Raw genomic sequence first — 115,343 nt, 5'->3', positions numbered from 1 at the left:
AGCCCCACTCGTCGGCGCAACGGGCCATGCGGGTCTGATCGGCACCGGTCACGGATGCTTCCCAGGGCTGGGTCATTGCCTTGAGCCGCAACATGTGCGGCAGGCTGAAGGCGAGTTTCACGCGGTGCCGGCCCTCGTCACTTCAGCATGCTGCCGGCGTCGACCGTGACCGGCAGGCCGGTGATGTAGCGGGCCTCGTCGGAGGCCAGGAACAGCACCGCGTTGCTGATGTCGACGGGTTCGACCCACCCGACCGGCAGCACGTGCATGAACTGGGCGGCCACCTTGAGGTCCTCGGGGCCCGGGTTCTCCAGGTCGGGGCGGAACAGCTTCATGGTGCCCTCGTTCATGAACAGCGGGGTGTTCACGTTGGTGGGGCACACGGCGTTGACTCGGATGGAGTGCTGGCCGAGTTCGACGGCGAAGGTGCGCATCAGGCCGATGACGCCGTGCTTGGCGGCGATGTAGTGGCCGGTGTGCGGGTACGGCTTGAGGCCGCCGACCGAGCTGGTGAGGATGATCGAACCGCCGTTGCCACCCGAGAGCAGGTGCGGCACTGCGGCTTTGACGGACTTCCAGACGCCGGACAGGTTGACGTCGATCATGTCGTCCCAGTCTTCTTGCTTGGTCTTGTCCAGGGTGTCGCCACCGTTGCCGATGCCGGCGTTGGCGACGACGATGTCGAGCCGGCCCAGCTGTTCGACGCCGCTGTCGACGGTGTCCTTCACCGCGTCGTAGTCACGCACATCGACCTCGGCGGTGACGATGCGGCGGCCGAGATCCTTGACCAGATCGGCGGTTTCGGCGAGATCGTCGGGCGTGGCCGCGGGAATCTGGCTCTCGCTGCTGATCTGTCGACACACATCGATCGCGATGATGTCGGCGCCTTCCTCGGCCAGGCGCACCGCGTGACTACGCCCCTGCCCACGCGCCGCACCGGTGATGAATGCAACCTTGCCTTCTACCCGTCCGCCCATGACTCACCTCAATTCTCTGCGACGCCTGCAAGCAATCGCCCGACCGGCGTGTGAATGTCCGACCCATTTTGGTCGATCGATCAGGAGCGTGGCACTGATCGACCGACCTGTCAACCAGTTGCCCGCGAATGCCGGCGACAGCCCTGGTGGTTCAGGGGCTGGGGGACGGGCCGGCGAACAGGTCGAGCTGGCGCTTCATGAACGCGCGCAGTTCCTCGTGGCCCAAGGTGACCCCGACGGCGCTCTCGTTGCAGAGGCTGCGGGCGATCTGGGCGATGATCATCGACACCGCCGCCGGCGGGTATTCCTCGAGGTCCATACCCGCGGCACGCAGGGCGACGGTGACGGCGGCGGTCTCGATATCGCGCACCCGTTCCGCGTAGGACTTGAGCTCGGCGCGAATGGCCTTGCGGTGGTTGGCGAGCGCCATGAACTCGGTGTTCAACCCGGTCATCCGGAGATCGCTGTTGATCAGCCACAGGGTGCGCAGCGGATCGTTGTCGGTCAGTGTCGCGCGCATGTTGGCCAGGGACACCTCGGCCCCGGCGCGCAGGACCTCGACGTACAGGTCGTCCATGGTGGGGAAGTAGTAATAGACCAGCGCCTGCTTGACGCCGGCCTCGGTGGCCACCCGCCGCGAGGTGGCGGCGGCGTAGCCCTCCTCGCGCATCACCTTGGCGGTGGCCTCGATGAGCCGTTGCCGCGCACCGTTGTCCGCGGATTTGGTCTTGCGGGGTGCCGGCATTCAGCGGGCTTCCGTCGCGAGCATGCTTGACCGTCCGTCCGACGCCGTGATAGGCATGGCGCATTCTAACAGTTTGATCGATCGATCAGTGTTGAGCCGTGGAGGAGACATGACCGTGGGCGCTTGCACACTGCGAGTGTGGGTCGATCCGCAGCTGTGTGAAGGTCACGCACTGTGCATCGAGACCGCACCCGAGATCTTCGACCTCACCGACGACGACGTCGCCACCTGCGTCGAACGGCCGCCGGGACAGTACTGGGACCAGGTCCGCGCCGCCGTCGACGCCTGTCCGCGCGGGGCGATCACGATCACCGAAGAGCAGTGAACCGCCCCCTCGTCAGCCCCCGCACCCTCGCCGAAAGGACGGCCCACCCATGACCGACCTCGCCTCCGTCGACTATTTCTCCGATCCCGAGATCAGTCAGGACCCCTACGCCTACTGGGACTACCTGCGCGAACAGGGACCGGTATTCCGCGAGCCGCACTACGGCGTCGTCGCCGTCACCGGGTACCAGGAGGTGATGGCCGCCTTCAAGGACCACGATTCGTTCTCCGCGGTCAACGCCATCGGCGGCCCGTTCCCCCCGCTGCCGTTCGAACCCGAGGGCGACGACATCAGCGAACAGATCGAGGCGCACCGCCATCTGTTCCCCATCCACGAGCACATGGTGGTCATGGATCCGCCGGCCCACGAGCGGGCGCGGTCGTTGCTCAACAAGCTGCTGACGCCGCGGCGGCTCAAGGAGAACGAGGAGTACATGTGGCAGCTGGTGGACAGCCAGCTCGACCACATCATGGATCCCTCCGGCGCAGATGGTAAGTGCGAGTTCCTATCCGAGTACGCCAAGCCGTTCGCGACCTCGGCGATCATCGACCTGCTCGGGGTGCCCGACGAGGACCGTCCGGAGTTCCTCGCCGCGTTGGGTGCCGAGCAGCCCGGCGGCACCCGGGTGGGCGCCCTCGACGGCGAGCCGGTGGGGCTGGACCCGCTGCAGTACCTGGACGACAAGTTCGCCGGATACCTGGCCGAGCGCCGCCGCGAACCCCGCGAGGACGTGCTGTCCGGGATGGCCACCGCGGTGTATCCCGACGGTTCGACCCCGGAATTGCTGGAGGTCGTCAAGCCCGCGACGTTCCTGTTCGCCGCCGGGCAGGAGACCGTCACGAAGCTGCTCAGCGCCGCGGTCCAGGGCCTGGGCGATCGACCGGACTACCAGCAGCTGCTGCGCGAAAACCCGGACCGGATACCAACATTCATCGAAGAGTCGCTCCGGATGCACTCCCCGACGAAGATCGATTTCCGGTTGGTCCGCAAGAGCACCACGCTCGGCGGGGTACACCTCAAGGCCGGCACCATCGTGATGCTGTGCTTGGGGGCGGCCAACCGGGACCCGCGCAAGTTCGAGGATCCCCACGAGTTCCGGCCGGACCGCAAGAACGTGCGCGAACACATCGCGTTCGGCCGCGGCATCCACACCTGCGCCGGCGCGCCGTTGGCGCGGGTGGAGGGGCAGATCACCGTGCGTCGTATGTTGGAGCGCATGAGCGACATTCGGATCGACGAGGAGTTCCACGGCCCGGCTGGCGACCGTCGCTACGCCTACGACCCGACCTTCCTGCTGCGCGGTTTGACCGAACTGCACATCGAGTTCACGCCGGCGGCGACGCGGTGAGTGCCGGTCCGCGGTTGGACGGGCGCCGCGTCCTGGTGACCGGCGCCGGGCAGGGCATCGGCCGAGGTATCGCCCTGGCCTGCGCGCAGGCGGGAGCCGAGGTATTGGTCAATGATCTGCGTGCCGAACGCTGTGAGGAGGTGGCCGGCGAAATCCGCAGTGCCGGTGGCACTGCCGCGTCCGCGCCCTTCGACGTCACCGACTACGACGCGGTGACGGCGGCGCTGGCCGCGCACGCGCCGCCCGATGTCCTGGTCAACAACGCCGGCAACGCCGGGGCCGAGGGCTTCGCCACCCGGGCCCGCTTCGCCGAGACCGAACCCGCCGACTGGGAAGCCTTCCTGCGGGTCAACCTGTACGGGGTGCTGCACTGCACCCGCGCGGTCCTGCCGGCGATGGTGTCCAACAAGTGGGGGCGGGTACTCACGGTCGTCTCCGATGCCGGGCGCGCCGGGGATCCGGGTGGTGCGGTGTACGGCGCGGCCAAGGCCGGCGCCGCCGGTCTGACGCGCAGCCTCGCGCTGGAGAACGGCCGCTATAACATCACCGCCAACAACATCTCGCTGGGCACCATGCGGACCCCGTTGACCGAACCGCTGTGGGCCGAGCAAGCCGATTCGCCTCAGGCCAAGGCAATTCTGCAGAACTACGCCATCCGTCGCCCCGGGGTGCCGGACGACGTCACCAACCTCGTCCTGCTGCTCGCCAGCGATCAGGGCTCGTGGATCACCGGCCAGACCATCTGTGTCAACGGCGGATTCTCCTTCGCGCTCTGAACTGTCAGCGCAGGATCAGCCGAACTCCAGCAGCGTGTAGGTGCCGCGATACTGCTTGGTGGGCTTCCATTGCCAGAACGCCGGGAACAGTTTCTCGAACGCCCACCCGCGCCCGCGCGGCATCGGCAGGTCGTGGACCGCGCGGATGCCCGGCACGGTGTTGGCCAGATCCGCCAACTCGGCGGGTTTGAGGCTGAACGGCATCGGCGGGACGCGGTAGCGCCGGGAGGACCGGACGCCCTTCGGTGCGAACTTCTTCACCAGCACCGGGGGGAGGTCGAAGATCATCTGGCCGCCGGGGAAGCGGCGCGCGCATTCCCTGATCAATCCCATCGACTCCTCGGGTTGCAGGTACATCAGCAGGCCCTCGGCGGTGATGAAGACCCCGTTGCCGGTGTCCACCTGATCCATCCACGAGTAGTCCAGTGCTGACTGTGCGAGCGTCCCGATTCGCGGGGACGACGGCAGCAACCGTTCCCGAAGATCGATGATTGGCTGGAAATCGACGGTCAGCCAAGAGAACTGAAGGTCGGGCCGGGCTTCGGTCAGGCGCCAGTAACTGGTTTGGAGTCCCTCAGCAAGCGCCACAACCGTAGCTGTCGGATGCTGCGACAGATAACTGAGCGCGGCGCGGTCGAAGGCCAGCGAGCGCAGCGCCATCTCCTGACCCTTACGGCCGAACTTCTCGAAATCGAAGTCGATGGCCTCCACCAGTCGGATGGCCATCGGGTCCTCGATGATCGCGTCCCGGTGTCCGGCCTGATGGGCCCGCCCGTACAGCGTCAGCAGCGCGGTCTCCGAGACCCCCGTCAGGGTGTTCGCGTCGGCCTTGTCGCCGTCTGAACGGTTCACCACACCGAACTTACCGGCCGGCGACGGGAGGGCAGGCCGCACTCTCAGAAGCGGGACGCCCGTGCCGACCGTGAGTTGCACGGTCGTGCCAGAGATTGTCGGTACCAAGTCTAAGAGACGGTCTATCGGGCATTCGCCAGGAAATCGTTGCGGTGCAGTTTCCCGCAGGCCCACAGGCAAATTCACAGGTGCCTCTATTTGCCGGTTCTAAAGGCGCCCAGAACCGCCTTATACGCTGGCCATGGGCATGGTTTACTCTTCCAGAACTGAGTTGCGGCCTCGGGGGGCCACGTGTTTGCGAGTGCGGCGCACCATCGCGCCGGGTGTGGCAAGTTAACGGAGGAGAACTACCATTTTGCGGCTTCTGAAGCGGTTGTGGATACCGCTGCTGGCGCTCGTGGTGTTCAGCGCTGGTGGTTTCGCCGTGTCGAGGCTGCATGGGATTTTCGGCTCGGAACAACGCCCGACGTACGGGACTTCGGAACAGGCCCAGACGGAAGCGTTCAACCCGAAGAGATTGACCTATGAGGTGTTCGGGTCGCCGGGTTCGGTAGCCAATATCAGCTATTTCGATGCCGACACCGATCCGCAATTCGTGGAGGATGTCAGCCTGCCCTGGACCTTGGAATTTGAGGTCAACCAGACGACCACCATCGGCAGCATCATGGCGCAGGGGGATGGCAGCACCATCGGCTGTCGGATCATCGTCGACGATGAGGTCCAGGAGGAGAAAGTCGCCAATCAGGTAAACGCCTTCACCTCTTGCCTCGTGCAGGCCGCATGACCACCGAAACCACGGAGACGCAGCGGTCGTCGCGCCCGCGGATTGCGTCCTTCATCCGCACCTTCTCGCCGCTGATCATTCTGGGGTGGCTGGCGCTCGCCGTGCTTGCGACGGTGGCGGTCCCGCCGCTGGAGGTGGTGGAACGCGAGCATGCGGTCTCGCTGACACCCACGGAAGCCCCGGCCATCCAGGCAGCGGTGCGCATGGGCGAGGTCTTCCAGGAGCCGAGCTCGGAGAGCGTCGCGGTCATCATCCTCGAGGGCCAGGAGCCGCTTGGCGCCAACGCCCATGAGTATTACGACGAGATCATTCGTCAGCTCGAGGAAAAACCCGAACATGTGCAGTTCGTCCGGGACTTCTGGGGCGACCCGCTCACGGCCGGAGCCGCCCAAAGTGCCGATGGGAAGGCCGTTTTCGTCCAGATCAACCTGGTCGGCCGCTTCGGGCAGGCCGAGTCGAACGAGGCCGTCAGGGTTGTTCAGGAGATCATCGAGAACACGCCCTCGCCACCGGGCGTCGAGACCTACCTGACCGGACCGGCGGCCATCGCCGCGGACGCGGGCGAGAGTGGGGCCGCGACGGTCCTGCTGTTCACCCTGGTCACCATCGCGGTGATCTTCTTGATGCTGTTGTTCTTCTACCGGTCCTTCATCCTCGTCATAGTCCTACTGTTCGCGGTCCTCGTCGAATTGCAAGTGGCCCGTGGTCTCGTCGCCTATCTCGGAATGCACGGGGTCGTCGGACTGACGACGTTCGTGGTCAACCTGTTGGTCTCGGTGGGCATCGCGGCCGGAACCGACTACGGGATCTTTTTCTTCGGCAGGTATCAAGAGGCGCGACAACAGGGCGAAACCCGGGAACAGGCCTATTACACCGCCTTCAGCTCGGTCGCGAAGGTGGTCCTGGCCTCCGGCGTGACGATCGCCGGAGCCATTGCCTGCCTGAGCTTCACCCGGCTGCCCCATTTCCAGCCGTTGGGTATCCCGGGCGCGCTGGGCATCTTGGTGGCGGTCGCGGTGGCACTGACCCTGGTGCCGGCCACCATTGCGCTCGGCAGTCGCTTCGGCCAGTTCGATCCCAAGCGAAATGTCATGACCCGGCGTTGGCGGCGTATCGGCACCGCCATCGTCCGATGGCCGGGTCCGATTCTGGTGGCGACGATGGCGCTGGCGATGATCGGTCTGCTCACCCTGCCGGGCTACAACCCCAGCTACAGCGACCAGGAATTCATCCCGGAGAACATTTCCGCCAATCAGGGCTACAAGGCTGCGGCGCGCCATTTCCCCGCAGCGGTCATGGCGACGCCCGAACTGCTCATGATCGAGTCCGATCACGACATGCGGAACCCGACGGACCTGCTGGTCCTGAACAAGCTCGCCAAGGCGATCTTCGAGGTGCCGGGCATCGCCAACGTGCAGTCGGTGACGCGACCTGAGGGTACGCAGCTCGAGGACACCACCATTCCGTACATGATCAGCATGTCCAATGCCAGTCAGCGCCTTGCGCTTCCGTTCCAGCAGGCGCGCATGCAAGACATGCGCAAGCAGGCCGACGAGATGGCCGAAACCATCGCCTTGATGAAGCGGATGTACGCGCTGATGCAGGAGATGGTCAGCACGACGCAACGGATGGTCGAGACCACCCACGAACTGCAGGACACCACCACCGAATTGCGCGACCACATCGCGAACTTCGACGACTTCTTCAGGCCGATTCGAAACTATTTCTACTGGGAACCGCACTGTTACAACATTCCCATTTGCTGGTCGTTGCGAGGCATTTTCGAGGCGCTCGACGGTGTCGATCAGGTCAGCGGCACCATGGCGGAAATGGTCAAGGATCTCGATAAATTGGCGCTGCTGATGCCGCAGATGCTGCTGCAGTTTCCGACGATGATCTCGACCATGGAGTCCAGCCGCACCATGATGCTGACGATGTTCAGCACCATGTCCGGAATTCTGGGACAGATGGACGATTCCGCAGATACCGCCACCGCGATGGCCAAGGCATTCAACTCGTCGAACAACGACGATTCCTTCTATTTGTCGCCGGAAATCATCGAGTCCCCGCAATTCAAGCGCGTCACCGACATCTTCCTGTCGCCGGACGGCAAGGCCGCGCGCATGCTGATCACCCAACGCGGGGATCCTGCGACCACGGAGGGCATGGCGCTGGTCGAACCGGTCCGGATCGCGGCCGAGGAGGCGCTCAAGGGGACCCCGCTGGAGAGTTCGGAGGTCTACTTGTCCGGCACCGCGGCCGGGGTCAAGGACCTGGTCGAGGGCTCCATCTACGACCTGCTGATCGCCCTGATCTCGGCGATCTGCCTGATCTTCATGATCATGGTGCTGATGACCCGCAGCGTCATCGCCGCGCTGGTCATCGTCGGGACGGTGGTGCTCTCGCTCGGCGCGTCATTCGGCCTCTCGGTCTTGGTGTGGCAGCACATCTTCGGCATCCAATTGCACTGGGTGGTGTTGGCCATGTCGGTGATCGTCTTGTTGGCGGTCGGTTCCGACTACAACTTGATGCTGGTCTCCCGCATGAAGGAAGAGGTCGGCGCCGGTTTGAAGACCGGGTTGATCCGGGCGATGGGCGGCACCGGTCGGGTGGTCACCATGGCCGGGTTGGTCTTCGCGGCCACCATGGCCTCGCTGATCGTCAGTGATCTGCTGATGCTCGGTCAGGTGGGCACGACGATCGGCCTGGGCCTGTTGTTCGACGCGATGGTGGTGCGCGCGTTCATGACCCCGTCGATCGCCGCGCTGCTGGGCCGTTGGTTCTGGTGGCCCCAGCGGGTGCGTCCGCGGCCGGCCAGTTCGATGCTCCGGTCGACAGGCCCCCGCCCGCTCGTGCGGTCATTGCTCATGAGGGATTAGCGGAATCCGTATGGACACTGAGGATTCCCGGCGGCCCTTCATAGCCCGGACCATACGACGGTTCGCACCGCTGATCATCGTGGGATGGTTGGCGCTCATCTTGGCGCTGACGTTCTCGGCGCCGATGTTGGAGACCGTCGGCGAGGAGCACGCCGTCGCGCTGATGCCCTCGGACGCCCCGTCGGCGCAGGCGATGAAGCGCATGGTCGAAACCTTCGACAACTCCGATTCCGACAATTTCGCGATGATCGTGCTGGAGGGCCAGGAACCCCTCGGCGAAGACGCACGCGAGTACTACACGAACCTGGTCGACCAATTACACGGCGCCCCAGAGTATGTGACAAATGTGCAGGACCTCTGGGGCGACCGGCTGACCGCGTCGAGCGTGCAGAGCCCGGACGGCCGGGCCACCTACGTCCAGCTGAACCTGGTCGGGGATCAGGGCACCGCCCAGGGCGACAAGTCGGTCGCCGGCGTGCGGGACATCGTCGACGGGCTACCGCCCCCGGCCGGTGTGGATGTCTACGTCACCGGTGCGGGCCCGTTGGTCACCGACATGCACCAGGGCGGAAATGATTCCATTCTGAAGATCACCATCGTCAGCGTCGCGGTGATCTTCGCGCTGTTGCTCATGGTCTACCGGTCGCTGGTCACCGTGATCCTGCTGCTGCTGATGGTGGGCTTCGAGCTGGGCGCGGCGCGCGGTGTCGTGGCCGTGCTCGGCCACTACGAGATCCTCGGACTGTCCACCTTCGCCGTCAACATGCTGGTGTTCCTCTGTATCGCGGCGGGCACCGACTACGGCATTTTCTTCTTCGGCCGGTATCTGGAGTCGCGGCAGGCCGGTCAGGATCGCGAAACGTCTTACTACAGCATGTATCACGGTGTCGCCCCGGTGGTCCTGGCCTCGGGTATGACGATCGCCGGGGCGATGCTGTGCCTGAGCTTCACCCGGCTCCCGTACTTCCAGACCATGGGCGTTCCGGCCGCCATCGGCCTGGCCGCCGCGGTGGCGGTCGCCGTGACTCTGGTGCCGGCCGGTGTCGCGGTGGCCAGCCGATTCGGCATGTTGGAACCCAAGCGCAAGATCGCCGCGCGTCGCTGGCGCGGAATCGGGACGGCGATCGTCCGCTGGCCGGCGCCCATCGCGGTCTCCGCGCTGGCGCTGGCGCTCGTCGGCCTGCTGGCGCTACCGGGCTACAAGACGAGCTACAACGACCGCAACTACATTCTCGGAGACATCCCGGCCAATCAGGGATTCCAGGCCGCCGAGCGGCATTTCTCCCAGTCGCGGATGACCCCCGAAGTTCTGATGGTCGAAACGGATCGCGATCTGCGCAACCCGGACGACTTCTTGGTGTTGAACAAGGTCGCCAAAGCCATCTTCCAGGTGCGCGGAGTGTCGCGGGTGCAGGCGGTCACGCGACCGGAGGGCACCCCGATGGAGCGCACCTCCATCCCGTTCCTGCTCAGCCTGCAAAGCGCCACCCAGACCCAGTCGAATCATTTCCAGAACGAACGCACCGACGACATGTTGAAGCAGGCCGACGACATGGCGAAGATGATCGCGGTCCAGAAGCGCATGTTGGGCGTCATGACAGAGATGGTCGCCACCACGAAAAGCATGTTCGGGCATACGACGGAGATGCAGGAGATCCTCGAGGAGTTGCGCGGCAGCATCTCGCTGTTCGACGACTTCTTCCGGCCGATCCGCAACTACTTCTACTGGGAACCGCACTGCTACAACATCCCGGTCTGTTGGGCGCTGCGATCCATCTTTGACACCATCGACAAAGTCGACCGGTTGAACGACGACTTCGCGGTCCTGGTCGACGATATGGCGATCATGAACGAGTTGATGCCGGAGATGCTGGTCATCATGCCGAAAATGATCGCGGTAATGGAGCGGATGCGGGAGATGACGCTCACCATGCACAGCACCATGTCGGGGCTGAACTCCGGCATGGAGGAGTCCTCCAAGGATGTCAGCGTCATGGGGCGGGCATTCGACGCGGCCCAGATCGAGGACTCGTTCTTCCTGCCTCCGGAGGTGTTCGAGAATCCGGAGTTCCAACGCGCCATGGAATTCTTCCTGTCGCCGGACGGGAAATCCGTGCGCTACATCATTTCTCATAGCGGTGACCCCGCCTCCATCGAGGGCATCCAACGCATCGACCAGATCAGGACCGCGGCCGAGGAGGCGCTCAAGGGCACACCGCTGGCCGGCGGCAAGATCTATATCGCCGGCGCCGCGGCCACCGCCAAGGACTGGCATGACGGATCGACCTGGGACGTCTGGCTCGCCGGTATCGCCGCGGTGTGCCTGGTCTTCCTGATCATGCTCATCATCACGCGCAGCCCGATCGCGGCCCTGGTGATCGTCGGTACCGTCGTGCTGTCGCTCGGCGCCTCGTTCGGCATCTCAGTGCTCATCTGGCAGTACATCTTTGGCATCTATCTGCACTGGATGGTGCTGGCGATGTCCGTGATCATCCTGCTGGCAGTCGGTTCGGACTACAACCTGATGCTGGTCTCCCGCATGAAGGAAGAGATGGGCGCGGGGTTGAACACCGGCCTGATCCGGGCGATGGGTGGCACCGGCAAGGTCGTGACGACGGCGGGTCTGGTGTTCGCGCTCACGATGGCCGCAATGGTGGTCAGCGACCTGCGGATCATCGGGCAGGTGGGCACCACCATCTGCTTCGGTTTGCTGTTCGACGCGTTGATTGTGCGCGCCTTCCTGACCCCGTCGATCGCCGCTTTGCTGGGCCGGTGGTTCTGGTGGCCGCAGCGGGTGCGCCCCCGACCCGCCAGTGCCATGCTTCGCCCCTACGGGACCCGTCCCGCGGTGCGTGCATTGCTAGGGGACGACTGACGATACAAATCGTCCCCAGCGGTGAGGCCCTCTCCGCTGGGGACGATCTGGGGTGAATGAGCTCAGTACTTGGAGCAGCTGGTCAACATCTGCTGGAACACCGGCAGGGCCTGGTCGATGCCCGGGTTGCCGCTGATCTGGTTGAGCAGGTTGATCCGCTCGTCGCGGGACGAGCCGAGGTACACCTGCAAGAACTGCACGTTGGGCGGCGACTGGTCGAGGTACTGCGCGGCGGTCGGGTTCTCCGTGCGCACCGCCGTCATCGCCTGATCGAAGCTGCAGGTGGTGTCGACCATCGGCCCATAGTCGGGGGCTGCGGACGCGATACCCGCGCCGGCCGACAAGGACAGGGCCAGTCCGCACGCGGCGGCAGCTACTTTGGTCAACGGTGGTCGGATCATGTGTCGCTCCTTCGAATATTGACGAGATGTCGTCCAGCGGGGTCGACCCGGGACAGTCTCGACATCGGTTGAGCTACCCACCGATGCCTCGGTCTCAAACCTGGTGCGAGACCTACTTTCCTATCTGATGCGAAGGCTCGAACGTTACAGCGCGGAGGCTACTTCCGGTCCAACAGGTGTAGGAGGTACTGCCCGTAGCCGGATTTGAGCAGTTCGTTGGCGCGCGCAGCAAGCTGATCATCGTTGATAAAGCCTGCACGCCAGGCAATTTCCTCGGGCGCGCTGACTTTCAATCCTTGGCGTCGTTCGATGGTGCGAACGAAATCGCTGGCATCGAGCAGGGAATCGAAGGTTCCGGTGTCCAGCCACGCGGTCCCGCGGGCCAGCACTTCGACGGAGAGTCGGCCCTGTTCCAGATACGTCCGGTTGACGTCGGTGATCTCGTACTCGCCGCGCGCTGACTTCTGCAGCGAGCGTGCGATTTCGATGACGTCGTTGTCGTAGAAGTACAGCCCGGGCACCGCATAGTGCGACTTCGGGTGCTGCGGCTTCTCTTCCAGTGACAGCGCCGTGCCGTCAGCACCGAACTCCACGACGCCGTAGGCCGCCGGATTCGCTACCCAATACGCGAAAATCGCGCCGCCGCTCACATTCTGAAACCGACTCAGGCTGGTGCCCAGTCCCGGACCATAGAAAATGTTGTCGCCCAGAGCAAGTGCCACGGTGTCGCCACCGATGTGGTCCGCACCGATCACGAAGGCCTGGGCCAGGCCCTCGGGGTCCTCCTGAACCGCATAGCGCAAGTCCACGCCAAACGCCGATCCGTCGCCCAGAAGCCGCTGAAATGCGGAGGCGTCACTGGGCGTCGTGATCACCAGGATGTCTCGGATACCCGCCATGATCAGTGTCGACAGCGGGTAATAGACCAGCGGCTTGTCGTAGACGGGCAGCAGCTGCTTGCTCACGCCCATCGTGATCGGATGCAGCCGGGTGCCCGAGCCACCCGCCAGAATGATGCCGCGCATGCCTTCTACCCGGCGGCGAACTCGGTAGTGGCGTGGCGGCGGCCGTCCCTGTAGCAACGCTCGTTGTCGCGGAACACGCATGCCACCTTAACGTGTGTGATCCAGAATGCCGACTGAATGGTCTTGACGGCGGGCCCGATGCGGGGCTGATATTGCGCACAAGAATGCGGCCGCACTGTGCGGCCGCAGGTGAGTGGTCAGCCAAAACAACAGGGAAACAAGGGCTCTGCGCTTCATCAGTCTGGATTGCCGGGGCTGTCGACGGGCGCATCGGCCCCGGTAGGGCAAATTTCGCCGGCGACAGCGAATTTGCTGGACCTCGCTCGAGGTCGCCTGCCGGCCTGCCGAGAGCTCGGATTGCGGGAGTCCCGACGGCTCAAACGCGACTGATGCCAGTGAGCACGGTGGAGGCACCGGCCACGGTGAAAATGGCCACCAGGATCTGTCGTCGATGAGTGATGGTCCAGCTGCGTAGTCGCTGCAGGACCGCCTCGGTTCTTGCGGGCATCAGCAGGCTGCCCACGAGCACCGTTTCGACCAGGGCGAGTAACACCAGAGCGTACGCGATGACGGCGCTGACCTGCGCACCTACGGTGGCTCCGGAAGTCACGATGATCGCCAGTACGAGGAGGATCATCTCGGGCGCCGGCCCCATTACGAGCCCGATCACGCAGGCGATCCAAAGTGCGCCGTTGTTCCACCCGTTGCGGGCGGGGGCGAGCACCCGCTGCAGCACCGATCGGACCGTCGTGGTGGCAGGCCCGGCGTCGGCCGAATGGTGGTCGGTCACGCGCGTGCTGTTCGGATCGAGGAAAGAAAGTTCACCGCGCGCAGTTTGCGGACCCGATTTCCGCCGGCTCCGAAGGCGTGCGGTCAAAAATGCGCCGACCAACAGTAGCAACACACCCAGCCCAATTTGCACCTTACCCACGGTGGACCCCATCGCCGAGTCCGCCAGATCACGCATCACGGGTTCGAACATCGGCGTGAGGTTCAACACCAATAGTGGGATAGTCAGGGATAACGAAGTCGCGGTCAAGCACCCGATCCAGAAGGCGATCAGGTTCTGTGTCGGGCGTGGCCGAGTCACAAGTAACAAGACCACCCCCAAGCGCACCGGGTTGAGGTTCCCCAGAACCGCCACAGCCAGCACCGAACCCAACACCGCCGCCACGCTACCCCGTTGACGTTGCCTACAAGCCCCTTTGGGGTCCCATCGGGGGTGCTCGAACGGCCTGCGCCGCACGAGAACTTTTGAGAGGCAGAGCCGCGGGTAATCGGCTCAAACTTACCGTCGCAGGTGCGGACGACCTCGGAGCCTGTGCGTGGCAGCATAATTGACGATACGCCGCCGGGCTATCGGACTATCGTGGATGACACTTGACCTACAGTGGCGCTATCGCCACGATTGGTTTGGGACGCCACGATTTTGGGGGTTACATGTTCGACGCCGGTTATCAGTGCAGGTACGCCTCGGTGCAATACTGCGTCCTCGCGGCGGGTGCCGCCCATAACGATGAGTGGAGTTCATGACGGTGCCGGACGGACAGAACGGCACTTCGCCGCGCCCCGTCATCGTCTTTGTCCTGGGGGTGGCCCGTTCCGGTACCTCGGCTCTCACGAGGGTCCTGTCGCTGAGTGGCGCTGCGCTTCCCGACGGGATGCTGGGAGCCGGCAAACACAATCGACGCGGCTACTGGGAGCCCCGTGCATCGATCATCCTCAACAGCGCGTTCCTGGCCAGGCAGGGCAGTTCCTGGTGGGATCCGTCGCTGCGGTTGTTGGAGGAGGGTGAGATCGAGCCGCGCGACAAGTCGGCCTACATTGCCGAGATTGTCGCGTATCTCCAGCGATTGCCAGTCGCGCCGCACACCGTGATCAAAGAGCTCCGCATCACCGCGCTGTCCGAGATGTGGTTCGAAGCAACGCGTTTAGCTGGATACGAGCCTGCGGCGGTGATTTCGGTGCGGCACCCGCAGGAGGTCATCGCGTCATTGGGTGCCGCCGGCCGCGCATCGCCGGAACTCGCGAGCGCCCTGTGGGTGAAGTACAACTTGCTTGCTGAGCGACAGTCGCGTGGCATGCCGCGCGTCTTCGTCGAGTACGAGAAGCTGCTCGACGATTGGCGTCGTGAAGTCAAGCGGATCTCGACAACGCTGGCGATGGACCTCGACAGCCCGGATGAACGCGCGATCGAAGAGTTCCTGACACCCGATCTTCGACACGAACGACACCACGGAGCCGTCACCGACCCGTTCGGCTCCGATTGGATATCCGAGATCTACGAGGTCACGCGGGCGGCCGCAGGGGACCAGCTTCCGGATACGTCGGCGCTGGATCGGGTGTACGGGGCATACCAGGCGAATGAGCACGCCTTCCGAAACGCGTTCGAGGGCTCCCGCCGCTACACCGACAGTCTGTTGAACAAGATTTCGCGGCCATCGATCATGAAGCCGGTGTTCGAGATCCAGGCGATGGCGCGGCGGCGCAAGGGGACCTGGGCGTAAGCGGCCCAGGTCGGCATCGGTTGCCAAAAATACTGCCCTCGTTGCATTCTGCTCGATCCCGACCGTGGACAGGGCGACTTGACATTAGCTGACACAGATACGGTGGTTGGACTGGGCGGGACCCGGCGTCGTCAATGGGGCGGTGACGGCGCCGATCTCTTGCGAGAGATCACCGCGGCGAACAATCGCAGGTAGCCCGGTCCGGTCAGCCGTACGAGGAGGTCGAGCGCTTTGGCGTCTCGGCCAACCAGTATTCGCGCTTTGTTCTTACGGACCCCGGTCAGGATTCTCTGTGCCGCTGTCTCCGCAGATGTGATCGCCGCTTTGTCAAATACCCTGATACTCAGGGCCTTGTCGAAACCAGGCACTCCGTCGGCATGATGGGCGAGTCCGGTTTTTATGCCGCCTGGGTGAACAGCCGTGACGTTCACCCGATGTCCGCTGAGGATCATCTCGAGACGTAGGGCCTCGGTGAACCCGCGGACCGCAAACTTCGAGGCGACGTAGGCGGCCTGGCCGGGCGCCGCGCACAACCCGAACAAGCTCGAGATGTTCACAACGTGGCCATCACCCGAGGTGATCAGGTGGGGTAGGAACGCCTTTGTCCCATTGACGACACCCCAGAAGTTGACGTGTAGCACCCGCTCGATATCGGTGAGCTGTGAGGATGCGACGTCGCCGGCAAATGCGATGCCAGCATTGTTGTAGACTTGGTTAACCGTACCGAAGTGGTCGTGCACCGCATCGGCGTAGGCATGCAGGGACTCTCGCTCGGTGACGTCCAGGCGGTCAGATTTGACTGGCGCACCAAGGTGTTTGAGCATCGCTTCGGTGCTAGCCAGGCCGACACTGTCGATGTCGCTGATCGCCAGTCTCGCGCCAGAACGGGCCAGTTCGACGGCTATCGCCTGCCCGATTCCGGAGGCGGCTCCGGTTACGACGGCCACCTTCCCGGCGAACCCCTCCATGACGGCCCCCTTGCCTGGACGTGAATCAGCGCCTCAGTTCCTTACATTCGGTCGGCCGTCACTCTACGCACGCTCCTACCGCCTCGAGAGTCAAAGTGGGAATGCCGGCGGCGGGACGCAGACACCCGCCAGCGGACTTCCGGCACCTCAGTATTCCCGCCTAACGTACCGCCGTTACCATGACCTGGACTGCACCCCTGGGCGCGTGCGGTTGCTGTCTGACTCTGCAGTCGCACGGGAGGTGTCACCGACAAATGGCTAGGTCCGTACTGATCACCGGCGGAGCAGGGTTCATCGGTTCTGCGCTTTCGTCTCTTCTTGTGGCATCCGGCTACGACGTTGCCGTGATGGATGTCTTGCATCCACAGGTGCACTCCGGGAGCGGGGACATCAGCCTGCCGCAGTCGGTGCGACTGTTCACCGGTGATGTCACTCATGCCCCGGACTGGGACGCCGTGCTTCGCCTGTTCAAGCCCTCTCAAATCGTCCATCTGGCAGCTGAAACCGGTACAGCGCAATCTCTTTCCGAGGCAACGCGCCACGGCTCGGTCAACGTGGTGGGAACCACTCAGCTACTGGACGCGCTGAGTCGCTCCGGCATGGTCCCCGAGCAGCTGGTATTGGCGTCATCAAGGGCCGTATATGGTGAAGGATCCTGGCGGGTCGGAGCGCAAACCTTCTATCCGCTGCCGCGTAGTCATGCCCAGCTTGTGGCCGGCAGTTGGGACCCGCAGGGGCCCGAAGGCGGCCCCGCGATACCAATTCCCAGCCGTGCCAGCCTCACTGAGCCGCGACCTACCAATATCTACGCCGCGACGAAGCTTGCACAGGAGCACCTACTTGCCGCCTGGGCCGCGGCGCATGACACCAACCTCAGTGTGTTGCGACTGCAGAACGTGTACGGACCCGGGCAGTCACTTACCAATTCGTATACCGGGATCGTGGCGCTCTTCGCGCGATTGGCGCGGGCCGGTGAGACGTTGGAGGTCTACGAGGACGGCCGGATCGTGCGCGACTTCGTCTTCATCGATGACGTCGTCGAGGCTCTGTTCAGCGCAGTCCGTTCACCCGCGCGCGGACAGCGCTGCCTGGACATCGGTTCCGGAAACGCAACCACCATCCACGAGTTGGCCCGCGAAGTTGCCCGCATCTGTTCGGCCCCGGAGCCCGTGGTGGTCCCGAAGTTTCGTGACGGTGACGTACGCGCAGCGAGTTGCGAACTCGAGCCCGCAATCAGCGCCCTCGATTGGCGGCCGAAGTGGTCGCTCGCCGATGGTCTGCCGGCGCTTCTGGAATGGATCGAGAACTCCTAGCAACCGGAATGGCCTGCTTGATCGAGCGCTGACCTCGGTCACTGACGCACATCAACATCAATGGCGAATGGATCTCCCCGCAGTCAATCGATCAAGTCCGTGAAACCTGCACGGCCCGAATTGGTCTGGCGATACTATGACCCGGCGATATCGGAAGCTTAGGGAGGCGGATGAAGCTCGGGATTGCATTCGATCCGCGAAATAATGCGCTCAATGCGCTTCGACTCGTGTTGGCGACCGAAGTGATCCTCTTCCACTCGTTCCCGGTGACCGGCCATGTCGTGTACTCCCCGGCGGTTCTGCAACTGCTCTTCTCGGTGGGAGTCGACGGGTTCTTCGCACTATCCGGATTCCTCATCACTGCGAGTTGGCTACGCGATCCCCACGTGCGCGACTATGTCCTCGCTCGTGCGCTGCGGATCCTCCCTGGCTTCTACGTCTGCCTGTTGCTGACGGCGTTCGTCATCGCTCCGCTCAGCGTAGCCATCCAGGGCGGATCACCGATGAAGCTGCTGCTGTCCAGTGCGCCGGTCGATTACGTCTTGAAGAACCTCGGAGTGATCCACCTCCAATTCGATGTGGCCGGAACGCCAGCCGATATCCCCTTCGCGGGCATCTGGAATGCCTCGTTGTGGTCCCTCATCTGGGAGCTGATGTGCTATCTCGCGGTGGCTGGGTTGGGCATTGTCGGACTCGCCAAGTTCCGATGGGTGTCTCCGGTGATCCTGGTGCTGGCGACAGCCGGGGCGGCAATGCTGCCGCCGCTGACATTCCCCGGTGAGTGGACGATTCCGCAGCTGGCCATGCGCACCGCCATCATGTTCTCGGCGGGCGCTGCCCTCTACCAATGGCGCGATGTCATCCCAGCGCGGTGGTCACTGGTCGCGGTATGTGCCGCCATCGTCGCGGTGGCCGGCACCATGCCCGACTATCGCCTGATCGGTGGGCTGCCCTTGGCGTATGCCGTCGTCGTCTCTGGCATCCTCGTGAAGAGCAACCGCATGAACGTGCGTACCGACATCTCTTACGGAATGTACATTTACGCGTTCCCCATCCAGCAGTTGCTGGCGGTCGCGGGCCTGTCCAATCTGAATCCGTTCGTGTTCTTCGTCGTCTCCACGGCCGCGACGTTGCCGATGGCCGCGGCGAGCTGGTTCCTGGTCGAGAAGCGCGCACTGGATCTGAAGAACCGGATGAAGCGCAAACGTCTCCTGTCGTCGACGGACCCTCTGGGGGTGAGTCCGCGCGCCGCCACCGAGCCCGGGCTCTGATTCGGACCGCGGATGCCGACTGGATCGGGACGCGGCCACCCAGCCGTAGGCCCAGAACAGCATCTGGCAGGGTTGCCGGATATCGCGGGTAGTCTTCACCCCAAGGCATTGACCGGATATCGATGTGATCTGACTTCTATTCATCAACAGGGGATTTCGTGACTATGGCTCTCTTCCGCCTGGCATTGCAACCGAAGGCGCCGTTCATCACCCGTCGCTATCCCTTCCGGGGTCGGCGGCGGATGCTCGAGGTATTGGGCCCGGATTTGGCGCGCCCGGTAGGCATGCGCGCCGAGGATGGTCCTCCTGAAGACTCCGCGATCGGACGGATCTTCGAGACCACCGGCGACATCCATAAGCTCCGGCACTATCTACCCATCTACGAGCAGGCGTTGGGCCATACAGAACGGATGCTCGAGATCGGTGTGGACCGGGGCGGTTCGCTGCAGATGTGGCGGCAGTACCTGCCTGACGCCACCATCGTGGGCCTCGACATCAACCCGAAGGTCACCCAGTACGACGACGCCGCACGGGACATCCATGTGCGGGTGGGGGACCAGACCGACACCGCCTTCCTGAGCAGCGTCCTCGAGGAGTTCGGTACCTTCGACACGGTGCTCGACGACGGTGGCCATACGCCCCACCAGATGATCACGTCGTTCCAGTACCTCTTCCCCCGGCTCAAGCCCGGCGGCGTCTACATCGTCGAGGATGTCTGTGCCAACTACTGGACGCCCTACCGGGATCAACCCGAATCGTTCATCGACTTCACCAAGTGGCTGATGGATGCGATGCACGCCCACTACATGCAGATGAAGTCGGTCTTCCATCTGATGGAAGGGCATCCTAAGCGGGTCAGGGAAATGCAGGTGCCGCTCGCGGCGACGATCATCGATCGGATCGAGGTGTTCGATTCCGTGGTGGTGGTGCATCGAGCAAAAGATTCGAAGCCACTACCCAGGGCCTCCTTCAGCTAGCGTCTTGGCTGTCGGGCCGAGTGGGATTATTTGCCAGCAAGCGCGTAAATGCGCATTTCACCTAATCGTGCAGGAGTTGGTGGAATCCGAAACGTTCGCCCAAAATGCATTCTGCCGCACGGAACTCATATGAGCACCCAAAACCGCGCCGCGACAACGGATGCGGGCAATTTCAGAAAGCCCGCTAACGTGAGGTTGCGGGGTTAGGGTTGGCAGTGGGTCGCAGGTATCGAGATAGGGAACAGTTTTGACCGTAACTGAGCGTGATAGCCGATCCGCCTATTTGGACCTGCTCCGGCAGGATCTGACCAGGTATGGAAGCGATGAATTGGTGCCGGTGGGATGGAGCAAGCTCCATCGCCCGATCTTCAAGGTCGGCAACATCATGTTGGCGCGTAAGCGTCCGTTTGATCGACGTAAGCGCGATCTGGGGTTGGATTGGCCTGCCGACGCTCTGACGATGATCGGCATGAAGCGGCTCACCAGTCTTCAACAGTGCGTCGAGACAGTCTTGGCCGAGGACGTACCGGGTGACTTGGTCGAGTGCGGCGTCTGGCGTGGCGGGGCATCCATCCTGATGCGGGCGGTATTGGCGGCGTACGGCGATCAGACTCGATGCGTCTGGTTGGCAGACTCGTTTGCCGGTGTGCCGCCGCCGGATACGGCGAAGTACAAGGCCGACAAGGGTGACCGACTGTATCTCGCGGCGCCGATTCTGGCGGTCGCGGAGAAGGACGTCAGGGCGAATTTCGAGCGGTACGGGTTGCTGGACGGCCAGGTGCGTTTTCTGCCCGGTTGGTTCAAAGACACGCTGGGCGACGCCCCGATTGACCGGATCGCGGTGTTGCGGCTCGATGGCGACCTCTACGAATCCACGATTCAGGCGCTCGACGGTCTCTACTCGCGGTTGTCACCCGGCGGATTCTGCATCGTCGACGACTACCACGCCATCGACGGATGTCGACAAGCCGTCACGGATTACCGTGCCAAGCACGGCATCTCGGCCGAGATTATCGAGATCGACGGCACCGGGGTGTTCTGGCGCAAGGATTGATGGCCATGCCGATGCTGAGGATGGTGCGGTCGTCGAGGCCACGGGCGAGAGGGGTGGGTACGCGATGAAGTTCGTCCTGGCCAGCTACGGCACCCGTGGCGATATCGAGCCTTCGATCTTCGTGGGTCGCGAGTTACAACGCCGGGGGCACACCGTGCTGATGGCAGTGCCCCCGGATCTGATGGGGTTCACCGAGTCAGCCGGGCTGGAAACGGTGGCATACGGGCTGGACACGAAGACGTGGCTCGACGTCTACCGCAACTTCTGGAAGTTCGCGCTGCACAAGTTTTGGCGGGTGGGCGATATCCGGCGGTTGTGGCGTGAGATGTGGGAGCTCAGCGACACGGCGTGGGCCCAGATGGCGGCGACGTTGAAGACCGCGGCCGACGGTGCAGATGTGATATTGGCGGGGCAGAGTTACCAGGAGCCCGCGGCCAACGTCGCGGAGTACCACGATATTCCGTTGGCCACCCTGCATCACGTCCCGATGCGGCCCAATGGTCAGCTCGTCACCTTCTTGCCGGCCAAGCTCGGCCGATGGTCGATGAAAGCGTTTGATTGGGTGGGTTGGCGACTGAACAAGAAGGTCGAGGACGCACAGCGGCGAGACCTCCGTCTGCCCAGGGCAACGGGACCGACCTCACGGCGGATCACCGCGCGGAATTCTCTGGAGATCCAGGCCTACGATGCGGCTGCTTTCCCGGGCTTGGCGGTCGAATGGGCCGAATGTCGCGACCAGCGACCCTTCGTCGGTGCGTTGACGATGACCATGTCGACCGAGGCCGACGATGAGGTGGCAGCATGGATCGCGACCGGTACGCCGCCGATCTGCTTCGGGTTCGGCAGTATGCCCGTCGAGTCACCCGAGGACACTGTGGAGATGATCTCCTCGGCGTGCGCGGAGTTGGGTGAGCGCGCGCTGGTGTGTGCCGGATGGAGCGACTTCAGCGAAGTGTCGCACGCTGAACATGTGAAGGTGGTTGGCGCCGTGAACTACGCGGCGATCTTCCCGCTGTGCCGGGCAGTGGTCCATCACGGCGGATCCGGCACGACGGCCGCGAGCATGCGGGCGGGAGTACCCACCCTGGTCCTGTCGATGGACGCCAATCAGGCGCTCTGGGGAGGACAGATCAAGAAGATGAAAATCGGTACCACGCGCCGCTTCTCGAAAAGCAACCGTGCAACGATGACACAGGACTTGCACCGCATCCTCGATCCGGGATACGCCACCAGAGCCCGCGACCTTGCGGACCGCATGACCTCACCTGCCGAAAGCGTGGTCCACGCGGCCGACGTGGTGGAAGAGTTCGCCGGTTCGAGGCGTCTCGCGTGAGACCCGTCGGCGCCCGGCATAGCCGTTCCCGCGCAATCAGCACACTGGGCTGCGGGCCCAGCGCAACACAACTTCACCGGGAGAACAAATGAGCGAAGTATCGGAGGAATGCAGGGCATGTGGTGCGGCGGGGCCGCACCAGGTCATCACCGTCCGCGAGATGTACTACGGCACCCGGGAATTGTTCGAGTACTTCGTCTGCTCCGAATGCGACACATTGCAGATACTGAACGTGCTCGACGGGGAGGAACTAGCTCGCCACTACCCCCGCAAGTACTACTCTTACGATTCTCCAGCAGAAGCCGGTTTGCTGCCCTGGTTGACCAAACAGCAGGATCGGTTCGCACTACGCAGGGGCAGTCGCCTGGTCGGTGGCATGATCGCGGCGCTGCCGCCAGGGATTCGATCATTGATCGGTTCACGGGATGCGAGCGGCGACGTCGTCCGAATGCTTGGTCGTCTGGAGATTCCGCTCGACGCCAGAATCTTGGACGTTGGGTGCGGTAACGGAACGCTGCTCGAGCGTTTGGCCAAGGTCGGCTTCACCAATCTTGCCGGAGCCGACCCGTTCATCGAGACCGACGTCGCCACGTCCTCGGGCGTACCCATTGCGAAGCAGTTCATGAACGAAGTGACCGGCGAGTTCGACCTCATCATGTTCAACCATTCGTTGGAGCACGTACCTGACCCGGTGGCGACTCTCAGGGCAGCATGTGTACGGCTGGTCCCCGGCGGAATCTGCTTGGTGCGCCTGCCGACGACATCATCGGAAGCGTGGAAGGTCTACGGGAGACACTGGTGCCTGATCGACGCTCCTCGGCACACCCTGGTGCCCTCCAGGCGGGGGATGGAGTTGGCGGCCGGTGCAGTGGGCATGCGCGTGCAAGAGGTGTGGGACGACTCGAACTCGTCACAGTTCTTTGGCAGCGAGGCATACCGGCGCGACATCGCGCTGCCTGAGATCGCGAATTTCCGGGAGCTAATCCGCCTTTTCGGCATGAAGCAAATGTGGCGCTGGGAACGGCAATCTGATCGCCTCAACCGCGAAGGTCGAGGCGATCAGACGGCTTTTGTGTTAAGGGCGCAATGACCGTCAGAGTGTAGTTGAGCCTCTGTCGGAAGACTCGGAAGGACCTGTGGCAAACACACTTTCAGTTGGTGCACGGTTGGCGTCGAAGGTGGTACGCAGTCAGTACTGGCTGGCGCGAAAAGTCCTACCGAACGTTTACGCAAGCGACGGCTTGATCTGTTTCAACAGCCACGCATTTCTGGAAGATCCGGCCTTCCAACGCGCATACCAGCGTGGTGCAAAGGCAGTAGGTGGCCCCGATTGGTACCAGTGGCATTGGCGGGTGCACGTGGGTTTGTGGGCCGCGCAGAACGCGAGTCGGCTGGAGGGCGACTTCGTCGAGTGCGGAGTGAACTTCGGATTCCTGAGTAGCGCGGTGATGGAGCATCTCGATTGGGATCAGCTCGGCAAGACGTTCTACCTGCTGGACACTTTTGCGGGTATCGATCCGCGGTTCATCACCGACGGAGAGCGCGTCGGCGGGGCCATGAAGAAGAGCGAGCGGAGTCTGCACCATGGCACCTACGTCAGCGGGGTGGACAGCGTTCGGGCCAATTTCGCGCAATGGCGTAACCAGCGCATCATTGTTGGCGCGGTACCGGAGACCCTTGACCAGGTCGATGCCGACACCGTGGCTTTCCTGCACATCGACATGAACTGTGCGCCACCGGAAGTTGCTGCACTACGGTACTTTTGGCCGCGTTTGACGCCGGGCGCTGTCGTTCTGCTCGACGACTATTCGTATCGGGGGTTCGATGAACAGCGGCGGGCCATGGACGAACTGACCGCTGAACTCGGCGTGCCGATCTGTGCGTTACCCACCGGCCAAGGACTGATAATCAAGACGGAGTAAAACGCCAGCCGCTGACCGATTCTGCTGTCCATGAACTCGCTTTCTGAAAGAGAGGCCTGTATATGGCGTTTCGACCAGAGCAGCCCTGCTGGGCGCACCAAACGCTTACGTCTGCGCTGCCACTGCTCGCCACGCTTGCGGTCGCGGAGGGGGCGTCGTGGTAAACAAACTGTCGCTGCGCACTCGTCTGTGGCTGCGGGCAGTGCGGGCCGAATACTGGCTCGCGCGGACTCTGCTCCCCAACGTGTACTCGAATGATGCGCTGATCTGCTTCAACAACCATGCTTTCGTGGATGATCCTGATTTTCAGCGGGCCTATCAGCGCGGTGCGCGCGCGCTTGGTGATGAAGATTGGTATCAATGGCAATGGCGCGTGCACGTCGGACTGTGGGCGGCCTCGAGCGCAAGCCATCTTGACGGTGATTTTGTCGAATGCGGTGTCAGTTATGGCTTCTTGAGCAGCGCCATCATGGAACATCTCGACTGGGATCGGCTGAACAAAACATTCTACCTGCTCGACACGTTCGCGGGTCTTGATCCGCGCTTTGTTTCGGCGGCCGAACGCGAGTCGGGTGCACTCGCCAAAAGCGAGGAGCATCTACGCAGGGGTATGTACGCTGACGGAGCAGATAGTGTGCGGGCCAACTTCGCGGAATGGAAGAACCAGCGCATCATCGTCGGTGCGGTGCCGGAGACGTTGGCCGAGGTCGACGCAAACTCCATCGCCTACCTGCATATCGACATGAACTGTGCGCCGCCCGAAGTGGCTGCATTGCGGTACTTTTGGCCTTGTCTCACCCCCGGGGCCTTCGTGCTCTTGGACGACTACGCCAATCGCGGCCGAGACGAACAGCGCGTTGCCATGGATGAGGTGGCGGACGAATTGGGCGTTTCAATATGCATGTTGCCCACTGGTCAAGGTTTGCTGATCAAGCCGGCAGGCTGACCGACGCCAGGGCCATTCGTCGGGGTTCGTGAAAGACATTGCACTTCACACCAACTGGTGTCGGGACTGCGAAGACGGGTCGGAAGTCGTCCGATGCGATGCCGCATCCGCGGGTATAGTCGCCGGCATGAGCCTGGTGGAGTCCATCGAACGCGGCCTGGATTGGCTGGCTGAGCCCAAGCGTCTGCCGGGTCGTCTGGAGATGGAGACGCAGCGGGGTCGGCGCCTCGAACTCGAGGTCGTGTCCTTCACCGTTCGGGCACCTGTCGGCGGAGTCACCTTGAAGATCCCGGTGTTCATGATGGTGCTGCCGCGTGGTTCGTCGCCGGGTGCGCCGCCGAAGAGCCACCCAGAACCACAATCCGACTGAGGAATTCGTCCGCGCTGCCCTCGGCAGGGCGTCAGGATTTCGGTGCTCAGCCGGTGTTTGCTTGGTCTGCGGCACGTCGACGAAGGTGGCCCAAAAGGGACCGGCTGGAGCGGGTGTAGCGTCCGCGCGCCGGCTGCGCTGCGCGGAGCCCCGGTGCGTCGGAGGCCTCGGGACTGCCTGGCGGCCCGGCGGAGGTGGGTGCGGGGAGCTCGCCCGTGCGGGTCAAGGCTGAGGATGCGGCCACATAGCCCTCATAGGGACGAAGATTTCGCAAGGGTCGTGGGGCAGCGCGACGCGGCAACGACCTCACAAAAGCGAGTGCGAAAGTGATTTCAGCAAATTGCTGTTCGGGACTAACTATAATTTGAAAAAGGCTGCGGCCCCGCAGAATTGGCGGATACATCGGGCGTTATCCTGGGTCCTCCCGTATGTTGGGGTAGGTCGCGTGTTCCCGGGCAGTTTGGAGAAAAGTTGAGCATTAATCCGTTCGACGACGACAACGGCAGCTTCTTCGTGTTGGTGAATGACGAAGAGCAGCACAGCCTATGGCCGAGTTTTGCCGACGTTCCGGCAGGCTGGACGGTGGTCCATGGGGAGGCGCCGCGTGCGGAGTGTCTGGAATACATCGAAAAGAATTGGACTGATATTCGACCGAAGAGCCTGCGTGATCGTTTGGCGCAGGGTGGGGCTCTTTAACAAGCGGTCGATTTCTTTTCCTAGTCAACTCATGGTGTGGGGAATTACATAATGGAACCTGACCCCAGGGCACTTCCGCTGTCGCGAGGACAGCTGGACATCTGGCTTTCGCAGGAAAGCGGCTTGGCCGGTACGGAATGGCAGCTGGGCCTCCTGGGCAGGATCGACGGTGCCGTCGACCACGGCCTGCTCCAAGAAGCGGTACGCCAAGCCCTGCAGGAAGCCGAACCGGCGCGGGCGACCTTCTTCGAGGTCGACGGTCAGGTGTTCCAGAGGTCGCTCGATTACTCGGATATCGAACTCCCCCTCTACGACGTCAGCGATGCCGAGGATCCGGTACAGGCCGTCCTCGAACAGGCGTCGGCAATTCAACACACGCCCTTGCCGCTGACCGGGCGGCTGGTGAAGTTCGCGCTGTTCCGCACCCGCCCCGACGAGTTCTATCTGTTCGGACTCGGCCACCACATCTCCGTCGACGGGTTGGGAATGGCTCTGGTGAGCCGGCGGATCGCGTCCATCTACACGGCGTTGGCCACGGGCGAGGCCGGCGCGCCGGCCTACTTCGGCTCGCTGCAGGATTTCGTTGCGTGTGAGGCGGATTACGAAGCCTCCGCCGACTATCAGGACGACCTTGCCTACTGGGTGGGCAATCCTGCTCCGGAGGCCGGCCTAGATCAGCCGCCCTCACCACCGGTCGCCGGTCGCAACGCCTACGCGCCGTCGGCGTCGGTCCCCATCGATCCGGCGGCGGTCCGCCACATCAAGGAACTGTCCAAGACCCTGCGCATCCGGCGCTACACGGTCACCACCGCCGCGGTCGCGTTGATGACCCGGGCCTGGTCGGGCTACGGCTCTGAAGTGGCGTTGGACTTCCCGGTCAGCCGGCGGGTGAGCTCGGAGTCGAAATCCCTGCCGGCGATGCTGGCCGGCGTGGTGCCGTTGGTGCTGCAGTCCCCGCCGGACATGACGGTCGGCGAGTTCTGCCGCCACGTCGACACCCGCATCCGTGAATTGCTGCAACATCAGCGCTTTCCGGTCCACGCACTGGGCCCCGACGGGACCGTCGGCGGCCCGCGGCAACCCTCGCGGCGGATCGCGGTCAACTTCATCCCCTCCCGACTCACGGCTGACCTCGCGGGCGCGCAGGTGTCGGTGTCGTACACCAACCACGGCCCGACGGGCAGCTTCGGGCTCTTCTTCATCGGCGCCGGCGACGAGCTGTTCCTCAGCACCGCGGGCGCCGGTCAGCCGTTCGCGAGCTTCGAAGTCGCCGAGTTGGCCGACCACATCCAAAGTCTCGTCACCGCGATGGCCGCAGATCCCGACCTTCCGCTGTCGTCGTTGGATCTGCTCGCCGGCGATGAGCGCACCGAACTCGCGACCATCGGCAACCAGGACACGTTGACCGGTGCTGCGGACCCGATCTCGATCACCGAGCTGTTCGGTCGGCAGGTGGCCGCCGCTCCGGACGCGGCAGCGCTGACTTTCGAGGGCAACTCCCTGACCTACCGCGAGTTGGATGCGGACGCCAACCGGCTGGCGCACCTGTTGGCCGCCGCCGGCGTCGGCCCGGGTGAGCGCGTCGCGCTGGTGAGTGAACGAACCGACCGCGCCGTGGTGGCGATCCTTGCGGTGCTCAAGACGGGTGCGGCCTATGTGCCGATCGATCCGTCGGTGCCGGATTCGCGGTTGGAGTTCGTGCTCGCCGATGCGGCGCCGGCGGTCGTGCTCACCACCGCCGAACTCCGCGCCCGGTTCGAGGGCCACGACATCCGGGTCATCGACGTCGACGACCCGGCGGTGGCGGAGCAGGCCGACGACCCCCTACCCGCGCCCCGCGCCGATGATCTGGCGTACGTGATCTACACGTCGGGGACCACGGGCGCACCCAAGGGTGTAGCGATCACCCACCACAACGTCACCCAGTTGATGACGACGTTGGACGCGGGCTTGCCCTACCCCGGCATCTGGCCGCTGTGTCACTCGTTGGCGTTCGACGTCTCGGTGTGGGAGATATGGGGTGCGCTGCTGCGCGGCGGCCGGCTGGTGGTGGTATCGGAGACGGTGGCGGGTTCGCCGCAGGACTTCCACGAACTGTTGGTCGCCGAGCAGGTCACCATGCTGACCCAGACTCCGTCAGCGGTGGCCATGCTGCCGTCGGAGGGATTGGAGTCGACGGCGCTGGCAGTGGTCGGCGAGGCGTGTCCGGCCACCGTCGTCGACCGCTGGGCGCCCGGGCGCACGATGATCAATGCCTACGGACCGACCGAGACCACGATGTGTGTGGCGATCAGTGCGCCGTTGCGGGCGGGGGATTCGGTGGTCCCGATCGGCGCTCCGGTGCCGGGGGCGGCGTTGTTCGTCCTGGACACCTGGATGCAGCCGGTACCGGCAGGGGTTGTCGGTGAGCTCTATGTGGCCGGTGACGGTGTGGCACCGGGCTACATCGGGCGCTCGGACCTGACGGCGTCACGGTTTGTGGCCTGCCCGTTCGGTGAGCCGGGAGCCCGCATGTACCGCACCGGCGACCTCGTCCGGTGGGGCGAGGACGGTCAGCTGCAATACCTCGGCCGCGCCGACGAACAAGTCAAGATCCGCGGTTACCGCATCGAACTCGGCGAGATCCACGCGGTGCTGGCGGCACTCGACGGAGTGGAGGCGACGGCCGTCATCGCCCGCGAGGACCGCCCGGGCGACAAGCGGCTGGTCGCCTACATCACCGGCAGTGCCGATCCGGCCGGGGCCCGGGCCCAGTTGGCAGATCAGCTGCCGCCGTACATGGTGCCTGCGGCTGTGGTCGTGTTGGATTCGTTGCCGCTGACACCGAACAACAAGTTGGACGTCCGTGCGCTGCCCGCACCCGAATACGCCGGCGGCGAGCGCGATTACCGCGCACCGGAAACCGCGGTCGAGGAGGTGCTGGCCGGGATCTTCGCCCAAGTCCTCGGGGTGGAGCGGGTCGGGATCGATGACTCCTTCTTCGACCTCGGCGGCGACAGTATCCTGTCGATGCAGGTGGTCGCGCGGGCCCGCGCCGCCGGTGTGTTGTGCCGCCCCCGCGACATCTTCGTCGAACAGTCCGTGGCCCGGCTCGCCTCGGTGGTCGAGGTGGTTTCCGGAGAGGCCGCCGTCGTCGACGAAGGCACCGGACCGGTGTCGCCGACACCGATCATGCACTGGTGGCGCGGAAACGCCGGCGCGATCGACGAGTTCAACCAGACGCTGGTGATCCAGGCCCCGCGCGGGGTACACCGCGACGACGTCGAGATCGTGTTGCAGGCCGTGCTGGATCGGCATGCCACACTGCGGCTACACGCCGAGACGGACAAGGCCGACGGGGACTGGTCACTGCTGATCCCCGAAGTCGGTGCGGTGCGGGCCGCCGACTGCCTGACGACGGTCGATGCGTTGTCGGAGGACGCCGTGGTGGCGGCGCGGTCGCGGCTGGACCCCGGCGCCGGGCGGATGCTCAGCGCACTGTGGGTGCCCGCGTCGGCGCAACTGGCCCTGATCATCCACCACCTCGCGGTCGACGGGGTCTCCTGGCGAATCCTGTTGGAAGACCTCAACATCGCCTGGGCTCAGCACCACAGCGGTCAGACGCCGAACCTCCCGATCACCGGGACGTCGTTCGCGTCGTGGTCCTCGCTGCTGACCAAGTACGCCAAGACCGCGGAAGTCGTCGACCACGCCGATGCGTGGCGACGCGTGTTGTCCACGGCCCCGGCCTTGCCGGCCGTCGACCCCGACGAAGACACCTACGCCAAGGCCGGACGGCTCTCGGTGTCGTTGGACGCCGAGGCGACGCGGCACCTGCTCGGCGCGGTGCCGGCGGCCTTCCACGCCGGCGTGCAGGACATCCTGCTGATCGCGTTCGGTCTGGCGTGGCGGGAATTCCTCGGCACCCGGGCGGCCATCGGCATCGACGTCGAGGGCCACGGCCGAGTCGAGGAAGTGGGCAACAGCATCGATCTGTCCCGCACCGTGGGGTGGTTCACCACCAAGTATCCGGTGGCGCTGAGCGTCGGCGAACTCACCTGGGATCAGGTGCGCGGCGGGGACACCGCGCTGGGTGCGGTGATCAAGGCCGCCAAGGAACAGCTTCGCGGGTTGCCGGACGGGCTGACCTACGGATTGCTCCGCTACCTCAACGCCGACGTCGCACTGACCGGTGCCGAGCCCACCATCGGGTTCAACTACCTCGGTCGCCTGGGCGCCGGTGCCGGAGACCTTTCCGAGGACCTGTGGCGCATCAGCGACGACAGCCTGTCGACAACGGACGTGGCCGGCGCGGTGGGAATGCCGTTGGCGCACACCGTGGAACTCAACGCCGGCACCATGGACAGCGACGGCGGGCCGCGCCTGCAGGCCGCGTGGACGTGGGCCCCGTCGGCGCTCACCCGCGACCAGGCGACGCGGCTGAGTCAACTCTGGTTCGACGCCTTGGGCGGTATCTGCGCGCACGTCGCGGCCGGTGGCGGCGGGCTGACCCCGTCGGACCTGGCGCCCGTGCAACTGACCCAGCCGGAGATCGACACGCTCGCCCAGCGCTACCGCATTGCCGACGTGCTGCCGCTGACCCCGCTGCAGCGCGGGTTGCTGTTCCAGGCCAGCTTCGCCGAAGGCGCCGCGGAGTCCGGTGCCGCGGGCAACGACGACGTCTACGCCGTGCAACTGGGCATCACCCTGACCGGTCAGCTGGAACCGCAGCGGATGCGCCGCGCCGTGCAGTCGGTGGTCGCTCGCCATCCCAACCTGGCCGCCCGATTCTGCGAGGACTTCGGCGAACCGGTGCAGATCATCCCCGCGGATCCCGAAATGGCCTGGCAAGAAGTCGATCTGACGGACGGCACCGACACGCCCGAGCAGCGACTGGAGAAGTTGGGCGCCGCCGAACGCGCCGCGGTGTGCAAGCTCGGCGACCAACCACTGTTCCGCGCCGCGCTGATCCGCAGCGGCGCGAACCAGCACCGCCTGCTGGTGACCGTCCATCACATCGTGATCGACGGCTGGTCGCTGCCGGTGCTGCTGCAGGACATCTTCGCGGCCTACTACGGGCAGCGGCTCCCGGCCGCCGTGCCGTACCGCAACTTCGTCAGCTGGCTGGACCGCCAGGATCACGAGGCCGCCCGCGCGGCCTGGGGTGCGGTGTTCGACGGCTTCGAGAACCCCACTCTGGTGGCGCCGCCGGCACAATCCGGGCAGCGCGGCGTCGAGTCCTATCAGGTGCCCGAGGGCATCACCCACTCGTTGGGGGAACTCGCCCGCGCGCAGCGCACCACCGTCAACACGGTGCTGCAGGCGGCCTGGGCGCAGCTGCTGACCTGGCTCACCGGCCAGCACGACGTGGCGTTCGGTACCGCGGTATCCGGCCGTCCGGCGGAGCTGGCGGGCGCGGAGACCATGGTGGGTCTGCTGATCAACACCGTGCCGGTCCGGGCTCGCATCTCCGCGACCACCACCGTCGCGGAACTACTCGATCAGTTGCAGGGCGCGCACAACGACACCGTCGAACATGACCACCTGGCGCTCAACGAGATTCACCGCATCACCGGCCAGGAGCGGTTGTTCGACACGCTGTTCGTCTACGAGAACTACCCGATCGACGCCGAGGCGATGCTGGGGGCGCGGGAGCTGGGGATCACCGACTTCACCAGTCGGGAGTACAACCACTACCCGCTCTCGGTGGTGGCGATGCCCGGCACCCAGCTGGGCCTGCGGGTGGAGTTCGACACCGAGGTGTTCGACTCGGCCGCCGTCGACGCGCTGGTGAACCGCCTGCAGCAGGTGCTGGCGGCCATGGTCGTCGATCCCGCACAGCGGATGTCGGCGATCGACCTGCTCGACGACACCGAGCACGCCCGCCTCGACGAGTGGGGCAACCGGGCGGTACTGACCGAACCCGCACCCGTGCTGCAGTCCATCCCGGCCATGTTCGCCGAACAGGTGACCCGCAACCCCGAAGCGCCGGCGCTGACCTACGAAGGCACCTCACTGAGCTACGGGGATCTCGAGGCGTCCGCGAATCGTCTGGCGAACCTGCTGTCCGGCAAGGGGATCGGCGCGGGTGACCGGGTGGCTTTGCTGCTGCCCCGCACCGCGGACGCGATCGTCGCGATCCTGGCCGTGGTCAAGACCGGCGCCGCCTATCTGCCCATCGACCCGGCTCACCCCGACACCCGCGTCGAGTTCATGCTGGGCGACGCCACCCCGAAGGCGGCGATCACCACCGCTGAGATGCGGCCGCGACTGCTGACCGCGGAACTGCCCGAGATGGTGGTCGTCGAACTCGGCGACCCGAGCATCGACGCCCAGCCCGACACCGCCCTGCCGATGCCGGCGGCCGATGACATCGCGTACATCATCTACACCTCCGGAACCACCGGCACACCCAAGGGCGTCGCGGTCACCCACCGCAACGTCACCCAGTTGCTGGCCGCACTCGAATCCGATCTGTCCGCGGAACTGGTGTGGACACAGTGCCATTCACTGGCCTTCGACTACTCGGTCTGGGAGATCTGGGGCCCGCTGCTGTACGGCGGTCGGCTGCTGGTGGTGCCCGACTCCGTCGTGCGCTCCCCGGAGGACCTCCATGCGCTGCTGGTCACCGAGGAAGCCGGCATGCTCAGCCAAACCCCCTCGGCGTTCTACGCGTTGCAGACCGCCGATGCCCTGCAGCCCGAGCTGGGGCAACAGTTGAAGCTGCAGACCGTGGTCTTCGGCGGTGAAGCCCTTGAACCGCAGCGCCTTTCCCAGTGGATGCAGGCCCACCCGGAGCGGCCGCGCATGGTCAACATGTACGGCATCACCGAGACGACGGTGCACGCGTCCTACCGCGAGATCGGCAACGAGGACGTCGACAGCAATGTCAGCCCCATCGGCGTGCCGCTGAACCACCTGGCGTTCTTCGTCCTGGACGGCTGGCTGCGGCAGGTCCCGGTCGGTGTGGTCGGCGAACTGTATGTGGCCGGCGCCGGTCTGGCGAGCGGGTACCTGGGCCGGTCCGATCTGACGTCCACCCGGTTCGTGGCATGTCCGTACGGTGGCCCCGGCGCCCGGATGTATCGGACCGGCGACCTGGTCCAGTGGGGCCCCGACGGGCAGCTGCGGTACGTGGGCCGCGCCGACAAGCAGGTCAAGATCCGCGGCTACCGCATCGAACTCGGTGAGGTCCACGCCGCGCTGGCGGCGCTCGACGGTGTCGAGCAGGCCGCGGTGATCGCCCGCGAGGACCGGCCCGGCGAGAAGCGGTTGGTCGGTTATGTCACCGGCAGTGCCGACCCGGTGAAGGTGCGCGCGGCCCTGACCGAGCGGCTGCCCGCCTACATGGTTCCCGCCGCGGTGGTGGCCATGGACGCGCTGCCCCTGACGGTCAACGGCAAGCTCGACACCCGCGCGTTGCCGGCGCCCGAGTACCAGGACGTCGACCAGTACCGGCCACCGGCCGACGCGGTCGAGGAACTGCTGGCGGGCATCTACGCCCAGGTCCTCGGCGTGGAACGCGTCGGCGTGGACGACTCGTTCTTCGACCTCGGCGGCGACAGCATCTCCTCGATGCAGGTCGTGGCGCGAGCCCGGGCGGCCGGCCTGGTCTGCCGCCCGCGCGACATCTTCGTGGAGCGGACCGTCTCTCGCCTGGCGCAGGTGGTTTCGTTCACCGACGGCGCGGATGCCGTCGTGGACGAAGGCACCGGCCCGGTGGTCGCGACCCCGATCATGCGGTGGCTGCACAGCCTCGACGGCCCGGTCGATCAGTTCAACCAGACGGTCGTGCTCCAGGCCCCCGAGGGCGTCGGCGAGGACGACGTCCTGGTGGTCCTGCAGGCCGTGCTCGATCGCCACCCCCTGCTGCGCCTGCGGGTCGACGACGCCGACGGCCAGTGGGTACTCACGGCGCCCGAGGCAGGGGCGGTGTCGGCGCGCGACTGCGTGCAGTCGGTCCAGGAGCTGACGGTGGACACGCTCGCGGTCGCGCGGGAACGCCTTGATCCGTCGACCGGTGCCATGCTCAGCGCGCTGTGGGTGCCGCAGACGCGCCAGCTGGCGATGTTGGTGCACCACCTGGCCGTCGACGCGGTGTCGTGGCGCATCCTGCTGGAAGACCTGAACATCGCGTGGGCCCAGCACCACAGCGGACAAACGGTGGAGTTGCCTTCGGGCGGAACCTCGTTCGCCCGGTGGTCGTCGCTGCTCGCCGAGCACGCCAACAGCGCCCCGGTCCTCGCATCGGGCGATGCCTGGCGTGAGGTGGTGGCGGTGCCGCCCGCGCTGCCCGCCCCGCAACCGGCCACCGACACCTATGCCGGCGCCGGGCAGCTGTCGCTGTCGCTGGACACCGGGACCACCGCGCAACTCCTGTCCGAGGTGCCCGCGGCGTTCCACGCCGGGGTCCAGGACATCCTGCTGCTCGCCTTCGGCCTGGCCTGGACCGAATACCTGGGCACCGCGGGCACGCCGATCGGCATCGACGTCGAGGGCCACGGCCGCCAGGAGGAACTGGCCGATGTCGACCTGTCCCGCACCGTCGGCTGGTTCACCACCAAATACCCGGTGGCGCTCTCGCTCGGCGAATTGGGCTGGGCGGACATCACTTCCGGTGAGCCCGCCTTGGGAGATGTGCTCAAGGCCGGCAAGGAGCAGCTGCGCGCCCTGCCCGACGGCATGACGTACGGACTGCTGCGCTACCTGAGCGCCGACGTGGACCTCGGCGGGGCCGAGCCGACCATCGGCTTCAACTATCTGGGCCGACTGGGGGCCGGTGCCGCCGACCTGTCCGAGGATCTGTGGCGCATCGATCAGGACGCGGTGGCGATCTCCGCGGCCGGATCGGCCGTGCCCACTCCGTTGGGGCACACCGTGGAACTCAACGCGGGAACCATGGACACCGACGACGGCCCGCAGCTTCATGCGACCTGGACGTGGGCGCCCTCGGCGCTGAACGACGAACAGGTGAGCCGGATCGCCACCTTGTGGTTCGAGGCCCTGGCCGGCATCGTCGCGCACGTCCGGGCCGGCGGCGGCGGGCTGACCCCGTCCGACGTCGCACCGGCGAAGCTCCGCCAGCACGAGATCGACGAGTTGACCCGGCACGAACGCGTTGCCGACGTGCTGCCGCTGACCCCCCTGCAGCAGGGCCTGCTCTTCCACACCGTCGACGCCGAGGGCGGCGAGGATCTGTACGCGGTCCAACTCGACGTCAGCGTGACGGGGCCGTTGGAGGCCGACCGCCTGCGCGACGCGGTCCAAGCCGTACTGCGGCGTCGCCCGAATGTGGCCGCCCGCTTCCACGGGCTCTTCGACGAACCGGTGCAGATCCTGCCGGCCGAGCCCGCCCTGCCGTGGCAGTACCTGGACCTGACCGCGGAGTCCGAGGGTGCCCGGGCGGCGCGCATCGAGCAGGTCTCCGCGGCCGAGCGGGCCGCGGTCGGTGACCTGGCCGGCCAGCCGCCGTTCCGCGCCGCGCTGATCCGCACCGCCCCCGACGAGCACCGGTTCGTGCTCACCAACCACCACATCGTCCTCGACGGTTGGTCGAAGCCGATCCTGCTGCAGGAGATCTTCGCCGGCTACTTCGGGGAACGGCTGCCGGCCCCGACGCCGTACCGCCGCTTCGTGACCTGGCTCGCCGAGCAGGACAACGACGCCGCACGTGCGGCATGGGGCGGGGTGTTCGACGGATTCGAGACGCCCACCCTGGTCGGCCCGCCCGGTCTGGCGCTCGGCCGGCGCGGGGTGGAGTCCTTCCAGGTCTCCGCCGAAACCACCCGGAAGCTCGGTGAATTGGCCCGATCCTGTGACACCACGGTGAGCACGGTGCTGCAGGGCGCGTGGGCGCAGCTGCTGATGTGGCTGACCGGCCAACCCGACGTGGCCTTCGGCACCGCGGTGTCGGGGCGGCCCGTGGATCTGACGGGCGCCGAATCGATGGTGGGTCTGCTGATCAACACGGTGCCGGTGCGCGCGACCATCACCCCGGAGACCACGATCGCCAGCCTGTTGAACCAACTGCAGAACGGTTACACCGAGACGCTGGAGCACCAGCATCTGGCGCTGCACGAGATCCACCGCGTCGCGGGCCACGACCAGTTGTTCGACACGATGTTCGTCTACGAGAACTACCCGATCGACGCGGCCGCGTTGATGGGTGTCCGCGAACTGACCATCACCGATTTCACCAACCGCGAGTTCAACCACTACCCGCTGTCGGTGCAGGCCGTGCCCGGTCACGAGTTGGGCCTGCGGGTCGAATACGACACCAGCGTGTTGAACTCGGCGCGCATCCAGAAACTGGTCAAGCGCTTCCGCCGGGTACTGGAGAACATGACGGCGGCCACGGGGGATCAGTGATGAGCAGGGGAGTCACAAGGGGGTAGCCATGGGCGTTGACACCACTCGGAAGTTGTTGTCGTTCTCCACGATCGACGACGATGAGCATGACCTGATCGATGAGTGGGGTAACCGGGCGGTTCTGACCGAGCCGGGACCGACGCCGAAGTCGATACCCGAACTGTTCGGCTCGCACGTGAACCGCGCACCGGAAACCGTGGCGCTGGTGTGGGGCGACCGGTCGTGGACGTATCGGGAGCTGGACGAGTCGGCCAATCGTCTGGCGCACCTGCTGGTGGACCACGGTGCCCGCGCGGGTGCGACGGTGGCCATGTTGATTCCGCGATCGGCGGAGGCCATCCTGTCGATCCTGGCGGTGCTCAAGACCGGGGCGGCCTACCTGCCGATCGACCCCGCCCATCCGGATTCCCGGATCGAGTTCATGTTGCGCGACGCCGAAGCGACGGCGATCTTGACGACGACGGACCTACGTGCCCGCCTGGACGGGACCGACGTGCCCGTGGTCGAGGTCGATGAGTCCGTCGCGCAGGACCGGCCCCGCAGTTCCTTGCCGCTGCCGCGGCCCGATGACCTGGCGTATCTGACGTACACCTCGGGGACCACCGGCGTGCCCAAAGCCGTTGCGGTGACCCATCACAACGTGATCCAGCTGGTGGAGGGCTTCCACGCGGACCTGCCGGAGGGACCCGGGCAGGTGTGGTCGCAGTGGCATTCGTTGGTGTTCGACGTGTCGGTGTGGGAGATCTGGGGTGCGCTGCTGCACGGCGGGCGGCTGGTGGTGGTGCCGGAGACGGTGGCCGGTTCGCCGGAGGAGCTGCGTAATCTGCTGATCACCGAGAAGGTCAGCGTGTTGTGTCTGACGCCGTCGGCGGCGGGCATGTTGTCGCCGGAGGGTTTGGAGTCGGCGACGTTGGTGGTGGCCGGGGAGGCCTGCCCGACGGAGTTGGTGGACCGGTGGGCCACCGGTGGCCGGGTGATGATCAACGCCTACGGCCCCACCGAGACGGCGATCTACGCCGCCATGAGCGAACCCCTCACCGCCGGTGAGAATGTCGCCCCCATCGGCGGCCCCGTGCCGGGTGCGGCGGCGTTCGTCCTCGATCAGTGGTTGCGCCCGGCCCCCGAGGGCGTGGTCGGTGAACTCTATGTGGCCGGCCACGGCGTCGCGCTCGGTTACGCGCGCCGGTCCGGCCTGACCGCGTCGCGGTTTCTGGCGTGCCCGTTCGGGGGGCCGGGGGCGCGCATGTATCGCACCGGTGACCTGGTGCGCTGGGGCGACGACGGTCAGCTCGAGTACCTGGGCCGCGCCGATGAGCAGGTCAAGATCCGTGGTTACCGCATCGAGTTGGGTGAGGTACAAACCGCGTTGGCCCGCCTCGATGGGGTCGATCAGGCGGTGGTGATCGCCCGCGAGGACCGCCCGGGCGACAAACGACTGGTCGGCTACGTCACCGGCACCGCGGATCCGGCCGCGGCCCGCACCGCACTGGCCGAACGCCTTCCGGCCTACATGGTGCCCGCCGCGGTGGTGGCCCTGGATACGTTCCCGCTGACGGTCAACGGCAAGCTGGATCGGCGCGCCCTGCCAAAGCCGGAATATCGCAAGCAATCTGGGGACTACCGGGCGCCGACTACGCCCATCGAGGAGCTGTTGGCCGGGATCTACGCCCAGGTGCTCGGTGTCGAGCGGGTTGGGATCGACGATTCGTTCTTCGATCTTGGTGGCGACAGTATCTTGTCGATGCAGGTGGTGGCGCGGGCCCGGGCCGCCGGTGTGCAATGCCGGCCGCGGGATCTGTTCGTCGAGCAGACCGTGGCCCGGCTGGCCCAGGTGGCGGTTGTGGCCGACGGCGCCGACGGTGAGGTCGATGAGGGGACCGGTCCGGTGGTGGCCACTCCGATCATCAAGTGGTTGAACAGTGTTGACGGACCGGTCGACCAGTTCAACCAGACCCTGGTGCTGCAGGCGCCCGAGGGGGTCACCGAGACCGATGTGCATGTCGTGGTGCAGGCGCTGCTGGATCGCCACGCCACCCTCCGGTTGCATGTCGACGACTCCGCCGGCGACTGGGAGTTGTCGATCCCTGAGCCGGGCACGGTGTCCGCCCCGGATTGTGTGGTCACCGTGGCGGCGCTGTCGGATGAGGCGGTGGCCGCGGCGCGGTCGCGGCTGGATCCGGCGGCCGGTGCGATGGTCAGCGCGCTGTGGGTGCCCGAGACCCGTCAGCTGGCGCTGATGATCCACCACCTGGCCGTCGACGGGGTGTCGTGGCGGATCCTGTTGGAAGACGTGAACATCGCCTGGGCCCAGCATCGGGGCGGGCAACCAGTGGCGTTGCCGGACGGGGGTACCTCGTTCGCGCGGTGGAGCGCATTGCTGGCCGACTACGCCACCGATCCCGCCGTCGTGGCGAGCGCCGATACCTGGCGTGAGGTGACGGCCGCACCGGCGGCGTTGCCGTCCCCGGAGCCGGGGGTGGACACTTACGCCACGGCGGGGCAGTTGACCGTCGCGCTGGACGCCGCGACCACCCGCCAGTTGCTGGGTCCGGTCCCGACGGCGTTCCACGCCGGCGTCCAGGACATCCTGCTCATCGCCTTCGGCCTGGCCTGGTCCGAATTGCTGGGCACCGCAACACCTGTCGGTATCGACGTCGAGGGTCATGGCCGTTCCGAGGATCTGCTCGGCGGCAACATCGATCTGTCGCGCACCGTGGGCTGGTTCACCAGCAAGTATCCGGTCGCGTTGACGACGGGCAGGCTCGGCTGGGATCAGATCCGCTCGGGAGACGCCACCCTGGGCCGCGCGATCAAGGAAGTCAAGGAGCAGCTTCGTGCGCTGCCCGACGGCCTGACCTACGGACTGCTGCGCTATCTGAACCCGGATGTCGAACTGGGCGAGTCGAATCCGGACATCGGTTTCAACTATCTCGGCCGTCTGGGCGCCGGGGCCACCGACCTGGCCGAGGAGCTGTGGCGCCTCGATCAGGACGCGTTGGCCAAGACCGGTGCGGCTTCGGCGGTGCCCATGCCGCTGATGCACACCGTGGACCTCAACGCCGGGACCCTCGACACCGACGACGGACCGGTACTGCAGGCGGCCTGGACCTGGGCGCAGTCCGCGGTCGAAGAAGAGCAGATCGTCACACTGAGCCGGCTGTGGTTCGAGGCGCTGGCCGGCATCTGCGCCCACGTGCGCAACGGCGGCGGCGGATTCACGCCCTCCGATCTGGCACCGACTCGACTGACCCAGGACCAGATCGAGGTCCTCCAGGAGCAGTACGTGCTCGCCGACGTTCTGCCGTTGACGCCGCTGCAGCACGGATTGCTCTTCCACTCGACCCTGCCGCAAGCCACCGGACTGGACCTGTACGTGGTGCAGCCCGACATCACCATCACCGGCATCGTCGATCAGCACCGGCTTCGGGACGCCCTGCACGCCGTCGTCAACCGGCACCCGAACCTGGCGGCGCGATTCTGCGTGCAGTTCGGCGAACCCGTCCAGGTGATCCCGGCCGAGCCGATGATGGCGTGGCGCTACCTCGATCTTCGGGGCGACGACCGCAATCCCGACGACGAGGTGCAGCAGTTGTGCGCCGCCGAACGCGCCGCGGTCTGCGACCTCGGCGAGCGCCCCACCTTCCGCGCCGCGTTGATCCGGACCGCGGGCAATCAGCACCGCTTCGTGCTGACCTTCCATCACATCGTGATCGACGGATGGTCGCTGCCGATCCTGCTGCAGGAGATCTTCGCCGGCTACTTCGGGCAACGGCTGCCCCCGGTGACGCCGTACCGCAACTTCGTGTCCTGGCTGGCCGAGCAGGATCAAGACGCCGCCAGGCACGCGTGGCAGGCGGTACTGCAGGGCTTCGACACCCCAACGCTGGTGGCGCCGGCGGCCCAGGCGGGATCACGCGGAGTCGAGTCCTACCGGATGTCCGCCGAGATCACCCGCGCCATCGGGGAACTGGCCCGCTCACAGCGCACCACTGCGAACACCGTGCTGCAGGCCGCGTGGGCGCAGCTGCTGATGAGCATGACCGGCCAGCGCGACGTCGCCTTCGGTGCCGCGGTGTCCGGGCGGCCCGCGGAACTCGCCGGGGCCGATTCGATCGTCGGACTACTGATCAACACCGTGCCCGTGCGGGCGCATGCCAACCCGGACACCACGGTGGCCGACCTGCTCAGCCAGCTGCAACTCGCGCACAACGACACCCTCGAACACGAACACCTGGCCCTGACCGAAATACATCGGATCACCGGGCAGGAGCGCCTGTTCGACACGGTCTTCGCCTACGACAGCTACCCGGTGGATGCCAGCGCGTTCACCGGGGTCCGAGAACTGGCGATCACCGACTTCACCAACCGCGAGTACAACCACTACCCGCTGTCGGTGATGGCCCTGCCCGGCCACGAACTGGGCCTGCGCGTCGAGTTCGACACCGAGGCCTTCGACACCGCCACCATCGATGTCCTCTTCGAGCGGTTCCAGCGCGTGCTCACCGCGATGACCGAGGATCCCGCCCGCCGGCTGTCGTCGTTGGCCGTGCTCGATGACGCGGAAAGCACCCGACTTCGCCAGTGGAGTAATCGCGAGGTCTTGAGTGCGCCTGGGGCCGCGTCGGTGTCGATCCCGGAAGTCTTTGCGGCGCAGGTGGAGCGCGACCCCGCCGGGGTGGCACTGGCTTTCGAGGACAGCGAACTGACCTACGGGGAACTCGAGGACGCCGCCACCGAGTTGGCCAACCTGCTGGCCGTGTACGGCGCGGGGCCCGGACAGTCGGTGGCGCTGCTGATGCCGCGCTCCGCCGAGGCCATCGTCGCGATCCTCGCGGTGCTCAAGACCGGTGCGGCCTATCTGCCCATCGATCCGGCCGTACCGGCCGCCCGGCTGGAGTTCATGCTCGCCGACGCCGCCCCGATCGCTGCCCTCACCACGACCGAACTTCGGGCGCGCCTCGAGGATTCGGATGTCGCGATCATCGAGATCGACGATCCACCACCGGCGGAGATGTATCCGCACACCGCGTTGGTGCTGCCGGCGCCCGACGACATCGCCTACCTCATCTACACCTCGGGCAGCACCGGCGCGCCTAAGGGTGTGGCGGTGACGCATCGGAATGTGACGCAGTTGATGGTGTCGTTGGATGCGGGGTTGCCGTATCCGGGGGTGTGGCCGCTGTGTCATTCGCTGGCGTTCGACGTGTCGGTGTGGGAGATCTGGGGTGCGCTGCTGCGCGGCGGGCGTGTGGTGGTGGTGCCCGAGGAGGTGGCGGGTTCGCCGCAGGACTTCCACGACGTGTTGGTTTCTCAGAAGGTCAGTGTGTTGACGCAAACGCCGTCGGCGGTGGCGATGTTGCCGTCCGACGGTCTGGAGTCGGTGGCGTTGGCGGTGGTGGGGGAGGCGTGTCCGTCGTCGGTCGTGGATCGGTGGGCGCCCGGGCGGTTGATGATCAACGCCTATGGCCCGACCGAGACGACGATGTGCGTGGCGATCAGCGCGCCGTTGTCGGCGGGCGATTCGGAGGTGCCGATCGGTGCTCCGGTGCCCGGCGCGGCGTTGTTCGTGTTGGATTCGTGGATGACGCCGGTGCCCGCCGGTGTGGTGGGCGAGTTGTATGTCGCCGGTGAGGGTGTGGCGGTCGGGTATGTGGGTCGTTCGGACCTGACGGCGTCGCGGTTCGTGGCGTGCCCGTTCGGGACGCCGGGAACACGCATGTATCGGACGGGCGATCTGGTCCGGTGGGGCGAGGACGGGCAGCTGCAGTACCTCGGGCGCGCCGACGAACAGGTCAAGATCCGCGGCTACCGCATCGAACTCGGCGAGATCCACGCGGCGTTGGCCGCGGTCGACGGTGTTGACGCGGCGGCGGTGATCGCGCGGGAGGACCGTCCCGGGGATAAGCGTCTGGTGGCTTATATCACTGGTGAGGCGGACCCGGTGGCGGTCCGGTCGGTGTTGGCGGATCGGTTGCCGCCGTACATGGTTCCGGCGGCGGTGGTGGTGCTCGCGTCGTTGCCGCTGACGGCGAACAACAAGCTGGACGTGCGGGCGTTGCCGGCACCGGAATATGCCGGCAGTGATCGGGAGTACCGGGCTCCGCAGAGCGCGACCGAGGAGGTCCTGGCCGGCATCTACGCCCAGGTCCTGGGCATCGAACGCGTCGGGATCGACGACTCCTTCTTCGACCTCGGCGGCGACTCCGTGTCCGCCATGCGGGTGATCGCCGCCATCAACTCCGGCCTCGATGTGAACCTCGGCGTGCATGCCCTGTTCGAGGCGCCGACGGTCAGTGGATTGAGCCGGCAACTCGACCGCATCGAAGATGCCGCGCTCGCCGGATCGGAGACCCAGGGGCCCAGCTTCGCGGGCGTCCACGGCGTCGGCGCCACCGAGGTCCGGGCCAGCGATCTCAAACTCGACAAATTCATCGACGACACCACGTTGTGGACCGCGCCGACCCTGCCGGCACCGACCGGCCATGTCCAGACGGTGTTGCTCACCGGGGCAACGGGATTCCTGGGCCGCTACCTGCTCCTGGAGTGGCTGCGGAAGCTGCGCCGCTCCGACGACAAGGTCATCTGCCTGGTGCGGGGCACGTCCGATGAGGACGCGCGCCGACGACTCGAGGCGAAGTTCGACACAGACCCGTTGCTGCGCCGCCATTTCCGGGAATTGGCGGCCGAACGCTTGCAGGTCATCGCGGGCGACAAGGGCCGGCCTGACCTCGGGTTGGACCAACAGACCTGGCGTCAGCTGGCCGAGAACGTCGATCTGATCGTCGATTCAGCAGCCACCGTCAACGGTGTGCTGCCGTACAGCGAGTTGTTCGGTCCCAACGTCGTCGGCACCGCCGAACTGATCCGACTGGCCCTGACCGCCAAGCTCAAGGCCTACTCCTACGTGTCGACCGCCGACGTCAGCCAGCAGATCGAGCCGGCGCTGTTCACCGAGGACGCCGATATCCGGAGCATCAGCCCGGTGCGCGCCGTGAACACCGGCTACGCCAACGGTTACGGCAACAGCAAATGGGCCGCCGAGGTCTTGCTCCGCGAGGCCCACGATCTGTGCGGGCTGCCGGTACGGGTGTTCCGCTCCGGAATGATCATGGTCGACTCGACCTACGCGGGACAGCTCAACGTCGCCGACAACGTCACCCGGATGGTGCTCAGCATCGTCGCCACCGGTGTCGCGCCGGAGTCCTTCTTCCAGTTCGACGAGGACGGCAAGCGGCGACGATCTCACTTCGACGGGCTTCCGGTCGGATTCGTGGCGGAGGCCATCGCCACCCTGGGCGGCTGGGTGCGTGACGGCTACGAGACCTACCACGTGATGAACTCCCACGACGACGGTATCGGCATCGATGAGTACGTCGATTGGCTGATCGACGCCGGATACCCCATCGAGCGGATTCGGGACTTCGGAGAGTGGTTGCGGCAGTTCGAGATCCGGCTGCAGGCCTTACCCGAACGGCAACGCCAGAATTCGGTGTTGCAGCTGCTGCTCCTTGTGTTGTCGCGTAACGCAGGTAACCTGCAGGCACCGGAGCCGACAAGCGGGTCTTACGGGCCCACCGACCGGTTCCGGGCGGCTGTCCAGGCCGCGAGAATAGGCCTGGACAACGATATTCCACACATCTCCTCGCAGACCATCGTCCAGTACGCCACCGACCTCGAACTGCTCGGCCTGCTCGGAGGCGAGGAGGCTCGAGTCGATTCACCTTGAGTTGACTCACGACGATGGAGCCGATGTTTGGAGTCGGCTCCCGAAGGGAAGGACCACCAGATGATTAACAGGCCATTGACCAAACTGGCAATCGCGGGCAGCGCTGTGGCGTTGTCCTTGACCGCTGGAGCGGGGGTTGCTGCCGCCGACCCGGACTTCGGACCGATGATCAACACCACGTGCACCTACGATCAGGCCCTGACCGCGCTGCGGACGGAGAACCCGGTCGCGGCCGAGTACTTGGAACAATCCCCACCGAACATGCAGTTCCTCCGCACGTTCACGGGGTCCTCGCCGGCGGAGCGGGAACGGCTGATCCAACAGGTGAAGGGCAACCCCGGAGCGGATCAGGCTTTCCCGGTGATCCAGCAGATGTTCGCCAGCTGCAACAAGTACTGAGTTCAGTTGGCCGCACGCTGCGCGACGGCCGCGGATTCGAAGAGGTCCGCGGCTTGCGCGACGGCGTCGGCCGATCGGGTGACCCGGGTGGCGAATTCCCGCGCCCGAACGGCATATTCGGGCGTGCGGATTCGACGTAGGTCGGTCACCAGCGTTTTCGCGGTGGTGGCCGAGAAACGGCGAGCTGTGCCCACCTCGAGTCGTTTGACCTGATTGCCCCAATAGGGCTGATCGGCGGTACTCCAGAGCACCAACGTCGGCACTCCCGCGCGGAGACTCGCGGCGGTGGTACCCGAACCGCCATGGTGGACGACGGCTCGGCAGGCCGGGAACACCTCGGCGTAGTTGGCGGTCCCGACCACCTTGACGTGGTCGTATTCGGGAACTTCCGAGAAGTCGGTCCCGCCGAAGCACACCAGCGCCCGTTCGCCCAGCTGCGCGCAGGCGGTGGCGATCATCGCGACGGTATCCGCCGGGGATTCGACGGGAATGCTACCTGTCGCAAAGCAAATCGGCGGTTCACCCGCGGCCAGCCACGACGCAACGGCCGCGTCGGTTCTGGTCCCCAACTCCATCGTCAGCGCGCCGACGAACGGACGGCGCCGGCCCAGGTCGGCCCATTCGTCGGCCAGCCCAGGCACGCAGGACTCGTCATAGGCCTGCACCTCCAGCCAGCCGTGCTCGGCGATTCGTCGAGAGGAACGCCGGGTGGCCCTCGGCAGCTCCAACAGGCGACGCTGCGCGTCCTCCACGTTGCGCGTGGAGCGCCAGAACAGCCACTCCGAAATCACCCCGGCCGTGCGGACCAACGCCGGCGGCAGAGCGGGCACCAGCCTGCCGTTGGGGCGCATCGGGAAGTGATGCAGCGCGATCAGGGGGATGTTGTAGTACTCGGCAACGTTGGCCGCAGCTTGTTCGAAGTTCAGACCGGTGGACAACAGGTCGGCCTCGACGGCGAGTTCGGTCAGGGTGGCGCTCGCATCCTGCCAGTGTTCGGCGATCGGCGCCCACATGTCCCGCAGTGATCCGAGCGGGTTACGAAGGAAGCCCGCCCAGAAGTTCTTGGCGAAGTCCTCGTTCAACATGACCTCGACGGGCGGGCCGTACGGCACCGTCGGGAGCCCGGTCGTCCGGGCGAATCCAATGAGGTCGGGCGGCAGCGCGATTCGCACGTCGTGCCCCCTCCGCGCCAATTCGGAGCCCACAGCCAGGGAGGGTTCGACGTCGCCGCGACTCCCGTAACATGCCATCGCAAACTTCACTGAGCCCGACTACCTTTCACTCTCTACGTCCGCGTCCGTGTCCTGTGGCGCCAGTGGGGCGCAGTCCGCCCGTGGTGTTTAACCGGACTGTAGTGCGCGGCTCGCGACGTTGGCCCGTTTACCCACTCCTGCGGTGGATCTCGCGGATTTGGCGATGATCGACCGATTTTGTTTGATCGTTGCTGTAACTGCACTTACGAGATTGTTATAAGAACCCGCCACTTCCGGCCCGCCAGCAATCTCCGAGATGAGCTGGATAAACTGCGGCAGGGCTCACGCAATGGTTAATTAGAAAGCCACACAAGGTTTATTAGCCACATTTGCCCGTTTGCGGAAGTTCGCAAGAATGGCAAGCAGCAACGTTCTACCTCCAGTATGTTTGGCATGGGCCGGGGATGTCCGGTGACATCTTGGAGGGGCGTGAACACCAACTGGTTAGACCACGAGAGTGGCAGCGTAAGCGGACTGTTCGACCATCGGAAGGGCTACGTCCCCGGGTCGGACGCCGCGCACGATGCCGTCGCCGGGTCTGCTCCCGACAGTCGGCCCGGCTCGCGGTTTGCTGCACTCCTCGGAGTCCGATGTCACCGGGGCCGCACCGCAGACGGCCGCAGGGTTGGCTCCCGCGGCAGCGTCCTGAGCTGGCAAACCCGCCCGCCGATCCGCGCCCCAGCCGATCGGCCACCCGCATGCGCCGGAAGCGGCGGATGACCCGGGGCTCGCCAAACCACTGACGACACCGACGTCGTACGGCCACGCGCCGCGGCGTTGCGGTGCGCGCTGCTCGACGTTGTGCAGCGTCTCAGCGGTGTAGGTGCGGCGGCCGATCCTGCAATGCCACAACGGTGTGGCTCTCGTCCATTGGGCGACAACCGATTCCGGCCGGCGATGTAACCCAGATCCTGGTCCGGCCGATGTTGATCACGTTGCGTTGGGTACTCGAAGAGATGACGACAGACACAAGGGAGCAATCATGAGTGTGGATTCCACCCGGACGTTGTTGTCGTTCGATGCGCTCGACGATGATGAACACGACCTGCTCGATGAGTGGGGTAACCGGGCGGTTCTGACCGAACCGATGTCGGATGCCGCTTCTATCACCGAACTGTTCGACGCACAGGTGGAGCGGGCGCCCGAAGCGGTGGCGCTGGTGTGTGGGGACCGCCAGTGGACGTATCGGGAGCTGGACGAGTCCGCCAACCGGTTGGCGCATCTGCTGGCGGACCGTGGTGCGCGCGCGGGTGCGACCGTGGCCATGTTGATTCCGCGTTCGGCGGAAGCCATCCTGTCGATTCTGGCGGTGCTCAAGACGGGCGCGGCCTACCTCCCGATCGATCCGGCCCATCCGGACTCCCGGATCGAGTTCATGCTGGGTGACGCGACGCCGGTGGCGGCGCTGACCACCGCGGACCTGGCTCCCCGGCTGGCGGCGGCCGACATCGCGGTCATCGACATCGAGGACCCGGAGGTGCAGCGGCAACCGACTGCGGCGTTGCCCCTGCCGAGGCCCGATGATCTGGCGTACCTGACATATACGTCGGGGACGACGGGCGTGCCCAAAGCCGTTGTGGTGACGCATCACAACGTGACCCAGTTGGTGGAGGGTTTCCACGCGGATCTGCCTGCCGCCCCGGGGCAGGTGTGGTCGCAGTGGCATTCGTTGGTGTTCGACGTGTCGGTGTGGGAGATCTGGGGTGCGCTGCTGCATGGCGGGCGGCTGGTGGTGGTCCCCGAGACGGTGGCCGGTTCGCCGGATGACCTGCGGAATCTGCTGATCACCGAGAAGGTCAGCGTGCTGTGTTTGACGCCGTCGGCGGCGGGCATGTTGTCGCCGGAGGGGTTGGAGTCGGCGACGTTGGTGGTGGCCGGGGAGGCCTGCCCGACGGAGTTGGTGGACCGGTGGGCCACCGGTGGCCGGGTGATGATCAACGCCTACGGCCCCACCGAGGGGACGATCTACGCGGCGATGAGTGCGCCGTTGGAATCGGGCAGCCCGGTGGCTCCGATCGGTGGCCCGGTGCCCGGTGCGGCACTGTTCGTGCTCGACAAGTGGCTGCGGCCCGCCCCCGAAGGGGTGGTCGGTGAGTTGTACATCGCCGGCGGCGGTGTGGCCTCGGGGTACGCGCGGCGGTCCGGTCTGACGGCCTCGCGCTTCGTGGCGTGCCCGTTCGGTGGGCCGGGGGCGCGCATGTATCGGACCGGTGATCTGGTGCGGTGGGGCGACGACGGCCAGTTGGAGTACCTGGGTCGCGCCGATGAGCAGGTCAAGATCCGTGGTTACCGCATCGAGTTGGGTGAGGTGCAAACGGCGTTGGCCCGCCTGGACGGGGTTGATCAGGCGGTGGTGATCGCCCGCGAGGACCGCCCGGGTGACAAACGGCTGGTCGGCTACATCACCGGCACCGCGGATCCGGCCGCGGCCCGCACCGCGCTGGCCGAACGTCTCCCGGCCTACATGGTTCCCGCCGCCGTCGTGGTGCTGGGCGCCATACCTTTGACGGTCAACGGCAAACTCGACCGGCGCGCGCTTCCCGCGCCTGAATACCACGCCGGCGCAGGCGAATACCGCGCCCCCACCAATGCGGTCGAAGAGATCCTGGCCAGCATCTACGCCCAGGTGCTGGGCGTGGAGCGGGTCGGGGTGGACGATTCGTTCTTCGATCTCGGTGGCGACAGCATCCTGTCGATGCAGGTGGTCGCGCGGGCGCGGGCCGCCGGTGTGCAGTGCCGGCCGCGGGATCTGTTCGTCGAGCAGACCGTGGCCAGGCTGGCCCAGGTCGCGGTGTTCTGCGACGGAACCGGAGCCGAGGCCGACGACGGCACCGGACCGGTGGTGGCCACCCCGATCATCCAGTGGCTGAGCGGTGTTGACGGTCCGGTTGATCAGTTCAACCAGACGCTGGTGCTGCAGGCACCCGAGGGTGTCACCGAGGCCGATGTGCACGTCGTGGTGCAGGCGCTGTTGGATCGGCACGCCACATTGCGGCTCCGGGTCGAGGAGAGCACCGACGGTGAATGGTCCCTGCAGGTGCCCGAGGTGGGCGCGGTGCAGTCCCCGAACTGTGTGGTGACCGTGGAGGCGCTCTCGGACGAGGCGGTCGCGGCTGCGCGGTCGCGACTCGATCCGGCGGCCGGTGCGATGGTCAGTGCCCTGTGGGTGCCGCAGACCCGTCAGTTGGCGCTGATGATCCATCACCTCGCCGTCGACGGGGTGTCGTGGCGGATCCTGTTGGAAGACTTGAATATTGCCTGGGCCCAGCATCACGGCGGGCAGCCCGTATCGCTGCCGGCCGGGGGCACGTCGTTCGCGCGCTGGAGCGCGCTGCTCGCGGACTACGCCACCGATCCCGCCGTCGTGGCGACCGCCGACGCCTGGCGCGAGGTCGCGGCCGCGCCGGCGGTGCTGCCGTCGCCGGAGCCGGGAGTGGACACCTACGCCACCGCCGGACAGTTGACCGTCGCGCTGGACGCCGCGACCACCCGCCAGCTGCTGGGTCCGGTCCCGACGGCGTTCCACGCCGGCGTCCAGGACATCCTGCTCATCGCGTTCGGCCTGGCCTGGACCGAATTCCTCGGCACCACCGGACCGATCGGCGTCGACGTCGAGGGCCACGGCCGCGCCGAGGACCTGGTCGGCAGCAACATCGATCTGTCCCGGACCGTCGGCTGGTTCACCACCAAGTACCCGGTCGCCCTGGCGACCGGACGGCTGAGCTGGGACCAGGTGGCCAGCGGCGCCACCTCGTTGGGGACGACGATCAAGGAGGCCAAGGAGCAACTGCGCGCGCTGCCCGACGGCCTGACCTACGGACTGCTGCGCTACCTGAATCCGGATGTCAACCTGGCCGGCACCGACCCGAGCGTCGGCTTCAACTACCTCGGCCGTCTGGGCGCCGGGGCCACCGACCTCTCCGAGGAACTCTGGCGCCTCGACCAGGACGCATTGACGGAAACCGGCGCGGCCTCGGCGGTGCCCATGCCGCTGATGCACACCGTGGACCTCAACGCCGGCACCCTCGACACCGACAGCGGCCCGGTCCTGCAGGCCGGCTGGACGTACGCCCGATCGGTGTTGGACGAGGACCAGGTCGCCACGCTGAGCCGGCTCTGGTTCGAGGCGCTGACCGGCATCTGCGCCCACGTGCGCAGCGGCGGCGGCGGATTCACGCCCTCCGACCTGCTGCCGGCCCGGGTGACGCAGGCTCAGATCGACGAGTTGGCCGAGCAATTCCGGGTCGCCGACATCCTGCCCCTGACGCCGGTCCAGCAGGGCCTGCTGTTCCATTCGACGTTCGCACGCGGCACCGAGAACGACGTGTACGCCGTGCAATTGGACATCACGGTGACGGGCGTGCTGGACCAGCATCGGTTGCGCGACGCGCTGCGCACCGTCGTCAACCGGCACCCGAACCTCGCGGCCCGCTTCAGCGACCAGTTCGGCGAACCCGTCCAGATCATCCCGGCCGAACCGATGATGGCCTGGCGCTACCTGGATCTGCGCGGCGACGACCTGACCCCCGACGACGAGGTGCAGCAGCTGTGCGCTGCCGAACGGGCGGCGGTGTGCGACCTCGCCGAACGGCCGACCTTCCGGGCGGCGCTGATCCGGACCGCGGGCAACCAGTACCGGTTCGTCCTGACCTTCCACCACATCGTCATCGACGGATGGTCGCTGCCGATCCTGCTGCAGGAGATCTTCGCCAGCTACTTCGGACAGCGGCTGCCGGCACCGACTCCGTATCGGAACTTCGTCACGTGGCATGCGGCGCAGGATCGCGCCGCCGCGCAGGAGGCCTGGCGCGCGGCGCTCGAGGGCTTCGAGACGCCGACGCTGGTGGCGGCACCGGGTGCCGCCGGACCGCGGGGCGTCGAGTCCTACCGGATGTCCGCCGAAACCACCCGCGCCCTCGGCGAACTCGCCCGTTCGCAGCGCACCACCGTCAACACCGTGCTGCAGGCCGCGTGGGCGCAGCTGCTGATGACCATGACCGGCCGGCGCGACGTCGCCTTCGGCACCGCGGTGTCCGGCCGACCGGCGGAGATGGTCGGCGCGGATTCGATCGTCGGACTGCTGATCAACACCGTGCCCGTACGGGCCCGTACCACTGCCCACACCACCGTGGCGGATCTGCTCGGTCAGCTGCAGCTGGGCCACAACGACACCCTCGAGCACGAACACCTGGCGCTCAACAACATTCACCACGTCTCCGGGCATGACCAACTGTTCGACACGTTGTTCCTCTACGAGAGCTACCCGATTGATACCAGTGCGTTCACGGGTGTGCAGGAACTGGCGGTCACCGACTTCACCAACCGCGAGTACAACCACTACCCGCTGTCGGTGATGGCCCTGCCGGGACACGAACTGGGCCTGCGCGTCGAATTCGACACCGGCGCCTTCGACACCGCCACCATCGAAACGCTCATCGAGCGGTTCCAGCGCGTGCTGGCCGCCATGGTCGAGGACCCTGCCCGCCGTCTCTCGACGCTGGACCTGCTCGACGACGGCGAGCGCGGCCGGCTCGATGCCTGGGCCAACCGCGCGGTATTGACCGAGCCCGTGACCGCACCGATATCGATCCCGGAGGCCTTCGCCCGACAGGTGGAGCGTGACCCCTCCGCGGTGGCACTGGCTTTCGAGGACAGCGAACTGAGCTACGGCGAACTCGATGAGGCCGCCACCGAGTTGGCCAACCTGCTGACGGTGTACGGCGCCGGGCCCGGCGAGTCGGTGGCGCTGCTGATGCCACGCTCCGCCGATGCCATCGTCGCGATCCTCGCGGTGCTCAAGACCGGTGCGGCATATCTGCCCATCGATCCGGCCGTCCCGCCGGCGCGGCTGGAGTTCATGTTGGCCGACGCCGCCCCGATCGCGGCGCTCACCACCACGGAACTTCGCTCCCTGCTGGACGGTTCGGATGTCGCGGTCGTCGAAATCGATGACCTGCCGCCGGCCGCGATGTATCCGCACACCGCGCTGGTGCTGCCGGCGCCCGACGATATCGCCTACACGATCTACACCTCCGGCACCACCGGCATGCCGAAGGGCGTCGCCGTCACCCACGGCAACGTGACCCAGGTCCTCACCTCGCTGCACGCCGACCTGCCCGCAGGTCCGGGTCAGGTGTGGTCCCAATGGCATTCGCTGGTCTTCGACGTGTCGGTGTGGGAGATCTGGGGTGCGCTGCTGCACGGCGCGCGCCTGGTCGTGGTGCCGGAATCGGTGGCCGGATCACCGACCGATCTGCACGATCTGCTGGTCGCCGAGAACGTCAGCGTGCTGTACCAAACCCCGTCCGCGGTAGGGATGTTGTCGCCGGAGGGCCTGGACGACACCACCTTGGTGGTGGCCGGGGAAGCCTGCCCCACCGAGGTGGCGGATCGCTGGACTCCGGGTCGGGTGATGATCAATGCCTACGGGCCGACCGAGGCCACGATCTACGCCGCGATGAGCGCGCCGCTGACAGCCGGCGCGGACGTCGTCCCCATCGGCGCACCGGTGCCCGGCGGTGCGACCTTCGTCCTGGACGAGTGGTTGCGGCCCGTTCCGGCCGGCGTCGTCGGGGAGTTGTACCTCGCCGGCCGCGGGATCGCCGTGGGCTATACGCACCGATCCGGCCTGACCGCGTCGCGGTTCCTGCCCTGCCCGTTCGGGGCGCCGGGAACACGTATGTATCGCACCGGCGACCTGGTCCGCTGGGGCGAGGACGGGCAACTGCAGTACCTCGGTCGCGCCGACGAACAGGTCAAGATCCGCGGCTACCGCATCGAACTCGGCGAGATCCAGGCCGCCCTGGCCCAGGTGGACGGCGTCGAACAGGCGGTGGTCCTCGCCCGTGAGGATCGCCCCGGCGACAAGCGGCTGGTCGGATACATCACCGGCACAGCCGATCCCGCCCACGCCCGCTCCGTCCTGGCCGATCGGCTGCCGGCCTACATGGTCCCGGTGGCGATCGTGGCGCTCGACAGCGTGCCGCTGACGGTCAACGGCAAGCTCGACCGCCGGGCCCTGCCGGCGCCCGAGTACCAGAGTGCGGTGCAATACCGTGCCCCAGAAACCGCCGCCGAGAAGACGATTGCCAAGATCTTCGCCGAGGTACTCGGAATCGAACGGGTGGGCGTCGACGACTCCTTCTTCGACCTCGGCGGCGACTCGATCTCCGCCATGCGGGTGATCGCCGCCGTCAACTCCGCCCTCGACGCGCACCTGGCGGTGCGGATGCTGTTCGAGGCGCCGACGGTGCACGGATTGACCCGGTATCTCGAGCGCGGGGTGAGCTCGGGCTCCGCGGACGGACCCGGCGGGGTGAGTTTCGCCTCGGTGCACGGCGAGGGCGTCGACGAGGTCCGGGCCGGCGACCTGAAGCTGGACAAGTTCATCGACGCCGCCACCCTGCGCACGGCGACGACGCTGCCCCGCCCGACCGGGCACGTCCAGACGGTGTTGCTCACCGGCGCCACCGGATTCCTCGGCCGCTACCTGCTCTTGGAGTGGCTCGGCAAGCTGCGCCGCTCCGATGACAGGGTCATCTGCCTGGTGCGCGGCAAGTCCGATGAGGACGCGCGCCGGCGGCTGGAGGCGACCTTCGACACCGATCCGACCCTGCGTCGGCACTTCGACGAACTGGCGGCCGGCCGCTTGCAGGTCATCGCCGGGGACAAGGGCGAGCCCAATCTCGGGTTGGACGAACAGACCTGGCAGGAGCTCACCGAAAGGGTCGATCTGATCGTCGATTCCGCGGCGTTCGTCAACAGTGTCCTGCCGTACAGCGAGTTGTTCGGCCCCAACGTCGTCGGCACCGCCGAGCTCATCCGGTTCGCGCTGACCACCAAGCTCAAGCCCTACAACTTCGTCTCGACATCGGACGTCGGGCGGCAGGTCGAACCGTCGAGGTTCATCGAGGACGCCGACATCCGCCTGATCAGTTCCACTCGCACGGTGGAGGCCAGCTACGCCAACGGTTACGGAAACAGCAAATGGGCCGGTGAGGTCCTGCTGCGCGAGGCCTACGACCACTGCAAGCTGCCGGTGGCCGTGTTCCGCTCCGGAATGATCATGGTCGACTCGATCTACCCGGGGCAGGTGAACGTCGCCGACACTGTCTCGCGCATGGTGCTCAGCATCGTCGCCACCGGTGTCGCGCCGGAGTCCTTCTACCAACTCGGTGACGACGGCGCGCGTCAACGCGCTCACTTCGACGGACTACCAGTCGATTTCGTCGCTCAGTCGATCACCGCGCTGGGCTGGCGGGTGGCCCGGTCGGCGGCCGGCGGGGGTTCGCCGGAGTTCGAGACGTACCACGTCATGAACCCGCACGACGACGGTATCGGCATCGACACCTACATCGACTGGCTCGTCGAGGCCGGTTACCCCATCGAACGGATCCCGGACTTCGGCGAGTGGTTGCGGCGCTTCGAGGCCGGCCTGCGCGGATTGCCGGAGAACCAACGGCAGAACTCGGTGCTGCAGATGTTGACGATGCTCCAGCAGCAGGCCGGCGAGCTGCAGGCGCCGGAACCGACGCGCGGTTCGTACGCCCCCGCGGTGCGCTTCCGCGCCGCGGTGCAGGAGGCGAAAGTCGGCGCCGATAACGACATTCCCCACATCGGACCGAAGAACATCGTGAAATATGTAACGGACCTACAGCATCTCGGGTTGCTGCCGGGGGCGGTGGAGACCAGTGGAACAAGTGAGCGCACGTAATAGGTAACGGAACGCTAATGATCGAAGGGGGTGACGGCCTTGTGGGCTGATGTTCTGGGTCTGGCGTTTCTGGTGGCACTCAACCCGTTACTGCTTGCCCTGATCTTGGTGATCTTGACCCGTCCACGGCCGGTGGCGAATCTGTTCGGCTACTGGGTGGGATGTCTACTGGTCAACGTGCCGCTGTGGGTGGGGGCCTTGCTGGCGCTGCACCTGGTCCCTTCGTTCGAATCCTTCGCGCTGGCACTGGCGGCCCCGGACCCGAATTCGGGCATCCAGCCCATGAAACTCGGCATGGGCGTCTTCGCTCTGGTGATCGCCGCGGTGATGGTCGCGCGTCGACGAGTGCAGCAACGGGAAAAGGAACCGGCGTTGGTCGGGGCTACCGGTACCGGCTCCACGCCCGGCCCGGGAGCGGATGCGTCGGCCGAGAGCGCACCTGCGCCCGGCCGCGGTGTCAAGGCAACGATCGCCAGGGCGATAGCGGCGATCCAGCGCCTGCTGACCCGCGCCCAGGAGGCCTGGGATGGCGGCGCGGTATGGGTGTCCGTGCTGTTCGGGCTCGGCTACATCGCACCGCTCTCGCTCGTCCTGGTGGTCAACACCATGATCGTGGGCTCCGGCGCGGCCATCGGCACGCAGATCCTCGCTGTGCTGGCCTTCGTTGTCGTGATGCTCGGAGTGCTCGAATTCGTGCTGTGCAGTTCCTTGCTGGCGCCCAACAAGACCCAGGCGGTACTGCAGCCCGTGCACACCTGGGCCGAGGCGCACCGCACCCACATCCTGGTGACCTTGTTCGTGGTGGTCGGGATCTGGCAGCTGGTCACGGGCGCCGGACTGCTCTGAGCCGCGGGACAGATCGTCCCCTCGCTCAGGTGCAGTAGCCGTTGAGACAGTTGTGGCGAGCGGGCAGGACGCCCTGCTCGATGGCCTCCACGCACCAGCCACAGAGCGGTTGTCCCGATTCTTCGCACGCACACGCCATGATTGCCCTAGCTCTCTAGATCAACATCCAACTTGCTTCTCCCTGCAGAGTATTCGCTTCTTTGCGCGCGGGTGTCGAACGCGGCGCTCGCCGAATCGGACCTGTGTGCGCACTCATTTCGCTACCCCATGCGCTTGCAACTGAAGTCGTCCGTCGCGGCGGTGCCCATTCGGTTGGCCGGTACCTGCGGAGCGGCCGTCCATGCGAGAAGCCAGCCGTAACAGGTTGTTTCAGCACAATCGAGCTTGTTTGCCAAGTATGCCGACCGGTGTTGCGCTCAGGTCGCGAACGGTGAACAGCCGCGACAGCCCCACGGTGAAACCACGCATCCGGCCCCGGCGCGGCCGCTAGTTGCGCAGCGATGGATCACGCATCGAACGGGGGTAGCAGTGGCACGCAATCTGTTGAACGTCGAGAAGCTCGAGCGAAACGCACCGGACCTGCGTCGTAAATTCCAGACAGCGGAACCATTTTCGCACCTGGTGGTCTTCACCGGTTTGATGGCCGTCAGCCGCAACATCAGCATCCTCGCGCACATCGTGAACCCGAACCTCGGCATTCCCGCAGTCAAGGCGTACTTCGCCTATCTGCGGAAGACCAGGCGTGAGCGTGCCCAACCGCCGGGCGACGGCGACGCCTGCCGAGTGCCACCCTTCCCCATTGGTCCCGACCGGCACCAGCGCAATATGTTGCACGATAGCTGGCAATGTGCCGGTCGAATTTGTCCGCACTCACGAAAACTGGCAACTGTACGAATTGTTGCAGAGGGGCCAATTCGTGGGATTCCTCGGGGTAGCGGCCCGGTTATTCGCGCGCTGACAAATTGCAGGGCGGTGTTCAGCTACCAATTGGGGTCGGCGGTGACGGGATCTCGCGTCCGTCGAGTTCGACGTGGAGGCGCCGGCGCTATTGCAGTCAGTACTGCCAATCTGTTTGTCGAAGAACGAATCTGGGCACATGTAGAACCGTCGGGTACTTCGCTTCGAAACAGAGTTCGGCGGGCGTGCCGCCAATAAGTCCGTTAATGTTTCGCGGCAAGAGTCAGCGCGCCGAACGGAGGTGTAGCTATGTCAGATGTCCGGTTGGTTATCGATGAACTCGGGCGGAATGCATTCAAGATGCGCCGTCAATTCCCTGCATTCCGCAGAGCATGTGTGCTGGAACGGCAGTTGCTGGGGCGTTCTTATTCGCGGTCAGACGTTGTGGGATCTGAGGTGCCGTGACGAGCACTGCACACTCGCCGCTCGACACCGCGGAACCACCTGATGCTGCCGAAGCGGTTCCGGAGTGGACGTGGCTTCAGAAACTGGGTTTCCGACTGCTCTTCACCATCGGTGGTGGGATGGTGGTCGTCACCGGTGGTGTGACGCTGCTGGTCACGGTATCCGCGAGTGTGGTGCACGCAGGTGTCGGCCAGTACCCATTGGAACCGGCGATCTGGCTGCTGGCGCAGATCGGCAGCTATGTGGCTCTGGGTCGCGGCGTCGAGATCACCAAGTCCGCCGGCTCGGACATGTTGTGGACATGGTGCTTCTGCCTCGGTTGGATAGTGGTGGCGCTACTGATCACTGCCGTGTGGACTTTCCTGGACCGGCGGCGTCCCAATTACCGGAGTCTGGCCGCGTCGCTTCTGGTCTTCGCACGCTTCGGATTGGCGTTGGTGCTGATCTACTACGGCGCGGGCAAGGTGGTCCCCATTCAGATGGGGTACATGGCGCTGCCGCATCAGCAGCTGCAGTTGGTGGGCGATACCAGCCTGTTCGCCACCTTGTGGGGCTTCGTCGCTGCCTCCGAGCCCTACTCGGTTGCTATCGGGCTGGTCGAGTTCATGTCGGGAGTATTGCTGCTGTGGAACAGAACTTGGCTGCTCGGGGCGGTCTGCGCGGTGATATCCACGGTGCAGGTGTTCCTACTGAATATGACCTTCGACGTACCGGTCAAGCTGGTGTCCGCCCAGTTGTTCTTGATGGCAGTCGCCATCACGGCGCCGTACTGGTCGAACCTTGCGCGCGTGGTGTTCAATCGCGGTGGGACCCGCCCGGTGGAGCTGTGGACGCCGCTCGGGGCCGACAGGCGTTGGCTACGGCGGACCGGAGTGGTTGCCAAGTCCGGCGTCCCGGCCATGATGTTGGCGATCACTGCACCGTTTGGTGTCATGGCGTACATCGCCTACCACACGCCCAGTTCGACTCTCGATGGAGTCTGGCGCGCAACGTCATTCACCGTCGATGGCCGCGAATCAACGCTGAACCAGACGAGTCCGTCGCCGTGGACCAACGTGGCGATCACCGACCGCAGTTCGGTGCCCGGCTTCACCCACGTCAAGTTCGTCAGCCAGGAGCCGTCGGGTTACACCACCAAATGGCACCTCGAGGTCGACGGTGATCGGCTGGAACTGCGTGAACTCCAGTCGGATTCGCCCCCGAACGTCCTGCGGGTGACCCAGCCCGACAACGACCGATTGGTGCTGACGGGGAAACTGGACGGCAGGCAGATCGAAGGCACCTTCGAGCGCCGGTTCATGGAGCGCACCAACTCGAAGTTCCGGCTCATCAGCCCGCCGATACCGCTGGAATCGGTGGGGTAGCGGAATGCATTACCGTAAGCGCCATGAATCGAGTCTCGGTGATCACGGGCGGCGCGGGCGGCATGGGTGTGGCCACGGCGAGGATCCTCGGTCGCGACCACGCCCTGGTGCTCTGCGATGTCCGCCAGGACCGGCTCGACGCGGCGGTGACCACGTTGAAAGACCTCGGCATCGCCCCGACGGCCCTGAACTGCGATGTCACCGATCGGCAGGCCGTCGACCGCGTCTTCGAGACCGCCGCCGGCCTCGGGGCCCTCGCGTCGGTGGTGCACACCGCGGGGGTCAGTCCCAGCATGGGCACCGCGGATTACGTGATGCGCACCAATGCGCTGGGCACCGTCAACGTCAACGAGGCGTTCTTCGCGGCGGCGGCCGAGGGCGCGGCGATTGTCAACGTGGCGTCGATGGCCTCCCACCTGCTGCCCGAGGAAATGGTCCCCACCGACAAGTTCCCGGCCGCGCTGGACGATCAGGCCGGCTTCATGTCCGACATGCTCGCGGCCTGCGGCGTGGTCCCGGAGGAATTGCAGCCCGGCATCGCCTACGCGGTGAGCAAGACGTTCGTCCGGTGGTACTCCAGCGCCCAGGCCGAGCGGTTCAACGGGCGCGGACTGCGCATCGTGTCGGTGTCCCCGGGGTCGGTCGATACCGAGATGGGCCGACTCGAGGAGCAGGCCGGCGCCGGCGCCATGGTGACCGACGCCGCGGTCCCGCGCTGGGGCAAGGCCGAGGAGATGGCCGAACTGTTCGCGTTCTGCGTCGGCGACAAGGCCGGATACCTCACCGGGACCGATATCCTCAACGACGGCGGCGTCGTCGCCTCGATGCGGGAACGAGCCCGGGTGGCCGCCGCCAACGGTTGAGCGCAATCGGGCCATACTCATAGGCGTTCCCACCGCCGACCGAGAGGACCATGGCATGACTGAGCCGGTCATGGTCCGGATCCTCGGCGTCGGGATGGGCCCGCAGCATGTCACCCCCGAGGTGGCCGCGGCGCTACGCGGCGTCGACTACGTCCTGGCCGCCGACAAGGGCGGCGACGGGGATGACGACGGCCTGCTGCGGTTGCGGCGCGAGATCCTCGCCGCGCATCCCGGCCCCGACGGCCCGGTCGAGATCATCACGGTGCCTGATCCGCCGCGCAACCGCGAAACCGGACTGACCGCAACGGGATACGAAGGTGCCGTCGCCGACTGGCATCAGGCCCGCGCGCAACGCTACGCGCAGGTGCTGCGCGAGCGCGGCGGCACCGCCGCGTTCCTGGTCTGGGGCGACCCGTCGCTGTACGACTCGACGATCCGGGTCATGGAACGGGTCCGGGACCTCGGGGTGGCGCTGGACTTCGAGGTGCTGCCCGGGATCAGTGCCCCACAACTGCTCGCCGCCCGACACCGCATCGTGCTGCACGAGGTGGGGCGTCCGGTGCACATCACCACCGGACGTCGGCTGCAGGAGGCCGTCGCGGCCGGGCTGGACAACATCGTCGCGATGCTCAATCCGCCGCCGGAGCGACTCGACCTGACCGGGCTCGACGACTGGACGCTGTGGTGGGGCGCCAACCTCGGGGCCGCCGGCGAGCGGCTGGTCGCCGGGCGCCTGGGCGAGGTGCGTGACGCCGTCGTCCAGGCCCGCGCGGCAGCCAAGGCCGAGGCCGGCTGGGTGATGGACCTCTTCCTGGTGCGGAAGAACTGATGGCGGGGCTCCTGGTCGCGGGCACCACCAGCGACGCCGGAAAGACGGTGGTGACCACCGGCCTGTGCCGGGCGTTGGTGCGTCGCGGCCTGAAGGTGGCGCCGTACAAGGCGCAAAACATGTCCAACAATTCGATGGTCTGCGTCGGTGCCGACGGACAGGGCGCCGAGATCGGCCGGGCCCAGTGGGTCCAGGCCCGCGCGGCGCGCGCCGCGCCCGAAGCGGCGATGAACCCGGTGCTGCTCAAGCCCGGCAGCGATCGACGCAGCCACGTCGTGCTGATGGGGCAGCCCTGGGGCGCGGTGTCCTCGGCGGACTGGATGGACGGGCGGCGCGCGCTGGCCGACGCGGCGCACGCGGCCTTCGACGATCTGGCGGCGCGCTTCGACGTGGTGGTCGCCGAGGGTGCCGGCAGCCCCACCGAGATCAACCTGCGCGCAGGAGATTACGTCAACATGGGCCTGGCCCGGCACGCCGATCTGGCGACCGTGGTGGTGGGCGACATCGACCGCGGCGGGGTGTTCGCGGCGTTCCTGGGCACCGTCGCGTTGCTGTCGGCCGAGGACCAGGCGCTGGTGGCGGGCTACATCGTCAACAAGTTCCGGGGCGATCCGGCGCTGCTGGCGCCGGGGTTGCGCGACCTCGAGCGCCTCACCGGCCGCCGCGTCTACGGCACGCTGCCGTGGCGCCCGGATGTCTGGCTGGATTCCGAGGACGCGCTGGACCTGCAGTCGCGCCGGTCGGCCGACACCGGCGCGCGCCGGGTGGCGGTCGTGCGGTTGCCGCGGATCAGCAACTTCACCGACCTCGACGCGCTGGGCCTGGAACCGGGTCTGGACGTGGTGTTCGCCGCGGACCCGCGTGCCCTCGACGACGCCGACCTGGTGGTGCTGCCCGGCACCCGCGCGACCCTCGCCGACCTGGCCTGGCTGCGTTCCCGGGGCCTGGACCGCGCGGTGACCGCGCACGCCGCGGCCGGTAAACCCCTGCTGGGCATCTGCGGCGGATTCCAGATGCTGGGCACGGTGATTCGCGACCCGGCGGGAGTCGAGGGCGCCGCCGCCGAGGTGCCAGGGCTGGGGCTGCTCGACGTCGAGACGACCTTCGGGGCCGCGAAAGTCCTTCGGCTGCCGCGGGATACCGAGTTCGGGGTGCCGGCGGCCGGCTACGAGATCCACCACGGCCGCATCGACCGCGGCGCCACCGCGGAGCCGTTCCTCGGCGGCGCGCGCTCGGGCAACGTGTTCGGCACCATGTGGCACGGCTCGCTCGAGGGTGACGAGCTGCGCGCGGCGTTCCTGCGGGAGACCCTCGGACTGGCGCCGTCGGGGGTCAGCTTCCCGGCCGCCCGTGAGCGCCGCCTGGACCTGCTGGGCGATCTCGTCGAAGCCCACCTCGACGTGGATGCGCTGCTGGAACTGATCACCGGCGGCGTCGGTGCGCTGCCGTTCCTGCCGCCGGGAGCGCCGTGATGTCGCCGCGAGTCCTGCTGCTCGGCGGCACCTCGGAGGCCCGCGCGTTGGCGGCGCGGCTGGTTGCCGCCGACGTCGAGGTCACCAGCTCGCTGGCCGGGCGGGTCGCCGACCCCAAGATGCCCGCCGGCCCCGTGCGGGTCGGCGGCTTCGGCGGGATCGACGGTCTGCGCGCCGCGCTGGCCGACTACGACGTGGTCATCGACGCCACCCATCCGTTCGCCGTCACCATGTCGGCCCACGCCGTCGCCGCGTGCACCACGGGGCCGGTGCGCCGGCCGCTGTTGCGCCTGCAGCGGCCCGGGTGGGCCGAGCGGGCGCGGCCGTCGTGGCATTGGGTGGACACCCACGATCAGGCCGCCGCCGAGGCGGCCCGGCTGGGGGAGCGACCGTTCCTCACGATCGGCCGCCAGCAACTGGCCCGGTTCGTGCCGGCGCTGCGCGACAAGGCCGTGTTGTCGCGCGTCGTGGATCAACCGGACTTCGACCTGCCGCCGCGCTGGCGGCTGCTGCGCAGTCGCGGCCCGTACGACCTGACCGGCGAACTGGCGCTGCTGCGCGAACACCGCGCCGATGTCCTGGTCACCAAGGACTCCGGCGGCGAATACACCTGGCCCAAGATGCTGGCCGCCGACCAGTTGGACGTGCCCGTGGTGATCGTCGCCCGCCCCCGCGTCCCCGGTGACGTCCCCGTGGTCTCCGACGTCGAGGTGGCGCTGGCCTGGCTGGAGGAGCAGCGCCGCCTACGATGACCGGGTGCGAATCCTGGTCACCGGCGGCGTGCGTTCGGGGAAGTCGAGGCATGCCGAGGGACTGCTGGGCGAGGACGCCGACGTCACCTATGTGGCGCCGGGTCGGCGGGCCGACGGCAGCGACCCGGACTGGGATGCGCGCGTTGCGCTGCACCGGTCGCGGCGTCCCGCGGGCTGGTCGACGGTCGAGACCGGCGCCGTCGAGGAGGCGCTGCGCGGTGCCCGCGGTCCGGTACTTGTCGACTGCCTGGGCACCTGGCTGACCGCGATCCTCGACGAGGGGGGCCTGTGGGAGGCCGCCACTGCGGAGATCGAGGCCGTCGTCGCGGTGCGCCTCGAGGCGCTGTGCGCGGCGCTGGTCGAGGCGCCGCGGGTGGTCCTGGTGACCAACGAGGTGGGCTTCGGCGTGGTGCCAGAGCACCGCTCCGGCAGGCTGTTTCGCGATCTGCTCGGCACGGTGAACCAGCGGGTGGCCGCGGTCTGCGACGAGGTGCATTTGGTGGTGGCGGGGCGCGTTCTCAAGCTTTGAGGCCTGAGTTATGGGGCCTGTCTGCTCGGCCCCTCGAGCGGAACGCGTCATCAGGTGCTGACAGGCTTCCACAGGCAGGGCCGGAACTTTCCTGGATTCTGTGGATAACCGTCATTGAACGTTGACGCGGTGCAATCGAAGGTCGCCGTGGATGCGCCGCGCCGGCACCGGGGGCCGCGCGGGGACGCTGCGCGCCAGCCGTGACGCGCCCTACCACTCGATGCCGCGCTGCCCCTTCTGGCCGGCGTCCATCGGATGCTTGATCTTCTGCATCTCGGTGACCAGATCGGCGATCTCGATGAGTTTCGGGTCGGCGCGGCGGCCGGTGATCACCACATGCTGATGGCCCGGCCGCTGCGCCAGGGTCTGCACCACGTCGTCGATGTCGATCCAGCCCCAATTGATCGGGTAGGTGAACTCGTCGAGGATGTAGAGCCCGTGGGCCTCCTCGGCCAGTCGGCGCTTGATCTCGGCCCAGCCCTCGGCGGCATCGGCGGCGTGATCGGCCTCCGAGCCCGCCTTGCGGCTCCACGACCAGCCCGAGCCCATCTTGTGCCATTCGACCGGGCCGCCCTCGCCGGTCTCGGCGTGCAGCGCACCGAGGCGTTCCAGGACGGTCTGCTCGCCGATGCGCCACTTCGCGGACTTCACGAACTGGAACACCCCGATGCGAAAGCCCTGGTTCCAGCCGCGCAGCGCCAGCCCGAAGGCCGCGGTCGACTTCCCCTTGCCGTCGCCGGTGTGCACCATCAGCAGCGGCCGGTTGCGGCGCTGCCGGGTGGTGAGGCTGTCGTCGGGAACCACCGACGGCTGTCCCTGTGGCACGCGGTCACGCTAGCATCGCCGCCGTGGCGGTCGACGATCTGCATCTCACCGTGATCGGCATCGGGGCGGACGGCTGGGCGGGCCTCTCGGAAACCTCCCGCGCCACAATCCATGCCGCCGAGGTGGTGCTGGGCGCCCCGCGGCACCTCGACCTGCTGCCCGCGATCGACGGGCAACGCCGCGCGCCGTGGCCGTCGCCGCTGCGGGCCGCGTTGCTCGCCTTCGTCGAGTCGCACGGCGCAGCCCGGATGGTCGCGCTGGCCTCGGGGGACCCGATGGTCAGCGGGGTGGGCACGACGCTGGTCACGATGCTGGGCGCCGATCGGGTGACGGTGCTGCCGCACGTGTCGTCGGTGGCGCTGGCCCGTGCCCGGCTCGGCTGGTCCGCGGAACAGACCGCCGTGGTGAGCGTCGTCGGGCGCGACCCGCACGCCGTTCTGCGGGAGCTGGCCCCGGGCCGACGGGTGCTGGTGCTGTCCTCCGACGAGAACACCCCCGCTCAGCTGGCCGGGCTCCTGGTCGCGCGCGGCTACGGATCCAGCCGGCTGGTGGTCCTGGGCGACCTGGGCGGCAGCGCCGAAACCGTGCGGGCGACCACGGCCGCCGAGTTGGACGGGCCCGCGCCCCGGCTCAACATCGTCGCCGTCGAGCTGGCCGGACCCGTCGAGACCGGTTGGGCGCCCGGGCTTCCCGACGAGATGTTCGAACACGACGGGCAGCTGACCAAACGCGATCTGCGGGCCGCGGCCCTGGCCCGGCTGCTGCCCATCCCCGGCCAGCTGCTCTGGGACGTCGGGGCCGGCGCCGGTTCGGTGGGCATCGAATGGATGCGGGCCCACCCGAGTTGTCGGACGGTGGCCGTGGAGGCCGACGCGACCCGCGCCGAAAGGATCGGTCGCAACGCCCGCGCGCTGGGCGTACCGGCCCTGCAGGTCCTGCACGGCCGGGCGCCGGAGGCCCTGACCGAACTCCCCACGCCGGACGCGGTTTTCGTCGGCGGCGGCGCCACCCGCGACGGAGTGCTCCAGGCCTGCCTCGACGCGCTGGCCCCGGCCGGACGGCTGGTGGTGCACGGCGTGACCGTCGAGACCGAGGCGCTGCTCGGGCGGTGCTACGCCGAGCACGGCGGGGAACTGACCCGCATCCACGTCGAGCGCGCGGCGGCGGTGGGATCCTTCACCGGCTGGACGCCGGCGCGCGCGGTCACCCAGTGGGCCTACACCAAGCCCTCTTGCGTCAAACCCGCAGCGCCGTAACGCTCCCCGTGAACCACCGACTCGAGTGGGCTGCGGTCCCGCCAGCCGTAGCGTTCCAGGTCGGGCACCTCGGGCCGCTCGGCGATGTGACCCACGCACAGCCAGGCCACCGGGCGAACCCGCTCCGGGAAGCCGACCAGCTCGCGCAGGAACTCCTCGCGGTAGAACGAAACCCAGCCCACCCCAAGGCCTTCGGCCGTCGCGGCCAGCCACAGGTTCTGGATCGCGCAGATCACCGAGTACAGCCCGGCGTCGTCGATGGCGTGCCGGCCCAGGATCTGCGGGCCGCCGCGGGTCGGGTCGTAGCCCACGACAACGCCCAGCCCCGACTCGCAGATCCCCTCGATCTTGATCCGCGCGAACGTCTCGGCGCGTTCGCCGGTCAGGCCGGCCGCGAAGACCTCGCGCTCCCCGGCCACGTGATCACGGAACTCGGCCAGCGTCTGCGGGGACCGCACCAGCACGAAGTCCCAGGGCTGGGACATCCCCACCGACGGCGCCGCGTGCGCGGCGGCCAGCACCCGCTGGAGCAGCTCGGGAGCGATTGGGGCGCCGGTGAATTCGCGGCGGGTATCGCGGCGTCGGTGAATGATGTCGTAGAGGTTCATCACGGCTCGCTATCGGTTCGGCGGGTGCGGTCCCGGGCGGGGTCGTACAGGAAGCTCTCCCCGGCGCGCGGATCGGCGCGCGGTGCCAGGGCGTCGCCGACGAGGATCACCGCCGCCTGCCGCAGTCCGGCGGCCTCGACGCGCTCGGCGATGTCGGCGACGGTGCCGCGCAGGACGAGTTCCTCGGGCTGGGAGGCGCGATACACGACCACGACCGGGCAGTCCGGGCCGTACGACGGTGCGAGTTCGTCCATCAGCGCCCGGGTGCGGGTGATGGCCAGGTGCAGCACCAGCGTCGCCCGGGTGGCGGCGAACGCGGCCAGCGACTCCGAGGCGGGCATCGCCGTGGAGCGCTGCTGGGTCCGGGTCAGCACCACCGACTGGGCGACCAGTGGCACGGTGAGTTCGTGGCCCACCCGGGCGGCCGCCGCGGCATACGCCGGCACCCCCGGCGTCAGCGCCCACGGCACCCCGGCCGCGTCCAGCCGACGGGTCTGCTCGAACACCGCGCTGTAGATCGTCGGGTCGCCGGAGACCAGGCGCACGACGCGGCGTCCGGCGCGCGCGGCCGTGACGATCCGCGCCACGATGACGTCGAGGTCCAGATCCTGGGTGTCGACGAGTTCGGCTGCCGGCGAGCAGTTCTCGAGCACTCCCGGGTCGAGGTAGGTGCCTGGGTAGAGGACCACGTCGGCCGCGGCCAGCAGCCGGGCCGCCCGCAGCGTGAGCAGATCGGCGGCACCGGGGCCGGCGCCGACGAACTGGACCTCGGTCGCCGGTGCGGTGTCGGTCATGGGTGGCGTCCTCCGATCTGCACGGTCGCCCTACGGTAGGGCAGACCCGCGCCGCGGCGGCCTCAGGCCTCGCCGGGGACGGCGGGCGTCTTCGTCGGATAGGGCACGAAACGCCCGCGGGAGGCGTCGACCAGCAGCGGCCGGCCCACCCGCGGCGACGACCGCTGCGGGCACCGCAGCCGGTCACACGTGCGGCAACCCGGCCCGATCGGCGTGACCTCGGGATTGGTCAGGTCCAACCCCCGGCTGTACACCAGCCGGCTGGCCTGGCGCAGTTCGCAGCCCAGCCCGACGACGAAGGTCTTGGCCACCGTGCCGTGCCCGCCGAGGCGACGGATCACCGTGCGCGCCACCCACAGATAGCGCTGCCCGTCGGGCATCTCGGCCACCTGGACATCGACCTTCCCCGGCGTCGCGAACGCGTCGTAGACGTTCCACAACGGGCAGGTCCCGCCGGTGTGGGAGAAATGAAAGCTGGTGGCGGACTGGCGTTTCGAGACGTTGCCCGCCTTGTCGACCCGCACGAAGATGAACGGCACGCCGCGCATGCCGGTGCGCTGCAGCGTGCTCAGTCGGTGGGCGATGGTCTCGTAGCCGACGTCGAACTGCTCGGCGAGCACCTCGACGTCGTACCGGCTCTGTTCGGCGGCGGTGTAGAACGCGGTGTAGGGCAGGATCAAGGCGCTGGCGAAGTGGTGCGCCAGCCCGAGGCGGGCCAGCTCACGGGTGGTGTCATCCGGCCAGACCTCGGCGTCGAGCACGCTGTCGATGCTGTCGGAGGCCTCCAGCAGGGCGATGAGCGTCGCCATCCGGAACGCCTGTTGGCCGGCGTGCAGGTCGGCGGCCAGGGTCAGCAGCCCCTTGTCGGCGTCGAAGTTGTACATCTCGCTGTCGCCCTGGCGCGCCGCGGTGACGACGCGGATGTCGTGCCGGGTCTCGAGGTGGTCCCGCAGCCGTCCCCGGGTGTCCCGGCCGCCGTCGTCGGCGAGCCGGCCGGCGAGTTTCTCGGCCTGCCGGTCGAGCACGTCGATGTAGTTCTGGTGCCGATAGAAGAAGTCCCGGACGTGGTCGTGGGGCATCAGGGCGGGGGCCTCGGTGCGGCTGTCGGTCAGCGCCTCCAGGTGCACCATCGCATCGCGATAGCGCCGGTAGAGCGCGATCACGGCGTCGGTGACCTCCGGCATCGAGGTCGCCAGCTGGCGCAGGTCCGCGGCGGCCAGCGGGATGCCGGGCGCGGCCTCCGGCAGTGCCTCGCGCAGTTCGGCCAGCTGGCGCGCGGTGTCGCGGGTGCTGAAGAACGACGGGTCGATGCCGAAGACCTCGGACAGCCGCACCAGCACCGTCACGGTCAACGGCCGGGTGTCGTGTTCGATCTGGTTCAGGTAGCTCGGCGAGATGGTCAGGATCCGGGCCAGTTCCACCTGGGTCAGGCCGCGCTCCTCCCGGAGCCTGCGCAGCCGGACCCCGGCGAACATCTTGTCCACTCGTCCAGAGTAGTACGGATGCGAGGGGGCAAATTTGCAAAATTCACAGGTAGGTTTACCCGGTCGCGTGGCGTTTGAGTTCCCGACGCGCCAGCACCATGCGGTGCACCTCCTCGGGACCGTCGGCGAACCGCATCCCGCGCGCGGTCGTGAACAGCGCCGCGAGCGGATAGTCGTCGGTGAGGCCGCCGGCCCCGTGCAGCTGGATGGCGTCGTCGATGACGTCCTGTGCCATCCGGGGTGCGGCGATCTTGATGGCCGAGATCTCGGTGGCCGCGCCCTTGGCGCCGACGGTGTCGATCAGCCAGGCGGTGCGCAGGACCAGCGTGCGGACCAGGTCGATGTTGACCCGGGCGTTGGCGATGACCCGCTGCACGTCGGCGTTCTGCGACAGCGGCGCGCCGAACGCGACCCGGGAGACCGCGCGCTGACACATCAGGTCCAGCGCGCGCTCGGCCATGCCGACCAGGCGCATGCAGTGGTGGATGCGGCCCGGGCCCAGCCGCGCCTGCCCGAGCGCGAAGCCCTTGCCGCGCTCGCCGAGCAGCGCCTCCGGTCCCACCTCGACGTCGTCGAAGACGACCTCGCCGTGACCGCCGTGCACCCGGTCGAAGATCCCGAACGACGGCAGGCCGCGCAGGATCTTGATGCCCGGGGTGTCGCTGGGCACCAGCACGACGCTGTGCCGCGAGTGCCGGTCGGCGTCCGGGTCGCTCAGGCCGAGCACCACGAGCAGCTTGCAGTCGCTGCTGAGGACGCCGGTGCTCCACCACTTGCGGCCGTTGAGCCGGTAGCCGGTCGGGGTGGCTTCGATGCGCAGCGTGACGTTGGACGCGTCCGACGACGCGACGTCGGGTTCGGTCATGCAGTACGCGGAGCGGATGTCGCCGGCCAGCAGCGGGTCCAGCCAGCGGGTCTTCTGCTCGGGCGTGGCGAACATGCTCAGCAGTTCCATGTTCCCGGTGTCCGGGGCGGCGCAGTTGAGGGCCTCCGGCGCGATGTTCGGGCTGCGCCCGGTGATCTCGGCCAGCGGCGCGTACTGCACGTTGGACAGCCCCGCGCCCAGCGGGGAGTGCGGCAGGAACAGGTTCCACAGGCCGCGGCGGCGGGCCTCGCGCTTGAGGTCGGCCATCACCGCGGGCCGCTCCCAACCCTCACCCGCCTCGGCCTCGGCGAACGCCGCCTCGGCCGGGTAGACGTGGGTGTCCATGAAGTCGAGCAGGTCCGCGCGCAGTTCTTCGGTGCGGCTGTCCAACGAGAAATCCATGACCTGCTCCTAGCTGTCGTCGTCGAGAATTTCCAGGCCGCGCGCCACCAGCGGCGGGACCAGTTGCCCGATCCGTTCGAATCCGGGGCCCACGGTGGCGCCCTGCGAGAAGCGGTAGTGGATGCCCTCGCAGATCACCGTGAACTTGAAGATGGCGAACGCCCGGTACCACGAAAAATGTTGCAGCCGTGTGCCGGTGCGCTCCGAGTACCGCTCCACCAGCGTCTCCCAGGACGGGTAGCCGCTGATGTCGGCGGGGGTGCCGGCGATCGGGTTGTCCAGCCCGCTCCAACCCTGCCAGTACAGGTAGAACAGGCCCAGATCGGTGAGCGGATCACCGAGGGTGGACAGCTCCCAGTCCAGGATGGCGCGCACCGTGCCCGGCCGGGCCTCGTCGATGATCGCGTTGTCGAGCCGGAAGTCACCGTGCACGATGGTCGAGCGCGCGGTGCTCGGAACGCGCGCGGACAACCGGGCCCCGAGCTCCTCGAAGCCCTCGACCTCGCGCGACTTCGAGGCCGCCAATTGTTTTGTCCACCGATTCATCTGGCGTTCCAGATAGTTGGCCGGACGGCCGTAGGTCGACAACCCGACCGCGTCGTAGTCGATCAGGTGCAGGTCGGCCAGCGCGTCGATGAACCCGAACGACAGCGCCTCGGCATCGGCGGGATTCAACCGCGCCAGGTCGTCATCGTCGCGGAACACCGTGCCCTCGACGAGGTGCATCACGTAGAACGGCGCCCCGAGCAGGTCGCTGTCCTCGATGTGGCACACCGTCTTCGGCACCGGATATCCGGTCGGGTGCAGCGCGGACATCACCCGGTACTCGCGGCCCATGTCGTGCGCGGTCTCGAGGACATGCCCCAGCGGCGGCCGCCGCAGGATCAGCGGCGCGGCGCCGGTGTCGAGCCGGAAGGTCAGATTCGACCGGCCACCCGAGAGCAGCGAAGCGCTGAGCTTGTCGGGCACCAGGTCAGGGTCGATGCCGCGCAGCAGCGCCTCGACGCCGGCCAGCTGCTGATCGGTCAGCGCATCGGTGGCGCTCACTTGGTCGGTCACGGCGCGCTACCCGCCGACCCGGTCAGGTCGATGATCGCCTTGCCGCGGATCTCGTGGGCGTCGAGCTTCTGCAGCGCCAGCGGCAGATCACCGAAGGAGAACCGGTGCCCGATCTGCGGATTGACGCTGCCCTCGGCGTACATCCGGTGCAGGCTTTCGGCACCCCAGGACAGCAGCCCGGGATCCTTCTCCAGGGTCGCACCCCAGGCCACGCCGACGGCCGAAACATTGCGCAGCAGCAGACGATTGGTGCGCAGCGTCGCGATGTCCCCGGCGGCGAAGCCCACCACCAGGATCCGGCCCTCCCAGGCCAGGGCGCGGATGCCCTCGTTGAACAGCCAGTCGCCGAGCGGGTCGAGGATGACGTCGACCCCGTTGCCGTCGGTGAGGTCGTTGATCTGTTGGGCGTAGCCCTCGTCGAGCAGGATGACGTCGTCGGCGCCGGCCTGTTCGGCGACGGGGATGTCGGCCTCGCTCGCCACGCCGGCGATGACCCGGGCCCGCAGGCCCTTGGCGACCTGGACCGCGGCGGTGCCGATGCCGCCGGCCGCGCCCAACACCAGCACCGATTCGCCGGGGGCCACCTGACCGCGGCGGGCCAGCGCGTAGTGCACCGTGTGGTGGTTCACCACCAATCCGGCCGCGGTGTCGAAGCCCATCGCGTCGGGGATCGCCACCAGATGATTCAGCGGGATCCCGACGTACTCGGCGTAGGCGCCCTGCCAGATGAACGCCATGACCCGGTCACCGGGGCTCCAACCGGAACCCTCGGGCGCCCATTCCACGACGCCGGCCACCTCGCAGCCCGGGGTGTACGGGGGTTCCGGCTTGACCTGGTACTGCCCCTTGGTGGCCAGCAGGTCCGGGAAGTTGACCCCGATCGCCATGACCCGCACCACCGCGACGTCGTCGGTGCGTTCGGGTTCGGGCACATCGTCGAGCACCAAGGACTGTGGTCCGTCGTAGGAGTGGATCCGGAAAGCCTTCATCACGCGTCACCCGCTTCATATGTCATCGGTGCAGTCATCCTTGGTCGCTGAGCCGGATCAGGATGTCGGCGACGCAGGCGGGCTTGTCGCCGCCCTCGATCTCCATCGTCACCTGCAGGAAGGCCTGCACCCCGCCGGCCACCCGTTCGGCCTTGGTCAGTTTCAGATGCCCGCGCAGCCGGGACCCCGACGGCACGGCCGCGGGAAAGCGAACCTTGTTGGCGCCGTAGTTGATCGACGCCTTGGCCCCCTCGACCACGAACAGGTCGTTGAGCACGGGCGCGATCAGCGACATGGTCAGGTACCCGTGGGCGATGGTGCTGCCGAACGGACCGGCCGCCGCGCGCTCGGTGTCCACGTGGATCCACTGCGGGTCCTCGGTGACGTCGGCGAAGGCGTCGATGCGTTTCTGGTCGATGGTCATCCACCGGCCGGTGCCGAGGTCCAGATCGGTCTGCTCGACCAGGGAATCGAAGGTCAGGGCACTCACATCGAGAACCCGCCGTCGACCGGGAGAACCACCCCGGTGATGTAGCCGGCCTCTTCGGAGGCCAAAAAGCCCACGGCGGGGCACATCTCGCTGGGCTGGGCGAAGCGGCCCAGCGGGATGCTGGCCGCCAACTCGGCCTTCTTGTCCGCCGGGATGGAGGCCACCATGCGGGTCTCGGCGTTCGGGGAGATCGCGTTGACGGTGACGCCGAAGCGGGCGAGTTCCTTGGCGACGGTCTTGGTGAAGCCGATGATCCCGGCCTTGGCCGCGCCGTAGTTGGACTGACCGGTGTTGCCGCGCAACCCGGTGTAGGAGGTCACGTTGATGATCCGGCCGAAGGAGCGCTCTCGGAAGTGCGGGACGCATTCGCGGGTGAAGCGGAAAGCGCCGCCCGCGTGGACATTTAGGACCTCTTCCCAGTCCTCGTCGCTGATCTTCCACACGACCTTGTCGCGCAGCACACCCGCGTTGTTGACCACGATGTCGACCCGGCCGGTCTCCTCGACCACGCGGTCCACGGCGGCCTTCACGTCGGCGGATTTGCCCACGTCGGCCACCACGGCCGTGCCGCCGGCCTGCTTGGCGGCGATCTCGAGTTCGTCACCGTCGACGTCCACCATGTAGGTGCGCGCGCCGGCGTCGGCGAAGAACGTGCCCAGTTCCAGCCCGATGCCGCGCGCGGCGCCGGTGATGATGACCGATTTCTCGGAGAAGTCGTAGCTCAGATTGCCCATCGTTATCCCTTTCGTGAGAACTGCAGAGTGTGTGCGCGGTCAGGCCGAGGGCCGGCGCAGGATCATCGACGCGTTCTGACCGCCGAAACCGAACGCGTTGATCTGGATGTGCTCGGCCGCAACCTCGGCCGGTTGGTGGGTGATGACCCGGAAGTCGACCTCGGGGTCGACGGTGTCGGTGCCCGCGGCGTTGGGCAGCAGGCCGCTCTCGAACGTCTCGAGGGCGGCGATGATGCTCATGGCGCCTGAGGCCGCGCCGGTGTGCCCGGTGTGGCCCTTGATGCCCGTCACCGGCAGATCCCGACCGCCGTGCACGGCGTTGATGGCACGGATCTCGGCCTCGTCGCCCTTCGGTGTGCCGGTGGCGTGGGCGTACAGCGCGCCGATGTCGGTCGGTTCGATGCCGGCGTTGGCCAGCGCCTTGCGCATGACCTTGGCCTCCCACTTGCCGCTGGGGTCGGGGGCCGACGGGTGCGGCCCGTCGGCCAGGGCGGCGTAGCCGACGATCTCGGCGAGGATCCGGGCGCCGCGGGCGCGGGCGTGCTCCTCGCTCTCGATGACGAACATGGCGCTGCCGTCGCCGATCACGATGCCGGTGCGATCCTTGTCGAACGGGGTCAGCGTGCGCTTGGGGTCCTTACTGCCCGACAGCATCCCGTAGCGGGCCTGGCCGATGAAGTACGCCGGCGCGAAGTCGCCCTGGCCGCGCGACACCGCTTCGGAGCCGCCGGTCAGCACCACGTCGGCCTCGCCGAGCCGGATCAACCGGGTGGCGTTGCCGATCGCGTCGATCGAGGATGCGCACGCGGTCGCGACCGTGAGCAGCGGACCGTGCAGCGAATACCGCATGGCCAGCTGCGATCCCGCCATGTTGGTCAGGATGCGCAGCATCATCTTGCGGCTGATGCCCTGCGCGCCGTGCTGCTCGTAGTCGCGCTGCGCCTCGCTGAGCGAACGCGTGCCGCCCATGCTGGTGCCGACGACGACACCGGTGCGGTCCTCGTCGAATTCCTCGATCCCGGAGTCGATCCGGGCCTGCTCGCCGGCCGCCAGCGCGAACTGCGCGAAGATGTCGGTGCCGTCGATGACCTTTTCGTTGATCCACGGCGTGGGATCGAAGTCGTGGACGGCGCCGAACCATGCCGGCTCGGGTTCGTTGGGCCACTGGATGGGGCGGATGCCCGTGGAGTTGTTGCGCAGCCCGTCGAGGTATTCCTTGACCGAGTTGCCCAGCGAAGACACGATGCCCCGCCCGGTGATGACGACTTTCTGCATGTCAGTTTCCTTTTCTGAGAACGGTTTCGCTCGTGCTCCGCTCGAGTCCGCGTTGCACGGCCGAGATGAGGTAGGGACGCAGATCCGGGGGCGCCACGATGTGGTCGATGGAGCCGACCTGCAGCGCGCGTTCGACGGTGTGGATGTCGTCGAACTCGCGGGCCACGATCGCCTGGATCTCGGTGGTGACCTGTGCGGTCAGCTGGTGCAGCCGGTGCTGGAGCATGGGCTGTTCGTCGGCGCTCTCGGCGGCGATCTGCCGTTCGAGTTCGACGACCTCGGGATGGCGGCGCACTCGTTCGCGGACCTCGCGGGTGAACACCACCGCCGCGGCCGGGGCGCCGCCGATGACCGATGCCCGCGAACCCGTGACCGCCGAGACCTCCATGTTGGCGTTCAGCGACTTCGAGAACACCACGTAGGCGCCGCCGTGGTAGCGCGAGATCACGCTGAACACGATGGGGCCGCGGAAGTTCACGATGGCGCGGCCGATCTCGGCGCCGTACTCGAGCTGCAGCTTGGCCATGGACTCCGGTGAGCCGTCGAAACCGGACAGGTTCGCCAGGATCACCAGCGGCCGCTTGCCGCTGGCGCCGTTGATGACCCGGGCCAGCTTCTTCGACGACTGCGGGAACAAGGTGCCCGAGGTCCAGGTGTCGGGGCCGTCTGCGGGACGGGGCAGCGGCCGGCGCAGGTTGCGGGACTCGATCCCGATCAGCGAGACCGCGAACCCGCCCAGGCGGGTGTCCCAGGCCACGACGTTCTGGGCGTCCTCCCAGCCCGGCCAGCGTTCCAGCACCGGGGCGTCCTGATCCATCACCGCCGACATCACCGAACGAATGTCGAACGGCCGCTTGCGGTCCGGGTTGTGCTGCGCGGAGAAGATCTCGCCGACGCAGGCGAAGGAGGTGCCGCCGGCCTCGTTGCGGTGCGGGAACCCGCTGATGTCCCGGTCGGCGGGATCGGCGGTGTCGAACCGCGCCCCCTTGGACTGCGAGGACTCGTAGTGGGCGAACAACAACGCGCACCCGGACTCGACGTCGGCCACCCAGAACTGCGCCTGCCCGTTGGGACCGGCGATCCGGGCGTATCCGCCGATGCCCGCATTGTCCTCGGCCGCAACGCCGCCGGAGAACTCCAGCGCCTGCTTGCCGGTGAGCACCATGGCGCTGTTGCCCACCATGATCAGCACGCCGGAGGTGTGCATCAGCATGGTCGACTCGGCGTCGAAGTAGGACTGGGCACCGACGTTCACGCCGACGACCATCACGTTGATCTCGCCGCCGCCCTGGGTGAACTCGATGATCCGGCGCAGGACCGCCGCGGTCCAGTCCAGGTTCTCGGTGCCGCTGTCCATCGCGATGCGGGCACCCGAGGACACCGCGTACCACTCCACCGGCACACCGAGTTCGGTCGCCAGATCCAGCGCCGCGACAATGCGACGGCACTCGGGTTCGGCCAGCGATCCCAGGTCGCGGCTGGGGTCGTTGAGGATGAGCACCCGGCGGAACGTGGCGCCGGAGGCGGCGTGACTGTCGATCACACCGGTGACGACGCGCGCGGTGTTGTTGCCGCGGGGGCGGTCCACCACCTCGAATTGCTCACCGACGAAGTCGTATTCGGTGAACTCGCCGGTGGGCAGTTCGGTGTGGGTGGCGCCGGTGCCGACCAGCAACTCGACGATCTCGTACGGGTACACCAGGCCGCGGCGCTGCATGGCGACCACCCGGCGGCGGTACTCCGACATCGGCCGCAGCGGGGTCGGGGACGGCTTGGTCCGGCCGACCATGACGCCCACGGTGGGCGGGGTGGTGACGTGGATGACCTCGTCGACCAGATCGCCGGAGCCGGCGTCGCCGACCCGCACCCGGCCGATGACCTTCTCCAGGCCCAGCCCGCGGGTCAGCGGCAGCAGGTCCACGATCAGCGACTGCAACTGCGCGTCGGTCAGCGTCCAGCGCGGTTCGACGTAGAAGATGATGCGGTTGCTCAGCGAGACCGACGGATCCGGCAGCAGCGCGCGGGCCCGCCGAATCGCGATCGCCGCCTGGGCAAGCTGATTGGTGACATGGGCGTCGCCGTCGAGATCGAAGACCTCCAGCACCGCCAGCAGCCGCTCGTCCTGGGGATTCTCCTTGGCGACGGCCTTGATCAGGTGGATGCCGTCGGGGGCGTCCACCGCGCTGATGTCGAACTGGTTGAACCGCCACAGTTCGACGCGGTCGGCGGTGGCCGGATGGATACCCGCGGTCCCGTCGACCCGGGTGAACCGGCTGTCGGCCCCGGCGAACACGCAGTGCCGGCGCGACCCGCGCTCGTCGTCGCGGCTGCCCTGCCACCACGTGACGACCACGTTGACCTCGGGGCACCCCGGCGGCAACGCGGGCAACGCGGCCTCGACGGCGGCGGCCACGTCTGTTCGAGTTTCGTTGTCGCGCAGGATGATTTCGATCTCCAGCGCCTCGGTGTGCCCGGCGGTGAGGTACTCGGCGGCACCGGCCACGAGATCGGCCAGCCGCGCGGACGGGCCGGCGAAGGCCAGCATCTCCATGCGCCCGATCCCGTCGCGGCGCCCGGTCCGGACCCCGACGATGGGCTCGGGCGTGGTCAGAACCTCGAAGTCGTCGAGGGTGCGGTGCCGGTGGGTCCGTCGGACCAGCGCCCGCAGCGCGACCGCGGCCCGGGCCGGATCGGCGGTCTGCGCGGCGAGGTAGTGATCGATGGGCTCGGGCAGGCGACGCAGCCCGGCGAACGCGGCCTCCCGCGCGCCGGCCCCCGCGTCGGCGAGCAGCCCCTCGGCGACCTTCTCGTCGGCGGCGCGCAGCGCCTCGATGGCGGGCGCCTCCACCAGACGGTGGCGCACCGCGCGGGCGAGGTCGGTCACCGTCGGATAGGCGGCCTCCGAGGCGTCGATCAGCCGGTCGAGCACGTCGACCAGCTCGGCCGAGCGGTTCGGGTCGTGATCGTCGGACTCCAGCCAGGTCTCCAGCACCCCGGCGCTCATCCGGGCGATCCGGCCGAGCCGGGACTCGGCGCGCCAGATGTTGAACAGCGCATCGGTGAGTTCGGTGCTCTGACTGATCTCGGTGACGTCGTAGTGCGCGAGCATCTGCCGCAACCGCGCGACGAAGTCCGCGGGCGCGACCTCGGTGATCCGGTCGGGGGCGCGCAGCGCCACCAGCAGCAGATCGGTGCGCATCGGGCGGCGCCCGGCCCCGTTGTCGAGTTCGGGGTCGCCGGCGAACAGCGCCATGCGGTCGGCGACGATGCCGAGGACGTGCAGTCCGGCGGTGAAGGACAGCTCGCCGACGCGGGTCAGCGCGTCGCCGACCGCGCTGCCGGACAGGTCCTGACCCAGCACCAGCCGGGTCAGCACGTCGCGGTCCTCGTCGTGCTGGTTGAGCTGGGCGGGGTTATGGGCCAGGGCGGCGAACGACATCTGGGTGGTGTCGGCGGGGCCCTCGTCGTCGACGGCCTCGATCCGGATGATCGGATCGCCCGCGCCGACCAGAGTGCCCGCGCCGGCGACGATTTCGCTGACCCGGCCGCCGAACGGCGCCATCAGCGGGGACTCCATCTTCATGGCCTCGGTGATCAGCAGCACGTCGCCGGGATTGACCTCGTCGCCCACCTCGACGGCGACCTTGGCGATCACGCACTGCGATTCGGCGCGGATCAACCCGCCGTGCCCGCGGACGATGCGGTACACGCTGTGGTCGAGTTCGACGGTGATCAGCGGCCCGCTGGGCACCACGACCAGCGACAGCTCCCGGCCGGCCACGCTGATGCGGCGCTCGAACTGGCCGAGTTCCTCGACCCGGGCGGCGATGCGCAGCCCGTCGATCTCGACGTCGAAGTTGTTGGGGCTGCGCTGCTGAACGCGGAACGACCGGCGTTCGCCCTCGTACTCGAGGTCGATGGCGGCGGTCTCGTCGCTCAACGGGTGCAGCCGGCCGTGCACGGCGCTGCCGGCGAACTGGTCCAGCGCGTCGGCGTGGTCGGTGCGGTAGGCCTCGACCGCGGCGCACACCATGGCCAGCGGGGCGTCGGGGGAGTCCAGCAGGATCCCCTCGTCCAGCGCGCGGTCCAGCCACGTGGTGTCGACATTGCCCTGCTGGATCTCGGGGTTGTCGAGCAGCGCCATCAGGAAGCGCCGGTTGGTGGTGCCGCCTTCGATGACGGCCTGCGAGCGGCCGAGCGCGCGGCGCAGCCGGGCCAGCGCCTCGGGCCGGTCGCGGCCCCACGCGATGACCTTGGCGATCATCGAGTCGAATTCGGAGGCGATGGTGTCGCCCTCGGCCACCCCGGCGTCGGTGCGGATCCAGGGGCCCTGCGGGACCCGCAGTTCGACGACGCGGCCGGGGGCGGGGGTGAAGCCGCGCTTGGGATCCTCGGCGTTGAGCCGGACCTCGATCGCGTGCCCGCGCACCTCGGGGGAGTCCGGCGCCAGCTGTGCGCCCTGGGCGATGTCGAGTTGCAGCTTGACCAGGTCGACGCCGGTGACCGCCTCGGTGACGGTGTGCTCGACCTGCAGCCGGGTGTTGACCTCGAGGAAGTAGAAACTGCCGGTGCTCGGCTGGAACAGGAACTCCACGGTGCCGACGTTGGTGTAGTCGACGGCCTGGCACATGCGGCGGGCGGCCTCGCGGATCGCTTGTTGCAGGGCGTCGTCGATGTCGACCGGCGCCGATTCCTCGAGGACCTTCTGCCGGCGGCGCTGCACGCTGCAGTCGCGCAGGCCGAGGGTCCACACGTTCCCGGAATTGTCGGCGGCCACCTGGACCTCGAGGTGCCGGCCGCCGGTGATCTGCGCCTCGACGAACAGCGTCGCGTCGCCGAAGGCCGAATCTGCTTCGGCGCGAGCGCTCTTGAACGCGGCGGGCAGCTCGATCTCGTTGCGGACCAGCCGGATGCCGCGGCCGCCGCCGCCGGCGGCCGCCTTGAGCACCACCGGGAACCCGATGCGCTTGGCGTGCTCGACGGCCTCCTCGACGGTGTCCACCGGCCCGCCGCTCCACGGGACCACCGGTACGTCAACGGATTCGGCGATCCGCTTGGCCGCGATCTTGTCCCCGAGCATGTCCATCGAGGCCGCGGTGGGGCCGATGAACTGCACGCCGAGCCGGTCGCACATCCGCACGAAGTCGGGGTTCTCGGCGACGAAACCCCAACCGGGCCAGACGGCGTCGGCGCCGCTGAGCACCAGCGCGGATTCGACGATGCCGGTGTCGAGGTAGGTGTGCCGACGCGCACCGGTCTCCGGATCGGTGACCATGGTGGGGCCCAGGTTGATCGCGTGGTCGGCGGCCCGGACGAACCAGGACGCGGCGTCGGCCTCGGTGTAGAGCGCCACGGTCTCGAGCGGTGTGCCGCGCTCGATGCCGTACTCGCGGGCGGCATTCAGGAACCGCATGGCCGACTCACCGCGGTTGACGATCGCGACGCGATTCAGCGAAGCACTGGGTTCTCCGGTCATGCTTCGAGGCTCCCAATACCCGCCCTGACCGGCAAGGGAGTAACTCGGCGAAGTATTGACAGCGTTGAACGTGTGAATTGCAAATTCTGTGAATTTTCTCGTTCGCGGCCGGTGCAAACGACAGCACCGGCAGAGGATTTCCCATCCCCTGCCGGTGCTGTGAAGGCGGTGTCGGTTACCGATGGCCGGCCTTCTCGGTGACCTTGCTGTTGAGGTCCTTGTCGTTGAGGTCGTTGTCCTTGGTCTCCGGCAGCGCCAGCACGCACAGCAGGCTGATCGCCGAGATCGCGGAGAGCAACACCCCGACCCAGATGCTGCCGTGGTTGGCGATGATGCTCGCCGCGATCAGCGGTGGGATGGCGCCGCCGAAGATGCCGCCGAGGTTGTAGCTCAGGCCCGCACCGGTGTAGCGGAATCGGGACTCGAACATCTCCGGCAGCAGCGCGCCGGCCGGGCCGTTGGCCACGCCGTAGACCGACAGGGTGACGACCACCGCGATCAGGAAGGCGATCGGAGATCCGGTGTCCACCAAGGGATAGAGGATCAACGACCACACCACGGTGCCCGCGTAGGCCGCGGCGATGACCTTCTTGCGGCCCACCCGGTCGGAGTATATGGCCGCGGCGGCGGTGACGAAGCCGAGCACCACCGCGGCGATCATGCCGCAGCCCAGGATCATGGTCCGGCTGTAGCCGAGCGTCGTGCTGCCGTAGCTCGTCATGAACGCCGACCCGGTGTAGAACATCGTGAACACCGTCGACATGGCCAGGCCCGCGATCAGGATCTGGCGCCACTGGCTGCGGATGGCCGCGGCGAACGGCAGTTTCTCGCGTGCGCTGGTCGTGCTGCGGGTGCGCTGATGCTCCTTGAACACCGGAGTTTCCTGCACCGACAACCGAATCCAGAGTCCGACGATCACCAGCAGCAGCGAGGCGATGAACGGGAAGCGCCAGCCGTAGTTGATGAACGTGTCGCTGGTGTCGCCGACGGTGAGCGACACGACGAAGAAGGTGCCGCTGGCGAGGAAGAACGCGCACGCCGGCCCCAACTGCGGGTACACCGCCATGCGGCCGCGTTGTTGGGGTGGGGCATATTCGGCCGTCAACAGGGTTGCGCCGGCCCATTCACCGCCCAACGCCAAGCCCTGCAGGAAGCGCATCGCCACGAGCAATACCGGGCCCCAGAATCCGATGCCGTTCTCGAAGAGGCCGAAGGCGCCCGAATCGTAGCCGGGCAGGAAGCCGATGAACACCGTCGACAGCCCCATGATCAGCAGCGTCCACACCAAGGTGCGCTTGCGGCCGATGATGTCGCCGAAGTGGCCGAACAGGATCGATCCGACCGGGCGGGCGAAGAAGGCCACGCCGAACGTCGCGAACGACGCCAGGGTGCCCATCGCCGGGCTCACGTCGGGGAAGAACACCGTCGGGAACACCAGCGCGGCGGCCGTGCCGTAGACGAAGAAGTCGTAGTACTCGATGGTGGTTCCGAGCAGGCTGGCGGCGCCGACCTTGCGAAGGGAACTGCCACCGGACTGCGCATCGGTGCCGCGGGGCGGTACGCCGGGTTCGTGGCCGGCCGAGGGTAGATCGATGGTGCTCACGTGATGTCAGCGCTCCTAATGGCCCGAGGGTCGATTCCTGAGCGGCTTCGCGCTCGTTGACTGAGGGGTGTCATATCCAGGCGCCTGGATCCAGGATTTACAAAGACTATGCCCGCGCGGGTGTGACGTCAATAACAAAAGGAGATTCAAAGTGACGGTTGGCACGTTCGATATTTGCGACAGCAATCACCGTGCGGAGCAGTTGACACCTGTTGTCCGAGGGCATCCGGGTGGCTCTGGGGCGGGCCAGGTTCGGCCGGTGTTTGCTCACGAGCAGCCGTCCCGAGAGCCAAAAATGCCCCCATCCGGACATCGGATGGGGGCACCTTCGGGGACTGTGTGGCTACTTCTGTTCGAGCGGAACCAGGTGGTCGACGCCGCGTTTCACGGTCCATCCGGCCTGCTCGCGGTCCCACTCCGCGGGGGTGGTGTCCATGGCGCGCAACTCGCGCTTGAGCACCTTGCCCGTGGAGGTCTTGGGGAAGTCGTCGAGGACCTCGAGGTAGCGCGGCACCGCGAAGTAGGGCAACCGCTTCACGCAGTGCGAGAGCACGGCGACCAGGTCGGGCGCCTTGGCGTCGTCGGCCAGGACCAGGAACGCCTTGATGTCGTCCTCGCCCTCGCGGGCGGGCTTGCCGATGACGGCGCAGTCCTCGACCTCGGGCAGTTCGGTGAGCGCGACCTCGATGTCGTAGGCGGTGACGTTCTCGCCCTTGCGCCGGATGCGGTCGTTGAGGCGGTCCATGAAGTAGTAGTAGCCGTCGGAATCCCGTCGGCCGGCATCGCCGGTGTGGAACCACAGGTTGCGCCAGGCCTCCACGGTGCGGTCCGGCATGGCGTGGTAGCCAAGGAACGTCGTGAACGGGACCTTGGGGCGGACGACGATCTCGCCGGTCTCGCCGTCGGGCAGCGGCTCGTCGGTCTCGGGGTCGACGATCGCGACCTCGAACCACTTGTCGAGGGCCTTGCCGCAGCTGCCCGGACGCAGCGGTTCGTCCATCGGGCGGTAGAGCGGCAGGCAGATCTCGGTCATCCCGTAGGCCTCCACACACGTGGTGTTGAACCGGGTCTCGAACTCCTCGGCGATCACGGCCGGGATCGGGATGGTGATCATGCGCCGCACGCCGTGGTCGGTGTCGTGCGGACCGGCGGGGCGGTTGAAGACGTACTGTGCCATGACCCCGAGCAGGCTGGTGACCGTGGCGCCGCACGCGCGCAGATCGTCGAGCCAGCCGCTGGCGCTGAACGCGTCGGCGAGCACCACGGTGGCCCCGGTCATCAGGCACGGCAGCACCTGCATGAACTGGGCGTTGGCGTGGAACATCGGCAGGCAGATGTAGTAGACGTCGTCCTCGACGATGCGCAACTGCTCGACCAGGTGCCCGGCGAAGGTGTACATGTGCCCGTGCGGGACCACCACGCCCTTGGCCGGACCCGTGGTGCCCGAGGTGTAGATGATGGCGGCGGGATCGCGGTGGGACACCGCCACGGGCTGCGCGCCGTTGGGCGAGCGGTCCAGATCTTCGAGGGCGACCACGATGTCCTTGGGGCGCGCGTCGCTGGCCCCGCGGATGACGACCGCGGTGAGGGTCTCGAGTTCGTCGGCGACCTCGTCGAGCACGCCCGCATAGTTCGCGTCGATGATGGCCACCCGGGCGCCCGAGTTGTTGGCGGCGTGCACCAGGCTCGGGCCGCGGTTGGCGGTGTTCACCGGGACCTCAACGGCGCCAATGAGATTGATCGCGAACCAGCAGGCGATCATGTCGATCGAGTTGTCCATCAGCAGCAGGACCCGGTCGCCCTTGGTGACGCCCAGCCCGGTCAGGCCCGCGGCCCGGCGCTCGGTGAGGTCCAGCATCTCGGCATAGGTCAGCCCGTCCCCGGAGACGGTGCGCACGCAGGGCTTGTCGGGTTGCGCCGCGGCCGCCTCGCGCAGGACCGCCGGCAGGGTCCACAGTTCCCGTTCTCTGCCAGTGAAGGGGTCCAGCACGGGCTGAGTTTCTGTCTTCACGTTCACGCTCATAAGTCCTTCCGCGGCGGTCAGGGCGCCCATGTGGCTTGTGCGTCTACTCCGACCAATATGTGACGAATGCTACTATGGACTCTGGATCCAGGATTTGCAATACGCCGAGCAGATCCGCCGACTACCCCCAGATTGGTGCCCCTCATGAGCGAAACGACCGTCGCCCAACTCATCGCGCAACGACTGAAGGCGCAGGGTGTGCGCCGGATCTTCGGCCTCTGCGGTGGCCACATCCAGCCGCTGTGGGACGCCGTGTCACGCGAGGGCATCGAGGTCGTCGACGTGCGCCACGAGGCCGCGGCCGTCTACATGGCCCACGCCACCGCCGAACTGTCCGGCGAGCTGAGCGTCGCCATGGTGACCGCCGGGCCGGGCCTGACCAACGCCGTCACCGCCATCTCCAACGCCTACGTGTCGCGCAGCCCCGTGCTGGTCATCTCGGGCCGGCCGCCGCGCCCGCAGACCGGGATGGGCGCCATGCAGGACATCGACCAGGCCGGCATCGTCGAACCCATCTGCCGCCTCGTCGAACAGGTCTCCGAGCGCCACCACGTGATTGGCCGCCTCGACAAGACCATCGCCGCCGCGCTGGGGGCGGCCAACGGCGCCACCGGCCCCGCCTACATCGACTTCCCCACCGAACTGCTCGACGAGATCGTCCACGACGCCGACATCCCGGCGCTGGCCATGGAACCCCGCACGGCCCAGACCGTCGCCGCCGATCCCGTCGCCCTGGCCCGGGCCGCGGACGCGATCCGGGCCGCGTCGCGCATCGTCGTCATCGGCGGGCGCTCGGTGCGGTCCGCGGGGCCCGAGGTGCACAAGTTCCTCGACACCGCGCAGGCGCTGTACCTCGATTCCGGGGAGAGCCGCGGCGTCGTCCGCGACGATTCGCCCGCCTTCGTGCCCGCGGTGCGCGGCCGCGCGATGAGCGAGGCCGACCTGGTGATCACGCTGGGCCGGCGGCTGGACTTCCAGCTGGGCTACGGCTCCCCGGCGGTGTTCTCCCCGGACGCGCGGTTCCTGCGCATCGGCACCTGCTTCGAAGAACTCGGCGAGAACCGCCGCGGCGACGTCGAGGTGTTCGGCAGCACCGGTTCGGTGCTGGCCGCGCTGACCGAAGCCGGTGCGACGCCGGCCGCCCCGGACACCGCCTGGCTGCAGGACATGCGCGACTCGAACGCGAAGCGGACCGCGAAGCTGGCCGAGAAGCTCGCCGACCCCAACCCGGATTCGACCGGGCGGATGTCCCCGAACTTCGTCGTCGGCGCCGTCAACAACCTGCTCACCGAGCAGTCCGTGGCCATCGCCGACGGCGGCGACATCCTGTCCTTCGCGCGGGTGGGCCTCAAGCCGGTGGACTACCTGGACTGCGGTGCGCTCGGCTGCCTCGGCGTCGGCGTCCCCTTCGCCACCGCGGCCGCGCTGCTACGCCCCGAGGAGCCCGTCGTCGCGGTCATCGGCGACGGCAGCTTCGGCTTCACCGCCGTGGAGGTGGACACCGCCGTCCGGCACGGCGCCAAGGCGGTGTTCGTCGTCGTCAACAACGAGGCGTGGAACATCGAACGCCACGATCAGGTCGAGCGCTTCGACAACAACCTGGTCGGCGTGGACCTGCCGGGCTGCCGCTACGACCTGCTGGCCCAGGGCCTCGGCGCGCACGGCGAGCGGGTGGAGAACGCCGAGGACCTCGCCGACGCGCTCAAGCGCGCGCTGGACAACGCGCCGGCCGTGGTCGACGTCGTCGTCTCCCGGGAGGCCAAGTCCGCCGACTTCCTCGGCGGCCTGGCCGCGGTGCCGCCGCGGCAAGCGGTCGGCCCGTGGAACGCCGCGGAACTCGAGCGTTACGGCCAGTCGTGAGGCGGTAGGGCCATAATGGCTCGTGGATCCACCATGCAGATCACTGTGACAGCCCCGAGGAGTGCGTCGTGAGCATTGATTCGCCCATCGAGACGAGTCCGGCCGAACGTCAGGACTCCAGCTTCTCGGCGCTGAGCGCGCTGCCGCCCCGGGACTCCAACGCCCTGGTCACCTCGGTTCGGGACCGGCTGCGGATGGCCATCGTGCTCGAGGAGATCCCCGCCGGCGTCCGCCTGAACCAGGTCCGGGTCGCCGAGCAGCTCGGGGTCAGCCGGATGCCGGTGCGCGCCGCGTCGGCCGATCTGGTGGTCGAGGGCCTGCTGGAACCGCTGCCCACCGGCGGGGTCGCGGTGCGCTCGCTGTCCCGGCGCGATGTCGAGGAGGCGTCGAAGGTGCGTGAGGCCCTCGAGGCCCAGGCCGCCCGCGAGGTCGCGCTGGCCCGACCCGAGGAGGGACTCAAGGCGATCTTCGCCGTGCTCGACCGGCACGAGGCCCTCGGCGGCGTCAACGACACCCGGCTGCTGCTCGAACTGGACCGGTCCTTCCACTGGGCCGTGCTCGACGCGACCGACAATCCGTACTTCCGGCGGGCCATGGTCCCGATGTGGTCGGTGGTCGAACGTTCGATGGTCGGCGTGCTGCGCAAGGTACCCGACATGTTCGACCTGGCCTGGAAGCAGCACCGGGAGATCGCCGAGGCGCTGGCGGCCGGGGATGCCGACCTGGCCGAGCAGCGCGCCCGCGACCACATCCGCTACGCGGCACCCAAGCTGGCCAAGGCGATCGAGGACAACGAGTAGGTTCACCGCGTCGTAGCTGAGCGCTGCACCGGGTCGAAATTGCGGCCAGGGTTGCTCCTACTTCGGGAGCACCGCCCTGGACGCAATCTCGGCGGGGCGGATATCCGCTTTTTGCAAGGGATTTCGAAGCGGCGACGCTCGACGGGACGCCACGGTGTTTCTGGGCTAGCTTCGAGCCATGGGTATCCCGACGTATGAGCTGAACAATGGTGTGCACATTCCGGTCCTGGGTTTCGGTGTGTACCAGGCGACACCGGAGCAGACGGTGTCCGCGGTCGGGGCCGCCCTGGAGATCGGCTACCGCCACGTCGACACCGCCGCCGCCTACGGCAACGAGCGGGAGGTCGGGCAGGCGATCGCGGCCGCCGAGGTCGACCGCGACGACATCTTCATCGAAACCAAGGTCTGGATCAGCGATTACGGCTACGACGCGACGTTGCACGCCTACGACAAGGCGGCCGGCAAGCTCGGCGTCGACCAGATCGACCTGCTGATCCTGCATCACCCGATGCCGGGCGAGTTCGAGCTGACCATCGCCGCCTACCGCGCGTTGGAGAAGCTCCACGCCGACGGCAAGGTCCGCGCCATCGGCGTCTCCAACTTCGGCCCCGCACACCTGGACCGGCTGCTGGCCGAGACCGAGGTGGTGCCCGCGGTGAACCAGATCGAGCTGCACCCGTACTTCCGGCAGTCGGACAGCGTGGCCCGCGCCGACGAACTCGGCATCCTCACTCAGGCGTGGTCACCGCTGGGCGGGATCACCACCTACTTCGAGGGATCGCACACCTCCCCGCTGCAGGACCCCGCGGTGCGGGCCATCGCCGACGCGCACACCAAGACGCCGGCGCAGGTACTGCTGCGCTGGCATCTGCAGCAGGGCAGGCAGGTGTTCCCGAAGTCGGTGACGCCGGCCCGGATCGCGGAGAACTTCGACGTGTTCGACTTCGAGCTCACCGTTGCTGAGCTGGCCGCGATCGACGCGCTGGACACCGGCGTGCGCGGCGGGCCGGAGGCCGAGGTGTTCGCGCGGGAGAACTTCGACTTCGAGATCCCGGAGGCCTGAGTTCTTTCCAGCTGTACGGCTCTACGGCGTCGAAACTGCATCCTGGGTCGTTCGCGCAGCGTCTCAACAGCCGTGAACGCAATTTCGGCCTCGTAGCCGCGCAGATTTCGAAAACTTAGCCCTGGTGGGTGATCTGGATGAGATTGCCGCACGTGTCGTCGAACACGGCCGTGGTCACCGGCCCCATATCGGCGGGTTCCTGGGTGAAGCGCACGCCCAGCCCACGCAGTCGTTCGAACTCGGCCCGCACGTCATCGACCGCGAACGACGTGAACGGGATGCCGTCGGCGACCAACGCGGCCTTGAACGGCTTCACCGCCGGGTGGCCGTCCGGTTCGAGGACGAGTTCGGTGCCGTCGGGATTCTCCGGCGACACCACCGTGATCCAGCGGGGGCCGCCCATCGGAATGTCGTGCTTGGGTTCGAAGCCGAGCTTCTCGGTGTAGAACCGGAGCGCCTTGTCTTGGTCGTCAACGAGGATGCTCGTCAGGTTGATTCGCATGGTTGTTCCTCCCGCCGGAATTCTTGAGCCACCGCGCGACGATTGGTTCGAGCGGCGCCGTATTGAGGTGGTGAAACTTGTACCGACCATCGCGCCTGGTCTCGACGAGTCCGGCATTCTCGAGGACGTCGAGGTGTTGCGAAATCGCCTGGCGTGACGAGTTCAGCCCGTGTTTGGTGGTCAGGCGCGCACAGATCTCGAAGAGCGTCTGCCCGTTGCGGTCGGTCAGTTCGTCGAGGATCGCGCGGCGCGTGGGATCGGCCAAGGCCTTGAAGACATCACCCACGTGTTCCACGTTAGGCAAGTGGCTGCTTGCCTGTCAACGCTTGGGGGGGTGACGATGCCGCTTTACCGCGTCGAAATTGCTTCCACGGTTGTTCCCGCAGCGTCGGCACAGCCGTGGAAGCAACCTCGGGCGGACTGCTAGCCGCGCAGCGATGCGGATCCTACGAGCGGCGTAGGCGACGCGCAGTGCGCTGGGGTTCGCCGGTCCCGACGGCCTTGTCGCCCGTCCTTGCGGCGAGCCAGCCTTCGTAGTCCCAGCCTTTCGACTGTTCGCGCGAGCGGGCGAGCGCCGCCGTGCGCCGAAACCGCTCGACGTAGTCGCGGATCGCGAGGTTCACGGCCTCGTCCTTGGTGCGCACGCCTGCGATCCGCATGACTGCGGCCAGCGCCTCGTCGTCGAGGTCGATTCGTGTCACCGACATAGGACCTCCGTAGTGACGATGTATGTGCCCAACATACGTCGTCCACATCAGGAGGTCGGTCGAGCCCGGCGCGACGACGTCCGTGGCACGGGATCACCACCTACTTCGAGCGATCGCACAGAGTGAGCCGTTGCACCGCGTCGAAACTGCAGCCATGGTTGTTCCCGCAGCGTCGGCACAGCCGTGGACGCAATCTCGGGCGGACTTCTTTCGGGCGGACTGCTACCCGAGCACGGCTTCGACGGCGTCCGTGGCCACCACCGCCCCGCCCGCATCATCGATCTCGCGGCGCATCCACGCCAGCCGGTCGCGGATCCCGGGGTCAGCGGCCACCCCGTCGACGGCCTCCCACAGGCCCGCTGCCGAGATCCGCGCCGGGTCCAGCTGCCGGCCGAGTCCGAGTTCGACGAGCCGGTCGGCGTTCGCGCGCTGCTCGGCCATCTGCGGTACGGCGACCATCGGCACCTCGTGGGCCAGCCCCTCGAGCGCGCCGCCCATCCCGGCGTGGGTGAGGAACACCCGCGCGTGCCGCAGGATCGCGAGCTGCGGAACCTGTTCGTGCACTTCCACATTCGGTGGCAAGGGGCCGAGCGCGCCCGGGTCGACGGCATCGCCGATCGCCAGCACCACGTGCCACGGGCGGCCGGCCGCGGACCCGACGATCATCCGGAAGAAGTCGGGGCGATCGTTGTAGCCCGTACCGAGGGAGACCAGTAGCACCGGGTGTGGGCCGGGCGGCTCCCAGTCGCCCTGGAACCGCCGGTCGGTCAGCACCGGACCGACGAACCGGTAGCCGTCGGTGAACGTGTCACCCGCCGGCTGGAAGGCGCGCGGCACGGTGACGATGCGATCGGCGGCGGTGTCGCCCCGGAAGAAGCCGCCGACATCGCGGATGCCTTCCCGGCGCAGCATCCGGGCCAGCCGCAGCACCACCAGGAGCAGTCGCGGGCTCAGCGGGTTCAGCTTCGCGTAGCCGCGCATGTTCCAGTGCTGGTTGTTGACGAAGTTCGGCCAGGTCTCCACCGCCGGAACGCCCCAGCGGTGGGCCAGGATTCGGCCCCACCAGGCCAGCGGACCGTCGTGCACCACCAGGTCCGGGGCGGGCAGACCACCCAGCGCCGCCACCATGGCCTTGGTCTCGTCGAGCAGCAGCGACATCGCGCGCACCAGTTCGGCGCCGTGCATCTGCGGCACGTCGCGGGGCAGGGACTCCCAGGTGGAGACCACCGGCACGAAGGCGGCGCCGGTCTCGACGATGCGCGACTCGAATCGGCGGGTCGCGGCGTAGGACACCCGATGCCCGCGGCGGACCAGTTCGGCGGCCAACCCCAGCGTCGGATTCACATGCCCGGCTCCGAGCGGCGCGAAGAAGGTGATGTTCGCCGGTGTCACGACCCGCCCGCCGCGCCCACGTCGATGACCCGCAGCACCGCCGCGCCCTCCTCGTCGGAGGCCGCCAGGTCCACCTCGACGTCAAAGCCCCAGTCGTGGTCGCCCGCCGGGTCGTCCAGGATCTGCCGCACCCGCCAGGCCTCGGGCCGGCGGTCGAAGATCAGCAGCGCGGGACCCCGGGCGTCGGCGCCGGTGCGCACCTCGTCGTGCTCGGTGAAGTAGTCGTCGCCCGCGTCGGCCCATCGGTCGGCCGTCCACCCCGAGCCCGAGTCGAGGTCGCCGAGTTCGTCCCAGCGCTCGCGGGCGAACAGCTCGACCCGGCGGAACAGCGCGTTGCGCACCATCGCGGTGAAAGCCCGCTCGTTGCCGGTCAGCGGCCGCGGGCGGGCCGGAACCGCGACCGGCACATCGTGCGGCTGATCCGGACTGGTCAACTGTTCCCACTCGTCGAGCAGACTCGAATCCACCTGGCGCACAAGCTCACCGAGCCACTCGACGATGTCGGTGAGCTCCTCGGTCCGCGCCGCGGCCGGCACGCCGGAGCGCAGCGCCTTGAACGCATCGGAGAGGTAGCGCAGCACCGCGCCCTCGGAGCGGGTCAGGCCGTAGACGCTGACGTACTCCCGGAACGTGAAGGCCCGCTCCCACATCTCCCGGACGACGGCCTTGGGCGACAGCCGCCCGTCGGCGGCCCACGGGTTGCTCTGCAGATACAGCTCGTAGGTGTGCTGCAGCAACTCGTCCAGCGGCTTGGGGTAGGTGACGTCGTCGAGTAGTTCGATGCGCTCGTCGTACTCGATGCCGTCGGCCTTCATCTGCGCGACGGCCTCGCCGCGGGCCTTGTTCAGCTGCGCGGACAGGATCTGCCGCGGATCCTCCAGCGTGGCCTCGATCACCGAAACCACATCCAGCGCATAGGTTTCCGACTCAGGGTCGAGCACGTCGACGGCGGCCAGGGCGAAGGTGGACAGCGGCTGGTTCAGGGCGAAGTCGGCGGGCAGGTCGACCGTCAGCCGATACCGGCGCCCATCGGCGTCCGGCTCGTCGAGTCGCTCCATCACCCCGGCCTGCAGCAGCGAGCGGGCGATCCCGACGGCCTCCCGGATGAGTTGCAACTGACGTTTGCGGGGTTCGTGGTTGTCGGTGAGCAGGCGGCGCATCGCGATGAACGGATCGCCGGGGCGGTCGACGACGTCGAGGATCATCGCCGTCGACACCCGCATGTTGCTGGTCAACGGCTCCGGCGCGGCATCGATGAGCCGCGTCATGGTCGACTCGCTCCACGGCACCATGCCCTCGGGAACCTTGCGGCGCACCAGTTTTCGACGCTTCTTCGGATCGTCGGCGACCTTGGCGAACTGCTTGAGGTTCTCCACCTCGTGGTCGGGGGCCTGCACGACGACGGTGCCGGCGGTGTCGTAGCCGGCGCGCCCGGCCCGCCCGGCGATCTGGTGGAACTCCCGCGCGCTGAGCAGCCGGGTCCGGGTGCCGTCGTACTTCGACAACGCGGAGAACACCACGGTCCGGATCGGCACGTTGATGCCGACGCCCAGGGTGTCGGTGCCGCAGATGACCTTGAGCAGGCCGGCCTGCGCCAACTGTTCGACCAGCCGCCGATACTTGGGCAGCATGCCGGCGTGGTGCACCCCGATGCCGTGCCGGACCAGCCGCGACAGCGTGCTGCCGAACGACGTCGAGAAGCGGAAGGCGCCGATCAGCTCGGCGATGGCCTTCTTCTCGTCCTTGGTGCTGACGTTCACGCTCATCAGCGCCTGCGCGCGTTCCAGCGCCGAGGCCTGGGTGAAGTGCACGACGTAGACCGGGGCCTGCTTGGTCTCCAGCAGATCGCCGATGGTCTCGTGCATGGGCGTGGTCGCATAGCTGTAGAACAACGGCACCGGCCGTTGCGCGCCGGCGACCAGGGCCGTCGGCCGCCCGGTCCGGCGGGTGAGGTCCTTGCGCAGGAACGTCACGTCGCCCAACGTCGCCGACATCAGCAGGAACTGCGCCCGCGGCAGTTCCAGCAGCGGCACCTGCCAGGCCCAGCCGCGGTCCGGATCGCCGTAGAAGTGGAACTCGTCCATCACCACCAGGCCGATGTCGGCGTCAGCGCCCTCGCGCAGCGCGATATTGGCCAGCACCTCGGCGGTGCACGTGATGATCGGGGCGTCGGAGTTCACCGCGGCGTCGCCGGTGAGCATGCCGACGTTGGCCGCGCCGAACACCTCGCACAGCGCGAAGAACTTCTCGCTGACCAGGGCCTTGATGGGCGCGGTGTAGTAGCTGCGGCGCTCGGTGGCCAGCGCGGCGTACAGCGCGCCGGTGGCCACCAGCGACTTGCCGGATCCGGTCGGGGTCGCCAGCACCACGTTCGACCCGCTGACCAGCTCGATCAGCGCCTCCTCCTGCGCCGGGTACAGGGTGGTCCCGCTGGCCTCGGCCCACGCGGCGAACGCGGTGAACAACTCGTCGGGATCGGCGCCCTGGGCGCGCAGGGCCGACAGGTCGGTGGGGTCGTCGAGGAGTGGGACGGCAGCGGGCGGGGTCATCTTGGTGACCAGCCTGCCTGATCCGGCTTCGGTCAGGGCAGGACGGTCCGCATCAGCATCACGTTGTAGGCCGACCACAGCGAGAGGTTGTAGTACAGCTCCTTGCCCGTCGACCAGGGATGCAGGTACGGCGCGTAGATGCCGCCCGGGATCTCCGCCGAGGACGCCAACCGTTGTTCGGGGCTCCACGGCCCCTGCGGCGCGGGGGCCGTCCGCATCACGACGTCGTTGCTGGCCCCGTTGCAGTACAGCACCAGGTACTGCCCGAGATGGGTGTTGTACTGCGCCGACATCTCACCCACCGGGCCCGGGATCACCGGGGTGGCGGCGGCCGGATTGTTCGGGACCCAGGAGTTGCTGCCGGCGTTCCAGTACTCGTACTTGGTGAGGTCCGGGACCAGGTTGGGCGCCACCCGCGCGATGTACGCCGCGCCGGCGCGGCCGTTCGGCGTGCCGAAGGAGTACAGATAGGGGTCGCCGGGCCCGGGTTTGAGGAAGGCGCCCATCTGGAAGTTCTCGTGGCCACCCGAGGGCGGCCGGATGGTGCCCGGGTACACGCCCCAGTTCTCGCCGTTGTCCTGCGACACCGCGATCGCCGAGTAGTTGGTGGACCACGAGCCGGGGTTGTCCCAGCTGCGGATGGACATGAAGTTGAGGAATTGCTTTCCGCCGACGGCGATCCCGGCCGTGGGGATCACCCCGGTCTCGTCCTTGGTCCGGCCGATGGTGTTGATGATCTGCTTGGAGATGCCGGGCCGCCACACCGGCGAGCCCGAGTACCGGTTGCCGACGACACCGTTGGGCACCGCGACCGTGTTGGCCAGCGACCCGTCCTGGCTGCGGAACAACACGTTGTAGCGCCACTGCTTGCCCGGGATGTTGCAGTAGCCGTTGGTGTCGCCGAACGCCATCAGCACCTGGCGATTGGCGGGATCGCCGTTGTCCCACATGATCCCGAGATCGGTGCCGGTGACGGCGAACCGCTTGATGGTCTCGTTGGGGCTGTCCGGGCCGGTGACCCAGCCGACGATCGAGGTGCCCGGCGGGGCCGACGGGACGGGCTGGGCCGCCGGTGCCGGCTGCGGCGCGGGTTGCGGTGCGACGGGCTGGACCGGTTGGGCGCCGGCGGGATTCGGCGACGGGCGCACCGCCGCTTGCTGTTCCACCTGTGCGGACTTGGGGATCAGGGCCTTGAGGATGGCCAGCGGCAGCTGTCCGAGCTTGGGCAGCGGGGCCGATTCGTTGGCGCCGGGCGGTTTGTGTCCGATCGGACGTCGGAACGGGGCCAGCGCCGACGGGCTCGGGATCTGGAAGGCCTGCTCGGGCAGGGGGCGCGCCGCCGCGGCCGCGCCCGTGCACGGTTCGGCCCCGGCCATCGGCGCGACACCGATCGCCACGCACAGGCCGACGACGGCCGAGGTGGCCAGCGATGCGGGTACGGTTCGTTGACGCGACGACATGCGCAACCTCTCGGGGACGGGACGCGGCGAGAACGTCAACGGTGGGCTGCTGTGACGCTAGTGATCAATGGTTCGTATGGGACCTGTGATGCCGGACCGGTATGGACCCGTGATCGTGTCGAGACAGCCCGTCCTAAGGTGCAACGGTGACCATCAGCTACGACGACGGGCTGCGGGAACGGGTCCGCGAGCATCTGACCCGCCACGACCGCCGCGTCCTGACCGACCCGACCAAGCGGCACGCGGCGGTGGCCGTGGTGCTCGTCGATTCCGAGGTGGGCGAGGACCGGGTGGACCCGGTTCCGGTGGACGAGTGGAACGCGGGCCGGCCCCTACCCGACTTCGGCCTCGACGGCCGCATGGTCGACGTCTCCGGCGGCGCCGCGTTCCTGTTGTGCCGCAGGGCAACCCGGTTGTCCTCGCACTCGGCGCAGTGGGCCCTGCCCGGCGGCCGGGTGGACCCGGGGGAGACCGTGCTCGAGGCGGCGCTGCGGGAACTGGACGAAGAGGTGGGCATCCGGCTGCCCGAATCGTCGGTGCTGGGACTGCTCGACGACTATCCGACGCGGTCGGGCTACGTCATCACCCCGGTGGTGGTCTGGGGTGGCGGGCGGCTGGACCCGCGGCCGGCCCCCGACGAGGTCGTCGCGGCCTACCGGGTGGGGCTGCACAACCTGCAGCGCGACGACTCGCCGCGGTTCATCACCATTCCCGAGAGTCCGCGCCCGGTGGTCCAGGTGCCGCTGGGCAACGACCTGATCCATGCGCCCACCGGGGCGGTGCTGCTGCAGCTGCGCTGGCTGTGTCTGGAAGGTCGCCACGATCCGGTCGCCGACCTCGAACAACCGGTGTTCGCCTGGAAGTAAATGCCCGCTCGCGGGCGCGGTCATCGCGGTAACGTGCGACGAGTGAAGCTGAACAGGACCCTCGTTGCCGGCGCCGCGGTGCTGCTCGCGGTGTCGGGCTGTGCCGCACCCACCACCACCGAACCGGAGGCGCAGGAGCAGCCGACCACCACCGCGCCGGCGCCCGCGCCGGCGGCGAGCCCGCCGTCGAGCGCCGGTTACGCAGACGTCGTCGAGCGGGTCAGTCCCAGCGTGGTGACCGTGCAACTGCGCGACGGGGTGGGCAGCGGCGTGGTCCTGCGGCCCGACGTCATCGTCACCAACGCGCACGTGGTCGGCAACGCCCGCGAGGTCACGATCGGCTACGCCGACGGCGTCAGCTCACCCGGACAGGTGCTGGCCACCGACCAGGTGACCGATCTGGCCGTGGTGCGCACCGAGCGCCGCAATCTGCCGGTGCCGGAGTATCGCGACGAGCTGCCGCGCCCCGGCGACATCGCCATCGCCATCGGCAGCCCGCTGGGCTTCGAGAACACCGTCACCGCGGGCGTCATCTCCGGGCTGAACCGCAACATCCCCGGTTCGGCCGTCGAGAGTTCGTCGCTGGTGGACCTGATCCAGACCGACGCCTCGATCTCGCCGGGCAACTCCGGCGGTGCGCTGCTGGACGTCGACGGGCGCGTCGTCGGCATCAACGAGGCCTACATTCCGCCCGCGGCCGGGGCGGTGTCGTTGGGTTTCGCGATCCCGACCTCGACGGTGCTGGCGGTCACCGAGCAGTTGCTCGACGGCGGCCGGGTCACCCACCCGTACCTGGGTGTCACCACCGGTCGCCTCACCCCGGCCATCCGGGAGCGGCTCGGCGTGCCGGTCAGTGAAGGGGCGCTGGTGCGCGGCGTCGAACCCGGCAGTCCCGCGGCGACCGCGGGGGCCCGGCCCGGGGACGTGATCGTCAGTCTCGCGGACACCCCGGTGGAAAGCGTCGAGGATCTGCTGGGCGCCCTGCGCCGGACCCAACCCGGCCAGCAGCAGCCGATGGTGGTGGTGCGCGGCGGCGAGCGCCAGAACCTGACGGTGCGGATCGGGCAGCGCCAAAGCTAAGGCCGCACCTCGAAGACGTTGTTGAACGGGGTGTTGGCGGCCAGCCGGAACCGGGTGAAACCGGCCTGGGTCACCACGTCCTCGATCCGCGCCGGGCCGGCCTGGGTGCCCAGCGCCAATCCCACGGGCTGCGCCAACGACGACGGCGTGCACAACAGGGTGGAGAAGCCGTAGTAGGCCCGGCCGATCTGATGCAGGTTGTCCTCCACCCGATCGCCGGCCGCCGGTTCGACGATCATCCACGTGCCGTCGTCGGCGATGATCTCGCGCACCCGTCGGGCGGCCCCCACGGGATCGCCCATGTCGTGCAGGCAGTCGAACATGGTCACCAGGTCGAACGGGCCGCCGGCGACCGCGCCCCCGTCGGTGGCCTCGAAACTGATCCGGGCCGCCGGCGCGGCCTCGGCGGCGCGGCGCCGTGCCGTGTCGATCGACGCGCGGTGGTAATCCACCCCGACGAACGTCGACCGGGGAAAGGCCTGTGCCATCAGGATGGTCGAAGATCCATGCCCGCAACCGATGTCGGCGACCGCGGCACCGGACTCGAGCCGGGACACCACCCCGGTCAGGGCCGGTAGCCAGTCGCCGATCAGATGCGCGTTGTAGGTGGGCCGGAAGAATCGCTCGCAGCCGACGTGGACGTCGGGGCCGTGGTCGCCCCAGGCGAAACCGGCGCCGGTGCGGGCGGCGTCGATGATCCGGTCCGCGTCGTTGACGGTCCCGTGCGCGATCTGGAACAGGCCGCCGACGAAGGCGGGACTGGTCTCGTCGGTCAGGGCCACGGCCTGCTCGGGCGGTAGATGGTAGCGACCGGTCTCGGGATCGTAGGCGACGAAGGATCCGGCGGCCTGGGCGTTGAGCCATTCCCGCGCGTAGTGCTCCTCGGTGTCGGTGCGCTGGGCGAGTTCGGCGGCGGTGCTGGCACCGTGCTCCGCCAGGCACCGGTAGTAGCCGAGTCGATCGCCCATCACCACCAGCGCGCAGTTCAGCGCCGCCCCCGCTTCCTCGACGGCGCGGAACACGAAGGCCATCAGCTTGTCGGGATCGACCTGCGCGGTGTCCTCTTTTACGGTCATCGGAATTTCCCCCTTGTCGATCGCCGACGCCCCCACGCCGGCACCAATCCATCGTGTGCCCCGGGGGGGTGTGCGCAATGGGGCATCCGCCTCAGCTCCAACTAGGCTTTGGGCGGTCCGAGCGAAGGAAGTCCATGTTCATCGTTGTTCTCTGCACGATCCTCGGGCTGATGCACCTCTACCTGTGGAAACGGCTGGTCAAGGACACCACCGCGCCCGGGCGCACGCGCCGCCTGCTCACGGTGCTGCTGATCGCGCTGGCGGTGCTGCTGGCCGCGACGCTGATCGGCCCGCGGATGCTCGGGCTGCGCGAATCGGCCTGGTTGGCATGGCCGGGCTACTTCTGGTTCGGGCTGCTGGCCTATCTGTTCCTGACGTTGCTGGTGCTGGAACCCGTGCGGCTGCTGCTGCGGAGCTGGGTGCGGCGCGGCCCGCCGGCGCCCGAGGAACCGAGCACCGACCCGGCGGAGCGGGGCACCGACCCGGAGCCGTCGGGTATCAATCGCCGGCTGTTCCTGGCCCGCACCAGCGCCGTGGCCGCCGGGGTCGCGTCGGTGGGCCTGGTCGGGGTGGGCGCCGCCAACGCCCTGGGCCCGCCCGATCTGCTGCGGGTGCCGGTGCGGCTGGGCCGGCTGGACCCGGCGTTCAACGGCTTTCGGATCGCGGTGGTCTCCGACATCCACCTGGGCCCGCTGGCCGGCCGCCGGCACACCGAGCGGATTGTCCGGATGATCAACGAGTCCGAACCGGATCTGATCGCCGTCGTCGGCGACATCGTCGACGGAACGGTCGCCGAGCTGGGCGCCGCCGCGGAACCGTTGCGGGACTTGGTGTCCAAGGACGGCACGTTCTTCGTCACGGGCAACCACGAGTACTTCGTCGAGGACACCATGGAGTGGCTGCACGAGCTGGAGCGGCTGGGCCTGACCCCGCTGCGCAACGAGCACACCGCGATCCGCCGCGGCGCGGCCGGCTTCGATCTGGCCGGCGTCAACGACATCGCGGGGGAGACCAAGTCCGACGGCCCGGACTTCGAGCGGGCGCTGGCCGGGGTGGACCCGTCCGGGCCGACCATTCTGCTTGCGCACCAACCGATCATGGTTGCCGAGGCCGCCGAACGCGGGGTCGATCTGCAGCTGTCCGGGCACACACACGGCGGGCAGATGTGGCCGTTCCACTACGTCGTCGCCGGGGTGCAGCCGTCGCTGGCCGGGCTCTCGACGGTCGACGACACCCAGCTGTACGTCTCGCGCGGTGCCGGGTTCTGGGGTCCGCCGGTGCGCATCGGGGCGCGGCCCGACATCTCGGTGCTGACGCTCGAGAGCGGCAGCTGAACCGGCCGCTATCCCGCCCCGGCGAGCTCGGCCTGCAACGAGGCGCACAACCGCTCCCGGTGATACCGGGCGTCCCCGGACAGCACCGAGTTCACCCGGGCGCGCCGCAGGTAGAGATGCAGATCGTGCTCCCAGGTGAACCCGATCCCGCCGTGTAGCTGCAGCGCGTGACCGGCCACCCGGTTGATGGCATCGGACACGTAGGCCTTGGCGATGCCGGCCGCGCGCTCGGTGTCGTGGTGCGCGCTGTCGAGCGTCATGGCGGCGAAATAGGTCGCCGCGGTGCTGGCCTGCACCCAGATGCGCATCTCGGCGCACTTGTGTTTGACCGCCTGGAAGCTGCCGACCGGCCGGCCGAACTGCTCGCGCTCCTTGACGTAGCCGACCGTCATGTCCAGGAGTCGTTGTCCGATGCCGACGAGTTCGGCGCAGGTGAGCGCGGTGCTCAGTTGCATGGTGCGCGCCAATGACCGGTGCGCCGAATCCCCTTGGGCCAGCAGCGCCGCCGCGTCCACCTTGACCTGCCCCAGCGTGACGTCGCAGTAACTGCGGGTCACGTCGAGGGTCTGCTGGCGGGCGATCCGCACGCCGTCGGCGTCGGTGGACACCAGGAAACGGGCCGGGGCGTCGTCCAACAGGGCATCGACGAGCAACAACTGCGCGCTGTCGGCGTCCTGCACCGAGACCTTGGCGCCGTCGAGCACGTAGCCGCCCGCGTGCGGGCGTGCCACCGTCGCGATACCCGTGGGACCCCAGGGCCGACCGAACTCGGCGACGGCCCAGGACGCGACCAGGCTGCCCTCGCAAATCGCTTGCAGCAGTTTGGCTTTCTGCTCGTTGTCGGACTGGCCGAGGGCGTCGGCGACCAGCGCGGTCGGGATCAGCGGGGTGCTGGCCAGGCTGCGCCCGAGTTCGACCGCCACCAGCGCCAGGTCGATGCTCTGTTGGCCCAGGCCGCCGTCGGCCTCGGCGACCGCCAACGCGGGCCAGCCGAGTTCGACCCCGTGCCGCCACAGCGCGGCATCGAAACCGTCGGGCCCGTCAATAAGATTCCGGGTCCCGGCGATCGAGGACTTGGCGGTCAGCAGCGACCGGGTGGAATCGACGAGGCCCTTTTGCTCGTCGGTGAGCGCGAAGTCCACGGGCTGCTCCTTGCTGAGGTCGATGGGTGGCGCCTGGGGATTGCAAAACGCTCCCCAAAGATACAGGATACTGATTAAGCTAAATTTGGGTCGGTCGACAACGCTGGGGAGAGCTTCGTGCAACTCGGGCAGGACACGGAACTGAACGAAGTGCGACGTCGGGTCCGGGATCTGGCGGCGCAGCAGGCGCCGCCGCGGAACCCGCGCACCGGCGTCCGGGCGCCGGAGGCGGACGAGGTACCGGCGCTGCGGGAGTGGACGCGACGGCTGTTCGAGGAACAGTTGCTCGGCGTGCACTGGCCCGTCGAGTACGGCGGTCTGACCGATCCGCACCCGCTGTTCGAGTCCGCGGTCACCGACGAACTGATCCGGGTCGGGGCGGCCGGCCCGGTCGGCGGCGGTCTGCTCGCCGCCGCGGCCATCATCGCCTCCGGAACCGCGGAGCAGAAGGACTTCTTCCTGCCGCGGATCCGCTCCGGTGAACACATCTGGTGTCAGCTGTTCAGCGAACCGGACGCCGGTAGCGACCTGGCGGGCCTGCGGACCCGGGCGCGCCGCGACGGCGACGACTTCGTGGTCGACGGGCAGAAGGTGTGGACCACCAACGGTCAGTACGCGGACTTTGGCTATCTGTTGGCTCGCACCGACCCCGACGCACCGAAACACGCTGGTATCACGGCCTTTGCGCTCGACATGACGACGCCGGGGGTGTCCGTGCGCCCGCTGCGCGAGATCACCGGCACCGCGGACTTCAACGAGGTGTTCCTGGACCAGGTCCGGATCCCGGCAACGCGGGTCATCGGCGAGGTCGACCAGGGCTGGGCGGTGACCACCACCAGCCTGGCCCTCGAACGATCGAGCGCCGGCAGTGGCGCCTCGCTGTTCGGGGCGCTGGATCGGCTCGGGAAATTGGCCAACGAGGTCGTGCTCGACGGCGGCCCGGCGATCGAGCGCGACGACGTGCGGCAGGCCATCGGCGGCTTCGTCGCCGATGTCCACGTCAATTCGCTGGTCTCGGCGTTCGGCGACAGTCGGGCGCTGCACGGTGAGGCCGACACCGGCGACGCCCCGGTGTCCAAGATCCTGTTCAGCGAGATCAACCTGGCGCTGCACGAGTACGGCCTGGAACTGCAGGGCCACGACGGGGTCCGAGTGGAGGGCGACGCGCACGTCCAGGATCTGGGCTGGTGGCAGGACGCCTTCCTGTATGCCCGCGCGTTCACCATCGCCGGCGGCACCAACGAGGTCCTGCGCAACGTGATCGCCGAGCGCGCGCTGGGCCTGCCGCGCTGAGGCCCAATGACTTTCGGTAACCGGCAATGCCCGGCGCCGACGACAGATTCGAAGTGGAGGAGACCTGATGCCATTACAGGACTGGATGAAGATCATCTCGGTCGATGACCACGTCATCGAACATCCGCAGGTCTGGCAGGACCGGCTGCCCGAGGCGCACCGCGCCGAGGGCCCGCAGATCATCGAGACCGCCGAGGGCCACCACGTCTGGCGCTACGAGGGACAGCTCTACCCGCAGATCGGGCTCAACGCCGTTGCGGGCAAACCACCCTCGGAGTACGGCATGGAGCCGGTGCGATACGACCAGATGATCCCCGGCTGCTACGACCCCGGCGAGCGGATCAAGGACATGGACATCGACGGCGTGCACGGCGCGCTGTCCTTCCCGTCCTTCCCCGGCTTCGGCGGCGGTGTCTTCCAGCGCGCCAAGGACAAGGAACTCGCGCTCGAATGCGTCCGGGCGTGGAACGACTTCCAGGTCGACGAGTGGTGCGCCGGCGCGCCGGATCGCCTGATCCCCTTGGGAATCCTGCCGACCTGGGATCCGCAGTTGGCCGCCACCGAGGTGGAGCGGCTGGCCCAGATCGGCACCAAGGCGGTGTCCTTCCCGGACAGCCCGGTACCGCTCGGCCTGCCGTCGTTCCACCACCCGACGCACTGGGAGGTGCTGTGGGATGCGCTGGAGGCGGCCGACATGCCGGTGTGCCTGCACTTCGGGTCCGGCGGGTACGTCCCCGGCTTTTCGTTCCAGAACCCCTCGCCGACCGACATGGCGCCGTTCGCCGTCGCCATCGCGACGTTCTCGACGAACCTGATGTGGAGCACCGCCGACCTGGTCTTCTCCGGGATGCTGCAACGCCACCCGAACCTGAAGTTCATGCTGTCCGAGGGCGGCATCGGCTGGATCCCGTACCTGCTGGAACGGCTGGACTACACCTGGGAGCGGCACCGCTGGTACCAGCCAATCAGCCGGACCGACCGCCCCTCGGACCTGTTCCGCAAGCACTTCTGGGGCTGCTTCATCGACGACGTGCACGGGGTGAACGCGCGAGATCAGATCGGCATCGAGAACATCCTGGTCGAGGTGGACTATCCGCATTCGGATTCCAACTGGCCCAACAGCCGTAAGCGGATCGCCGAGAACCTGCTCGACGTGAACGATCGCGACGTACACCGCATCGTGGAACTCAATGCCCGGGAATTGCTGCGCCTCGACGGCGGTCGGTAATGGCCGGCGGGTCGCAGCGCGCCGATGAACCCGGCCCGGCCGACACCGAATCCGTTGTCGCCCGCCCGGATACCGACGACTACGACCTGTTGACGTTCGGCGAGGTCGCGGCGCGGCTGGCCGAGGAGTTGGCCGAACTCACCGCGGAGTTGGACCGCACGCGGTCCGAATCGAATCCGGACCCGCAGCGCGTGCGGGCGTTGGAGGAGCGCATCGCGCTGCTGCGGTCCAGCGGCGACCGCTACCGCCGGGAGGAGCGCAGCGAGGAGTTCTTCAAGCGCCGATTCGGGTCGGTCGACATCCCGCCGGCCGACCAGCGGCCGCAATGGCGCTGAGCGCCAACGACAAGCTTGGTCAACCAGATGCAGGGACGCGGAGGTCAAGGGTGACAACGCAGCAGCCCCCGTCACCGGTCGGTGACATCACCGAATGGACCCGCGGCTACGTCCGTCGCCACCCGATGGCGTCGCTGGAGACGGTCGGCAGCCAAACCATGCTCGGCCTCCGGGCGCTGCAATATCTCGTCGTCGACATCGTCAAGTGGCGGTTCCCGTTCGAGGAGTTCGTCCGGCAGGCCGCGTTCATGGCCTCGACCGCCATGTTGCCCACCATGTGCGTGGCGATCCCCATCGGTGTCACCCTGCAGATCCAATTCGCGCTGCTGGCCGGCCAAGTGGGCGCGACGTCGCTGGCCGGGGCGGCCAGCGGCCTGGCGGTCATCAAACAGGGCGCGCCGTTGGTGGCGGCGCTGCTGATGGCGGCCGCGGTGGGCTCGGCCATCTGCGCGGACCTGGGTTCGCGAACCATCCGCGAGGAAGTCGACGCGCTCGAGGTGCTGGGTATCTCGGCCATCCGGCGGCTGGTGGTGCCGCGGTTGGCCGCCGCGATCCTGGTGGGGCTGGGTCTGACCGGTCTGGTCTGCTTCATCGGGTTCCTGGCGGGCTACCTGTTCAACACGTTCGTCCAGAGCGGCGCACCGGGCAGTTTCGTCAGGACCTTCGCCTCCTTCGCGACCGTCGGCGACCTGGTGCTCACACTGATCAAGTCGGTGGTCTTCGCCGCGATCGTCGCGATCGTCGCCTGCGACAAGGGCCTGAGCACCAAGGGCGGCCCGGCCGGCGTGGCCAACTCGGTCAACGCCACCGTCGTCGCCTCGATCCTGTTGTTGATGATCACCAACGTCGTCTTCACCCAGATGTATGTCCTGCTGTTCCCGAAGGCGGCCCTGTAGTGGCGGCCACCTACTACCCCAGGGGCGTGCGGCCGCTGGTGGTCGCGGCGACGACGGTGGCCGGCCTCGGGGTCCGGCTCGGTCATCTGCTGACGTTCTTCGGGCACGCCGTCGCGGCGATCCCGGTGGCGCTGACCCGGTACCGCAAGGCGTTCCTGGCGATCCTGTCCGACGTCACCTGGGGTAACGGCTCCATCGTCGTCGGCGGTGGCACCGCCGGGGTGATCATCGTGCTGGGCGCCACCGCGGGGGCCATCGTCGGTATCGAGGGCTATCAAGCGCTGCACCTGCTCGGCATGGAACCCGCCGCCGGGCTGCTGTCCTCCACGGTGTCCACCCGGGAACTGGCCCCGATCATGGCCGCCCTGGCGTTCGCCGCGCAGGCCGGCTGCCGGTTCACCGCGCAGCTGGGGTCGATGCGGATCTCCGAGGAGGTCGACGCCATCGAATCGCTGGCCATCCGCCCGATCCCGTACCTGGTGACCACCCGGCTGCTGGCCTCGGTGGTGGCCATCATCCCGCTCTACGTGCTGTGCCTGGTGGTCAACTACGCCGCCGTGCAGACCATCGTGACCTTCGCCGGCGGGGTTTCCGCCGGCTCCTTCGACCACTACTTCCGGCTGGTGCTGACCGGATCGGACATCGTCTATTCGGTGATCAAGGCCGTCGTCTTCGTCACCATCACCTCGACCATCCAGTGCTACTACGGCTACTTCGCCACCGGCGGCCCGCAGGGCGTCGGTATCGCGGCCGGGCGCGCCATGCGGGCCAGCATCTCGGTGATGATCATCGCGAATCTCCTTCTCACCATTGGGCTGTGGGGAATCGGGTCCGGCGCAAGGTTGGGCGGCTGATGACACAGCAGCTGGAGTCGGCGTCCCGGAAGATCTCCGATGGTCGGTTGTTGTTGCGTGGGCTGGCGCTGCTGCTCGGTGCGGTGCTGCTCTCCGCCGCCGCCATCGCCAAGTCGGAGGGCTTTTTCGCCAACCGCGTCGAGGTCTTCGCCCTGCTGAACAACGTGGGCGACGGCCTGCCGTCCGGGTCGGACGTGAAGTTCCGCGGCGCCCTGGTGGGCACCGTCGAGGGGGTGCGCCCCGCCTCGCAGCACCGGCCGAACGAGATCCTGCTCAGCCTCGATCCGCACTTCGCCGACGCCATCCCGGCCACCGTCACCGCTCGGGTGGTGCCCAGCAACGTGTTCGCGGTGTCGTCGATCCAGCTGGTCGACAACGGACCCGGACCGATGCTGGAACCCGGCGCGGAGATCCGGCAGGACGACAGCTTGGCCACCGTGCAGTTCCAGACCGCGCTGACCAAGCTGCGCGACGTGATGGGCGCGATCGGGCGGCCCGGATCCCGCGACAGCGTGGGCGTGCTCGCCGCCGTGGCCGAGGCGACCAGCGGGCGCGGCGACGAACTGTCGCACGCCGGCGCCGGGGCCAATCGCATTGTCCGCGAGATGAACGCCGTCATCGCCGACGACGGTTCCGAACCGACGCTGCAGACCCTCTCGGAGGCGCTGCAGGGGTTGCAGACCGCGGCGCCGGACCTGCTCGAGGCCGTGCACCGGGCCGCGGTGCCCATGCGTACCGTCGCCGAACAGCGCGAAGAACTGATGAGCTTCCTGTCGGCGGGGCACAGCACCTTCGGCACCGTGGGGGAGGCCTTCGAGAACAACACCGACCGCATGATCGTGATCACCACGCAGATGACCCCGGTGCTCGGGGTGCTTGCCGACGGCGGAAAGGAGTTCGCGCCGATGGTCACCCGGATCAAGGACGTCACCGATCGCTTCTTCACGCACGTGTGGAAGCCGGACCGCAACGTGGCCGTGGGCAAGTTCCTGTTGGTCATCACCCCGAACAAGATGTACACCCGCCAGGACTGCCCGCGCTACGGCGACCTGGAGGGCCCGAGTTGCCACACCGCGCCGTTGACCGCCGATCCGCCGGTGCTCCCGCGCAACCTGCAGCCCGGCAATTATCCGGTGGCGCCGCAGATGTCGGGCGGCAACGTCGGGTCGGTGGGCAGCCCGCAGGAACGCGCGCAGCTCAGCGAGATCCTCGGTCCGGAACCCAATCCGGCCTCCGAACTGCTGCTCGGTCCGGTCCTGCGGGGTACCACCGTGCAGGTCGTGCCGGACCCCGAGGCGGCGGCGCCGGGACCCGTGCCGCCGCCGGGACCGCTGCCGGCTGAGGCGCCCGCGCCGGGGGTGGGCCCATGAGGAGCTACCGGCGCCCGCTGATCGGACTCTGCATCTTCGTCGTCGTGTGTTTCGCCCTGGTCTGGACGGTATTCGTGACGTTGCAACGCAACGTCGACGGCGCGACCAAGAACTACGCGGCGGTGTTCACCGACGTCATGGGCATCAAGGTCGGCGACGAGGTGCGCATGGCGGGGGTCAAGGTGGGCCGGGTCGACGGCATCAGCCTGGTCGACGAGGGCGGGGCGCGGGTGGACTTCCGGGTCCAGTCCGACCAGGTGCTCTACGGAAACACCAAGGCGTCCATCGACTATCAGAACATCATCGGTCAGCGCTACCTGGGGTTGGCGCTCGGGGACTTCGGCGATCCGCGGGTGCTGCCCGCCGGTGCGGTGATCCCCGTCGAGCGCACCGAGCCGTCGTTCGACATCTCCAACCTGCTCAACGGTTTCGAGCCGCTGTTCGCGCTGTTGAACCCGGACCAGGTCGACAACCTCACCACCGCCGTCATGCGGGCCATGCAGGGCGACGCCGGCGCGGTCACCACCCTGATCGCCGAGACCACCCGGATGGCCGAGGAGTACTCGGGGACCGATCAGATCCTGGACGGCGTTCTGGCGCACCTGAACTCGGTCCTGGGGTCGGTGGCCGACCGCAGCGGCGACGTGGACGCCACCATCGCGTCCACCAAGGCGCTGTTCGGCGGCCTGGCCGCGCGGCGCGCCGAGTTCGTCGATTCGCTGGACCAGTCCTCGATCGTCGCGCAGCGGTTGGGCAACGTGATCACCGACGTGCAACCCGACCTGCAACAGTGGCTCGACCGCGAACCGGGCTTCGCCCAGCACTTCATGGCCGACAAACAGGCCTTCGCCTACATGGGGTTCAACACCCCGCTGATGCTGAAGGGGTTGGCCAGGATGAGCCAGGGCGGGTCCTACCTCGACGTCTACGCGTGCGACCTGACGGTCAGCCAGTTCCCCCGCATCGACAGCCTGATCGCCGCGATCGTGGAGAACGCGACCCCGGCCGGTGTGCCCCAACACAGTGCGAAGTGCCGGTGAGGGGCGCCATGACGTCGATGCGGGAAGTGCTGCGCCGTCCGGTCGAATCGCACGGCAAGCTGCGCCTGGGTGTGATCGCGGTCGCGGTGATCGCACTGGTCCTGGGCGGGGCGCTGGGACTGGGACGGTTGGGGTTGGGCAAGACCGAGTACGTCGCGGAGTTCGCCCAGGCGGCCGGTCTCAGCGCCGGGGACCAGGTGACGGTGGCGGGCGTGTTCGTCGGCGCGGTGAAGAGCATGCGACTCGACGGCGACCACGTCCGGGTGACCATGGAGGTCGACCGCGGCCTGCACCTCGGGGCGGACACCCGCGCGGCCATCAAGCTGACCACCCTGTTGGGGGCGCGTTACGTCGACCTGCAGCCCGCGCGGGCGGGGGAGCTATCCGAACACCGAATCCCGTTGGCCAACACCGAGGTCCCCTACGACCTGCAGACCGCGCTGCGCGACGCCACCGTCACGTTCGAGGACGTCGATGCCGAACGGATCGCCGACTCGATGACCGCGCTGTCCCAGCAGTTGCAGGGGACCCCCGAGATCCTGCCGGCGGCCCTCGACAACGTCGAACACCTCTCCTCGGTGATGACGGCCCGGCGCGACGAGATCGGCGATCTGCTGCGCAGCACGCAGCGGGTGACCGAACTGCTGGGCAGCCAACAGCAGAGCCTGGGTCTGCTGGTGCACCAGGGTCACGCCGTGCTGACCGACCTCGCGGCCCGCCGCGAGCTGGTGGTGCGACTGTTCGACGCCACCACCAAGCTGGTGAATCAACTGCAGCCGGTGTTGATCGGGAACCGGGGGCAGATCGACGAACTGCTGGCCAACCTCGAGGGCATGCTGTCGTCGGTCGGCCGCAACGACGAGCTGTTCCGAAACACGTTGCAGATCCTGCCGGTTCCGGTGCGCAACTTCGCCAACGCCACCGGCAGCGGTAACGAGTTCGACTTCACCTCCTCCGGCGGAACCATGATCGACTCCTGGATGTGCGCCATCAGCGGGCGGGCCCAACAGTTCAACCTGCCCAACTACTTCGAGGACTGTGCATGAGCGGTCGGGACAGCCGGCGGGCAAGGAGCAGCGTGCCGGTCAAGATGATGGTCATCCTGGTCATGGCGCTGATGGCGTGCGGCTGCTCGAGCGGTCCGCTGAGTCTGGATCGCGGAATGACGATCACCGCCCAATTCGACAACGCCAGCGGGCTTTACGAGGGCAACGCCGTCGCGATCCTCGGTATGCCGGTGGGGAAGGTGACGAAGATCGCGCCGCGCGGCGACTACGTCGAGGTGACGATGCACATCAACGGTGGGGTGAAGATCCCGGCCGACGCGCAGGCGGTCACCCTGTCGACCTCCATCCTGACCGACCGCCACATCGAGTTCACCCCGGTGTACCGGGACGGGCCCACGCTGGCCGACAACGACAGCCTGAGCCTGGCGCGCACCCGCACCCCCGTCGAATTCGACCGGGTGCTGGCCATGGTCGACGAACTCGCGGTCAAGATGCAGGGCAACGGTCAGGGCGATGGTCCCATCGCCGATCTGGTCGCCGTCAGCGCGGCGATGACCGGCGGCAACGGGCCCAAGATCCGCTCGGCGCTCGGTGAGCTGTCGACGGCGCTGGAGCTCAGCAAGGAGCGGGGCACGCCGACGCGGGACGCGCTGACCACCATCGTCACCAACCTGGAGAGCCTGAGCACCGCGGCCACCGAGAACGACCAGACCATCAGGGAATTGGGGACGGCGATCCGCGAGCTCAGCGCCGTGGTGGCCGACGAGCAGCTGGGCACCGGCTCCACGGGCGCCCAGGTCAACCAGGTGCTGGCCGGGACCGCCGACCTGCTGGAGGTCAACCGGGACACGCTGAAGTCGACGGCGACCAACACCGAGATCGTCACCCGGGCGCTGGCCGAGTACCACCGCGAACTCGGCGAGGTGCTCGACCTCGCACCGATGGTCCTCGACAACGTCTACAACATGATCGACCACGAAAAGGACGCCATCCGAGCGCATCCCACCCTGGACAAGGTCGAACTCAACGGGCAGGCCACCAAGGAGCTGTGCAACCTGCTCGGGATGCGGCAATTGGGTTGCGCCACCGGCACGATCACCGATTTCGGCCCCGACTTCGGGGTGACCAGCATGCTCGAGGGATTGGCGGGACTGGGATCATGACCAATGCTTCGCCGGCCCGGATGGGCCGCACCCTGCGGTCCGTGATCGCCGCGGCCGCCACGGCGACCCTGCTGACCTCCTGCTCGATGGGCCTGGACCGGGTGCCGTTGCCGGCCCCGTCGGCCGGGGCCACGACCTACCCGATCACCGCCACCTTCACCGATGCGCTGAACCTGCCGGCGAAGGCCAAGGTGCGACTGGCCGGCGCCGACGTCGGCGAGGTCGAGTCGATGGCCGCCCGGGACTACACGGCGGTGGTGACCATGCGGATCGCCTCCGATGTGCAGATCCCGGCCGGCACCCGCGCCGAACTGCGCTCGGCCACCCCGCTCGGGGACGTGTTCGTCTCGCTGATCCCGCCCCCGGATACGGATTTCGGTGCCGCGCCGCTGGCCCCGGACACCATGATCCCGCTGAAGTCCACCGCGTCGGCGGCCTCGGTCGAGGAGGTGCTGAGCACCGCGGCGCTGTTGGTCAACGGCGGCGCGGTCCGCAACCTCACCAAGGTGATCAACGGGATGGGCGCCGCCGTCGGCGGCAAGGGCGAGGATCTGCAACAGTTCCTCGACGAATCGACCCGATTGGTCCGGAGCCTGTCGGCGCGCTCGGAACCCGTCAAGGCCGCGTTGACACAGACCGGTGAGGTCGCCGAGACCTTGTCGGCCCGTCAGGACGCCATCAACGAGGCGATCTCGGCGGCCGGCCCCGCCCTGGGCAGCCTCGCCGACAGCACCGGCAACATCGTCGACCTCGCCGCGCAGCTGAACCGAATCACCCTGCAGCTGGCGAAGTTCCCGTCGATCCGGGGCGAGGACTCGCGCAGCATGATGGCGGACATGAACCGGCTCTCGGAGGCGTTGAACGCGGCCGCGACGGCCCCGGGCGCCTCGCTCGCGACGTTCAACTCGCTGTTCGGTCCCATCCTCAAACTGACCAACTCGACCTCGTCGCACGTCTCGATCGACCTGGCCGACATGGCCGTCGGGGCGTTCGCCGACCCCTACCATCCCGCCGACCCGGGCAGCCGGGGTCCCACGCGGGAGGACTTCCGCAACATGGTCGGCAGCATCACCTACGAACTGATCAAGGTCCGCGACAAGTTCTGGGGCGCACCGACGCCGCCACCCGGCAACGTGCCACCGCCGAACCTCATCGGTCCCTCGCCCGGCGCGTTGACGCCGGCGCCGCCCCGGCCCGCCCCGGGAGGCACGCCGTGACCGCGCGCCTGCTGGCCGCGCTCCGGTACGCGCGGGAGCGCAGGCTGGGGCTGTCCGCGTGCGCGCTGGCGGTGATGCTGGTGGTCGGGGTGGTCTACCTGCTGTTCGGCACCCTGAAGATCAACCCGGGGGCCGCCGAGAAGCTGGTGCGCGTGCACCTCGCCGAGACCGGCGGGCTGCTGCCGGGGCAGGACGTCACCCTGCGCGGCGTCGCGGTGGGGCGCGTGGAGTCGATCGACCTGACCGACGACGGGGTGATGGCCGTCGCGGCACTGCGACCCGAGGCGCAGATCCCGGCCGACAGCGCGGTGCGGGTCTCGGCGCTGTCGCCGGCCGGTGAGCAGTACCTGGACTTCCGGGCCACCAGCAACGCCGGGCCGTACCTGGTCGACGGCAGCGTGATCGACCGCGACCGGACCCAGACCCCGGTGACGCTGGCCCAGCTGCTGGGCAACCTCGACGGCACCCTCGAACAGATCGACCCCGACAAGCTCTCCGCGGTGCTCGACGAACTGCGGGTGGGGCCGGAGGGGGCGCACAAGCTGTCGGCCATCCTCGACGGCGGCGCGCTGCTGGTGTCGACGCTGGACTCGGTGCTGCCCGAGACGGTGAGCCTGGTCAACACCAGCAAGGTGATGCTGTCGACGGTGCGCGACGTCAGCCCCGGCCTCGCGTCCACCTCATCGGACCTGTCGTCGATCCTCGGCGGCGTGCAACGCATGGACGGGGGCTACCGGACCCTGCTCGACCGCGGGCCGCAGACCATGGGAGCGCTGGACGCCCTGATCGCCGACAACTCGCCGACCATGGTGCAACTGCTGGGCAACCTGACCACCGTGTCGCAGCTGGCGTATCTGCGGGTCCCCGCGCTGAACGAATTCTTCTTCCCTGAGTACCGCGCCGGTTCGGCGCTCGAGGCGCTGGGCTCGACGTTCCGCGACGGCGGCGTGTGGGGTGCGGTCAGCCTGTACCAACGTTATTCGTGTGACTACAACCTGCCGCACGCCCCGCCGTCGGTCGCCGACCATCCGGAACCGTACCTCTACACCTACTGCCCCAACCCGGACCCCAAGTACCTGGTGCGCGGTGCCCGCAACGCCCCGCGACCGCCCGGCGTCGAGGCCGGGCCGCCCGCAGGCCACGATCCGCTGCGGCGCGCCGATCCCACCCCGAAGGGCCCCTACACCATCGACCTGCCCTACGCGGGCCCCGTCCTGCCGGTACCGCCGCCGCCGAGCGGACCGTGATGAGCACGCCGACACCCCGGGAGATGGCAATGGCCCAGTCTGTGAACATGTTTCGGCTGACCGGCGTTGCCGCGCTGGTCGTCGCCATGGTTGCTCTCGTGCTCGGAACCGCGCACCCGGCGCGCGCCGACACGGTGTCCAACGGCGTCGCCTATGCGGTGGTGCCGGATGTGCGTTCGGGGATGAGCCCGAACGGCATCGGCACTTGGACGGTGAACTACGAGAAGGTCGCCGGCGGTGATCCGGCGGTCACCGATGCGATCAACCGAATCCTCGACGACGAGGCGGACGGCCACGTCTGGCTGTACGCGGCGAGCGCCAGCAAGACCTCACCGTGGACGTTCCACGCCCAGGGTCGCCTGCTGTTCCGGCCGATCACCATCTCGGCGTTGTTCACCGGGCAATACGATGCGACCGATCTGCCGAACATGCCGGTGGACACCGTGGCGACCCGGGTCTTCGACTCCCGCAGCGGGATCCAGATCGTCTGGGCGAATCTGTTCGGTGACGAACGCGCCGGCCTGGCGCGGCTGTCGGAGCTGACCAAGCAGATCCTGCCGGCCAGCTATCCGGAACCGCCGTTGGGCGGCTGGGCCGAATACGGGCCGTCCATGGCGCCGCTGAAGCGCAACTTCCGGTTCTGGCTGCCGACCGATGCGGGTATCGAAATGCATTTCCCGGCGGGCCAATTCGGCCGCAGCCCGCGGATGATCACCGTGCCGTGGTCGGCGGTGGAAGACCTGATCAGACCGGAGTTCGCGGCGATCACCAGTTGAGGACGATCACCAGTTGAGGACGTCGTCGGGGCCGCCGGGGTTGCAGCCGGAGTTGACCAGCATCGTGTTGGTCACCACCTCCCGCCAGGGCTCCAGGTTCCAGGTGCCCACCTTGCCCGGGTTGGTGAAAGTGGCCAGCTGCCAATGGCAGAAGAACTGCCGCTGCATGGTGAGCGTGTTCGCCTCGGGGGCGTGCTGGAGCAACTCGGCCCACGCGTCGTAGCTCTGGGCGCCGTTGGTGAACACCCCGGCCGCCGACCATCCCCAGGCGGTGGGGAAGATCCGCAGGGTGGCGCGCTCCCCGTGGTACTCCCACGCCACCCGTTCGATGTAGTTCGGCGCGCCGGGCGGTCGTGGCGGTGGCAGGTCGGCGCGGGCAGGGCTCACCGGGCCCGCGAACAGGCCCAGCGCGATCACCAGTGCCGCCGCCCTCGCTGTGCTGCCCCGCCGCCGCATCGCCGTCGTCCTCAGTTTGTCAGCCGACCGGCCACTGAAGGGCCTTGTGCTGCAGGTACTCCGAGAGCCCGAACTCGCCGAACTCGCGACCGATACCACTTTGTTTGTAGCCGCCGAACGGTGCGCCCGGGTTGAGGCCACCGCCGCCGCCGTTGATGACCACCATGCCGGTCCGCAGCTTGCGCGCCACCTCGGCGGCCCGGACCGGGTCCGCGGACCAGACGCCGCCGGCCAGACCGTACCGGCTGTCGTTGGCGATGCGGACGGCGTCGGCGTCGTCCCGGAACGGGATGACCACCCCGACCGGCCCGAAGAATTCCTCCTGGGCGATCCGCATTCCGTTGTCGACCCCGACGAACAGCGTCGGCTCGAGGTAGTAGCCGCGGTCCAGATGCGCGGGACGCTTGCCGCCGAACGCGATCTCGGCGCCCTGGGCGACGCCGGAGGCGATCAGTTCCTCCACCCGCTGCCGCTGTACGTCGCGGATCAGCGGGCCCATCACCGTGGCCGGGTCCGACGGGTCCCCGACCCCGATGAAGCCCAGCACGCCGACGATCCGGGCGATCAACTCGTCGTGCAGCGACTCGTGCACCAGGATGCGGGTCAGCAGTGCGCAGCCCTGCCCGGCGTGGGTGATGATGCCCGCCAGCACGCTTTCGAGCACCTTGTCCAGGTCGGCGTCGTCGAGAATGATGTTGGCCGACTTGCCGCCCAGTTCGAGTACCACCTTCTTGATGGACTCGGCGCCTTGGGCGTACACCTTGCGGCCCACCGTATCCGAGCCGGTGAAGCTGACGATGTCGACGTCCGGATGCTGGGTGAGCCGCTGACCGGCGTCGATGTCACCGGTGACGATGTTGAGCGTGCCGGGCGGCAGGCCCGCGGCCTCGGCGACCTCGCCGAGCACCAGCGCCTCGAGCGGCGTGTAGGGCGAGGACTTCAGCACCGCGGTACAGCCGGCAGCCAGCGCGGGCCCCACCTTCGCGAGATTGAGCAGGAACGGGAAGTTGAACGCGGTGATCAGCGCCGCCACCCCGTAGGGCTCCCGCAGGATCTGTCCCTGACCGATGCCGTTGCCGAAGACCGGCCGCGCCGGCTCGTCGAACGCGAACTGGGGCAGCACCCGGTGCGCGAGGTCCGCGAAATGATCGATGGGAGTGCCGACTTGGAGGATGTCGGCGAGCATCCGGGTGGAACCGGCCTCGGCGATGCTCAGCTCCACCAGCTCGGCGCGGCGCCGCGACAGCTCATCGGCCATGTCGGCGAGGACCTTGGCCCGCTCCAGGGGGCTCATCCGGGGCCAGGGGCCGTCGTCGAAGGCGCGGCGGGCCGCGCCCACCGCGGCGTCGATGTCCGCGGGGCTGGCCTGCGGGACCTCGGCGATGGTCTCTTCGGTGGCGGGGTTGACCACCGACAAGGCCTCCTCGGTGGCGCCTTCGGTCCACGCACCGTCGATGAACAGTTTGCGGGTGGTCAATTCGGTCGAGGTCATCGAGTCTCCTAGTATTCGCATTGAGTGGCATCATTTAGGCGATTGATGCGCTGAGGGACGGATGGCTGATGGCTGATGTGAAGCGAACGGGTGACGGATCGAAGTTGGTGCGGGCCCCGAAGACGGCCGAACTCATCGCGGATCAGTTGCGCAGCCAGATCGTCCGGGGCGTGCTCAAGGAGGGCGATGCCCTGCCCACCGAGATCGAACTGGTCAAGCAATTCGGCGTATCCCGGCCGACCCTGCGCGAGGCGTTCCGCATCCTGGAGAGCGAATCGCTGATCATCGTCCGCCGCGGATCGCGCGGCGGCGTCCTGGTCTCGTCGCCCCGAACATCTGTCGCTGCACGGGATTTCGGACTGCTCCTGCAGATGTCGGGGGCCACGTTGGCCGACGTGTACGAGGCGCGCAAGGTGTTCGAGCCGGCGGCCGCGGAGATGCTGGCGCGGCGCGCCGCGGCCGAGGACATTGCCGAACTCACCGGCGCCGCCGACGCATTGGCGGCGCTGGTTGCCGAGGGGACCGACAGCGCCGACCTCGGCGAATGGTCGGCGGCCACGTTCCGCTTCCACGACCTGCTCCTGGAGCGGGCCGGCAATACCACCGTCGCGCTGATCGGGGCGGTGCTGCGGGAGGTCGTCACCCGCCACATGGAACGCGCGGTCGCCTCCACCACCGACACCGCCGTGATCGAGAAGCAGTTCAAGAACACCATCCGCTCGTTCCGGCAGCTGATCGATCTGATCGAGGCCCGCGATGCCGACGGCGCCAGGAAGCTGTGGCTGGAGCACATGGACCGCGCCGGCCGCAAGATGCTCTGGGGCACGCTGGGCAGCGAGTCCGTGATCGACCTGTTCGCCTGACATTTTTCTCACCCGAGCGCGCCGCCGTCGCGCAGCGCGCTGATCTCGTCCCAGTCCCAGCCGCAGTCCAGCAGGACCTCCTCGGTGTGCTGGCCGAGTTCCGGGGCCGGGCCGGCCGGGGCGGACGGGACGTTGTCGAACTGATACGGCGGGGCCACCACGCGGAAGGGGGCGCCCTGGGCGCCGGCGACCTCGGGCAGGTAGCCGTTCTCGGCCACCTGCGGATGCGCGCAGACCTCTTCGAAGGAGGCCGCCGCCGACCAGACGCCGGAGAACCCGGCCAGGGCGGTGCGCCACTGCGCCAAGGTGCGTTCGCCGAAGGTCTTGTCCAGTTCGGCGATGCAGGCCGCGCGGTTGACGTAGCGAGCGCCGATGTCGGTGAACCGTTCGTCCTCGGCCAGCTCCGGCCGGTCGATGACCTTGCACAGCTCCGGCCAGTACCGATCCGATTGCAGGCAAACGAGATTGATCCACCGGTCATCGGAGGTGCGGTAGGTGTTGACGATCGGATTGGCGACCTCGTTGCGGTACTGGCGGGGCAGTTCGCCCGAGCCGGCGGCGACCGCGGCCAGGTCGGGACTCATCGTCCACATCCCGGTGCCCAGCAGCGACACGTCCACTTCCGCGCCCTCGCCGCTGCGTTCCCGCCGGAACAGCGCCATGGCCACCGCGCCGGCGATGGCGCTCGAACCCTGCAGGTCGAAGAACGCCGCCGGCTGGGCCGCCGGTTCGGCCGCACCCGGGGCGGTCAGCTTGTTCTGGACCCCGGCGGCCGACCAGGCCGCGGCCGAATCGAAACCGCCCGCGTCCGCCATGGGGCCGATGCGTCCCCACCCGGAGCCGCGCACGTAGACCAGTCGCGGGTTGGCCGCGCGGAGGTTCTCGGCGTCGATACCGAGCTTGGCCCGAACCTTCGGCAGGTAACTGGTCAGGAAGACGTCGGCAGTCTTGGACAGCCGCAGCAGGGTGTCCAGCCCGGCGGGAGTCTGCAGGTCCAGCGTGATGCTGCGCTTGCCCCGGTTGGGCACCTGCAGAAAGGGATTGGGGGTCGAATCGTCGGCGTTGAGCGCGTTGCGCAGCGCCCGCTGCGGGTCCCCGGTGGGCGGTTCGACCTTGATGACGTCGGCGCCGAGGTCGGCCATGATGGCACCCGCCCCGGGCACGAAGGTCCACGACGCGACCTCGATGACTCGGATACCGTCGAACGGTCCGCTCACTGTGTTCTCCTGTTCTTGTCGTGGCCGGCTCAGCGCACAGCTTGAAGGGCATCCCGCATTCGGGCGAAATGCTTTGGATGCCAGATGTCTTGGTCCTCGCCCCACCCGATCTCGGCGCCGAGATCCCAGCGCATCAGCGCGGTGGCCCCGCCGCCGCTCTCGCAGATGTGGCTGACCGCGATCCCCTCGGCGGTCAGGGTGCGTCCGCACACGTCGACGAGCTCGACCTGCATGTGGGAACTCCACCCGGTGTCGGGGTCTCGGTAGTTCTTCATCCGGCTGGTCGACTTGTCGAGCAGTTCGAAGCGGCCGTCCTGCAGCAGCCAGCCGTGGTTCAGCGGCGCCCAGCCCCCCGCATCGGCGTCGGCGACCCGCA

At 67.7% G+C, this 115,343-nt stretch carries 82 protein-coding genes and 1 pseudogene (2 of these 83 running past the window's edge); 49 read left to right on the top strand and 34 right to left on the bottom strand.

What is annotated here, in order from left to right:
* The 3 genes from EL338_RS24620 to EL338_RS24610 all read right to left on the bottom strand — a co-directional run.
* Positions 1-121, bottom strand: the 5' portion of a protein-coding gene (locus EL338_RS24620) for a TIGR03619 family F420-dependent LLM class oxidoreductase (protein ID WP_163791924.1). It extends 800 nt beyond the left edge of the window; only the first 121 of its 921 coding nucleotides appear in the window; the start codon lies at positions 119-121; its stop codon lies off the left edge, out of view.
* Between the two features lie 16 nt (positions 122-137).
* Positions 138-977, bottom strand: coding sequence for a mycofactocin-coupled SDR family oxidoreductase (locus EL338_RS24615; protein ID WP_126336140.1), 840 nt, complete (start codon positions 975-977; stop codon positions 138-140).
* Positions 978-1,128: 151 nt separating this feature from the next.
* Positions 1,129-1,722 carry a TetR/AcrR family transcriptional regulator gene (locus EL338_RS24610; protein WP_126336139.1) on the bottom strand — a complete coding sequence of 198 codons (594 nt, stop codon included), beginning with the start codon at positions 1,720-1,722 and terminating at the stop codon, positions 1,129-1,131.
* A gap of 130 nt (positions 1,723-1,852) precedes the next feature.
* Here EL338_RS24610 and EL338_RS24605 point away from each other — a divergent pair, with 130 nt between their 5' ends.
* The 3 genes from EL338_RS24605 to EL338_RS24595 are packed head-to-tail and all read left to right on the top strand — an operon-like array spanning position 1,853 to position 4,171.
* Complete coding sequence (locus tag EL338_RS24605; RefSeq protein ID WP_126337120.1) at positions 1,853-2,047, top strand: ferredoxin; 195 nt, start codon at positions 1,853-1,855, stop codon at positions 2,045-2,047.
* 49 nt (positions 2,048-2,096) lie between these two features.
* Positions 2,097-3,395 (top strand): cytochrome P450, encoded by a 1,299-nt coding sequence (locus EL338_RS24600; protein ID WP_126336137.1) that lies wholly within the window; start codon positions 2,097-2,099, stop codon positions 3,393-3,395.
* Complete coding sequence (locus EL338_RS24595) at positions 3,392-4,171, top strand: SDR family NAD(P)-dependent oxidoreductase (RefSeq protein ID WP_235666287.1); 780 nt, start codon at positions 3,392-3,394, stop codon at positions 4,169-4,171. Before EL338_RS24600 ends, EL338_RS24595 begins: the two co-directional genes overlap by 4 nt.
* Before the next feature lie 15 nt (positions 4,172-4,186).
* Here EL338_RS24595 and EL338_RS24590 read toward each other — a convergent pair whose 3' ends face one another.
* A complete protein-coding gene (locus EL338_RS24590) occupies positions 4,187-5,026 on the bottom strand; it encodes a class I SAM-dependent methyltransferase (RefSeq protein WP_372939434.1) in 840 nt (279 codons plus the stop codon).
* A 361-nt stretch (positions 5,027-5,387) separates the two neighbouring features.
* Between EL338_RS24590 and EL338_RS24585 the strand changes: the two genes are divergently transcribed.
* Genes EL338_RS24585 through EL338_RS24575 form a run of 3 tightly spaced genes read left to right on the top strand, consistent with a single transcriptional unit; the run spans position 5,388 to position 11,561 of the window.
* Entirely contained in the window at positions 5,388-5,807 is a 420-nt protein-coding gene (locus EL338_RS24585) for an MmpS family transport accessory protein (RefSeq protein WP_126337116.1), read from the top strand.
* On the top strand, positions 5,804-8,686 hold the full coding sequence (locus EL338_RS24580) for an MMPL/RND family transporter (protein ID WP_126336133.1): 2,883 nt from the start codon (positions 5,804-5,806) through the stop codon (positions 8,684-8,686). Before EL338_RS24585 ends, EL338_RS24580 begins: the two co-directional genes overlap by 4 nt.
* Before the next feature lie 10 nt (positions 8,687-8,696).
* Positions 8,697-11,561: an MMPL/RND family transporter gene (locus tag EL338_RS24575; RefSeq protein ID WP_126336131.1), complete on the top strand. Its 2,865-nt coding sequence runs from the start codon at positions 8,697-8,699 to the stop codon at positions 11,559-11,561.
* A gap of 62 nt (positions 11,562-11,623) precedes the next feature.
* Here EL338_RS24575 and EL338_RS24570 read toward each other — a convergent pair whose 3' ends face one another.
* From EL338_RS24570 to EL338_RS24560, 3 genes are all read right to left on the bottom strand, one after another.
* On the bottom strand, positions 11,624-11,962 hold the full coding sequence (locus EL338_RS24570) for a hemophore-related protein (RefSeq protein ID WP_126336130.1): 339 nt from the start codon (positions 11,960-11,962) through the stop codon (positions 11,624-11,626).
* A gap of 158 nt (positions 11,963-12,120) precedes the next feature.
* On the bottom strand, positions 12,121-12,987 hold the full coding sequence (rfbA, locus tag EL338_RS24565; protein ID WP_126336129.1) for a glucose-1-phosphate thymidylyltransferase RfbA: 867 nt from the start codon (positions 12,985-12,987) through the stop codon (positions 12,121-12,123).
* Positions 12,988-13,363: 376 nt separating this feature from the next.
* The gene (locus EL338_RS24560) at positions 13,364-14,161 is read right to left on the bottom strand and encodes a GAP family protein (RefSeq protein ID WP_163791922.1); all 798 of its coding nucleotides are present in this window, start codon (positions 14,159-14,161) and stop codon (positions 13,364-13,366) included.
* Positions 14,162-14,516: 355 nt separating this feature from the next.
* On the opposite strand from EL338_RS24560, the gene EL338_RS24555 reads away from it, so the two are divergent.
* Positions 14,517-15,494: a sulfotransferase family protein gene (locus EL338_RS24555; protein ID WP_126336126.1), complete on the top strand. Its 978-nt coding sequence runs from the start codon at positions 14,517-14,519 to the stop codon at positions 15,492-15,494.
* 131 nt (positions 15,495-15,625) lie between these two features.
* Here the strand turns inward: EL338_RS24555 and EL338_RS24550 are convergent, their stop codons facing one another.
* The gene (locus tag EL338_RS24550; protein WP_126336124.1) at positions 15,626-16,462 is read right to left on the bottom strand and encodes an SDR family NAD(P)-dependent oxidoreductase; all 837 of its coding nucleotides are present in this window, start codon (positions 16,460-16,462) and stop codon (positions 15,626-15,628) included.
* 254 nt (positions 16,463-16,716) lie between these two features.
* Here EL338_RS24550 and EL338_RS24545 point away from each other — a divergent pair, with 254 nt between their 5' ends.
* The 13 genes from EL338_RS24545 (at position 16,717) to EL338_RS24485 (ending at position 44,816) form a co-directional block, all read left to right on the top strand.
* Positions 16,717-17,775, top strand: a complete 1,059-nt coding sequence (locus EL338_RS24545; RefSeq protein WP_126336122.1) for an NAD-dependent epimerase/dehydratase family protein — start codon at positions 16,717-16,719, stop codon at positions 17,773-17,775.
* A gap of 170 nt (positions 17,776-17,945) precedes the next feature.
* The gene (locus EL338_RS24540) at positions 17,946-19,046 is read left to right on the top strand and encodes an acyltransferase family protein (protein ID WP_126336120.1); all 1,101 of its coding nucleotides are present in this window, start codon (positions 17,946-17,948) and stop codon (positions 19,044-19,046) included.
* 242 nt (positions 19,047-19,288) lie between these two features.
* Positions 19,289-20,023 (top strand): class I SAM-dependent methyltransferase, encoded by a 735-nt coding sequence (locus EL338_RS24535; RefSeq protein ID WP_126337114.1) that lies wholly within the window; start codon positions 19,289-19,291, stop codon positions 20,021-20,023.
* 247 nt (positions 20,024-20,270) lie between these two features.
* On the top strand, positions 20,271-21,077 hold the full coding sequence (locus tag EL338_RS24530) for a TylF/MycF/NovP-related O-methyltransferase (protein ID WP_126336119.1): 807 nt from the start codon (positions 20,271-20,273) through the stop codon (positions 21,075-21,077).
* Positions 21,078-21,141: 64 nt separating this feature from the next.
* A complete protein-coding gene (locus tag EL338_RS24525; RefSeq protein WP_126336118.1) occupies positions 21,142-22,410 on the top strand; it encodes a glycosyltransferase in 1,269 nt (422 codons plus the stop codon).
* A gap of 88 nt (positions 22,411-22,498) precedes the next feature.
* Positions 22,499-23,500: a class I SAM-dependent methyltransferase gene (locus EL338_RS24520; RefSeq protein ID WP_163791920.1), complete on the top strand. Its 1,002-nt coding sequence runs from the start codon at positions 22,499-22,501 to the stop codon at positions 23,498-23,500.
* Positions 23,501-23,546: 46 nt separating this feature from the next.
* Positions 23,547-24,332, top strand: a complete 786-nt coding sequence (locus EL338_RS24515; RefSeq protein ID WP_126336117.1) for a class I SAM-dependent methyltransferase — start codon at positions 23,547-23,549, stop codon at positions 24,330-24,332.
* A 157-nt stretch (positions 24,333-24,489) separates the two neighbouring features.
* Positions 24,490-25,278, top strand: coding sequence for a class I SAM-dependent methyltransferase (locus tag EL338_RS24510; protein ID WP_126336116.1), 789 nt, complete (start codon positions 24,490-24,492; stop codon positions 25,276-25,278).
* Between the two features lie 127 nt (positions 25,279-25,405).
* Positions 25,406-25,648 carry a hypothetical protein gene (locus EL338_RS24505; RefSeq protein WP_126336115.1) on the top strand — a complete coding sequence of 81 codons (243 nt, stop codon included), beginning with the start codon at positions 25,406-25,408 and terminating at the stop codon, positions 25,646-25,648.
* 471 nt (positions 25,649-26,119) lie between these two features.
* Positions 26,120-26,344, top strand: a complete 225-nt coding sequence (locus tag EL338_RS24500; protein WP_126336114.1) for an MbtH family protein — start codon at positions 26,120-26,122, stop codon at positions 26,342-26,344.
* 51 nt (positions 26,345-26,395) lie between these two features.
* The gene (locus EL338_RS24495) at positions 26,396-36,691 is read left to right on the top strand and encodes a non-ribosomal peptide synthetase (RefSeq protein ID WP_126336113.1); all 10,296 of its coding nucleotides are present in this window, start codon (positions 26,396-26,398) and stop codon (positions 36,689-36,691) included.
* A gap of 28 nt (positions 36,692-36,719) precedes the next feature.
* Positions 36,720-44,417, top strand: a complete 7,698-nt coding sequence (locus EL338_RS24490) for a non-ribosomal peptide synthetase (protein ID WP_126336112.1) — start codon at positions 36,720-36,722, stop codon at positions 44,415-44,417.
* A gap of 60 nt (positions 44,418-44,477) precedes the next feature.
* Positions 44,478-44,816, top strand: coding sequence for a hemophore-related protein (locus EL338_RS24485; protein WP_126336111.1), 339 nt, complete (start codon positions 44,478-44,480; stop codon positions 44,814-44,816).
* A 2-nt stretch (positions 44,817-44,818) separates the two neighbouring features.
* Here EL338_RS24485 and EL338_RS24480 read toward each other — a convergent pair whose 3' ends face one another.
* Positions 44,819-46,078 carry a glycosyltransferase gene (locus tag EL338_RS24480; RefSeq protein WP_126336110.1) on the bottom strand — a complete coding sequence of 420 codons (1,260 nt, stop codon included), beginning with the start codon at positions 46,076-46,078 and terminating at the stop codon, positions 44,819-44,821.
* 973 nt (positions 46,079-47,051) lie between these two features.
* Here EL338_RS24480 and EL338_RS24475 point away from each other — a divergent pair.
* From EL338_RS24475 to EL338_RS24435, 9 genes are all read left to right on the top strand, one after another.
* Entirely contained in the window at positions 47,052-54,782 is a 7,731-nt protein-coding gene (locus EL338_RS24475) for a non-ribosomal peptide synthetase (protein WP_163791918.1), read from the top strand.
* Positions 54,783-54,821: 39 nt separating this feature from the next.
* Entirely contained in the window at positions 54,822-55,628 is an 807-nt protein-coding gene (locus EL338_RS24470) for a GAP family protein (RefSeq protein WP_126337108.1), read from the top strand.
* 528 nt (positions 55,629-56,156) lie between these two features.
* Entirely contained in the window at positions 56,157-56,783 is a 627-nt protein-coding gene (locus EL338_RS24465; RefSeq protein WP_126336109.1) for a hypothetical protein, read from the top strand.
* Positions 56,784-56,986: 203 nt separating this feature from the next.
* Positions 56,987-58,354: a hypothetical protein gene (locus EL338_RS24460; RefSeq protein WP_126336108.1), complete on the top strand. Its 1,368-nt coding sequence runs from the start codon at positions 56,987-56,989 to the stop codon at positions 58,352-58,354.
* Positions 58,355-58,377: 23 nt separating this feature from the next.
* The gene (locus tag EL338_RS24455) at positions 58,378-59,217 is read left to right on the top strand and encodes an SDR family oxidoreductase (protein WP_126336107.1); all 840 of its coding nucleotides are present in this window, start codon (positions 58,378-58,380) and stop codon (positions 59,215-59,217) included.
* A gap of 55 nt (positions 59,218-59,272) precedes the next feature.
* The gene (cobF, locus tag EL338_RS24450) at positions 59,273-60,046 is read left to right on the top strand and encodes a precorrin-6A synthase (deacetylating) (RefSeq protein WP_126336106.1); all 774 of its coding nucleotides are present in this window, start codon (positions 59,273-59,275) and stop codon (positions 60,044-60,046) included.
* Positions 60,046-61,518 carry a cobyric acid synthase gene (locus EL338_RS24445; protein ID WP_126336105.1) on the top strand — a complete coding sequence of 491 codons (1,473 nt, stop codon included), beginning with the start codon at positions 60,046-60,048 and terminating at the stop codon, positions 61,516-61,518. The genes cobF and EL338_RS24445 overlap by 1 nt, the downstream gene beginning before the upstream one ends.
* Entirely contained in the window at positions 61,518-62,270 is a 753-nt protein-coding gene (locus EL338_RS24440; protein WP_126336104.1) for a cobalt-precorrin-6A reductase, read from the top strand. The genes EL338_RS24445 and EL338_RS24440 overlap by 1 nt, the downstream gene beginning before the upstream one ends.
* Before the next feature lie 4 nt (positions 62,271-62,274).
* Positions 62,275-62,799, top strand: a complete 525-nt coding sequence (locus EL338_RS24435; RefSeq protein WP_126336103.1) for a bifunctional adenosylcobinamide kinase/adenosylcobinamide-phosphate guanylyltransferase — start codon at positions 62,275-62,277, stop codon at positions 62,797-62,799.
* A 210-nt stretch (positions 62,800-63,009) separates the two neighbouring features.
* On the opposite strand, the gene cobO is transcribed toward EL338_RS24435, so the two are convergent.
* The gene (gene cobO / locus EL338_RS24430) at positions 63,010-63,624 is read right to left on the bottom strand and encodes a cob(I)yrinic acid a,c-diamide adenosyltransferase (RefSeq protein WP_126336102.1); all 615 of its coding nucleotides are present in this window, start codon (positions 63,622-63,624) and stop codon (positions 63,010-63,012) included.
* Between the two features lie 23 nt (positions 63,625-63,647).
* Here cobO and cbiE point away from each other — a divergent pair, with 23 nt between their 5' ends.
* The gene (cbiE, locus tag EL338_RS24425) at positions 63,648-64,880 is read left to right on the top strand and encodes a precorrin-6y C5,15-methyltransferase (decarboxylating) subunit CbiE (RefSeq protein ID WP_179967131.1); all 1,233 of its coding nucleotides are present in this window, start codon (positions 63,648-63,650) and stop codon (positions 64,878-64,880) included.
* Here the strand turns inward: cbiE and bluB are convergent.
* The 12 genes from bluB to EL338_RS24365 all read right to left on the bottom strand — a co-directional run bounded on the left by bluB (position 64,841) and on the right by EL338_RS24365 (position 82,676).
* On the bottom strand, positions 64,841-65,488 hold the full coding sequence (gene bluB / locus EL338_RS24420) for a 5,6-dimethylbenzimidazole synthase (protein ID WP_126336100.1): 648 nt from the start codon (positions 65,486-65,488) through the stop codon (positions 64,841-64,843). The genes cbiE and bluB overlap by 40 nt on opposite strands.
* Positions 65,488-66,282 (bottom strand): cobalt-precorrin-4/precorrin-4 C(11)-methyltransferase, encoded by a 795-nt coding sequence (locus EL338_RS24415; protein WP_126336099.1) that lies wholly within the window; start codon positions 66,280-66,282, stop codon positions 65,488-65,490. The genes bluB and EL338_RS24415 overlap by 1 nt, the downstream gene beginning before the upstream one ends.
* Before the next feature lie 62 nt (positions 66,283-66,344).
* On the bottom strand, positions 66,345-67,766 hold the full coding sequence (locus EL338_RS24410; RefSeq protein ID WP_179967130.1) for a short-chain fatty acyl-CoA regulator family protein: 1,422 nt from the start codon (positions 67,764-67,766) through the stop codon (positions 66,345-66,347).
* A gap of 55 nt (positions 67,767-67,821) precedes the next feature.
* Positions 67,822-69,033, bottom strand: coding sequence for an acyl-CoA dehydrogenase family protein (locus EL338_RS24405; protein WP_126336098.1), 1,212 nt, complete (start codon positions 69,031-69,033; stop codon positions 67,822-67,824).
* A 9-nt stretch (positions 69,034-69,042) separates the two neighbouring features.
* Positions 69,043-70,092 (bottom strand): phosphotransferase family protein, encoded by a 1,050-nt coding sequence (locus tag EL338_RS24400; protein ID WP_126336097.1) that lies wholly within the window; start codon positions 70,090-70,092, stop codon positions 69,043-69,045.
* Positions 70,089-71,081 carry an NADPH:quinone oxidoreductase family protein gene (locus tag EL338_RS24395; RefSeq protein WP_126336096.1) on the bottom strand — a complete coding sequence of 331 codons (993 nt, stop codon included), beginning with the start codon at positions 71,079-71,081 and terminating at the stop codon, positions 70,089-70,091. The genes EL338_RS24400 and EL338_RS24395 overlap by 4 nt, the downstream gene beginning before the upstream one ends.
* A 34-nt stretch (positions 71,082-71,115) precedes the next feature.
* On the bottom strand, positions 71,116-71,571 hold the full coding sequence (locus EL338_RS24390) for a MaoC family dehydratase (protein ID WP_126336095.1): 456 nt from the start codon (positions 71,569-71,571) through the stop codon (positions 71,116-71,118).
* On the bottom strand, positions 71,568-72,305 hold the full coding sequence (locus tag EL338_RS24385) for an SDR family NAD(P)-dependent oxidoreductase (RefSeq protein ID WP_126336094.1): 738 nt from the start codon (positions 72,303-72,305) through the stop codon (positions 71,568-71,570). Before EL338_RS24385 ends, EL338_RS24390 begins: the two co-directional genes overlap by 4 nt.
* A 39-nt stretch (positions 72,306-72,344) precedes the next feature.
* Positions 72,345-73,580, bottom strand: a complete 1,236-nt coding sequence (locus tag EL338_RS24380) for a beta-ketoacyl-[acyl-carrier-protein] synthase family protein (RefSeq protein WP_126336093.1) — start codon at positions 73,578-73,580, stop codon at positions 72,345-72,347.
* Position 73,581: 1 nt separating this feature from the next.
* The gene (locus EL338_RS24375; RefSeq protein WP_126336092.1) at positions 73,582-79,056 is read right to left on the bottom strand and encodes an ATP-binding protein; all 5,475 of its coding nucleotides are present in this window, start codon (positions 79,054-79,056) and stop codon (positions 73,582-73,584) included.
* Between the two features lie 175 nt (positions 79,057-79,231).
* The gene (locus tag EL338_RS24370; protein WP_235666285.1) at positions 79,232-80,659 is read right to left on the bottom strand and encodes an MFS transporter; all 1,428 of its coding nucleotides are present in this window, start codon (positions 80,657-80,659) and stop codon (positions 79,232-79,234) included.
* A 343-nt stretch (positions 80,660-81,002) separates the two neighbouring features.
* Positions 81,003-82,676, bottom strand: coding sequence for an AMP-binding protein (locus EL338_RS24365; RefSeq protein WP_235666284.1), 1,674 nt, complete (start codon positions 82,674-82,676; stop codon positions 81,003-81,005).
* Between the two features lie 150 nt (positions 82,677-82,826).
* Between EL338_RS24365 and EL338_RS24360 the strand changes: the two genes are divergently transcribed.
* The 3 genes from EL338_RS24360 to EL338_RS24350 all read left to right on the top strand — a co-directional run bounded on the left by EL338_RS24360 (position 82,827) and on the right by EL338_RS24350 (position 86,405).
* Entirely contained in the window at positions 82,827-84,542 is a 1,716-nt protein-coding gene (locus tag EL338_RS24360) for a 2-hydroxyacyl-CoA lyase (RefSeq protein ID WP_126336090.1), read from the top strand.
* Positions 84,543-84,610: 68 nt separating this feature from the next.
* A complete protein-coding gene (locus tag EL338_RS24355; RefSeq protein ID WP_197721907.1) occupies positions 84,611-85,342 on the top strand; it encodes a GntR family transcriptional regulator in 732 nt (243 codons plus the stop codon).
* Positions 85,343-85,520: 178 nt separating this feature from the next.
* Positions 85,521-86,405 (top strand): aldo/keto reductase, encoded by an 885-nt coding sequence (locus EL338_RS24350; protein ID WP_126336089.1) that lies wholly within the window; start codon positions 85,521-85,523, stop codon positions 86,403-86,405.
* Positions 86,406-86,520: 115 nt separating this feature from the next.
* On the opposite strand, the gene EL338_RS24345 is transcribed toward EL338_RS24350, so the two are convergent.
* From EL338_RS24345 to EL338_RS24320, 6 genes and pseudogenes are all read right to left on the bottom strand, one after another.
* Complete coding sequence (locus EL338_RS24345; protein ID WP_126336088.1) at positions 86,521-86,907, bottom strand: VOC family protein; 387 nt, start codon at positions 86,905-86,907, stop codon at positions 86,521-86,523.
* Entirely contained in the window at positions 86,876-87,193 is a 318-nt protein-coding gene (locus EL338_RS24340; RefSeq protein ID WP_126336087.1) for an ArsR/SmtB family transcription factor, read from the bottom strand. The genes EL338_RS24345 and EL338_RS24340 overlap by 32 nt, the downstream gene beginning before the upstream one ends.
* Positions 87,194-87,461: 268 nt before the next feature.
* Positions 87,462-87,614, bottom strand: a pseudogene (locus tag EL338_RS26690) (type II toxin-antitoxin system VapB family antitoxin); the annotation flags it as partial.
* 222 nt (positions 87,615-87,836) lie between these two features.
* Positions 87,837-89,006 carry a macrolide family glycosyltransferase gene (locus tag EL338_RS24330; protein WP_126336085.1) on the bottom strand — a complete coding sequence of 390 codons (1,170 nt, stop codon included), beginning with the start codon at positions 89,004-89,006 and terminating at the stop codon, positions 87,837-87,839.
* A complete protein-coding gene (locus EL338_RS24325) occupies positions 89,003-91,555 on the bottom strand; it encodes a DEAD/DEAH box helicase (RefSeq protein ID WP_126336084.1) in 2,553 nt (850 codons plus the stop codon). Before EL338_RS24325 ends, EL338_RS24330 begins: the two co-directional genes overlap by 4 nt.
* Before the next feature lie 32 nt (positions 91,556-91,587).
* The gene (locus EL338_RS24320) at positions 91,588-93,015 is read right to left on the bottom strand and encodes a glycoside hydrolase family 183 protein (protein ID WP_126336083.1); all 1,428 of its coding nucleotides are present in this window, start codon (positions 93,013-93,015) and stop codon (positions 91,588-91,590) included.
* A gap of 146 nt (positions 93,016-93,161) precedes the next feature.
* Between EL338_RS24320 and EL338_RS24315 the strand changes: the two genes are divergently transcribed.
* Positions 93,162-93,881, top strand: coding sequence for an NUDIX hydrolase (locus tag EL338_RS24315; RefSeq protein ID WP_126336082.1), 720 nt, complete (start codon positions 93,162-93,164; stop codon positions 93,879-93,881).
* A gap of 48 nt (positions 93,882-93,929) precedes the next feature.
* Positions 93,930-94,961: a S1C family serine protease gene (locus EL338_RS24310; RefSeq protein ID WP_435404913.1), complete on the top strand. Its 1,032-nt coding sequence runs from the start codon at positions 93,930-93,932 to the stop codon at positions 94,959-94,961.
* Here EL338_RS24310 and EL338_RS24305 read toward each other — a convergent pair.
* A complete protein-coding gene (locus tag EL338_RS24305; RefSeq protein WP_126336081.1) occupies positions 94,958-96,037 on the bottom strand; it encodes a class I SAM-dependent methyltransferase in 1,080 nt (359 codons plus the stop codon). The two genes, EL338_RS24310 and EL338_RS24305, sit on opposite strands and share 4 nt — an antisense overlap.
* 134 nt (positions 96,038-96,171) lie before the next feature.
* Between EL338_RS24305 and EL338_RS24300 the strand changes: the two genes are divergently transcribed.
* A complete protein-coding gene (locus EL338_RS24300; protein ID WP_126336080.1) occupies positions 96,172-97,371 on the top strand; it encodes a metallophosphoesterase in 1,200 nt (399 codons plus the stop codon).
* A gap of 8 nt (positions 97,372-97,379) precedes the next feature.
* Here EL338_RS24300 and EL338_RS24295 read toward each other — a convergent pair whose 3' ends face one another.
* Positions 97,380-98,513 (bottom strand): acyl-CoA dehydrogenase family protein, encoded by a 1,134-nt coding sequence (locus EL338_RS24295; protein WP_126336079.1) that lies wholly within the window; start codon positions 98,511-98,513, stop codon positions 97,380-97,382.
* Between the two features lie 117 nt (positions 98,514-98,630).
* On the opposite strand from EL338_RS24295, the gene EL338_RS24290 reads away from it, so the two are divergent.
* The 12 genes from EL338_RS24290 to EL338_RS24235 all read left to right on the top strand — a co-directional run bounded on the left by EL338_RS24290 (position 98,631) and on the right by EL338_RS24235 (position 110,939).
* Positions 98,631-99,806, top strand: a complete 1,176-nt coding sequence (locus tag EL338_RS24290) for an acyl-CoA dehydrogenase family protein (RefSeq protein ID WP_126336078.1) — start codon at positions 98,631-98,633, stop codon at positions 99,804-99,806.
* A gap of 67 nt (positions 99,807-99,873) precedes the next feature.
* Complete coding sequence (locus EL338_RS24285; protein WP_126336077.1) at positions 99,874-101,034, top strand: amidohydrolase family protein; 1,161 nt, start codon at positions 99,874-99,876, stop codon at positions 101,032-101,034.
* On the top strand, positions 101,034-101,369 hold the full coding sequence (locus EL338_RS24280) for an acyl-CoA synthase (RefSeq protein ID WP_126336076.1): 336 nt from the start codon (positions 101,034-101,036) through the stop codon (positions 101,367-101,369). The genes EL338_RS24285 and EL338_RS24280 overlap by 1 nt, the downstream gene beginning before the upstream one ends.
* A gap of 125 nt (positions 101,370-101,494) precedes the next feature.
* The gene (locus EL338_RS24275; protein WP_235666574.1) at positions 101,495-102,265 is read left to right on the top strand and encodes an MlaE family ABC transporter permease; all 771 of its coding nucleotides are present in this window, start codon (positions 101,495-101,497) and stop codon (positions 102,263-102,265) included.
* A complete protein-coding gene (locus EL338_RS24270) occupies positions 102,265-103,119 on the top strand; it encodes an ABC transporter permease (protein ID WP_126336074.1) in 855 nt (284 codons plus the stop codon). Before EL338_RS24275 ends, EL338_RS24270 begins: the two co-directional genes overlap by 1 nt.
* Positions 103,119-104,489, top strand: a complete 1,371-nt coding sequence (locus EL338_RS24265; protein ID WP_126336073.1) for an MlaD family protein — start codon at positions 103,119-103,121, stop codon at positions 104,487-104,489. The genes EL338_RS24270 and EL338_RS24265 overlap by 1 nt, the downstream gene beginning before the upstream one ends.
* Positions 104,486-105,529, top strand: a complete 1,044-nt coding sequence (locus tag EL338_RS24260; RefSeq protein ID WP_126336072.1) for an MlaD family protein — start codon at positions 104,486-104,488, stop codon at positions 105,527-105,529. Before EL338_RS24265 ends, EL338_RS24260 begins: the two co-directional genes overlap by 4 nt.
* An 8-nt stretch (positions 105,530-105,537) precedes the next feature.
* Positions 105,538-106,575, top strand: coding sequence for an MCE family protein (locus tag EL338_RS24255; RefSeq protein ID WP_126336071.1), 1,038 nt, complete (start codon positions 105,538-105,540; stop codon positions 106,573-106,575).
* Positions 106,572-107,699 carry an MCE family protein gene (locus EL338_RS24250; protein ID WP_126336070.1) on the top strand — a complete coding sequence of 376 codons (1,128 nt, stop codon included), beginning with the start codon at positions 106,572-106,574 and terminating at the stop codon, positions 107,697-107,699. Before EL338_RS24255 ends, EL338_RS24250 begins: the two co-directional genes overlap by 4 nt.
* Positions 107,696-108,916, top strand: a complete 1,221-nt coding sequence (locus tag EL338_RS24245; RefSeq protein ID WP_126336069.1) for an MCE family protein — start codon at positions 107,696-107,698, stop codon at positions 108,914-108,916. Before EL338_RS24250 ends, EL338_RS24245 begins: the two co-directional genes overlap by 4 nt.
* Positions 108,913-110,163: an MlaD family protein gene (locus EL338_RS24240; protein WP_235666282.1), complete on the top strand. Its 1,251-nt coding sequence runs from the start codon at positions 108,913-108,915 to the stop codon at positions 110,161-110,163. Before EL338_RS24245 ends, EL338_RS24240 begins: the two co-directional genes overlap by 4 nt.
* Positions 110,164-110,192: 29 nt before the next feature.
* A complete protein-coding gene (locus EL338_RS24235; RefSeq protein ID WP_235666281.1) occupies positions 110,193-110,939 on the top strand; it encodes a DUF3298 domain-containing protein in 747 nt (248 codons plus the stop codon).
* Positions 110,940-110,945: 6 nt separating this feature from the next.
* Here the strand turns inward: EL338_RS24235 and EL338_RS24230 are convergent, their stop codons facing one another.
* Positions 110,946-111,395: a DUF2599 domain-containing protein gene (locus EL338_RS24230; protein ID WP_126336068.1), complete on the bottom strand. Its 450-nt coding sequence runs from the start codon at positions 111,393-111,395 to the stop codon at positions 110,946-110,948.
* A 19-nt stretch (positions 111,396-111,414) separates the two neighbouring features.
* Positions 111,415-112,887 carry an aldehyde dehydrogenase family protein gene (locus tag EL338_RS24225; RefSeq protein ID WP_126336067.1) on the bottom strand — a complete coding sequence of 491 codons (1,473 nt, stop codon included), beginning with the start codon at positions 112,885-112,887 and terminating at the stop codon, positions 111,415-111,417.
* A gap of 68 nt (positions 112,888-112,955) precedes the next feature.
* Between EL338_RS24225 and EL338_RS24220 the strand changes: the two genes are divergently transcribed.
* Positions 112,956-113,750: a FadR/GntR family transcriptional regulator gene (locus tag EL338_RS24220; protein WP_126336066.1), complete on the top strand. Its 795-nt coding sequence runs from the start codon at positions 112,956-112,958 to the stop codon at positions 113,748-113,750.
* Between the two features lie 8 nt (positions 113,751-113,758).
* Here the strand turns inward: EL338_RS24220 and EL338_RS24215 are convergent, their stop codons facing one another.
* Positions 113,759-114,967 (bottom strand): CaiB/BaiF CoA transferase family protein, encoded by a 1,209-nt coding sequence (locus EL338_RS24215; RefSeq protein ID WP_126336065.1) that lies wholly within the window; start codon positions 114,965-114,967, stop codon positions 113,759-113,761.
* 29 nt (positions 114,968-114,996) lie between these two features.
* On the bottom strand, positions 114,997-115,343 hold the 3' end of the coding sequence (locus tag EL338_RS24210) for a DUF7064 domain-containing protein (RefSeq protein ID WP_126336064.1). The gene runs 766 nt beyond the window's last position; the window shows 347 of its 1,113 coding nt (coding positions 767-1,113); its start codon lies off the right edge, out of view; it ends in the stop codon at positions 114,997-114,999.

It is taken from the genome of Mycolicibacterium chitae, from assembly GCF_900637205.1.
GTDB classification, from domain to species: domain Bacteria; phylum Actinomycetota; class Actinomycetes; order Mycobacteriales; family Mycobacteriaceae; genus Mycobacterium; species Mycobacterium chitae.
The sequence above is the reverse complement of the archived record's forward strand: the minus strand, read 5'-3'. Positions and strand labels throughout refer to the sequence as shown.

Bases quoted from the DNA above. Each gene is read 5' to 3' on its own strand.
- EL338_RS24505 (WP_126336115.1), top strand. From the start codon at position 25,406: ATGAGCCTGGTGGAGTCCATCGAACGCGGCCTGGATTGGCTGGCTGAG.
- EL338_RS24475 (WP_163791918.1), top strand. From the start codon at position 47,052: ATGAGTGTGGATTCCACCCGGACGTTGTTGTCGTTCGATGCGCTCGAC.
- EL338_RS24575 (WP_126336131.1), top strand. From the start codon at position 8,697: ATGGACACTGAGGATTCCCGGCGGCCCTTCATAGCCCGGACCATACGA.
- EL338_RS24245 (WP_126336069.1), top strand. From the start codon at position 107,696: ATGACCAATGCTTCGCCGGCCCGGATGGGCCGCACCCTGCGGTCCGTG.
- EL338_RS24345 (WP_126336088.1), bottom strand. From the start codon at position 86,907: ATGCGAATCAACCTGACGAGCATCCTCGTTGACGACCAAGACAAGGCG.
- EL338_RS24540 (WP_126336120.1), top strand. From the start codon at position 17,946: ATGAAGCTCGGGATTGCATTCGATCCGCGAAATAATGCGCTCAATGCG.
- EL338_RS24255 (WP_126336071.1), top strand. From the start codon at position 105,538: ATGACGTCGATGCGGGAAGTGCTGCGCCGTCCGGTCGAATCGCACGGC.
- EL338_RS24555 (WP_126336126.1), top strand. From the start codon at position 14,517: ATGACGGTGCCGGACGGACAGAACGGCACTTCGCCGCGCCCCGTCATC.
- rfbA (WP_126336129.1), bottom strand. From the start codon at position 12,987: ATGCGCGGCATCATTCTGGCGGGTGGCTCGGGCACCCGGCTGCATCCG.
- EL338_RS24525 (WP_126336118.1), top strand. From the start codon at position 21,142: ATGAAGTTCGTCCTGGCCAGCTACGGCACCCGTGGCGATATCGAGCCT.
- EL338_RS24520 (WP_163791920.1), top strand. From the start codon at position 22,499: ATGAGCGAAGTATCGGAGGAATGCAGGGCATGTGGTGCGGCGGGGCCG.
- EL338_RS24305 (WP_126336081.1), bottom strand. From the start codon at position 96,037: ATGACCGTAAAAGAGGACACCGCGCAGGTCGATCCCGACAAGCTGATG.
- EL338_RS24535 (WP_126337114.1), top strand. From the start codon at position 19,289: ATGCTCGAGGTATTGGGCCCGGATTTGGCGCGCCCGGTAGGCATGCGC.
- EL338_RS24395 (WP_126336096.1), bottom strand. From the start codon at position 71,081: ATGAAGGCTTTCCGGATCCACTCCTACGACGGACCACAGTCCTTGGTG.
- EL338_RS24225 (WP_126336067.1), bottom strand. From the start codon at position 112,887: ATGACCTCGACCGAATTGACCACCCGCAAACTGTTCATCGACGGTGCG.
- bluB (WP_126336100.1), bottom strand. From the start codon at position 65,488: ATGAACCTCTACGACATCATTCACCGACGCCGCGATACCCGCCGCGAA.
- EL338_RS24445 (WP_126336105.1), top strand. From the start codon at position 60,046: ATGGCGGGGCTCCTGGTCGCGGGCACCACCAGCGACGCCGGAAAGACG.
- EL338_RS24485 (WP_126336111.1), top strand. From the start codon at position 44,478: ATGATTAACAGGCCATTGACCAAACTGGCAATCGCGGGCAGCGCTGTG.
- EL338_RS24320 (WP_126336083.1), bottom strand. From the start codon at position 93,015: ATGTCGTCGCGTCAACGAACCGTACCCGCATCGCTGGCCACCTCGGCC.
- EL338_RS24550 (WP_126336124.1), bottom strand. From the start codon at position 16,462: ATGGAGGGGTTCGCCGGGAAGGTGGCCGTCGTAACCGGAGCCGCCTCC.
- EL338_RS24440 (WP_126336104.1), top strand. From the start codon at position 61,518: ATGTCGCCGCGAGTCCTGCTGCTCGGCGGCACCTCGGAGGCCCGCGCG.
- EL338_RS24600 (WP_126336137.1), top strand. From the start codon at position 2,097: ATGACCGACCTCGCCTCCGTCGACTATTTCTCCGATCCCGAGATCAGT.
- EL338_RS24615 (WP_126336140.1), bottom strand. From the start codon at position 977: ATGGGCGGACGGGTAGAAGGCAAGGTTGCATTCATCACCGGTGCGGCG.
- EL338_RS24300 (WP_126336080.1), top strand. From the start codon at position 96,172: ATGTTCATCGTTGTTCTCTGCACGATCCTCGGGCTGATGCACCTCTAC.
- cobF (WP_126336106.1), top strand. From the start codon at position 59,273: ATGACTGAGCCGGTCATGGTCCGGATCCTCGGCGTCGGGATGGGCCCG.
- EL338_RS24375 (WP_126336092.1), bottom strand. From the start codon at position 79,056: ATGACCGGAGAACCCAGTGCTTCGCTGAATCGCGTCGCGATCGTCAAC.
- EL338_RS24220 (WP_126336066.1), top strand. From the start codon at position 112,956: ATGGCTGATGTGAAGCGAACGGGTGACGGATCGAAGTTGGTGCGGGCC.
- EL338_RS24265 (WP_126336073.1), top strand. From the start codon at position 103,119: ATGACACAGCAGCTGGAGTCGGCGTCCCGGAAGATCTCCGATGGTCGG.
- EL338_RS24455 (WP_126336107.1), top strand. From the start codon at position 58,378: ATGAATCGAGTCTCGGTGATCACGGGCGGCGCGGGCGGCATGGGTGTG.
- EL338_RS24405 (WP_126336098.1), bottom strand. From the start codon at position 69,033: ATGGATTTCTCGTTGGACAGCCGCACCGAAGAACTGCGCGCGGACCTG.
- EL338_RS24325 (WP_126336084.1), bottom strand. From the start codon at position 91,555: ATGACCCCGCCCGCTGCCGTCCCACTCCTCGACGACCCCACCGACCTG.
- EL338_RS24275 (WP_235666574.1), top strand. From the start codon at position 101,495: ATGGCGTCGCTGGAGACGGTCGGCAGCCAAACCATGCTCGGCCTCCGG.
- EL338_RS24230 (WP_126336068.1), bottom strand. From the start codon at position 111,395: ATGCGGCGGCGGGGCAGCACAGCGAGGGCGGCGGCACTGGTGATCGCG.
- EL338_RS24610 (WP_126336139.1), bottom strand. From the start codon at position 1,722: ATGCCGGCACCCCGCAAGACCAAATCCGCGGACAACGGTGCGCGGCAA.
- EL338_RS24385 (WP_126336094.1), bottom strand. From the start codon at position 72,305: ATGGGCAATCTGAGCTACGACTTCTCCGAGAAATCGGTCATCATCACC.
- EL338_RS24415 (WP_126336099.1), bottom strand. From the start codon at position 66,282: ATGACCGACACCGCACCGGCGACCGAGGTCCAGTTCGTCGGCGCCGGC.
- EL338_RS24260 (WP_126336072.1), top strand. From the start codon at position 104,486: ATGAGGAGCTACCGGCGCCCGCTGATCGGACTCTGCATCTTCGTCGTC.
- EL338_RS24545 (WP_126336122.1), top strand. From the start codon at position 16,717: ATGGCTAGGTCCGTACTGATCACCGGCGGAGCAGGGTTCATCGGTTCT.
- EL338_RS24570 (WP_126336130.1), bottom strand. From the start codon at position 11,962: ATGATCCGACCACCGTTGACCAAAGTAGCTGCCGCCGCGTGCGGACTG.
- EL338_RS24250 (WP_126336070.1), top strand. From the start codon at position 106,572: ATGAGCGGTCGGGACAGCCGGCGGGCAAGGAGCAGCGTGCCGGTCAAG.
- EL338_RS24495 (WP_126336113.1), top strand. From the start codon at position 26,396: ATGGAACCTGACCCCAGGGCACTTCCGCTGTCGCGAGGACAGCTGGAC.
- EL338_RS24235 (WP_235666281.1), top strand. From the start codon at position 110,193: ATGGCCCAGTCTGTGAACATGTTTCGGCTGACCGGCGTTGCCGCGCTG.
- EL338_RS24490 (WP_126336112.1), top strand. From the start codon at position 36,720: ATGGGCGTTGACACCACTCGGAAGTTGTTGTCGTTCTCCACGATCGAC.
- EL338_RS24285 (WP_126336077.1), top strand. From the start codon at position 99,874: ATGCCATTACAGGACTGGATGAAGATCATCTCGGTCGATGACCACGTC.
- EL338_RS24580 (WP_126336133.1), top strand. From the start codon at position 5,804: ATGACCACCGAAACCACGGAGACGCAGCGGTCGTCGCGCCCGCGGATT.
- EL338_RS24360 (WP_126336090.1), top strand. From the start codon at position 82,827: ATGAGCGAAACGACCGTCGCCCAACTCATCGCGCAACGACTGAAGGCG.
- EL338_RS24280 (WP_126336076.1), top strand. From the start codon at position 101,034: ATGGCCGGCGGGTCGCAGCGCGCCGATGAACCCGGCCCGGCCGACACC.
- EL338_RS24380 (WP_126336093.1), bottom strand. From the start codon at position 73,580: ATGCAGAAAGTCGTCATCACCGGGCGGGGCATCGTGTCTTCGCTGGGC.
- EL338_RS24350 (WP_126336089.1), top strand. From the start codon at position 85,521: ATGGGTATCCCGACGTATGAGCTGAACAATGGTGTGCACATTCCGGTC.